We start from the raw sequence: 115,343 nt of genomic DNA, 5'->3' as shown, positions 1-115,343 counted from the left end.
GCAGCATGGTATCGAGGGCACCGGATTCCTCGCCGACCTGGATCATCTGCAGGGCCAGGCGTGGGAAACGCTTGCCGCGTGACAGTGCCAGCGACAGGCCGGCACCGTTCTTCACTTCGTCGGCGGCCGCTTCCACATCAGCGGCCAGCGCGCGGTTGCCCAGCACGTTGCGTGCGATGCCCAGCGCCCCGAGCAGCGGCACGCCATTGCGCAGCAGGGTGCCCAGCGTGCGCGCCAGCCGCGCGGTTTCCAGTTCGCCCAGCAGGCGGCCGATGCCGCGACGCTGCAGCAGCCATCCATCCAGCGCCAGCCGGAACGCCGGTTGCCGTACCTTGCGTTCGAAGAACAATGCCAGCAGTGCGGGCACTACCAGCAGCAGCACCCACCAGTCGCGCACGAACAGGCCCAGCTGCAGCACCGCATTGGTGAACCACGGCAGCGCCACGTCCAGGCTTTCGTACATCTGCGCGAACTGTGGCACCACGTAACCGAGCAGGAACAGCAGCGCACCGCCCACCACCACCAGCAGGATGGCCGGATAGACCAGTGCGTTGATCACCTTGCCCTGCAGCGCGCGGCTGCGTTCGAGGTAGTCGGCCAGCCGCTGCAGGGTCTCGTGCAGGCTGCCACCCGCCTCGCCGGCACGCACCATGTTCACGTACAGGCGCGAGAACAGGCCGTGCTGGCGCTCCAGCGCGGTCGACAGCGGCGCACCGCCGCGCACCACGTCGCGGATGTCGGTGATCGCACGCCGCGAGCGTTCGTCTTCCGGAAGCCCGAGCAGGATCGACAGTGCACGGTCCAGCGGCTGGCCCGCACCAAGCAGGGTCGCCAGCTGCTGGGTGAACTGCAGCAGCGCCGCGCCCTGCAACGGGCGCTGGCGCAGCAGCGTGCGCCAGCTGCTGCCGCCGACCACGCCGCCATCGGCCAGCTGGGTCTCCATCGGCAGATGGCCCTGATCCTGCAGGCGCGCGACCAGTTCGGCCTCGCTGGCGGCTTCCATCTGCCCGTCGAATATCTCGCCGTGCGAATTGAGCGCTTTGTAGCGGTAGTTCGGCATGTCAGCCCCGGCGTCCTGCGCGCATCAGCTTTCCTCGGTCACGCGCAGCACTTCCTCGATGGTGGTCTGGCCGCTGAGTGCTTTGGCCAGGCCATCCTCGTACATGGTGCGCATGCCGGCTTCACGGGCGATGCGTTCGATCTCGCCCATGCCATCGCGGCGCATCACCGCACGCCGCAGCGCGTCGTTCATCACCAGGAATTCCATGATGGTGGTGCGGCCCAGGTAACCAGTCGGCGCCAGTGCCGAAGGCTTCGGGCGGTATAGATGGATCGGCCCTTCCGGCTGCAGGCGGCGCAGCTCGAAACGCTCGATCTCCTCCGGCGAGGCTTCATAGCGCTCGGCGTGGGTCGGCTCCAGCCGACGCACCAGGCGCTGGGCCAGGATGCCGTTGATGGTGGACGTGAGGAGATAGTCCTCCACGCCCATGTCGAGCAGGCGGGTGATGCCGCCGGCCGCATTGTTGGTGTGCAGGGTAGACAGCACCAGGTGGCCGGTCAGCGCCGACTGGATCGCGATGCGCGCGGTTTCCAGGTCGCGCATTTCGCCGATCATGATGATGTCCGGGTCCTGGCGCACGATGCTGCGCAGTGCGTTGGCGAAGTCCAGGCCGATCTGCGGCTTGGCCTGGATCTGGTTGATGCCCTCGATCTGGTACTCGACCGGATCTTCCACCGTGATGATCTTGACGTCGGCGGTGTTGAGCTGGCTCAGCGCGGTGTACAGCGTGGTGGTCTTGCCCGAACCGGTCGGGCCTGTGACCAGCAGGATGCCGTGCGGTTGTTCCAGCACTTTGCGGAACTGCGGCAGGAACGCATCGGTAAAGCCGAGACGATGGAAATCGAACACCACCGTTTCGCGGTCGAGCAGGCGCATCACCACGCTTTCGCCGTGCGCGGTCGGCACCGTGCTTACGCGCAGGTCCAGCTCCTTGCCCTGCACGCGCAGCATGATGCGGCCGTCCTGCGGCAGGCGGCGCTCGGCGATGTTGAGGCGGGCCATGATCTTGATGCGGCTGATCACCGCTGCGGTGAGGTTGGCCGGCGGGCTTTCGCCTTCCACCAGCACGCCGTCGACGCGGTAACGCACCTTCAGCCGGCTTTCGAACGGCTCGACGTGGATGTCCGAAGCGCGCAGTTCCACCGCACGCTGGATCACCAGGTTGACCAGGCGGATCACCGGCGCTTCCGAGGCCAGGTCGCGCAGGTGCTCGATATCGTCGACCGCGCCGCCCTCGCCGTCTGCGGTTTCAACAATCGCGCCCATCGCGCTGCGGCCCTGGCCGAACCAGCGCTCGACCAGATCATCGATCTCCGCACGCATGCCCAGCACCGGGGTCACCGGTACGCCAAGTGCCAGCTGCACAGCCTGCTGCGGATAGGGATCGTGGGCATCGGCCAGCCACAGCCGTACACCCTGTTCATCCAGCGCCAGCGGGCATACATGGAACTGTTTGAGGAAACGCAGGGACAGCGGCAGGCCCTCGGCCAGACCCTGGGGCGGTGAATCCGGCAGCTGCTTGCCATCCAGCAGCGGCAGGCCCAGCACCTCGGCGCTGGCCTGCGCCTGGTCACGTTCGGACACCAGCCCCAGCCGCACCAGCAGGCCAAGCAGGCTGCCGCCGGCCTCCGCGTGCAGCGGCCGTGCCCGTGCAAGATCGCTCTCCTTGAGGCGGCCACGCGCCAACAACGCATCCAGGATGCGGCCTTCGGCGTCGTCGGCAGCGGTTGCAGCAAGGGCGTTCACGTGACTCTCCTGTCAATCGGCTCGACTTTAGCAGTTACGTCGTGATTTCCGTCGCCCCGCCGCCCGCTTTCGTAAAAAGACGAAGCCCGTCACATGCGGGTGACGGGCTTCGGCCATTCAACTACCGCATTGCGCGCTTACTGCGTGGCGAGAATGCTCACACCGCTGTAAGCCGCCTCGCCCACCACCTTGATGTAGTAGGTGCCGGCAGTCGGTGCCGTCACCCGCACCGTTTCCGAGGTGCCCGGACGGGTCGAGCGCGCATCGTTGTCGGTGGCACTCGGCTCGCGGCCCTTGGCCAGGTAGACCGACACGTTGCCGGTGCCACCATAGGTGATGACGCTGAGCTGCTTGCCTGCCGCGGCTTCGAAGCTGTAAAGCACGCTGCTGCCGGCGGCACCACTCAACCCGCCGATGGCCACCTTGTTGGTCAGCGGCTTGGCCACCGGCCCGCAGTTCTCGGTGCACGGCTCTTCCAGGGCCTTGTCCAGCGCGGCCTTGGCATCGACGATGCCGGTACCGATCGGGGTGGCGGACGGAATGCTGACCGGGAACGGACGTGCCGTTTCCTTCAGCAGGGTACGCATGCCCGCCGGCGCGAGCGGGTCGCGGTTGGCGGCGATCAGCGCGCTCTGCACCAGTGCGGCGACGGCAGCCACATGCGGTGCCGCCATCGACGTGCCAGCCTTGCCGCCAAGGGTGTAACCCTCGGTGGAACCGGCTGCCGGCGGCGACGTCTTGCTGCTGGACACCGCCTGCCAGACATAGCCGTTCGGATTGCCGTCGGTGACGCCACCGCCCGGGCCGGACAGATCGATGCGGGTACCGAAGTTGGAGTAGTAGGCCATGGCGCCGGTGATGCCGGTCGCGCCGACCGAGACCACGCCATCGCAGTTGGCCGGGCGGGCGTTGGCGACATTCATCGAGTCGTTGCCGGCTGCCACCACCACCAGGGTACCGCGGTTGGTGGCACCGGTGATGGCCGCCTGGTAGGCCGGATCGCAGCTGCCGGAGCCGCCCAGGCTCATGTTGATGATCTCGGCCGGATTCTGGTTGGCAGGAATGCCGGCCACGGTACCGCCCGAGGCCCAGGTGATGGCGTCGGTGATGTCCGACAGGGTGCCACCGCAATAGCCGAGCACGCGCACCGGCAGCACCTTGGCCTTGTAGGCCAGGCCGGCGGTATGCAGGCCGTTGTTGGTGGCCTCGGCGATGGTGCCGGTCACATGGGTACCGTGCCAGCTGCTGTCGCGTACCGGCGAACCGTCGTAGCAGGCATTGGCGGTGGGCATCCAGTCACCGTAGTCGAGTGCACCTGGCACGCGGCCATCGGCGGCACGACGCGAGCGGCTGGCCTGGCTGATGAAGTCGTAGCCCTCCAGCAGGGTGCCGGCGGCAAAATCCGGGTGCTCGGGCAGGATGCCGGTATCGAGCACGGCCACCACGATGCCCTCGCCCTGCGAGACGTCCCATGCGGCCGGTGCGTTGACGCCGCCGACCGGGTTGTGGAAGTGCCAGTTGTGGCTCTGGTAGTAAGGATCGTTGGGCACGAAGCTGGGCGACGCATCGGACTTCGCGACGGCGTCCGCGCGCGGCGACGACGCGGCATCGATCGGATACATGACGGCGTCGGCCACCGCATATTCGACGGTCGGGTCAGCCTTCAGTTCGCCCAGCACCTTGTCCAGTTCGGCGCGCGCGATCCCTCCCTGCAGGCGGATCAGATCGGCACCGATGCCGAGCCTGCGGGCCACCTGCGGGCGCAGCGCGGCACTGCGCGCAGCTGCATTGGTGCCTGCCGGCACGGCGCGCGCGATGGCCGAGTTGACCACGGCCAGCTTGGCATTTGCATCGGCAGCTGCGGCGCTGCCAGCGCGGTACTTCACGATGATGCCATCAACCTGCTGCGTCTTCGGGCCGGACAACGGCGCATTTGCTTTCAGGTCGGCGGCCTGTGCCAGGCCAACACCGGTCAGCGACAGCACGGCGGCTGCCAACACATTGATGCGAAGGTTCTGCTTCTTGATCACGTCGAATTCCTCTTCTGGGTCATGGATCGAACCAACACTGCGGCCATCATTCCTTGACGACTCCCGGCCGGCCCAGCCGGGATTGCCGTGACCTCCCCCCAGGCCCTCGTTGCAGGTGCTGCGCCGGCGTGGGTGGCCGCCGGCGCGATGGAGTGGCTTACCAGCCGAAGCCGGCACCGACGCCGACCGAGCTGTCGTCGCTGCTGAAGGCACCGCCGACCGTCACCGTGGCGCGATCGCTGATCGCACGCTGGTAACCCAGCGAGAGTGCCGATTCGCCGCCCTGGAAGCCGATGCCGACGCCGACCCGGTTCTGGGTGCGGATGCCGGCAGCACTGGTGGCCATGTTGAGCATCGCCGCGCTCATCGCGCCCTGGCGGTCGATGCGGCGATCCATGTGCCGCAGGCGCCCGTCGACCTCGCCCTTGAACACATCGAAGCTGTCGGCGACGGCCTGCACGCGGCTGTCGGTGTAGCTGTTGGCGGTGGCCATGCCACGATCGAGCTGGCCCTTGTTGACCGCATCGGTGGCGGTGGTACCGGCCGCAACGTTGGTGACCTGGCGCTCGTTGCCTTCGCTGCCCACCGACACCGTATTGGCACGATCGGCAACCGAGCCCTGGCCCAGCGCCACCGCGTTCGCAGCAGTGGCACTTGCGCCCTGGCCTATGGCGGTGGAGGAAGCGCCGCTGGCCACTGCACCGTCGCCCATGGCGACCGCGTTGAGACCCGATGCCGAGGTGCCCACCGGGATGCCCGCACCCGCCGCCGCAGCGGTCGGCGTGCCCTGCACGCGTGCGGTGCTGGCCGGTGCCGCATCGGCCGCCGCCGGTGCTTCGGCAACGCTGGCCAGTGCGCTTTCATCCAGCGAGGCACTCATCGAACGCAGGCTGGCCGTTCCCGAACGCGTACCACCGGCGGTGCGGCGGTCGATCTCGCTGACCTTGCGGTCCAACGCACCCAGCGCATCACCGACGTTGCTGTAGGTGGCGCCCTGGATCACGTAGTTCGGTGCCACGAACACGCCCTGCATGCCGACACTGGCGCCGCCCCCCAGGAAGCCGGCGGCATCGCTGAGCGACTGGAACAGCTGGCCGCCATTGATCGCCTGGCGGCTGCCGGCGGCGATGCTGCCGGCACCGACGTTGTCGATGGTGGTGCCCTGGAAGCCGGACAGGGTCAGGCGGTCACGGCTGGCGTCGTCGTAGCCGACTGCACTGGCCGCCGTGGTCTCCACCGTCGCGATGCGCGAATCGAAATCACCGACGCGGGTTTCCACCGCGCCCACGCGCTGGTTGGTGACATTGAGCTGGGAGCCGGTCACCGCGTCACTGCTGCCGGCAGCGATGCGGCCATCAGCCACGTTGACGATGCGGCGCGTGGCCGGGCCATCGGTGCCGTTGCCACCACCGACCGACACCACGTTGGCATCGAGTGCGCGCGAGCCCGCACCCAGTGCCACCGAATTGGCGCCGGATGCACCGGCGCTGCTGCCCAGGGCCAGCGCACCATTGCCGATGGCCGCGGCGTTGGCACCCAATGCGTTGCTGCGCGCACCACTGGCACTGGCACCGGAACCGAGCGCGGCCGCATCGCTGCCGCTGGCACTGGCGGTCCCGCTGCCGGTGGCCTTGACGTAGCGGGCGGTGCCATCGGCGGTTGCGGCGACGGCATCGAGCTGGCCACGGTTGACCGCATCGGTGCGCTCGGTACCGGCGGCGACGCGGGTGATCTGGCGATCACTGGTGCTGCTGCCGACCGACACCGTGTTGGCACGATCAGCCACCGAGCCCGAACCCAATGCCACGCTGCCTGCAGCGCTGGCGGTGGCACTGACACCCACCGCCGTGGCGTTGGCGGCGGAGGCCTTGCTGCCGTAGCCGACCGCGGTGCCGAGGCGACCGCTGGCATCGGCGTAGCTGCCGATGGCCGAAGCGCCGTCCGCCGAAGCAGTGGCGCGGAAACCGCTGGCCTGCGACTGCGTGCCGGTGGCAGCCGCCTGTGCGCCGCTGGCGGTGCTGTAGGCGCCCTTGGCCTGGGCACCGGCACCGGTGGCGCTGGCGCCGGTTTCGCTGGCGCTGGCACCGCTGCCTACCGCCACGCTGTCGACACCGGCCGCCTGCGCGGCGTTGCCCAGTGCGGCAGCGTTGTTGCCGGTGGCCAGGGCATCGAAGCCGACCGCCGTGGCGTTGGCGGCCATGGCGTTGGCGCCGCTGCCCAGCGCGGTCGCACCGTTGCCGATCGCATTGGCCGCATTGCCGGCCGCCAGCGCATTTTCACCATCGACCAGTGCACCGGCCTCGCCATCGGCATTGCCGCTGGCCTGGAACTGGCGGCTGGTCTTATCGGCGACACTGGCAACGGCGTCGAGCTGGCCCTTGTTCACCGCATCGGTGGCTTCGGTACCGGCGGCAACGTTGGTGACCTGGCGTTCGCTGCCGGCCTTGCCAACGGCCACCGTGTTGTCGCGGTCAGCCTTGGAACCGGCACCGAGCGCAACGCTGTTGCTGCCATTGGCGGTGGCGTTTGCACCCAGCGCCGTGGCGTTGGTACCTGCCGACCAGGCATTCCAGCCGATGGCCGTAGCGTAATCCTCGGTGGCCCACGCACCGGCACCGAATGCTGCCGCACCGGTGCCACTGGCGCGCGACGGAATCAGGCCGAAGAAGGTGCTGCCGCCGATCGCCACGCTTTCCGCACCGCTGGCTTCACTCGACTGACCCACCGCAACCGCGCCGGTGCCCGCCGCCGCGGCCCCGAAGCCCACCGCCGTGGTGTTGGCACCGCTGGCAGCCGAGCCGTAGCCGAGTGCGGTGCCAAGGCGACCGGTCGCTTCGGCATAGCCACCCACCGCTGTGGTGCCATCGGCGGAGGCCGCGCTGCGGAAGCCGCTGGCAAGGGACTGTGCGCCACTGGCGTTGGATTCGGTACCGTTGGCGGTGCTGTAGACACCGCTTGCCTGTGCACGCGCGCCCGCCGCGCTTGTCCCCACTTCGCTGGCGCTGGCGCCGCTGCCCAGGGCCAGGCTGTCCTCGCCGGTGGCCTGTGCGGTGTTGCCCAGTGCCGCCGCGTTGGTGCCGGTCGCCAGCGCATCGATGCCGACGGCGGTGGCGTTGGCGGCCAGCGCATTGGCACCACTGCCGAGCGCAGTGGCACCGTTGCCGATCGCGTTGGCCGCATCACCTGCTGCTAGCGCATTGTCACCCTCCACCAGCGCGCCGGTTTCACCATCGGCATTGCCACTGGCCTGGAACTGCCTGCTGGTCTTTTCCGCAGCGGCGGCTACGGCATCGAGCTGGTTCTTGTTGACCGCATCGTTGCCCTGCGTGCCATCGGCCACGTTGGTGATCTGGCGGGTGTTGCCGCCGCCGCCCACCGATACGGTGTTGTCGCGGTCCGCAATCGAATCCGCACCGAGCGCCACGCTGTTGGCCGCGCGCGATTCCGCCGCGTTGCCCAGCGCGGTGCTGTTGATGCCCCCCGACCAGGCGCCACCGCCCACCGCCGTGGAGTAGTTGCCCGAGGCTTCGGTAGCCAGCACGCCGAACAGCGAGCCGCCGACGGCGACGCTGTTGGTGCCGGTGGCCATGCTCCCCTGGCCGGTGGCGGTGCTGTAGGCGCCGGACGCTTGCGAATCACCGCCCAGCGCCACGCTGTTGGAACCCGAGGCGTTGGCGAAGTTGCCAAAGGCGGTGGCATTGAAGGCCGAAGCCTGTGCGTAGCCGCCGATGGCGGTGCTGTAGCCACCGGTGGCTTCGGCACCGATACCGAATGCTGCCGCGGCCGTGCCGCTGGCCACACTCTCGCTGCCGACCGCGGTGGCACCACTACCACTGGCGTTGCTGAAGTAGCCCACGGCTACGGCTTCTTCGCCGGAGGCTTCGGACAAGGCACCGCTGGCGGTGCTGCCCGCGCCGCTGGCGATGCTGGCCGCGCCGAACGCCGCACTCTGCTCACCGCTGGCTTCGCTTTCCGCACCCTGCGCGGTGGCGTATTCGCCGGTGGCCTGTGCATTGGCGCCTACGGCACTGGCATTGGCGGCGGTCGCCAGCGCGTTGAAGCCGATCGCCTGCGCGTTGCCGGCCAGCGCATTGGCACCGCTGCCGAGCGCGGTGGCGCCATTGCCGATGGCGTTGGCCGCATCACCTGCGGCCAGCGCGTTGTCGCCCTCCACCAGCGCACCCGCCACATCGTCGCCGTTACCGCTGGCCTGGAAGAAGCGGCTGGTGGTTGTGGCGGTGCTTGCCACCGCGTCCAGCTGTGCCTTGTTCACCGCATCGGTGGCCTGGGTACCGGCGGCGACGTTGGTGACCTGGCGCTCGTTGCCACTGCTGCCCACCGACACCGTACGTGCGCGGTTGGCGAACGAGCCTGCGCCGAGTGCAACGGCGTTGCTGGCACTGGCGTTGCTGCCCGCACCCAGCGCGATCGCACTTTCGCCGCCGGCCACCGTGTTGGTGCCGATGGCGATGCTGTTGATGCTGTTGCCCAGCGCCTGGAAGCCCAGCGCCACGCTGTTGTCGCCATAGCCGAAGGCACCACGGCCGACTGCGGTGGCGCTGGTTCCGTTGGCCCAGCTGTTGTAACCGATCGACGTGGCGCCAGCGCCGCTGGCCCACGCCGCGTTGCCGAACGCCGAGGCATTGGTAGCGGTCGCCCACGCACCGGAACCAAAGGCGCTGGCGCCGCTGGCGGTGGCCCAGCTGTAGCCGCCCACCGCGGTACTGTCATCGCTGCTGGCAAACGCACTGTCACCCACCGCCACCGCATACGCGCCGGTGGCGCGCGACTTGCCGCCGGCGGCGAAGCTGTTGTCACCACTGGCCTTGGCCGCATTGCCGAAGGCGCTGCTGGCTGCACCGCTGGCCTGCGCAGCGCTGCCGACCGCCGTGGCATCGGCCACGGCCGTGGTACCCACCTGCTGCGCCTTGCCATCTGCACCGATGATGGGTTGGTTGAACTCGTCGTAGGCCTGGCCCAGGCCACCGATGGCGACACCGCCATTGCCGGTGGCCGTGCTGTTGCGGCCCACCGCCACGCTGTCATCGCCGATGGCCGACGCGGCCGCGCCATGTGCAACCGCGCCGACACCGATCGCATTGCTCGACGAACCGGCCGCGATGGCACCCTCGCCTTCCGCCAGCGCACCGGCATCACTGCCAGCTTCAGGCTGCGCCTGGAAGAAGCGCGCGGTGCTGTCGGCAGTGCTGGCCACCGCATCCAGCTGCGCCTTGTTCACCGCATCGGTGGCTTCACTGCCGGCTGCAACGCTGGTGATCTGCCGCTCGTTGCCGGCACTGCCGACGGCCACGCTGTTGGCACGCACCGCTTCGGAGTTCGCGCCCAGCGCGACGCTGTTGGCGCCGCGTGCCGTAGCGTAGTAGCCCACTGCGGTGCTCTGCGCACCACTGGCCCAGGTCTGCGCGCCAAGCGCGCTGGCGTTCTCGCCCGGCGCATAGGCGAAGTAGCCCACCGCGGTGGCTTCGGCGCCGGAGGCTTCGCTGAGGCTGCCGTTGGCCACGGCACGGTCGCCGCTGGCGATGGCGCCGGCACCCACCGCGGTCGCGGCTTCACCACTGGCCTGTGTCTGTACGAAGAAGCCCAGGCCGGGAATCAGGTCGGCCGGGCCACCAATGGCGACGCTGCTGGTGCCCGTGGCATTGCTCTGCGTACCCAATGCCGTGGAGTAATCACCGATGGCATTGGAGACCGCACCGAACGCCGACGCCTGCGCGCCGGACGCATAGGCCCCCACGCCATAGGACGACGCGGCAAAACCGCTGGCATCGGCACTGGCGCCGACGGCCGTGCCACCCACGCCGGCACTGGTGGCGCCGGTGACCACCGGCACGCCACCACTGGTGATCAGCGGGTTGCCGTTGGCATCCACCGCAGTGCCACCGACGGCCACGCTGCCCGGTCCGTTGGCCTGTGCGTTGTTGCCGAATGCTGCGCTGTTCTGGCCCGAGGCCAGCGCGTTGTTGCCCACCGCAGTCGCGTTCTGCGCAACGGCAGTGGCACCGGCACCGACCGCCGTGGTGCCAGTGCCGATGGCATTGGCGGCCTCGCCTGCGGCCAGCGCGTCGTCACCTTCAGCCAGCGCACCGGCATCGCTGTTGCTGCTGCCGATGGCCTGGAAGCGCTTGGCGGTGGCATCGGCCACTGCGGCAACATCCTTCAACTGGCCAACGTTGACCGCATCGGTATCTTCGGTGCCGGCGGCAACGCTGGTGATCTGGCGGGTCAGGCCATATTCGGCGGCACCGACGGACACGGTATCGACACGGTCAGCCAGCGAACCGGCGCCCAACGCCACGCTGCCGGTAGCGACCGCGGCCGAATTGGAGCCCAGCGCGGTGCTGTATTCACCGACGGCCGTGCTGAACGCACCTACTGCAATCGAGGCTTCGTTGCCAGCCGTGGCGCCGCGGCCCAATGCGGTACTGCCGGGGCCCATCGCTACGGCACCGCCACCGACGGCGGTCGCGCCATCGGCGGTGGCTTCGGACAGTGCACCCAGTGCCGTTGCTGCACCGTTTTCGCTGGCGGCGTAGGCGCTGGCACCGACGGCGGTATCGCCAAGGCCGAACGCTGCTGCGCTTTGCCCGACCACCACGCTGGCATCGCCGATCGCCAGCGCGCCCTGGCCGAATGCGCTGGCGCCGATGCCTGCAGCAATGGCCTGGGTACCGATGGCAGTGGTGGCGTTGGCCAGCGACTGCGCACCGGCACCGGCGGCCAGTGCGCCCTCGCCCTCGATCTTCGCCGCGTCGCTGTCATCGCCTGCGCCGTCGGCCTTGAAGTACCGGTTGCCGTCGGCGGCCACGTCGGCCAGCGCGGCCTGCGTGGCGCGCGCCTGCGCGTCCAGTTGCGCCTTGTTCACTGCGTCGGTCGCCTGCGTGCCTGCGGCGACATTGGTGACCTGCCGTTCCTTGCCGGCATCGCCGACGGAGACGGTGTTGGCACGCGTGGCTTTGGAGCCGGCACCCAGCGCCACGCTGTTGGCCGCACTGGCACTGCTGTTGCTGCCGATCGCCACCGCATTGCTGCCCTTGGCCGTGGCCGAGCCTTCGATCAGGCACTTTTCGAGCAGCTTGCCGCTGAATGCCACGCAGGTGGCGCTACCGCCGATCTGCACCGACTGTGCGGTGGCAGAGCCACTCATGCCCAATCCCAATACCAGGCCCAGTGCCACCGCCAGCAGTGCGGGCGTGGCCTGTGTCGCACCGCGGCGCTGGTCGACGACCCCACCGCTGCTGCTGTCGGAGGAAGCCAGTTCCGAGGCCACCACCAACTGACCCAATGCTTTGTTCCAGACCTTGCGATAAATCCGATTCATCGGTACGGCTCCTGATTGGACTGGTTTTGGGCAAAGCAACGCCACCGCTGGGCTTTCCGGCCCAACGTCCCCTGGGGGCGTTTATTCGCGTGATTTACTGCGGGGTATTGCCGAACGGCGCGCAGCGACAGAAAACCGAGCGCGTGCGCCAACCGGTTACTGCGAAATGAATGATTCTGAAACGGGGTTCAAGTGTTAACGGCAACTTTGCAGATCGTCAAGACTTTGACACGACAAATCCTATTGCCGTGAAGCAGTTCACTCTTTTCCCTGTTTATGAAAGGATTTTGTTAGCGACGCGTGACGTAACCCTGTCGCCTGAAAATCCATGTAACTCGCGGGTACATCAGGATTTTCACACGCGCAAAGAAAAAACCCGCCGATCAACGGCGGGTTTTTCCATACGCAACGGCATTGAAGCCTGCGCGGTGTGGTGCGATCAGCCGCACCACACCCGCGCGTTGCGGAACATGCGCATCCACGGCGAATCACCCTGCCACTCGGCCGGGGCCCAGCTCATGTTGAGCGCGCGCGGGGTGCGTTCCGGGTGCGGCATCATGATGGTCACGCGGCCGTCGCTGCTGGTCAGGCCGGTGATGCCGTCCGGCGAACCGTTCGGATTCAGCGGGTACTGGCTGGCGACGTTGCCGTGGCCATCGATGTAGCGCAGCGAAACACGGGCCGCGGCCTGGTCGACCGCGTTGTCGAACACCGCCTGGCCTTCGCCATGCGCCACTGCCACCTGCAGGCGCGAACCGGCCATGCCACGCAGCAGGATCGACGGAGATTCCACCACTTCCAGCAGCGCGGTACGGGCTTCGAACTGCTCGCTGGCATTGCGGCGGAACTGCGGCCAGTGTTCGGCACCGGGAATGATGTCCTTCAGCTGGCTCATCATCTGGCAGCCGTTGCACACGCCCAGGGCGAAGCTGTCCTCGCGCGCGAAGAACGCGGCGAAGGCATCACGCAGCGCGCTGCGCTCCAGGATCGAGGTGGCCCAGCCACGGCCAGCGCCAAGCACGTCGCCGTAACTGAAGCCGCCGCAGGCGACCAGGCCGTTGAAGTCCTGCAGGGCGACGCGGCCTTCGATCAGGTCGCTCATGTGCACATCGAAGGGCCGGAAGCCGGCACGTTCGAAGATGTTCGCCATTTCGATCTGGCCGTTGACGCCCTGCTCGCGCAGCACGGCCACGCGCGGACGCGCACCGGTGCTGATGAACGGGGCGGCCACGTCTTCATTGATGTCGAAGCTGAGCTTGGGCTTCAGGCCCGGTGCGTTGAAGGCACGGGCGATCTCACGCTCGGCGTCGGCGTTGGCCGGGTTGTCGCGGCGCTTCTGCATCGCGTGGGTGACCGACCACCATGCGTCGAACAGCGACTCCCAGCGCCATTCAGCCAGGTTCTCGCCAGCCAGCGACACGCGCACCACCGGTGCGGTGGTCGGCTTGGCGATGCGCTGCGCGCACTCGGTCAGTGCATGGCGCTCGACCAGGTCGGCGAACGCTGCGCGGTCTTCGCGTGCGATCTGCACCACCGCGCCCAGCTCTTCGTTGAACAGGCTGCGGAATGGATCGTCGCCCCAGGCATCGAGGGTGATGTCCAGCCCCAGGCGCGACGTGAAGGCCATTTCGCACAGCGCGGCGAAGGCACCGCCGTCGCTGCGGTCGTGGTAGGCCAGCAGCAGGCCGGCCTGGCGCGCATCGCGGATCAGCTCGAAGAAGCCACGCAGGCGCTGCGGGTCGTCCAGATCCGGGGCAGCGCCGGCGAACGCCGGCAGGTCACCGTGGTCGGCATGCACCTGGGCCAGGATGGAACCGCCCAGGCGCTGCTTGCCGGCGCCAAGGCCGATCAGCCACAGCTCGCTTTCCACGTCGCGGTCGAGCAGCGGGGTCAGCTGCTGGCGCACATCGGCGACCGGTGCGAACGCAGAGATCACCAGCGACACCGGCGACACGCTCTTGTGCGCTTGGCCCTGGTCGTGCCACTGCGCCTGCATCGACAGCGAGTCCTTGCCCACCGGAATGCTGATGTCCAGCTGCGGGCACAGTTCCATGCCCACGGCCTTCACCGCGTCGTACAGCAGCGCGTCTTCGCCGGGGTGGCCGGCCGCGGCCATCCAGTTCGCCGACAGTTTGATCTCATCCAGCGCATCGACCGGGGCCGCGCACAGGTTGGTCAACGCTTCGCCCACGGCCATACGTGCCGAAGCCGCCGCATCGAGCAGGGCCAGCGGGGTGCGCTCGCCGATCGACATCGCCTCGCCGGCCACGCCGTCGAAGTCGGCCACGGTGATGGCCACATCGGCCACCGGCAGCTGCCACGGGCCGACCATCTGTTCGCGTGCGGTCAGACCACCGACGCTGCGGTCACCGATGGTGACCAGGAAGTTCTTCGAGGCCACCGTCGGGTGCGCAAGCACGCGCAGGCCCGCTTCCTGCAGGTCCAGGCCCGCGGTCTTCAGCGCCGGCCAGCGCGGTGCCGGCGGGTGTGCGGTATCGCGGTGCATCTTCGGCGGCTTGCCGAACAGCACGTCCATCGGCAGGTCGATCGGCGCATCGGCCGGGGTGTGGCCCGGCACGGCGCCATAGGCCACCACCAGGTGTTCCTCGGCGGTGGCCACGCCGACCGCAGCGAACGGGCAGCGCTCGCGGGCGCACAGCGCGGCGAACTCGGCCAGGCGCTCCTGGGCGACGCCGAGCACGTAGCGTTCCTGCGATTCGTTGCACCACAGCTGCATCGGCGACAGCGACGGATCATCGGTGGGCACCTTGCCCAGATCGATCACGCCACCGACCTTGGAGTCGTGCAGCAGCTCGGGGATGGCATTGGACAGGCCACCGGCACCGACGTCGTGGAAGAACTTGATCGGGTTGTTGCTGCCCATCGCCACGCAGCGGTCGATGACCTCCTGGCAGCGGCGCTCCATCTCCGGGTTGTCGCGCTGCACGCTGGCGAAATCCAGGTCCTCGGCGCTTTCGCCGGAGGCCACCGAACTGGCGGCACCGCCACCCAGGCCGATCAGCATTGCCGGGCCACCGAGCACGATGACCGCATCACCCGCCTGCAGCTGGATCTTGTCGACCTGGATACGGTCGATGGCGCCGAGGCCGCCGGCCAGCATGATCGGCTTGTCGTAGGCGCGCACCAGGTCGGCGCCTTCAGGCAGCTCGAAGCTGCGGAAGTAGCCGAGCAGGTTCGGGCGGCCGAACTCGTTGTTGAACGCGGCGCCGCCGAGCGGACCATCGGTCATGATTTCCAGCGCGGGCGCCATGCGCGGGTTCAGCGCGCGCGGCGCTTCCCACGGCTGCGGCAGCTCGGGAATGCGCAGGTGCGAGACCGAGAAACCGGTCAGGCCGGCCTTCGGCTTGCCGCCGCGGCCGGTCGCGCCTTCGTCGCGGATTTCACCACCGGCGCCGGTCGAGGCGCCCGGGAACGGTGCGATGGCGGTCGGGTGGTTGTGGGTCTCCACCTTGATCTGGAACGCGCTGGGCACCTGCGGTTCACGACGGTACTCGCCGCTGGCCGGATCCGGGCGGTAGCGCGACGCCGGATGGCCTTCGATCACCGCGGCGTTGTCGCTGTACGCGCTGAGCGTGTGCTGCGGGGTCTGCTGGTGGGTGTTCTTGATCATCCGGAACAGCGAGCGGTCCTGCTCCTGGCCGTCGATGGTCCAGCTGGCGTTGAAGATCTTGTGGCGGCAGTGCTCGGAATTGGCCTGCGCGAACATCATCAGTTCGACGTCCGACGGCGAGCGGCCCAGCGCGGTGAAGCGTTCGCGCAGGTAATCGATCTCGTCCTGGGCCATGGCCAGTCCGAGGCGCTCGTTGGCGGCCTCCAGCTGGTCCACCGGCACGCGTTCCAGTTCGCCGCGGGCGGGCGCCGAGAACAGCGCCTGGCCCTGCTTCACGGTCTCCAGCACTGACTGCGTCATCGGGTCGTGCAGTGCCTTGACCAGCGCCTGCTGCACGTCGGCATCGGCCGGCCAGCCCTGCACGTCGATGCGCAGGCCCCGCTCGACCCGGCTTACCGGCTGGCCGGCACCGCGCACCAGTTCGGTGGCCTTGCTCGACCACGGCGACAGCGTACCCAGGCGCGGCACCACGATGCGGCTGACCGCGCCGTCGGCCACGGCTTCCGCCTGCGGCGCAGCTTCGAGGATGCGGCACAGGGTGGCGAGGTCGGGAGCGGCGCTGCCTTCGGGCTGCACGAAGTAGACGTGCCAGGCACCGCTGATGCGCAGGGAGGGAGCGATGGACTGCAGGCGGGATTCAAGACGTTCGCGGCGGAACGGCGACAGGGCGGGCGCGCCCTCGAGGACCATCATGTCCGGGGAACCGTGGTTGGGAAACGGGCCCGACATTGTACCGGAAGCGGGGGAAGGGCTTTGGCCGGGCGGCGCCCGGCACCCGCCGAGGCCAGGGCAACAGCAACAGCAACGGCCAAAGCAAAAGCGGGGTTCCCGTGGGATGGCGGGGTGGGTCCGGTGGCGGGGGACGCCGTAAACCCGCCCCTGGGGGCTTGGCCGCGGCATCCATGCCGCGGACTGATCTGGCCGCCCGCCACCGGACCCACCCCGCCTCCGACAGATTTCCGCGATCTGCGGTAGATCCACGCCATGCGTGGATGCTCCCCGGTAGTGCCGGCCGCTGGCCGGCAATAAGGGAACGTCGGAAGTCAGGCATTTAAGAGCGCAGCGACCGGCTTCTGCTTTTGATTTTTTGTTCTGCCTTTCGTGGCTGACTGCGCAGGAACCTGTCAGAGGCCGGGTGGGTGGGGGCAGGCGGGGTGTCCGCGGCATGGATGCCGCGGCCAAGCCCCCAGGGACGGGTTCACGGCGTCCCCGCCTGACCCCACCCACCCGGCCAAACCCATGAATTCGCGCCCGACCAGCCACGAGGGGCTCCGCCGATGGCCGCCGACCGCGCGCAGCGCCGCTCTCCATCCGAATCCCGGAACCATGCGCTTGCTCACGGATTGACCACGCGATTGATGACAACGTTGTCCCCACCTGGCGCCGGACTCTCTCCCCGGCCTCCCAGGTACCTCCGTCCGGCCCCACCCGTCGCCTTCCCGGGCGACGCCCGGACCTGCGTCACGCGCGGCGCCATCGGGGCCCGCGCGCCCTTTGATCGGAGACTTACCCATGTACGACCCGATTGTGCGCAGTGCCGAACGTGCGACCCGAAACTGTCGTCCCCGCCGCCTGGCCTGGCTGCTTGCCGTGGCCGCCGGTGCCGCTGCCCTGCCCGGCCTGGCGCAGGCCGCCAGCTGTGCCGGCGTGGCCCAGTGGGACCAGGCCAAGATCTACCGGGCCGGCGATACCCTGCAGAAAGGAGGCGTCCTCTATCGGGCGAACCAGGACATCTGGAACGCACCGCCGGACCATCCGGCCGGTGCGCCCTACTACACCAACCTCGGCGCCTGTGATGGCGGCGGCGCCAACCAGCCGCCGGTGGTCAGCCTGACCTCGCCGGCCAACGGCGCCACCTTCAGCGCCGGCAGCACGGTCAACGTGACCGCCACCGCCAGTGATCCGGACGGCAGCGTCGCCAAGGTCGAGTTCTTCCGCGATGGCAGCACGCTGGGCGTGGCCACCAGTGCGCCGTATGCGGCCAGCTGGACCAATGCCAGCGCCGGCAGCCACACCCTGCGCGCGGTAGCCACCGACAACAACAACGCCACCAGCAGCACCGCGACCATCACCATCACCGTCAACGCCGCCGGTGGCGATACCACCGCACCGAGCGTGCCGGGCGGACTGGCGGTCGGCACGCGTACCGCCAACAGCATCGCGCTCAGCTGGAGCCCGTCCACCGACAACACCGGGGGCAGCGGCGTGGCCGGCTATGACGTGTACCGCAATGGCAGCCTGGTCGGTTCACCATCCAGTGCCAGCTACGTCGATGGCGGCCTGACTGCATCGACCACTTACCGCTACCGTGTGCGTGCCCGCGACAACGCCGGCAACGCGTCCGCGCAGGGCACCGAGATCAGCGCCACCACGCTGGCCGGCGACGGCGGCACCAACGGCAAGCGGGTCATCGGCTACTTCACCCAGTGGGGCATCTACGGCCGCAACTACCGGGTCAAGAACATCGACAGCAGCGGTTCGGCCGCGCGCCTGACCCACATCAACTACGCCTTCGGCAACGTGCGCAACAACCGCTGCGAAGTGGGCGTCACACAGCCATCGGATCCGAACAGCGGTGCCGGTGGTGATGCCTTCGCCGACTACACCAAGGCCTTCAGTGCCGCCGAGAGTGTCAGCGGCAGCGCCGATACCTGGGACCAGCCGCTGCGCGGCAACTGGAACCAGCTCAAGCAGCTCAAGGCCAAGTACCCCGGCATGAAGGTGCTGATCTCGCTGGGTGGCTGGACCTGGTCGCGCGGCTTCTCCAGCGCGGCGCGCCCAGAAAACCGCCAGGCCTTCGTCGCCTCGTGCATCGATGCCTACATCAAGGGCAACCTACCGGTAACCGACGGTGCCGGTGGTGCCGGTGCCGCGCTGGGCGTGTTCGACGGCATCGACATCGACTGGGAATACCCGGTTGCGTGCGGCATCGAATGCGGCAAGCCGGAAGACAACGCCAACTTCACCGCGCTGATGGCCGAGTTCCGCCGCCAGCTCGATGCAGTGCGTCCGGGCCTGCTGCTGACGGTGGCGGTGGGTGCCGGCATCGACAAGATCCGCGTCACCGACCCGGCCGCGTACCACCCGTACCTGGACTACATCAACGTGATGACCTACGACTTCCACGGCGCGTGGGATGCGAAGACCAATCACCAGTCGGCGCTGTTTGATTCGCCGAATGATCCGTCCACCGGCGACCAGAAGCTGTACAACAGCAACGACGCCATCGAGGCCTTCATCAGCCGTGGCGTGCCTACCGCCAAGCTCAACCTGGGCATCGGCTACTACGGGCGTGGCTGGACCGGTGTGGCCAACGCCAACAACGGCCTGTACCAGACCGCGACCGGCGCTGCCCCGGGCACGTATGAAGCCGGCATCGAGGACTGGAAGGTGCTGAAGAACCTGGCGTGGCCGGGCTACACCGACAACACCGCCGGTGCCACCTGGATCTACAACGGCAGCACGCTGTGGAGCTTCGACACCCCGGCCAACATCACCCGCAAGATGGGTTACGTGAAGACCCAGGGCCTGGGCGGCGCGTTCGTCTGGGAGTTCAGTGGTGATGATGCGCAGGGCACGCTGACCAAGGCGGTCAGTGATGGCCTGAAGTAAGAAAAAAGCCGGGGATGCGACACGCATCCCCGGCTCTACAGGAAAAGGTCGGCGCCGATCAGCGCTTGGCCGACAGTTTTTCCAGCGCCGCGCGCAGCTGCGCCGGCGGCAGGTAGCCCCCCAGCTGGGTGCCGTCCGGCGCGAAGATCGCCGGCGTGCCGTTCACGCCCAGCTGCTGGCCCAGTGCGTACTGCATCGCCACCGGGTTGGTGCAGTTCTTTGCCGGCACGTTGCCACCGCGCTTGGCGTTGGTCAGTGCCTGGCGGCGATCGGCCGCACACCAGACCGAGATCATGTCGGTGTAGTCCTTGCTGCCGAGGCCCATGCGCGGGAATGCCAGATACTCGACGGAGATACCGTTGCGGTTGAGCTCGGCGATGTCCTGGTGCAGCTTGCGGCAATAGCCGCACTCGATGTCGGTGAACACGCTGATGGTGTACTTGGCATTCGGCGCGGCGAACACGATGCGGTCGCCATGGTTGGCCTTGGCCAGCAGATCGCGGCGGTAGCCGAGCAGGCCTTCGCTGTTGGCCGGGCCCTTGGCACGGGTGTCGTAAGGCTGCGACTGGAACAGGTAGCGACCGTCGTCGGACACGTACAGCAGCTGGCCGGAAACGACCACCTCGCGGAAGCCGGGGAACGGCGCGGCACCGATGTAGTCCATCTTGAAACCGGGGTTCAGGGCAGTCAACGCAGCGCGCACGGCCTGGTCGGCTGGCGCGTTGGCGGCCGGGCCGGGCTTGGCAGCAGCGGCAGGCGCCTTGGCGGCTGGCGGGGCCGGCTGGGCGCAGGCAGTCAGGCTGAGCGCACCGAACACGGCGGCGATGGCAAATCGGAGCATGGAGCAGTCCGCGACAGAAGAAGACCCCGGATTCTGACACAGCCACCGGCACCGGGCCGCGACGCCGCGCACCACCCGGGGCCGGGGTTCAGGACACGGCTCAGCCGCGCGGATGATGCCGGGCGTGCAGTTTCTGCAGGTGCTCGCGCGCCACCAGGGTGTAGATCTGGGTGGTCGACAACGAGCTGTGGCCAAGCAGCATCTGCAGCGCGCGCAGGTCGGCACCGCGGTTGAGCAGATGGGTGGCGAAGCTGTGGCGCAGGCCGTGCGGGCTGATCCGCGCCGGGTCGATGCCGGCCACCTGCGCGTGGCGCTTGACCAGGTGCCAGAACGCCTGCCGGGTCAGCGCATGCAGCGTCGGCTCGACAAACAAAGGGGTCTGCCCATCGGCCAGCGCCTGCACCTTGCCCTTGCCGACCAGCAGCGGGCGCGATGCCTGTAGATAGCGCTCCAGCCAGTGCTGCGATTCCTCACCCAGCGGCACCAGCCGTTCCTTGCTGCCCTTGCCGGTGACCCGCAGCACGCCCTGGCGCAGGTTGACCGCGGTGGCCGGCAGCAGCACCAGCTCGCTCACGCGCAGGCCGGCGGCGTACATCAACTCCAGCATGGCGCGGTCGCGCAGGCCCAGCGGGCTGTCGATATCCGGCGCTGCCAACAGCGCGTCGATCTGGCTTTCGGCCAGCGCCTTGGGCAGCAATCGTGGCAGCTTGGGCGGATCCAGCAGCGCGCTGGGGTCCTCGCCGCGCTCGCCACGGCGCACGCCATCGGCGAAGAACGCCCGCAGCGCCGACAGCAACCGCGCATTGCTGCGCGGCGACCAGCCATGACGGGTGCGCCAGGCCAGGTAGTCGAACAACCCCGGGCGCTCGATGCCGGCCAGGCCACCATCGCGCCCATCCATCCAGCGCGCCAGTCCCTCCAGGTCGCGCCGGTAGCTGTCGAGGGTGGCGCGGGCCAGACCGTTCTCGGCCCAGATCGCATCGAGGAAGCGCTGGATGCGCATGCTGTCGTCGGCGCGCAGTTCGGGCAGTTGCTGGACCAGCTGGCGGCGTTCGGCGGGGGTGGAAACAAGGGCCATGCGTGCAGGATACGAGGGCCACTGCGGATGCGGCCAGCATTGCGTATGCTCGGCGCATGTCCCGCCCCGCCATTGATACGGCCCCTGCGGCCACTACCGAGCTGCCCCGCCCGCGTGCATTGCTGCTGTGGCGCGTGCTGGCGATGGTCTACGACGCGCTGCCGGTGCTGGCGCTGTGGATGTTGGCCGGCACCCTGTTCACCCTTGCCTACACCTTCAGCGGCCACGCCCAGCGCGAGAACATCGCACCGTTCAGCGCCTGGCAGTGGCTGCTGTGGGGGGTGTGCTGGCTGGTCACGGGGTGGTATGCCACGGCCAGCTGGCGCCGCGGTGGGCAGACGCTGGGCATGCGGCCGTGGCGCTTGAAGCTGGAATCGAGTGATGGCGCGCCCCTGCGACGCACGCAGCTTTGGCTGCGCTTCGTGGTGGGCACGCTGTCGCTGCTGCTGGGCGGCCTGGGATTCTGGTGGGCATGGGCTGACCGCCAGCGGCTGACCTGGCACGACCGCGCCAGCGGCACCCGCCTGCTGCGCATGCCGAAGCGGTAACGCATCACCTTTCAATCCGATCCTGCGCGGCGCTTGTGTAGAGTCGAGCCGAAGCTCGGTTGGCGGGCGGTGCGCGCACAGCAGCCGAGCGTGGGCTATGCCTGCCGTCCCGGCCGGCACCCTTCAGGCCGTCGCCAGCGACGTTGGCAGCGGCTCCTGCCGCTACCTTCGGCTCTACAACAACGATGATCAGCCCGACTTGCGCCGGAACAGCAATCCCGATATCGCCAGCATCACGATCGGCGGCAACGCATAGGCAATGCGGTAATCGAACTTCAACGCGCCGGCCATGCGACCGAAGAACAGCTGCAGCAGCCAGAAGCCCAGCGCGAACAGGATGCCGAGGAACAGGCGCTTGCCCATGCCACCACTGCGCAGCGAGCCGAACGCGAACGGCACCGCCGCCAGGCACAGCGCCAGCACGTTCACCGGGTAGAACCAGCGGCTCCAGTACACATCCTCGTAGTCGCGCGCATCCAGACCGTTGCGCTCGCGGTATTCGATGCTGGTGCGCAGTTCGGCCACGCTGAGGTTGCGCGGCTTGGCGATGCCGGTGGCCAGCGCGCCGGCGTCCAGCTTGGAGTTCCACGGCTCGCGCGCCACTTCCTCGCGCGTGGCCGAACGTTCAGCGAAGGTATCGCGGCGCACGCCGGTCAGCACCCAGCCGTCACGGTCATGCTCGGCCGTGTCCGCATGGGTCAGCGAGGCGATCCGACCATCCTCGGCGATGCGATACAGGCGCACGTCACGCAGGATCAGTCGCGTGCCCTTGTCGCCCACCAGCTGCTCTTCGCCACCGGCGGCGCTGAGGAAGGTATCGCCCTCGCGCGCCCACAGGCCGGAATAGCGGGTGGTGGAGATGTCCCGCCCCCATTTGGCACTGGACTTCAGCGCATCGGCACGGTCCTGGCCCCAGGGGCCCAGCGTCTCGGCGCTGAGCACCATCACTGCGGTAAGCAACGACAGGGCGATGGCCACCGATACGCTCAGGCGCTTGCGCGACAGGCCCAGCGCACGCAGCGCGGTCAGCTCGGAGGTCGCGGCCAGCTGGCCCAGGCCCATCAGCGCACCGATCACCGCAGCGGTGGGGAACATGGTGTAGGCACGGCGTGGCACCGTATACAGCACCCAGGCGGCCGCATGCCCCAGGGTGTAGCCGTTCTTGCCGATGTCCTTGAACTCGCCGGAAAACGCCATCACCACGTCCAGGCCCACCAGTACGGCCCAGGTCAGCAGCACCGTGGTGAACACCGACTGGCCGAGATACAGGTCGAAACGCATCGGGCGCAGTCTCATGCGCGGGCTCCCTTCGGGCGGCCCAGGCGGCCATCACGTGCATACATCCAGATCGCCAGCGCCAGCAGCGGCAGGGTCAGCCACCACAGGCCAAGCGCAGGCGGAATCTTGCCATTGGCGATCCAGCCACTGCCGATGAACATCAGGTTGGTGCCCACCATGTAGGCCATCAGCGCCAGCATCATCCGCCCGTAGCGCTGCTGGCGCGGCGAGCTGCGGCCCAGCGGCACGGTCAGCAGCGCAAACGCCAGCGCGATCAACGGCGGGGCAAGGCGGCGATGCAGCTGTGCCTGCGCCTCGGGCCGGTCATCGCCGAACAGCTGCGTGGTCGGCATCAGTTCCGGATCATCGCCGGTACGGGTCTGCGCACCGTCGGGCAGGGCCACATCGTTGCGGGCGAAGGTGGCCAGACGGTAATCCAGCCCCCCGGCCACCGGTCCTTCCACCTGGTGGCCATCATCCAGCTCCAGGAAGCGCTGGCGGGCGCCTTCGAAGAACATGCGCCCCCCTGCGGCGGACACCACTTCCAGACGATCGTCCTTCTGCCGCTGCAGGAAGACCCGGCCCAGCTGGGTACCATCGGGCGAGATCGAGGACAGGTAGACCACGCCACCATTGGGCAGCTGGGTGAAGCGGCCCGGCTCCAGGCCCGCCATCAGCACGCTTCGATTGGCCTCGATGATCATCTGCTCGGCCACCCGGCCGGCCCACGGGCCCAGCCACAAGGAGCAGGCGCCGACCAGCGCCACCACCGGCACCACCAGCATCAGCAGCGGCCGCAGCAGGCGTTTGGGGCCCACGCCAATGGCAGTGATGACGGCCATTTCCGAGTCGCGGTAGAGACGGGCCACCGCCAGCAGCAGGCCCAGCATCAACGCCAGCGGCAGGATCAGTGGCAGGTAGGCGATGAACTGCAGGCCCAGTTGGGAGAACAGCAGCTTGGCCGGCAGGCGCCCGTCGGCGATGTTGCCGAGGATGTCCACCAGCACGCCGCCCACGCTGACCACCAGCAGGACGATCAGGGTAGCCAGGAAACTCTGGACGAAATCGCCCAGCAGGTATCGGTCGAGCTTCAGCATGGGGCGGTGGTTTAAACTCTGGGGTTCGTTCGCGGTGCCGCCCAGTCTACTGTCTGGGCGTAAACGGCCTGCGATTGTACGGACTCGCCAATGGAATCTGCTCAATGGCCCTCGAATTCACCCTGAACCACGTTGCTCCGGCCGCCGCCGCCGTTGATTGCCTGGTGGTCGGCGCGTATGCCGACCATACCCTGACCCCCGCCGCACAGGCCCTGGACGCCGCCAGCGGCGGCCGCCTGGCCTCGCTGGCCCAGCGCGGCGACCTGTCCGGCAAGACCGGCGCCACCACCCTGCTGCACGACCTGCCGGGCGTGTCCGCCCCGCGCGTGCTGGTGGTCGGTCTCGGCGACGCCGCCCGCTTCGGTGTACCGCAGTACCTGAAGGCCGTTGGCGACGCCGTGCGCGCGCTGAAGGCGGGCGCTACCCGCAGCGCACTGTTCACCCTGTCCGAAGTGGCCATCAAGGACCGCGACGCGGCCTGGGCGATCCGCCAGGCGGTGATCGCCGCCGATCACGCTGCCTACCGCTACACCGCCACTCTGGGCAAGAAGAAGGCCGACGACGCCGGCCTGGCCCAGCTGGCCATCGCCGGTGACGACGCCCAGGCCCTGGCCCAGGGCCAGGCCATCGCCGCCGGTGTCGAGTTCGCCCGCGAGCTGGGCAACCTGCCGCCGAACTACTGCACCCCGGCCTACCTGGCCGAGGTGGGCGTGAAGTTCGCCGGTGAGCATGACGGTGCCGAGGCCGAGATTCTCGATGAGCACCAGATGGAAGCGCTGGGCATGGGCTCGCTGCTGGCCGTGGCCCGTGGTTCGGCCAACCGCCCGCGCCTGGTGGTGCTGAAGTGGACCGGCGGCGGCGACGCCAAGCCGTACGTGCTGGTCGGCAAGGGCATCACCTTCGATACCGGTGGCGTCAACCTGAAGACCCAGGGCGGCATCGAAGAGATGAAGTACGACATGTGCGGTGGCGCCAACGTCATCGGCACCTTCGTCGCCGCGGTCAAGGCCAAGCTGCCGCTGAACCTGGTGGTGGTGGTGCCGGCGGTGGAAAACGCCATCGACGGCAACGCCTACCGCCCGTCCGACGTGATCACCTCGATGTCGGGCAAGACCATCGAAGTGGGCAACACCGACGCCGAAGGCCGCCTGATCCTGTGCGATGCGCTGACCTATGCGCAGCGCTTCGAACCGGCCGCGCTGGTCGACGTCGCCACCCTGACCGGTGCCTGCATGGTCGCCCTGGGCCACCAGACCGCCGGCCTGATGAGCAAGCACGACGACCTGGCCAATGAACTGCTGGCCGCCGGCGAGCATGTGTTCGACCGCGCCTGGCGCCTGCCGTTGTGGGACGAGTACCAGCCGATGCTGGATTCGACCTTCGCCGACGTCTACAACATCGGCGGCCGCTGGGCCGGCGCGATCACCGCGGGCTGCTTCCTGTCGCGCTTCACCGAAGGCCAGCGCTGGGCCCATCTGGACATCGCCGGCGTGGCCAGCGATGAAGGCAAGCGTGGCATGGCCACCGGCCGCCCGGTCGGCCTGCTGAGCCAGTGGCTGCTGGACCAGGCCGCCCGCGCCTGATGCCGTACCCGACCCTGGCCGGCCCCCGCTGGCCAGGGCCTCGCCCGGCACCGCCGGGCCCCTGCCTGACCCGGATCCTGCCATGCCCCGCGCCGACTTCTACCTGATCGCCAAGCCCCGCTTCCTGACCGAGCCGCTGCGCCTGGTCTGCGAACTGGCGCGCAAGGCCAACGACGCCGGGTTGTTCACCCTGGTGCTGGCCCGCGACCAGGCCCAGGCCGAGGAGCTGGACGAGCTGCTGTGGGCGTTCGACAACGATGCCTACATCCCGCACCAGATCGCCGGCGAAGACATGGACGAGGAAGAGGCCCTGGTGCTGATCGCCGTACCCGGCACCGACGCGCCGGCACGCCCGCTGGTGATCAACCTGCGCGATGAACCCTGGCTGGGCCAGTGCGAACGCGTGCTGGAAGTGGTCCCGGCCGATCCGGAAGCGCGCGAACCGCTGCGCGAACGCTGGCGCCAGTACAAGGCCGCCGGTTACGAGCTGAACAAGCACGACATGTAAGCGCGCCCCGGCTCCCTTGATGGGCCGCCGCCGCGCCCTGATCCTTCAACGATTACCTCCTGGTTCCCCCGCATGACCCAACTCGCCTCCAGCTACGACCCGAAGTCCTTCGAGACCGACCTCTACGAGGCCTGGGAGAAGGCCGGCCACTTCAAGCCGTCCGGCACGGGCGAGCCGTACACCATCCTGCTGCCGCCGCCGAACGTGACCGGCACGCTGCACATGGGCCATGCGTTCCAGCAGACCCTGATGGACGCGCTGGTGCGCTACCACCGCATGCGCGGCTACGACACGCTGTGGCAGGTCGGTACCGACCACGCCGGCATCGCCACCGAAATGGTGGTCAGCCGCAACCTGGCGCTGGAAGGCAAGGGCGAGACCCGTGATTCGCTGGGCCGCGAAGGCTTCATCGGCAAGGTCTGGGAGTGGAAGCAGCAGTCCGGCGATACCATCGAGCGCCAGATGCGCCGCCTCGGCACCTCCGCCGACTGGTCGCGCAGCACCTTCACCATGGACCCGCAGCCGTCGGCGGCAGTGAACGAAGCCTTCGTGCGCTGGTACGAGCAGGGCCTGATCTACCGCGGCCAGCGCCTGGTCAACTGGGACCCGGTGCTGAAGACCGCCATTTCCGACCTGGAAGTGGAGAGCGCCGAGGAAGACGGCTTCCTGTGGTCGATCGCCTACACGCTGGATGAGGGCCTGAGCTACGAGCACGTCGAGCGCGATGCCGACGGCGTGGAAACCCTGCGCGAAACCCGCGACTACCTGGTGGTCGCCACCACGCGCCCGGAAACCCTGCTGGGCGATACCGCGGTGATGGTGCACCCGGAAGATGAGCGCTATGCCCACCTGATCGGCAAGAGCGTGGTGCTGCCGCTGACCGGCCGCCGCGTGCCGGTGATCGCCGACGACTACGTGGACCGTGCGTTCGGCACCGGCGTGGTCAAGGTCACCCCGGCGCACGATTTCAACGACTATGAAGTGGGCGTGCGCCACAGCCTGCCGATGATCAACCTGTTCACCCCGGTGGCGGCGCTGAATGAAAACGCACCGGAGCGTTTCCAGGGCCTGGACCGCTACGCCGCGCGCAAGGCGGTGCTGGCCGAACTGGAAGACCTGGGCATCCTGGTCGAGACCAAGGCGCACAAGCTGCAGGTGCCGCGCGGCGACCGTACCGGCCAGGTGATCGAGCCGTACCTGACCGACCAGTGGTTCGTGAAGATGGACGACCTGGCCAAGCGTGGCCTGGAACTGGTCGAAGACGGAACCATCGCCTTCGTGCCGCCGAACTGGATCAACACCTACCGCCACTGGATGAACAACATCCAGGACTGGTGCATCAGCCGCCAGCTGTGGTGGGGCCACCGCATCCCGGCGTGGTTCGACGAAGCCACCGGCAGCTGCTACGTCGGTCGCAGCGAAGAGGAAGTGCGGGCAAAGAACAACCTCGGCAGCGACGTGGTGCTGAACCAGGAAAGCGACGTGCTGGAGACCTGGTTCTCCTCGCAGCTGTGGCCGTTCTCCACCCTGGGCTGGCCCAACGAGCAGGCCATGGCCGAGCGCGGCTTCGACCGCTACCTGCCGTCGTCGGTGCTGATCACCGGCTTCGACATCATCTTCTTCTGGGTGGCGCGCATGATCATGGCCACCGACGACCTGGTCGGGAAGATCCCGTTCAAGGACGTCTACTTCACCGGCCTGATCCGCGACGGCCAGGGCCAGAAGATGTCCAAGAGCAAGGGCAACGTGCTCGACCCGCTGGACATCATCGACGGCATCACCATCGACGACCTGGTCGCCAAGCGCACCGGCGGCCTGATGCAGCCGAAGATGGTTGAGAAGATCGAGAAGGCCACCCGCAAGGAATTCCCGGACGGCATCGCCGCCCACGGTGCCGATGCGCTGCGCTTCACCATCGCGGCACTGGCCACCCACGGCCGCGACATCAAGTTCGACATGAACCGCGCCGAGGGCTACAAGAACTTCTGCAACAAGCTGTGGAACGCCAGCCGCTTCGCGCTGATGAACACCGAGGGCGCGGCGTTCACCGGCGTGCCCAGGCCGCGTACCGATGCCGAGCGCTGGATCCTCGCGCGCCTGGCCGCCACCACCGCCGAAGCGCAGGGCCATTTCGCCGCCTACCGCTTCGACCTGCTGGCGCAGTGCCTGTACGAGTTCGCCTGGAACGCGTTCTGCGACTGGTTCCTGGAACTGAGCAAGCCGGCACTGAACGGTGCAGACGCCGCCGACGCCGAAAGCACCCGCCACACCCTGCTGTACGTGCTGGAAGCGCTGCTGCGCCTGCTGCACCCGCTCACGCCGTTCATCACCGAACAGCTGTGGCAGCAGCTGGCCCCGCGCCTGGGCCTGACCGAAACCACGCTGTCGCTGCGCCCGTACCCGACCGCCGCCGAGTTCGAAGGCGATTTCGCCCAGGCCGAGGCCGACGTGGAATGGCTGAAGGCGGTGATCAGTGCCGTGCGCCGCGTGCGCAGTGAGCTGAACGTCGCGCCGTCCAAGCTGGTGCCGCTGCGCCTGCAGGCCGGGCTGGAGCAGGACCGCGTGCGCATCGAACGCTTCAGCGCCTCGCTGTCGTTCCTGCTGAAGCTGGACAGCATCCAGTGGCTGGCCGAAGGCGAAAGCGCACCGCCGGCCGCCGCCGCGATCGTGGGCGAGCTGAAGCTGCTGGTGCCGCTGGAAGGCCTGGTCGATCTCGATGCCGAGCGCGTGCGCCTGGACAAGGAAATCGCCCGCGTCGAAGCGGAGAAGGAAAAGAGCGAGACCAAGCTGGCCAAGTTCACCGACAAGGTGCCGCCGGCCGTGGTCGAGCAGGAGCGCGTGCGACTGGCCGACTGGAACACCCAGCTGGCCGGCCTGCGCGAGCAGCGCGCGAAGCTGTAAGCGCCGCGCTCTGGTGCGTGCCAACCAGGGTTGGCACCTGCCCTGCCCCGCTCTGGTGGGTGCGGACCTTGGTCCGCACTGAGCGATGTGCCAACCAAGGTTGGCACCCACCAAACCCGGAACATTTCCCCGGCATGGCATCATCGCCCGATGCCTCTTTCCATCTTCCTGCTGGTCCTCGCGGCTGCGGCCCTGCATGCCAGCTGGAATGCGATCGTCAAACGCGGGCCGGACAAATTCCTCGGCACCGTGCTGGTCACCGGCAGCGCCGCGCTGCTGTCGGCGGCCGCCTTGCCCTTCCTGCCGTTCCCGGCCGCGCACAGCTGGCCCTGGCTGGCTGCATCCGTGCTGCTGCAGGTGACCTACTACGGACTGGTGGCACGCTGCTACCAGCAGGTCGACATGAGCCTGGCCTATCCGCTGATGCGTGGCAGCGCGCCGATCCTGGTTGCGCTGGCCGGCACCCTGCTGGGCGAGCAACTGCCCCCGGCGGCGTGGCTGGGCGTGGTGCTGGTGAGCACCGGCATCCTGTGCATGGCACTGGGCACACGTGGCGGCCAGCTGCGGCTGCCGCTGCTGACCGCGGCGATGATCGCCACCTACACCTTGGTCGATGCGCAGGGCGCGCGCCAGTCCGGTAGTGCGCTCAGCTATACGCTATGGCTGTTCCTGCTGTCAGGCATCCCACTACCCCTGTGGGCGTTGTACACCCGCGGCGGCGCAGTGCTGGACTATGCGCGCCAGCACTGGCCGCTGGGACTGGCCGGTGGCGTCGGCACCACGGCGTCCTACGCGATGGCATTGTGGGCCATGACCCAGGCGCCGGTGGCGATGGTCTCGGCGCTGCGTGAATCCTCGATCCTTTTCGCGTTGCTGATCTCGGTGTTCGTGCTGCGCGAGCGGATTCCGCGTGCGCGCTGGCTGGCGGCCGCGCTGATCGTCGGCGGTGTGTTGGCACTGCGGCTGGCGTGAGAAAAACGTGCCAACCAAGGTTGGCACCTACCACGGCAGGTGACGTGTCGATGACAGCGGAGATCCACCGGTAGTGCTGGCCGCTGGCCGGCAACCCTTCTCCGTTACAGCGGCGGCATCGTCTGCAGGTCGTCGTCGACCAGTTCGATCGCCATCACCACCGCGTCTTCGCGGCCTTGTGCGGCCGGATAGTAGCGCGGACGACGGCCGATCTCGTTGAAGCCTTCGCTGTGGTACAGCGCCAGCGCCGGCGTGTTGGACGGACGCACTTCCAGGAACACACGCTGCGCACCGCGGTTGCCTGCCAGCTGCACCAGTGCGCGCAGCAGTTGGCGACCCAGCCCACGCGACTGCGCCAGCGGATCGATGCAGATGTTCAATACATGTGCCTCATCGGCGGCAATGCTGAGCACGCCGTAGCCGATCAACTGGCCATCGCGCTCCATCGCCAGGCCGGGATAACCGGCACGCAGGCAATCAACGAAGATGCCGCGGGTCCATGGGAATGGATACCCACGCACTTCAATCGCCATCACCGCATTGAGGTCGCTCTCGCGCAATGCGCGCAGGCTGACCGGGCCGGGCTGGCTGACCGCACTCATGGTGCGCCCCGCTTGCGCAGGGCGCGCAGCTGCGGCCACAACGCGCGCTTGGCGGCCGGGTCCTGACGCAGCTGGTCCAGCGGCCAGCTGTCCATCAGCGCCTGCGTGGCAGCGTCGTTGGGATTACAGCCGGAGGCACGCAGCAATGCGATCTGCAGGCGATCCGGGAGCCGCACCACCGGCTGCCGCGCATTGCCACCCGGCAGCGGGCGGGCAGCGGCGGGCGCGGTGTCCGGTGCGGTGACGGGGGTCTCGCGACGCGTAGGTGCCGGGCGTTCCTGGTGAGGAGCGGGTGCGGCTTCGGCAGGGTGTTCCCGCATGGAGGCCGAACCCGCCCGCACTTGTTCCGCCGAAGCCGCGGCAGCCGCATCGGCTTCGGCCACGCTCAACTGCAGCGCGGCATCCAGCTCCGCAGCCAACTGGCCGTCGTGATAGACGGTGTAGCCCATGGCCTGCAGCCAGGCCTGCTGGGCCGGTGACCACAGCACGGGCAGTTCCTGGCTCACGCGGCCTCGGGCTTCTTGCGCAGGCGCTGCACGGCCCACATCACCGGGCCGGACAAGGCGTATAGGATGCCGACCGCGAACAGCACGCGCGGCAGATCAATGACCGCGATGGCGATGGCGACCGGCACCAGGGCCAGCACCAGGAACGGCACGCGGTCGGGACGGGTGCCCTTGGCGCCGCCACCCTTGAAGCTCCAGAAGCGGATACGGCTGACCATCAACAGCGCCGCGACGATCGTCACCGCCAACGCCACGTAGCGCAGCTGGTTGCCGTCCCAGCCCAGGTTGCCATCGGCGAAGGCCCAGACGAAGGACATCATCAGCCCGGCCGCGGCCGGGCTGGCCAGGCCGACGAACCAGCGTTTGTCGACCACCGCGACCTGGGTGTTGAAGCGGGCCAGGCGCAGCGCCGCGCAGGCGGCATACAGGAAGGCCACGGCCCAGCCGACGCGGCCGAGCAGCGGGTCATCGAACTTCAGCCACGACAGCGACCAGTGGTACATCACCAGCGCCGGGGCCATGCCGAAGCTGACCAGGTCGGCCAGCGAGTCGTACTGGACGCCGAACTCGCTACTGGTACCGGTCAGGCGCGCCACGCGCCCGTCCAGGCCATCCATCACCGCCGCCACGAACACGGCGATGCTGGCATTGACGAAATCCCCGTTGGCCGCGGCGATGATCGCGTAGAAGCCGGCGAACAGGCCGGCGGTGGTGAACAGGTTGGGCAGCAGGTAAATCGTGCGCGAACGCGGCGGCGGTGTGATCGGGTCCATGGAATCCAGTTTAATCGACTTGCCAGTGCTCGGCGCCAATGCTGCAATCGGCGTTCTACGCCCATTCCGCGGAGTTTGCCATGCGTGCCCTGTCCTGCCTTGGATGCCTGCTGCTGTTGGCCAGTGCCAACGCCGTGGCCGGCCCGGTCTATAAATGGAAGGACGCCCATGGCGTGACCCAGTATTCGGAGACCCCGCCGGCGGGCAAGAAGTTCGAGACCCGCGAACAGGCCCGCACCCCGCAGGCCGCGGCCAGCGCCGAAACCCCGGCCGCGCCGGTGCCGGAGCAGTGCAGCACCGCCCGTGCCAACCTGGCCCTGCTGGAAGGCTCCGGCCAGGTGATGCAGGACACCAATGGCGACGGCAAGGCCGATACCGCGTTGACCGCGGAACAGCGCAGCGCGCAGAAGGGATTGGCGGAGGCCGCCATCAAGGCTTACTGCCCGGCAGAGTGAGGGTTATCGGCAGGGCTTGCAGCCCTGCACCTGCTTCAAGCAACGGCAACGTCAAATGCCAAAGCGGCTCTGGTTTTCTACTGGTTTGGCGGGGCGGTGTGGGCTGGCAGGACACGCCGTAAACCCATCCCTGGGGGCTCGATGGCGCCATCCATGGCGCCAACGGTCCTGCCAACCCACACCGCCCCACCCCCGACAGGTTCCTGGTGACGGTGGTAGATCCACGCCATGCGTGGATGAAATCTGTCAGATCTCGAATTGAATCCGGGGTCAGATCCGTTTTCCTGCGGAAAACGGATCTGACCCCATCCGCATGTCCAACAGATCGCGGGGCCTGTCAATGGCGGGGTGGGTCCGGTTGCGGGAGTGTCCGCGGCATGGATGCCGCGGCCAAGCCCCCATGGATGGGTTTACGGCGTCTCCCGCAACCGGACCCACCCCGCCATCCCACGGGAAGCCCGCTGTTGCTGTTGCAGCTGACGTTGCTTGAGGCGGGTGCAGGGCGCAGCCCTGCCGATACCCCTCTCCCCGGCCGGGCTGGCAGAATAGGCGTCTCTGCCGTTATCCGAAGCCGACGATGCGCCTCTCCCAGTTCCACCTGCACACCACCAAGGAAACCCCCAGCGACGCCGAGCTCACCAGCCACCGGCTGATGCTGCGCGCGGGCATGATCCGCAAGCTGGCATCGGGCCTGTACACCTGGTCGCCGCTGGGCCTGCGCGTGCTGCGCAAGGTTGAACGCATCGTGCGCGAGGAAATGGACCGCGCCGGTGCCGTGGAATTCCAGATCCCGACCATCCAGCCGAAGGAACTGTGGGAGCAGACCGGCCGCTGGCAGAAGTTCGGCCCGCAGCTGCTGAAGATCAAGGACCGCAAGGACCAGGTGTTCTGCTACAGCCCGACTGCCGAAGAAGCCGCCTGCGACTTCGCGCGCAGCGAGCTGTCCAGCTACAAGCAGCTGCCGGTGAATTTCTACCAGGTACAGACCAAGTTCCGCGACGAGATCCGCCCGCGCTTCGGCGTGATGCGTTCGCGCGAATTCCTGATGAAGGACGCCTATTCGTTCCACCTGCACGATGAGTGCCTGGTGCGCGAATACGAGAACATGAAGTCGGCCTACAGCCGCATCTTCACCCGCCTCGGCCTGGACTTCCGCATGGTGCAGGCCGACTCCGGTGCGATCGGTGGCGATGCCTCGCAGGAATTCCACGTCATCGCCGATTCCGGCGAGGACGCGCTGGTGTTCTCCACCGGTTCGGACTACGCCGCGAACATGGAAGCGGCGATCGCCGCCGATCCGGCACCGCGTGCGGCTGCCAGTGAAGCCATGCGCAAGGTCGACACCCCTACCCAGAAAACCTGCGAGGACGTCGCGGCGCTGCTCGGCATCGAGCTGCAGCGCACGGTGAAGTCGGTGGCGCTGATCGCCGGTGAAGGCGAAGCACAGCAGTTCGTGCTGGTGCTGGTGCGCGGCGACCATGAGGTCAACGAGATCAAGCTGGCCAAGGTCGCCGGCCTGGACGAACAGCGCTTCGCCAGCGAGGCGGAAATCGCCGAGTACCTGGGCAGCGTGCCGGGCTTCCTCGGCCCGGTCGCTCCGGCCAAGGCCATCCGCGTGGTCGCCGACCGCGAAGTGGCCGCGATGTCCGACTTCGTCGTCGGCGCCAACGAGGCCGGTTTCCACCTGGCCGGGGTCAACTGGGGCCGCGACCTTCCGGAACCGGAAGTGGCCGACATCCGCAACGTGCGTGCCGGTGACCGCGCGCTGGACGGTGGCGAACTGAAGATCGCCCGTGGCATCGAAGTCGGCCACGTGTTCCAGCTCGGCCGCAAATATGCCGAAGCGCTGGATGCCACCGTGCTGGACGAGAACGGCAAGGCGGCGGTGATGGCGATGGGCTGCTACGGCATCGGTATCTCGCGCGTGGTGGCTGCCGCGATCGAACAGAACCATGACGATGCCGGCATCATCTGGCCGGACGCGATGGCGCCGTGGCAGGTGGTGGTGTGCGTGATCAACCCGAAGGGCGACGCCGCCGTGGCCGATGCTGCTGCCAGCCTGCTGCAGGAACTCCGCGACGCCGGCCTGGACGCGGCACTCGACGACCGCGGCCTGCGCCCGGGCGCGATGTTCGCCGACATGGAACTGATCGGCATTCCGCACCGCGTGGTGGTGAGCGAGCGCGGCCTGGCCGCCGGTACCTACGAGTACCGCTCGCGCCGCGCCAGCGAAGCGGAAAGCCTGGACAAGGCCACCCTGCTGCAGCGACTGCAGGGCTGATCAGGAGAAGACCGGGGCATGCCCCGGTCTTTTTTTTGCCTGTCGCCCAGTTGAGCAATATTGCAGCGGACATAATCCGGTCAAAATCGACGCAATGCAGCCGGGATGCTGCCAGGCCATGACCCGCCTGCATTTGTGCTGTGATTAATTCATCTCTATTCTGTCCCGCGACGCCATGGACTGGCTCGTCCCGTCCACATTTTAGTTTCCGGAGTAACCGTAAATGAGCATTGACCTGACCGGCCTGTCGGCACGCGAGCTGGGCGCCCTGATCCGTACCGCCAAGAAGCAGCAGACCATCGTCGCCAAGCGCCGGCCAATCACCAAGGTCCGGGCCCAGCTGACCAAGCTGGCCAAGACCGAGGGTTACACCATCGAAGAACTGTTCGGCGGCGCCCCGGCACCGCGCGCGCGCAAAGCCGCCCCGGCAGCCAAGGCACCGTCCAAGACCGCCGGCCGCAAGCTGGGCAAGGTTGCCCCGAAGTACCGCAACCCGGCCAACCCCAAGGAAACCTGGACCGGTCGTGGCAAGCAGCCGCGCTGGATGGCCGAGCTGACCGCCAAGGGCAACAAGAAGCCGGAAGATTTCCTGATCAAGAAGGCCTGAGGCCAGGATCAGATTGCAATGAAAAACGCCGGCGGAAGCCGGCGTTTTTCATTCTTCGGTGTGCGGGCCAACGGTCCACACCTACAGCGTTTTGCGCGCCGGCATCAGCAGGTTGCCGAACAGCAGGCCGGCCACCAGCGCCATCACCACGTTGAGCACGGTGAGGAACACGCTTTGGCCCGCGCCAACGTCCTGCTGCTGGACCAGGGTCAGCACGCCGCGCAGGCTGGTGCTGCCGGGCACCATCATGATGATGCCGGGCAGGCGGATGATCGCTCCTGGGCGGCCAACGAGGCGGCCGAACAGATTGCCACCGGCGGTCAGCAGCATCGCTGACAGGAAGATGCCGGCCGGCGCGCCCCAGGCGTGCCCGCCGAACTTGGAGATCGCGTAACCCGCCACCGAGGCCGCGATCACCCACGGGTAATCGCGCCGGTTGGCCTTGAACAGCATCGCGAAGGCGAATGCCGCGGTCAGCAGCGAACCCCACTCCACCCACGGCCCCTGCGGCCGTGTGGCGCGGATCACCGGGTCCAGGCCGAGTACATCAGCCAGGGTCACCGCGATCATCGCGCCCACGCTGAGCTTCATGATGGTGGTCAACGCGCCGGCGAAGCGCGCGGTACCGGAGACCCAATGCTGGCTGGCGAGTTCATTGACCGCATTGGTCAGCGACATGCCCGGCAGCAGCACCACCAGCGAGGCGATGATCACCGTGTTGAGGTTGAGTGCGCCAACAAAGGACGCGACCAGGGTTGCGACCATGCCGGCCAGCAGCGCCGCCAGCGCCTCGGCCGCTTCACGGGTGGCCGGGCGACGGTCGGTGACCATGCCGAGCAGGCCGATCATCAGGCCGATGACACCGGCGGTGGCGATGTCCAGCCACGGCAGCTTCCACATGCCGGCCACGCCGGCCGCGCCCAGGGTGAATGAAAGAATGGTGCGCAGCTTGCCGCGCCGGCCCGGATCCTTGTCCAACTGGCGCAGCGCGGTGTGGCCCTGGGCAATGCTCATCCGCCCGTTGGCCACTTCCTCGGCGATATGGTCGGCGACGCTGAGCTTGTGCAGGTCGTTCTCGCCGGGCGCCAGGCGGATCACGCGGGTGATGTCGCTGGAGCCGATCGCCTGTGCCGGGTCGCTGAAACTGAGGATGATACCGGTGGGATTCGACCACGGTTCACAATCCAGATCGAGCTGGCGGGCCAGTGCCACCACCGCCGTTTCCAGGCGCTGGGCCGTGGTGCCGTAGCTGTGCAGGCGTCCGGCGATCTCGGAAACAAAGGCCACGCGCTGCGCGTAGGTGGCCTGGGGCGTGGGGATCGTGTGAGCGTCTGCGGACATGCGCCGTAGTATTACCTACTGCCGGGCCGCACTGGATAAATTCATCCGGGTTCGACGCGATGCCCCAGACAGAACGGTTATGCTGCGACCCGAATGGCCCAAGTGACCCCGAACCACGCCCCCCAGCTCGAACAGGATGCCCATGACCCGGGCCTGATCCGCCTGTCCGGCACCTGGACCTTGAAGACCGCGCTGGCCGCGGCCGAAGTCCTGCGCGGCGTTCCCGACACGCTGACCGGCATCGACGCCACCGGCATCGAGAAGATGGATTCGGCCGGCGTGCTGCAGGTACTGCGCGTAGCGCATCGCGCCGACCTTGGCGAGGACGCGTTGCAGTTCCGGCCGGACCACCAGGCGCTGGTCTGCACCATCGAGGAAGTGGCCGACGACCGGCCCCGGCCCAAGCGCGATTTCGGCGTGCTGGCGGCGCTGGAACGGCTCGGTGTCAGCGTCCATGCCACTGGCCACAACATCAAGGCGCTGTGCAGTTTCCTCGGCGAGAACCTGGTCAAAGCGGCGCGCCTGGTCAAGGAGCCCCGTCGCTTCCGCCTGACCGCCACCGTCCACCAGATGGAGCAGGTCGGGCTGGACGCAGTACCGCTGGTGGCGCTGCTGTCCTACCTGGTTGGCGCGGTGATCGCCTTCCTCGGCTCGACCATCCTGCGCGACTTCGGCGCCGAGATCTACGTGGTCGAGCTGGTCAACATCGCCTTCCTGCGCGAGTTCGCCGTGCTGCTGACCGCGATCGTGCTGGCCGGCCGCACCGCCAGTGCGTTCACCGCGCAGATCGGCGCGATGAAGGCGCGCGAGGAAATCGACGCGATGCGCACGCTGGGTCTGGATCCGATCGACCTGCTGGTGCTGCCACGCCTGCTGGCGCTGCTGGTCACCCTGCCCCTGCTGACCTTCATCGCGATGATCGCGGGCCTGGCCGGCGGCATCACTGTCGGCGCGTTCGACCTCGACATCCCGCCGCAGATGTACATCGCGCGCATGCACGAGACGATGGAAGTGCGGCACATGCTGGTCGGCCTGTCGAAGGCGCCGGTGTTCGCGCTGGTGATCGGCCTGATCGGCTGCCTGGAAGGGCTGAAGGTGGAAGGCACGGCGCAGTCGGTCGGTGAACGCACCACCTCCAGCGTGGTGCAGACGATCTCGCTGGTGATCATCATCGACGCCTTCGCGGCGTTGTGGTTCATGCACATGGACTGGTGACATGAGCACGCATCCGACCCCCGAAGACATTTCCATGCAGGACGACGACGGCCATGACCTGGCCATCCGCGTTCGCGGGCTGGTCAACCGCTTCGGCAGCCAGACCGTGCATGAAGACCTGGACCTGGACGTGCGCCGTGGCGAGATCCTGGGCGTGGTGGGTGGCTCGGGCACCGGCAAGTCGGTGCTGATGCGCTCGATCCTGGGCCTGCGCACGCCCGACGCCGGCCAGATCGAGGTGCTGGGCCGCGATGCGCGTGCCGACGACGCCGAGAGCCGCCTGCACATCGAACGCAATACCGGCGTGCTGTTCCAGGACGGCGCCCTGTTCTCTTCACTGACCGTGGGCGAGAACGTGCAGGTGCCCTTGAAGGAACACCACCGCGAATTGCCCGAGCGCTGGCACTACGAGCTGGCGCTGCTGAAGGTGAAGCTGGCCGGCCTTCCCGCCGATGCGATCAACAAACTGCCCTCGCAGCTGTCCGGCGGCATGCGCAAGCGTGCCGGCCTGGCCCGCGCGCTGGCGCTGGACCCGCCGCTGCTGTTCCTGGACGAACCGACCGCTGGCCTCGACCCGATCGGCGCGGCCGCGTTCGACCGCCTGATCAAGACCCTGCAGGAAGCGCTGGGCCTGACCGTGTTCCTGATCACCCACGACCTGGACACGCTGTACGCCATCTGCGACCGGGTCGCGGTGATCGCCGACCGCAAAGTGGTGGCCAACGCGCCGCTGCCGGACATCGAGAAACTGGATCATCCGTGGATCCAGGAATACTTCCACGGACCGCGTGCGCGTGCCGCGCGCGGCGAACAGATCGAGAGTGCCTGAGCCATGGAAACCAAAGCCAACTACGTGCTGATCGGCGCGTTCACCCTGATCACCGGCCTGGCCCTGCTGGCCTTCGGCCTGTGGGCGGCCAAGTACTCCTCCGACCGCACCTGGCAGGAATACCGCGTGGTGTTCCGCGAGGCGGTGACCGGCCTGTCGGTGGGCAGCCCGGTGCAGTACAACGGCATCGCGGTCGGTTCGATCATCGAACTGAACCTGGTGCCGGACGACCCGCGCCAGGTGGTCGCACGCATCCGCCTGAACTCGACCACCCCGGTCAAGACCGATACCCGCGCCAAACTGGCGATCACCAGCCTGACCGGCCCATCGATCATCCAGCTCAGCGGTGGCACGCCGCAGTCGCCTGCGCTGACCACGGTCAACAAGGACCCGGCCCCGATCATCCCGACCACGCCATCGGCGCTGCAGAACATCACCGACGTTGCCAACCGCATCGTCGAGCGCATGGACCAGATCCTCAGCGACCGCAACGTGGCCTCGATCAATGCGACGCTGGCCAACCTGGAGACGATCAGCGGCGGCCTGGCCGACCGCGACCAGGGTACCCAGGCGCTGCTGCTCAGCGCGCGCGACGCCGCCCGCAGCCTGGACACCACCCTTAAGACCACCAACGGTACGATCGAGCGCCTGGACAAGAACCTGGTGCAGCAGCTGCCGGGCATCATCGACAAGCTGGACGGCACCCTGGCCAAGCTCGACTCGGCCGCCGGCAACGCCGATTCGATCCTGGGCGAGAACCGCGCCGCGATCAACAGCTTCGCCAACGATGGCCTCGGCCAGCTGGGCCCGACGCTGACCGAACTGCGCGGCCTGATCCGCGACCTGCGCCGGGTCAGCGACCGCCTCGAGAACAACCCCGCGCGCTATCTGCTGGGCCGCGACGCACCGAAGGAGTTCGAACCCAAATGAGCCCGATGCCCCTTCCGCGCCTGCTGCTGGCCGCTTCGCTGGCCACCCTGCTGGGCGGCTGCTCCATCCTTGGCAGCAGCGAGAAAACCGCAGTGACGCTGTACTCGCCCGCCGTGCAGGTGAAGGCCGATCCGGCGTGGCCGCAGGCCAGCTGGCAGCTGGTGCTGGCCAAGCCCAGCGCCGCGCGCATGGTCGACAGCCCGCGCATCAACGTGCGGCCGACCCCGTCGCAGCTGGAGATCTACAAGGGCGCCAGCTGGGCGCAACCGGCCACCGACATGATCGAGGACACCCTGCTGCGTGGCTTCGAGGACTCCGGCCGCATCCGCGGCGTGGCGCGCAGCACCGCCGGCATCCGCGCCGACTACAAGCTGTCCACCGACGTACGCCGCTTCGAGTCGGACTACCAGGGCCAGGCCACGCCGACGGTGGTGATCGAGGTCAACGCCAAGCTGATCCACGTCGCCGACCAGCGCGTGGTGGCCGACCGCACGTTCCGCCAGGCGCAGCCGGTCGGCAGCACCGATGTGCCGGCCGTGACCGCCGCGTTCGAGCGTGGCCTGCAGCAGCTGGCGCAGGACATGGTGGGGTGGACGCTGGTCAGCGGGCAGAACGATCAGCCGGGCGCCCTGCACTGATCAATGGCCGGCGTGCGCGCCACGGAGGGCGGGAGGGTCTCGATGGAGGCATGCGATACTCGACGCATCCTGGCTGCACCTGGCTGCACCGTCTCCCGATGACCTCATCCGTTTCCATCGCCGTCTGCACCTACAACGGCGAGCGCTTCCTGCAGGAGCAGCTGGACAGCCTGCTGGCGCAGACACGCCATCCGGATCAGCTCGTGATCCGTGACGATGCGTCCTCCGACGGTACCCTGGCATTGCTGCGTTCGTTCGTGCCTCGTGCAGAGGCCCTGGGCATCGCGGTGGACCTGCAGGTGAATGCCCGCAACGTCGGCTATCGGCAGAACTTCGACGGCGCGCTCCGCGCCTGTACCGGCGACCTCATTTTCCTGTGCGACCAGGATGACCTCTGGTACCCGGACAAGCTGCAACGTTTCTGCACCGAGTTCGATGCCCGCCCTGAGCTGCTGGCACTGCACAGCGATGCGCAACTGATCGACGGATCCGGCCGGATGTTGTCCAAACGGTTGTTTTCCGCGTTGGGGTACCGGCCTTCGGAGCATGTGCGGATGCATGCAGGCCACGGTTTCGAGCTGCTGCTCAAGCGTCCGCTGATGACAGGGGCGGCAATGGCGCTGCGTCGCCAGGTTCTGGACGATGCATTGCCTCTTCCTGCTTCGGGCTGGGTCCACGACGCCTGGATCAGCACGCTGGCGGCCATGCGAGGGGAGATCGACAGCTTACCCGAGCCGTTGATCGGCTACCGCCTGCACGGCAACAACCAGGTGGGGCTTGGCGACCAGGATGGCGTCTCGCGCGAGGTGAGGCGGGAACGCCAATTGGAGATCGAACGACTGCAGTGCGAGCAGCTGCTGGCCCGCGCACGCGCGCTGGGCCTGCCCGTATCGCGCCTGGAGTGGATTGAACGGAAGCAGCGGCACTTGACGGTACGCACAGGGATGGGCCCTGCACGCATTCGCCGCATTCCCGCGGTGATGGCAGAGGTGTTCTCCGGCAACTACGGCTACTTCGGGCGTGGCCTGTTGACCGCCGCCATCGATTTGGTCCGGCGCTAGGCTCCGGTACGCGCGCCCGCCGTGCGTGAATGGATCCAGCGGAACGTCAGGTTGATCCGCTCCCCGCGAACCCGCGCCATCTTCGGGAGCGCGTGCTGGTAGAAGCGCTGGGTCTGCCCGCCCATCAACAACAGGTCTCCGTGGCCCAGGACGAACTCGGTCCTGCGCGCTGGCTCATCGCGCCGTCGCAGCAGAAAGCGGCGCGCAGCACCAAGGCTCACCGAAGCAATCACCGGTGCCGGCCCCAGCTCCGGCTCATCGTCACTGTGCCATCCCATGTGATCTCCCCCATCCCGATAGCGGTTCAGCAGCACGCTGTTGAAACGACTGATGTTCCCGTCCTGCAGCTGCTCACGCACGGCCTGCAGCACGGGCGGCCATGAGTACGGCACGAACTCGGCACCGGAGTAACGGTAGCGGGCCTGCGGGTCGCCGATCCAGCAGCTCAGCCGCGGCGACTCCACCCAGTTGCCGAGCATGCGGATGCGATGTACCTCCCATGGCACTTCGGCCTGCAGCGCGGCCATCAGCCGGTCGGCGTCGGCCGCAGCCAGCCAGCCCGGCAAGTGCTGGACGTCCGCATCGGGCAGATCGTGGAGGAACAACATGGCGGCCCCTCAAAGAACAGGGCGGCGCTTGGCCGCCCCCGGAACATCAGGCACGCTGGAACGCGACGCCGGTCTTTTCCTTCAGTTCGTCATCGCCGACACCCGGTGCCGCTTCCACCAGCAGCAGCCCCTCGTCGGTAACGTCGAATACGGCCAGGTCGGTGATGATGCGATCAACCACGCCGACGCCGGTCAGCGGCAGCGTGCATTCGGCCAGGATCTTGTGCTCGCCATTCTTGGCGGTGTGCTCCATCAGCACCACCACGCGCTGCACGCCGGCCACCAGGTCCATCGCGCCGCCCATGCCCTTGACCATCTTGCCGGGCACCATCCAGTTGGCCAGGTCACCCTTGTCGGTGACCTGCATGGCGCCGAGAATGGCCAGGTTGACGTGGCCGCCACGGATCATCGCGAAGCTGTCATGGCTGCCGAAATAGCTGGCACCGGCGCGTGCAGTCACGGTCTGCTTGCCGGCATTGATCAGGTCCGCGTCGACTTCAGCGTCGGTCGGGAACGGGCCGATGCCCAGCAGGCCATTTTCCGACTGCAGCCACACGTCCACGCCTTCGGGAATGTGGTTGGCGACCAGGGTCGGCAGGCCGATGCCCAGGTTCACGTAGGCACCATCGGTCAGTTCGCGGGCGGCACGTGCCGCCATCTCATCGCGGGTCCATGCCATGTCAGTTGCCCTCCGCGCGGACGGTGCGCTGCTCGATGCGTTTTTCAGGGTGTGCGTTGTGCACGATACGGTGCACGTAGATACCCGGCAGGTGCACCTGGTCCGGATCGATGGCGCCCACCGGCACGACCTCCTCGACCTCCGCAATGCAGACCTTGCCGGCCATCGCGCAGGCCGGGTTGAAGTTGCGCGCGGTCTTGCGGAACACCAGGTTGCCGGCCTCGTCGGCCTTCCACGCCTTGACCAGCGCCACGTCGGCGCGCAGGGCGGTTTCCATCACGTAGTGCTTGCCGTCGAACTCGCGCGTCTCCTTGCCTTCGGCCACCACCGTGCCGTAGCCGGTGGCAGTGAAGAACGCGGGAATGCCTGCACCGCCAGCACGCAGGCGCTCGGCCAGGGTGCCCTGCGGATTGAATTCGAGCTCCAGTTCGCCAGCCAGGAACTGCCGCTCGAACTCCTTGTTCTCGCCCACGTAGGACGAAATCATCTTCCTGATCTGGCGCGTCTCCAGCAGCTGGCCAAGGCCGAAGCCATCGACACCGGCGTTGTTGGAGATCACCGTCAGGCCCTTGGCCCCGCTGTCACGCAGCGCGGCGATCAGCGCCTCGGGAATGCCGCACAGGCCGAAGCCGCCCACGGCCAGGGTCTGGCCATCGGCGACCACGCCCTCCAGCGCCTGCGCCGCACTGGCGAAGCGCTTGCCGCGCTTGCCGGTGGAAGTCACGTGTTCCATTTCTACAGCCCCAAACGGAAAGAATGAGCGCATTCTAGCGCTACACCTGCCTACCGCTGGGATGCGCCGCAGCATGACGCCGCGGCGCGTTCCGGCTCAACGCGCGCGCGGCATCTTCGCCGTGGCGCGATGTTCCAGTGCCAGCAGCACTGCAAACCCCAGCAGCAGTGTCACCGGCATGCGGACACGGTCGACGCTGCTGCGCAGGTGCCAGTCCAGGTCATGCGGTGTTCCCAGGTAGACCAGGAACAGCAGCGTTGCATACGCCAGCGCCGCCAGCACGGCAACCGATGCCGCCGGAACCCGCAGCACCGGGCGCCAGAGCACCGCCAGCACCAGCAGCGGCACCAGCACCCAGACATCCAGCAGCAGGCGCCCGACGATCGGCAGGGTACTGCCCTCGCTGCCAAGCCGCGCCAGCAGCTGCACCTTCATGTCGCTTCCCGCCAGGTCATTGCCAACCCCTGCCTGCCCGACGGCCAGCTTCCATGCCAGCAGTGGCAGCAGGGCCACAACCGCGGCCAGGAGGATGTGCCAGCCCAGGCGACGCTCACGCAGCACGCCTTCGCCCAGCACCACGGCCGTCAACAGAGCTGCAAGCACGGCCCCCTCGTTCTTCAACATCGACAGCACGGCCACCAGCAACATGAATGCGACCAGCTCGCGACTACCACCGTGCTTCCCGGACATGCGGTGGCGCATCGCTGTCGCCACGGCAGCGACGGCGTAGACCGCCACCAGCGGATCCATGTAGCCGTTGATCAGCATGTCGCGCGCCAGGCGCAGCAGCAGCACTGCGAACAGCACGCCGCACCAGCGCGAGCGGAAACTCGGGGCGATCAGCAGCAGTGCCGGCAGCAGCAGCAGCGGTGCCACCGCCTTGGGCAGCAGCTCGTTCCAGTGCCCAGCCAATCCTGCTGCACAGGCCATCAACAACGGAACCAGTGCAGGATAGTCGTTGTGGCTCCACGGCGCGTAATCATCCAGCTGGGCGTACAACGTGCCCTCCAGGTAGATCCGCTTGGCATGGAAGAGCCAGATTGAACGCGGGTCCCAGCCATTGCTGGGGCTTCCCAGTGCGATCAACACCAGCACCAGCACGGCCAGGACCAGAGGGGCGGTACGCAGGTCACGCACAGCCGGCAGGGCGAGCAGCGCGCTGAGCACGACCGCGCCAAATGCCACCTGCACCGGCCAGCCCATCAGGCCCACGGCGGCCAGGCCGTAGCAGAGAAGAATGGAGACCAGCATGGCCAGCGCCGCACGGCGCCCTGGTTCAGCGGCAGTCGGCAAGAACGACATCTCCGCTCCTCCCCTGGACGTGGCACTGGTCAACCAGCGGATCACCGGCCCTCAGCAGGCGCTGCGGGGTATCGGTATCGCTGAACCGGACCGGATACAGCGCCTCCCACATGCGTTGCTGGATCAATGGGTCGTCCTTCAGCCCCTGCCCGAGTGAAAGCAGCGAGGGAGCGATCGGCTGCGCGCGCACCAGACCACGTGCATCCACCACCTCGCGTGGTACGGATGCCTCGAATCCCGCGTCCTCAGCGAAGGCCTGGCGCAGCAACGACGTCTGATAGTCCGATCGCTTGGCGACCGATACGAGGGAAGCGGCCAACAGCAGCACCAGGATCCCGGCAATCGCCAGGTCCCGGCGCGGGGTGCGCAGGCGGGGAGAGGTGGAGGTCATGTCATCCATGAATCGTTTCAGGAACCAACGGAAGAATCAATACGCCAGCAGCGCCCGGGCTATCGGCAACGGTAGTCAGAGGGCATCCGGCTGTCGCGGAAGGGATCGGTGAGTGCATCGGTGTACTGCCCCATCAGCAGGCGGTGGGTCGGCAGCAGGTTCTGCCGGTAGAAGCGGCCGAACGATGCGAGACGCTCGCCGCGCGCGGTCAACCGCACACAACCATCATGGATCTGCACGGTTCCAGACTGCAGCTGCTCGGTCAGGCGCACTTCCACCAGGTGGTGCTCGGGGACGTACTCTTCGATGAAGACCTGCCGGAAGGCATCCTCGCGGATGCCGCCACCACGCTGCTGCAGCTTCTCCAGGATGTAGAAGGACAGCGAACGATCGATGACGGTCGGGACCGAAATCGCGAACACGTAGCCTCCCAGCAGCCAGATGGCGGCCAGCTGGATCAGCTCGAGGCGGCTGAAATCCCTGAACCACTTCAACGCGTACAGGCCCGCAAACACCACCACCACGGCGATCACCGCGTCGAGGATGCTGGCATACAGCACCACGTTCACGCGGAACTGGCGCATGTGGACGTAGTAGACCAGCAGCAGGGTGGCAATGAACGCCAGGGTTGCCAGCGCGGCACGCAGATACTTGTTCATTTGAACACCAGGAATTTGTTGGCAACGAAGCTGAAAGCCATCTGCATCCCCGTGGCCAATACGAATCCGATGCGATAGTCCAGACCCCATCGATCGGCCCAGACGTACATCACCAGCGCATGCAGCACGGCGATCGCCGCGTAGATCAGCAGGAACAGCGAGCCCTGCCGCGCCAGGCTGCCCTGCCTGCCATGGAAAACGAAGTAGCGGCTGCCGAGGAACGATACGGTGATGCCGAAGACCGCTGCAATCGCATTGGCCGCCGCGGCCAACGGGATGTGCAGCACCTCAATGTTGAAGTGCAGCACTCCATAGTGCACTGCGGTGGCGAGCAGGCCATTGATCACGTAGCGGACGGCCTGTCCGCCCAGCGCATCCTTAGCCACTGCGGCGGCCGGCATGCAGGACCTCGTCGACGAACTCGCGATAGCTGCCCACGCTCATGACACCACCGCCGCGCATCATCCCCGACAACATCAGGATGATCAGCGTCAGTGCCGCGGTCTGCAGGAACACCAGCACCAGGATGCCGAATGCCAGCGAGAACCAGCCCTGTGATGCAAAGCCCAGCATCTTCAGCCCGGTGGCGACGATGCCGCCGATGATCGACAGTGCCGCCACCATGGTGCAGGCGATGCCCACGCGTACCAGCACGTCCTCGGCAAACACCATCAGTGCACGGAATCCGTGCAGGGCCAGGCCGACGAAGTTCATCTTGCTGCGGCCGGCATAGCGCGGACCACGATCCAGCGCACAGGTCTGCACGCGCAGCTTAGAGCCCAGTACGCAGGCTGCAACGTGGATCCACAGCTCCTGCATCGATGCCAACCGGCGCACCGCCGGCATCTTCGCCGCCATGAAGTTGCCGAAGCTGATCTGGCGCCCGCTGAGCAGCGAGAACAGCAGCTTGTAGACAATGTAGAACGACTTGAACTTCAGCGATTCGACCCGGCTGCGACGACTGGCCACCACCACGTCGACATCGGCCGAATCCAGGCCCGCCACCAGTTCGGTGATGCTCTCCGGCGTATCCTCGCCATCGGAATCCATCACCACGACAATGTCATTGCCATCGAAGTGTTCGGCCACATAGCCCAGGCCGATGGCGATCGCACGCTGATGCCCGACATTGCGACGCAGGCGGATCACCACGCCCTCCAACCCTGAAGCCTCAATGGCGCTGATCGGCAATGGCTGCCGCACCGAGCCGTCGTCCACGGCCACCAAATAGGTGTCCGGGCCCTGGGTGCGGGCGAGCTCGACAAACAGCTTCGAGGAGGCTTCCAGATCCTCGTAGACCGGCATCACCACGATCTTTCGCATCGTCGCCACCTCAGGCCTGCAAGCGATGGCGGAAATAGGCGATGGTCTCCTTAAGGCCGTCCTCCAGGCCGACCTTGGGCTCCCAGCCCAGATCCGCTTTGGCCAGGCTGATATCCGGCTGGCGTTGGCGTGGATCATCCAAGGGCAGCGGGCGGTACTCGATCTTCGACCTGCCACCGACGAGGCGGAGCACGGTCTCGGCCAGTTCCAGCATGGTGTACTCGGACGGATTGCCGATATTGATCGGACCGGTGAGATCAGCTGGCGAGTCCATCAGCCGCAACATGCCTTCGATCAGGTCATCGACATAGCAGAAGCTGCGCGTCTGGCTGCCATCACCATAGATGGTGATCGGCTCGCCCTTCAGCCCCTGCACGATGAAGTTGCTGACCACCCGGCCATCATTGGGATGCATGCGCGGGCCATACGTGTTGAAGATGCGCATGACCTTGATCTCCAGCTGGTGCTGGCGCCAGTAATCGAAGAACAGCGTTTCGGCGCAACGCTTGCCTTCGTCGTAGCAGCTGCGGATGCCGATCGGGTTGACCCGGCCCCAGTAGCCTTCTACCTGCGGATGGATTTCCGGATCGCCGTACACCTCACTGGTGCTGGCCTGCAGGATGCGCGCGCGCAGACGCTTGGCCAGGCCGAGCATGTTGATCGCGCCATGCACGCTGGTCTTGGTGGTCTGCACCGGGTCCTGCTGGTAGTGGATCGGTGACGCCGGGCAGGCCAGGTTGAAGATCCGGTCCACTTCCACATAGAGCGGGAACGTCACGTCATGGCGCATGAGCTCGAACCGTGGGTGGCCCAGCAGCCCATCCACGTTCGCCTTGCTACCGGTGTAGAAGTTGTCCACGCAGAGGACGTCATGGCCGCCCGCGATGAGCCGATCGCACAGATGCGACCCGAGGAAGCCCGCGCCACCGGTCACCAGCACGCGTTTCTGATCGTGAGTGAATTTCAAAGCAAACCTCGATCCTTCTGGAACAACAGGCCAATCGGCGATGGCCACGCGGGCCATGTCCTCGGTCGTCAGCGCGCAATTGTATGCGAACTGCCTGCTGGCCATGGCCCATCGACGGGGAATCGGCCCGCCCCACTCCCATGTCGGCGCTACCGGCCGGGCGTCCCTGACTCACCGGCCGTTTGCAGACCCTCCCGCTATAATCAGGTTTCTCTATCCGGATGGACTGCTTCGATGCCCCTGCCCGCCTTCAAGGCCTATGACATCCGTGGCCGCGTGCCCGAGGAACTGAACGAAGACCTGGCTCGCCGCATCGGCGTGGCCCTGGCCGCACAGCTCGCGCCGGGCCCGGTGGTCCTCGGCCATGATGTGCGCCTTACCAGTCCGGCACTGCAGGATGCGCTGGCCGCAGGCCTGCGTGGGACCGGCCGTGAGGTGATCGACATCGGCCTGTGCGGCACCGAAGAGGTCTACTTCCAGACCGATCACCTCGGCGCAGCCGGCGGCGTGATGGTCACCGCCAGCCACAACCCGATGGATTACAACGGCATGAAGCTGGTGAAGGAAAACGCACGGCCGATCAGCTCCGATACCGGCCTGTTCGCGATTTCCGACGCGGTCGCCGCCGATACCTCCGAGGCCCAGCCGCCGCGTGCCGGCCAGGTCGCCCAGCATGACAAGAGCGCCTACATCCAGCACCTGCTGAGCTATGTCGACGCCGGCAAGCTGAAGCCGCTGAAGCTGGTGGTCAATGCCGGCAACGGCGGCGCAGGCGCCATCGTCGATCTGCTGGCACCGCACCTGCCGTTCGAGTTCATCCGCATCTGCCACGAGCCGGACGGCAGCTTCCCCAACGGCATCCCCAACCCACTGCTACCGGAAAACCGCGCCGCCACCGCCAATGCGGTGCGCGAACACGGTGCCGACTTCGGCATCGCCTGGGACGGTGACTTCGACCGTTGCTTCTTCTTCGACCACAGCGGCCGCTTCATCGAGGGCTATTACCTGGTCGGCCTGCTGGCCAAGGCGATCCTGGCGCGCCATCCCGGCGGCAAGATCGTGCATGACCCGCGCCTGGTCTGGAACACCGTGGACATGGTCGAGCAGGCCGGCGGTGTCGCGGTGCAGTGCAAGAGCGGCCATGCCTTCATCAAGGAAAAGATGCGTGCCGAAGACGCGGTGTACGGCGGCGAGATGAGCGCGCACCACTATTTCCGCGAGTTCGCCTACGCCGACTCCGGCATGATTCCGTGGCTGCTGATCGCCCAGCTGGTTTCCGAGAGCGGCCGTTCGCTGGCCGACTGGGTTGAAGATCGCATGGCCGCCTACCCGTGCAGTGGCGAGATCAACTTCAAGGTCGCCGATGCCAAGGCCGCCGTTGCGCGCGTGATGGAGCACTTCGCGGCGCAGTCGCCCACGCTGGACCACACCGACGGCATCAGCGCCGACTTCGGCAGCTGGCGCTTCAACCTGCGCAGCTCCAACACCGAACCGCTGCTGCGCCTGAACGTCGAAGCGCGTGGTGACGCGTCGCTGATGCAGGCGCGTACCGACGAAATCTCCCGTCTCATCCAGCAGTAACCGAGGCCCGCATGAGCAGCATCCAGCCCGTCATCCTGTCCGGTGGATCCGGTACCCGCCTGTGGCCGCTTTCGCGCGAGGCCTACCCGAAGCAGTTCTTGCCACTGGCCGGCGAGCTGACGATGCTGCAGGCCACCTGGCAACGCGTCGCCCCACTGGCGGCGCGTGGCCCGCTGGTGATTGCCAACGAGGAACACCGCTTCGTTGCCGCCGAACAGCTGCAGCAGGTCGGCGCCGAACCGGCCGCGATCATCCTTGAACCGGTGGGCCGCAATACTGCACCGGCGATTGCCGTGGCCGCGCTGGAGGCCACCCGTGACGGTGCCGACGCGCTGCTGCTGGTGCTGCCCTCCGATCATGTAATCACTGATGAAGCAGCCTTCCGCAGTGCAGTGCAGGCCGCAGCAAGCGCCGCCGACGCCGGCAAGCTGGTGACCTTCGGCATCGTACCGACCGGCCCGGAAACCGGTTATGGCTATATCAATGCCGCTGATGGACAGGGCGTGCGCGCGGTCGAGCGTTTCGTCGAGAAGCCCGACCTGGAGACCGCTACCGGTTACGTCAGCAGCGGCCAGTACTACTGGAACAGCGGCATGTTCCTGTTCAAGGCGTCGCGTTACCTGCAGGAGCTGGAGCGCTTCCAGCCGGAAATGCTGGCCCGCAGCCGCCAGGCTTGGCAGCAGGCGCGCCGCGATGCCGACTTCACCCGCCTGGACAGGGATGCCTTCACGGCGGTGCCGTCGGACTCGATCGACTACGCGGTGATGGAAAAGACTGCCGATGCAGTCGTGATCCCGCTGGATGCCGGCTGGAACGATGTCGGTTCGTGGACCGCACTGCGCGATGTCTCGCAGCAGGATGGCGACGGCAACGCCCACCAGGGCGATGTGATCGCCATCGACTGCCGCAATACCTATGCCTATGCCCAGCGCCTGGTGGCACTGGTCGGCCTGGACGATGTGATCGTGGTCGAGACCGACGATGCGGTGCTGGTCGGCAGGGCAGACCGCATGCAGGAGGTCAAGACCGTGGTGGCCAAGCTGAAGGCCGAAGGCCGCAGCGAGGCGACCTGGCACCGCAAGGTGTATCGCCCCTGGGGCGCCTACGATTCGATCGACAACGGCGAGCGTTTCCAGGTCAAGCGGATCACGGTCAAGCCCGGCGGCACGCTCAGCCTGCAGATGCATCACCACCGCGCCGAGCACTGGATCGTGGTCAGCGGCACCGCCGAGGTGACCCGTGGCAGCGAGGTGATCCTGCTCAGCGAGAACCAGAGCACCTACATCCCGCTGGGCGTGACGCATCGCCTGCGCAATCCCGGCAAGCTGCCGCTGGAACTGATCGAAGTGCAGTCAGGCAGTTATCTGGGCGAGGATGACATCGTGCGTTTCGAGGATACGTACGGGCGGAGTTGAGGCATCAACGCCTGCGCCCCACGGTAGCGCCGGCCCATGGCCGGCGAGCGCAGCGGCTTGCAAGCATCCGCCGGGCGTGGCCCGGCGCTACCCTTATCGGGCAATCTCTGCCATCACCCGCTTCAGGCCGTCCTGCCATGCCGGCAGCACGATGCCGAAATCCTGTTGCAGTTTGCGATTGTCCAGCACCGACCAGGCTGGGCGCTTGGCCGGGGTCGGATACTCGGAACTGGGAATCGCCTCGACGGTCGGCACCTTGACCAGCGCGCCAGTGGCCAACGCTTCGGCGAAGATCGCCTCGGCAAAGCCGTGCCAGCTGGTCTGGCCACTGGCGGTCAGATGCCAGGTGCCGGACAGACGGCCCGGGTGCTGCAATGCCTGCGCGGTCACATCGGCAATCAGCGCGGCCGGCGTGGGCGTACCGATCTGGTCGGCCACCACCCGCAACACATCGCGCTCGGCGCCCACGCGCAGCATGGTGCGCAGGAAGTTCGCGCCATGCGAGGCATAGACCCAGGCCGTGCGGAAGATCAGGTGGCGACCACCAGCCGCGCGTACGGCATCCTCGCCATCTCGCTTGCTGGTGCCATATACACCCAGCGGCGCAGTCGACTCATCTTCGCGGTACGGCGCGGAACCCTGACCATCGAACACATAGTCGGTGGAGTAATGCACGAACGGCACGCCATGCGCCGCACACCATCGTGCGATCACACCCGGTGCCTGCGCATTGGCAGCGAAGGCGGCCTCTGCGTCCTGCTCGGCACGATCCACAGCCGTGTAGGCCGCAGCATTGACCACGATCGACGGCTGCAGGCGGTCCAGCAGCGCCGGCAGACTGTCGGGCTGGCTGAAATCGGCCGTTTCGCAGGCACTGCCATCTGGCAACCGGCCACTGCGCGTGGTTGGCACCACCGTACCCAGTGGTGCCAAAGCGCGCAGCAGTTCCTGGCCGACCTGGCCGTTGCCGCCGAACACCAGCACCGTCATGGGGTGTAGACCGGCAGGCGGTCTTCGGCGATGTCTTTCAGGAATGGGGCGTTCTCGTCCTTGGCCGATAGCGTCGGCGCACTGATCGGCCAGTCGACAGCGATATCGGCATCGTTCCAGCGTACGCCAGCATCGGCCTCCTTTACGTAGACATCGGTGCACAGATAGTTGAACAGCGCCGTATCAGAAAGCACAGCGAAGCCGTGCGCGAACCCTTCTGGAATCCAGAACTGCCGCTTGTTTTCGGCGCTCAGGATCACCGCTTCCCAGCGTCCGAAGGTCGGCGAGCCGCGGCGGATGTCCACCGCGACGTCATAGACTTCACCCTGCAGCACCGAGATCAGCTTGCCCTGCGGGCGCGGCCACTGGTAATGGAGGCCACGCAGCACGCCCTTGCTCGACGACGAAACATTGCTTTGTACGAAGCCGCCCTCCAGCCCCGCCTCAGCGAACCGGTCGGCATTCCATGTTTCAAAGAAAAATCCGCGGGCATCGCCGAACACGTTCGGCTCGATCACTTTGCAGCCAGCCAGACTCGTCTCGATGACTTTCACGGCACGACACCACGCTGCAACAGCTTGACCAGATACTGGCCATAGCCATTCTTGCTCAATGGTGCAGCCAGTTCCTCAAGCTTGGCCGCATCGATCCAGCCCTGCCCGAAGGCGATCTCTTCAGGGCAGCACACTTGCAGGCCCTGCCGGGTCTGGATGGTCTCGATGAAGTTCGAGGCTTCCAGCAACGACTGATGGGTACCCGTATCCAGCCAGGCGTAGCCGCGACCCAGTGCTTCAAGGTGCAGGTTGCTCTCTGCCAGATAGCGCTTGTTGAGATCGGTGATTTCCAGCTCGCCGCGCGGCGAAGGCTTCAACTCGGCCGCGTACTCGCTGGCTTTTCCATCATAGAAATACAGGCCGGTCACAGCATAGTTCGAACGCGGATTCTCGGGCTTCTCGACCAGATCGATCACTCTGCCATCCTTGTTGAACTCGGCCACGCCATAGCGTTCCGGATCATTCACCCAGTAACCGAACACCGTGGCACCTGCATCCCGCTGGTCGGCACGCCTGAGCACCTCGCGCAGGCCGGTCCCGTGGAAGATGTTGTCTCCCAGCACCAGGCAGCTCCGCTTGCCGGCCACGAAGTCGCGACCGATCAGATAGGCCTGCGCCAGCCCATCGGGGCTGGGCTGCACTGCGTACTGGATGTCCATGCCCCATTGCGAACCGTCGCCCAGCAACTGCTGGAAAAGCGACTGCTCGTGCGGCGTATTGATGATCAGCACCTCACGGATGCCCGCCAGCATCAGCACGCTGAGCGGGTAGTAGATCATCGGCTTGTCGTATACCGGCAGCAGCTGCTTGCTGACGCCCTTGGTGATCGGATACAGCCGGGTGCCGGAGCCACCGGCGAGGATGATGCCCTTGCGCTGGGTCATGTCGTCTCCTGGGTTCAGGCCGCAGTGCCGATGCGCTGCAGACGGTAGCTGCCGTCGAGCACGCCATTGACCCATTCCTGGTTGTCCAGGTACCAGTCGACGGTGAAGGTGATGCCCTGCTCGAAGGTATAGGCCGGTTCCCAACCGAGGTCGTTCTTCAGCTTGGAGGCATCGATCGCGTAACGGCGGTCGTGGCCGGGGCGATCGGTCACATAGGTGATCTGGCTGCTGCGCGGCTGCCCATCCGCACGCGGGCGACGCTGGTCCAGCAGCCGGCAGATGGCCTGCACCACTTCGATGTTCTGCTTTTCCGAGTTGCCACCGACGTTGTAGGTCTCGCCAACCTGGCCTTTGGCCAGCACGGTACGGATCGCCTCGCAGTGGTCGGACACGAACAGCCAGTCGCGCACCTGCTTGCCATCGCCGTACACCGGCAACGGCTCACCGGCCAGCGCCTTGGCGATCACCAGCGGGATCAGCTTCTCGGGGAAGTGGTACGGGCCGTAATTGTTGGAGCAGTTGGTGGTCAGCACCGGCAGCCCGTAGGTGTGATGGAACGCACGCACCAGGTGATCGGAGGCGGCCTTGGACGCCGAATACGGCGAATTCGGCGCATACGGGGTGGTTTCGCTGAACTTGCCGGTCTCACCCAGGGTGCCGTACACCTCGTCGGTGGACACATGCAGGAAGCGAAACGCCGCGCCCTGCTCGGCCGGCAGTGCCTTCCAGTAGTCGCGCACGGCTTCCAGCAGGCCCAGGGTGCCCACCACGTTGGTCTGGATGAAGGCGCCCGGGCCGTCGATGGAACGGTCGACATGGCTTTCAGCAGCGAAGTTCAGCACCGCATCGGGCCGGTGTTCGGCCAGCAGGCGCGCGACCATCTCGCGGTCACCGATGTCGCCCTGCACGAACACGTGGTTGGGATTGCCCTCCAAGCTGGACAGGGTTTTCAGGTTGCCGGCGTAGGTCAGCACGTCAAGGTTGACGACCTTTATGCCACGGGCGACCGCTTCGAGAACAAAGTTACCGCCAATGAATCCGGCACCGCCGGTGACAAGCCATGTGGGCACTACCTGTTCTCCTGTTGATGATCCATGTGGGCCGCACCCGGCAGCCCGACTCAGCGCAACAGGATACATCGGGGGCACCTTCACGACTGCCCTCACACCGTGAACAACACGCATGGCCTCGCGGATTCTGCCGCATCGCAACAAAACCATACGCATTCGCATGGTGCCCCGTCACCCGCTAGAATCGGGACCCCACCCCCGAACCGGTTGCTGTGCGAGGACCGGACGTTCTCTCCGTTATTGAAGGACCCGTACCAGATGAAAATCCTCGTCGCGTACAAGCGCGTGGTGGACTACAACGTCCGCATTCAGGTCAAGCCGGACGGTTCCGGCGTGGTCACCGACGGCGTCAAGCTGTCCCCCAACCCCTTCGACGAAATCGCCCTGGAAGAAGGCCTCCGCCTGCGCGACAAGGGCATCGCCAGCGAAGTGGTGGTCGCCACCATCGCTCCGGCCGATGCCCAGGCGCACCTGCGCAACGGCCTGGCCATGGGCGCCAACCGCGCGGTCCATGTGGTCACCGACCAGGCCATCCAGCCACTCACCGCCGCACGCACCCTGCTCAAGCTGATCGAGAAAGAACAGCCGGACCTGGTGATCCTCGGCAAGCAGGCCATCGACGATGACGCCAACCAGACCGGCCAGATGCTGGCCACGCTCTGGGGCCGCCCGCAGGCGACCTTCGCCAGCAAGCTCGAGGTCGCCGACGGCAAGGCCACGGTGACCCGCGAGGTCGACGCCGGCCTGGAAACGCTGGAAGTGGACCTCCCGGCGGTGGTCACCACCGACCTGCGCCTGAACGAACCGCGCTTCATCAAGCTGCCGGACATCATGAAGGCCAAGGCCAAGCCGCTGGAGACCCTGCAGCTGGCCGACCTCGGGGTTGAAGCCGCCGACACCTTCAAGACCAACCACTATGCCGCGCCGTCCAAGCGCAGCAAGGGCGTGATGGTCAAGGACGCGGCCGAACTGGTTGCTGCACTCAAGCAGAAGGGGCTGCTGTAATGAGCAAGATTCTCGTCATCGCCGAACACCACGACGGCAGGCTCAACGCCGCCACCGCCAAGACCGTCAGCGCCGCCGCTGCCATCAGCGGTGCCAGCATCGACGTGCTGGTGCTGGCCGCCGATCCGGCCGCCGTCGCCGCTGAAGCCGCGAAGATTGCTGGCGTCGCCAGGGTCCTGACCGTTGCCAACGCCGCCAATGCGCAGGCCATCGCCCAAGTGCTGGCACCGCAGATCGCGCAGCTTGCAAAGGGCTACACCCACGTGTTCGGCCCATCGACCACCTTCGGCAAGGACCTGATGCCGTGCGTGGCCGCCCTGCTCGGCGTCAACCAGGTATCCGACCTGATGAGCGTTGAACGCAGCCACACCTTCAAGCGCCCGATCTACGCCGGCAACGCGATCATCACCGTGGAAGCCCCGGCCGACCAGATCGTGGTCGCCACCGTGCGTGCCGCGTCGTGGCCGGAAGCCGCCCAGGGTGGCAGCGCTGCCATTGAAGCGGCCAGCGTCGACGCCGCTCTGCCGGCCCACACCCGCTTCATCGGCCTGGCCGCCGGTGCCAGCGACCGCCCGGACCTGCAGAGCGCCAAGCGCGTGGTCTCCGGTGGCCGTGGCGTTGGTTCGGAAGAGAACTTCAAGGTCATCTTCCAGCTGGCCGACAAGCTCGGTGCCGCGGTCGGTGCCTCGCGCGCCGCGGTCGACGCCGGCTACGTGCCCAGCGACCTGCAGGTCGGCCAGACCGGCAAGATCATCGCGCCGGAACTGTATGTGGCCGTCGGCATCAGCGGTGCCATCCAGCACCTGACCGGCATCAAGGACGCCGGCACGATCGTGGCGATCAACAAGGACGGCGATGCGCCGATCTTCGAGATTGCCGACATTGGTCTGGTGGGGGATCTGTTCGCGATCCTGCCGGAGCTGGAGACATTGCTCTGATGAGGTGCGCTGGCAGTTGGATTCTGCTGGTCGCGGAAGAAGGCGCGCGCGCGCGCGCGCCTGCCTTCCTGGCACGGCGGGGAACTGCGCCATGACAAGTACGCCGTTGGTCGGCGTCCGTGCTGGCTTCCGGAATTTACTGAAGCAGTACGCAGGCTTCTTCATCGTTTCAGGCACCGGGCTTGTAATCGCCGTGGGCCTGCTGTGGCTGCTGGTACACCTGGTACACCTGCCGGTGGGATGGGCCAACGCCATCGCAGATACCTCCGCAGCAACCTTCGTGTTTCTGGTTTCCCGCCAGAGGATTTTTGACGGCGCTGGCGGACACGATGGGCTCAAGTATCTGGCATGGCTGGCCTGGCAGGCGGTTCACATAATGCTGATTTCGCTCGCCTTGGCTTGGCTGACGAGCACGTTCGGTCCTCGCTTGCACGACATTACGTCAGGCAGCCCGGAGACGCTTCTCAAGATTGCCATCACACCATTCACAATGACCCTCAACTTCGTTGTTGCTCGACTTCTTCTCCATTCCGGCAATGCCAAGGAAAATTCCTGATCCAAGCCTGCGAGACCCAATCAGCCGGCCTCCGTCTGGCCTGAGTGAAGTGAGCCCAACAGCGCTGATAGCTCCTCGGCATCCGGATCCCCGAGCCAAGGCAATCGTCCAACCCGGGGCAGGTGCGATTCCAGGGGAGGCGGGTCGCGCGCCTTCCATGCCAACGGGTCGCCAACCAGGGGCGGAGGATCATGGAGATGCCCTCATGTGATGTTAATATCTCCCGTCCTGTGACGCTATTGACCGCACCTTCGGTTCGCTCCCGCGCGGAACTTCCCTGAACCGTTGCCTGAGAGGTGTCGCCATCTTGCGGGGCGCCATTCAAATACACTGTCGCACGACCTATTCCCGCCGCAATCAGAAAGAGACGCATGAGCAGACACCTTGTCTTCATCCCCGCCTATAACTGTGCGCGACAGATTGCCCGTGTGCTCAGGCAGTTCGAATCGCTCCCGACTGGCTTCGTTGATCGTGTCCTCGTGATCGACAACCGGAGCACCGACGAGACGCTTCAGGTCGCATGCGACGCAGCCCGTCAGTTCACGAGCTGCGAGATTCAGGTCTGCCGCAACGTGGAAAACTATGGATTGGGTGGATCGCAGAAGGTGGGTTTCGCGCATGCCTTGGAGAACGGGTTCGAACGCGTAACGATTCTGCATGGCGACGATCAGGGGTCGATTGCCGATCTTGTCCCGGCGTTGTCCGGGGACAGCGTAAATCTGGATGCGCTGCTGGGCGCACGATTCATGCCCGGTAGCACCCTGCCTGGTTACTCCGCTTTTAGAACCTTCGGCAACGAAGTGTTCAACCTGCTGTTCTCGCTCGTGGCTCGCAAGCGGCTGCATGACCTGGGGTCAGGCCTGAACAGCTACCGTACTGCAATCTTCAGGGGTGGCTTCCATCTACGCTTCCCGGATGACCTAACTTTCAACTACTGCATGGTGCTGGCTCACAGCCACCTGCGCCACAGCATGACGTTCTTCCCGATCACTTGGCGGGAGGACGACCAGATTTCGAATGTCAGACTTTTCCGCCAGGCATCAAAGGTGCTGGCACTGCTGGGCGCCTTCGCCTTGCGGCCACGCGCCTTTCTATCCAGGGATCACCGACAGCGCGTAGCTGCGGATTACAGGACCGAGGTGATCTACCAATCGAGGACGGGGGCGTGAGGATATTGCCCCGCCTCCTCGACCTTGTGCTACCTGCGGCTGCGCTTGGGCTGGCCATCTTCTGGCTGACGACCCGCACCCACCTTGGCCCTGGAATCTGGGTAGCGGTGATCGCATACGCCATCTCTCATTTAATGCGCGTGTCGCGGCTGGTGATGTTTTTCATCTTCGAGAAGCCTTCGCTGGCAAATGTGTCGGCGACCCATGCATGGAGCACCTGGCTCAGTGCGGTGGCTCCATTCAAGCTCGGTGAGCTCACCAGGGCATGGGCCATCATGCGGCTCGCCCGCAAGCCTGCGGCTGGCTTGGCAGCCTATGCCAGCGAAAAGGTGCTCGATGCCTCAGTCCTGTTGTTGGCCATTCTGGCTCTGACTTCGAGCGGATACAGCGATGCAGCAATCGGCCTGCTCGCTGCGGTGCTTCTAACCGTGCTTCTGTTTGCACTTGCCGCCTATCTCACCAGTCGCGCAACTTCCACAGAACTTCGTCAGCTCATCCTGGTTGGCTCCAGCAGCGTGCGTGGACTGCACGCATTGACCTTACTTAATACATTCGAGGCAGCCTTCAGCGCATTCCGGCAGATGATGGGCGGCCGCGTCCTTCTTCTGCTCCTGGTGACCATTGGAATCTGGATCCTTGATTTCACTGCGTTCTACCTTATCGCCATGAACGTCGACCCTGCACCTGGTCAGCTCGCGGGCTTCATCGATATGTTCGAATCCGTCCTGCTGCAGTCGGCATTCTCACCTTGGCACGCAGGCTACTGGAACGTAGTCACCCTGACTCTCGCCACGGCAACCATTCCATCGAGCATCTATTGCCTTTACAGCTCGCTGGCACGGCGCCGCTCCAGGCAGACCAGCTACCGCATTGAGCATAGGCAGAAGCGCTATTCCGGAGAACAAGCATGACGTTGCACCTTGTCATTGACGATCGCCAGACGGCATCCCCCCCCGTCAGTGACCTGATCGGGCATCGGCGGTTCGGCGAGGTCAACTACCGCCGGAGTGCCCTGCTTGGCTGGATGAAGGCTCGAGCAATGGAGGTGGGCTGCAGCGATATCCACGTTGTCCGTTCCGATGGCGACCTCACACAGGCAATAGAACAGGCGAATCTGAACGAGTGCAGGACACTCATGGTTCCAGCGTGCGTTTGGATCCGTGATATCGGTAGCGGTTCCGCGCTGATAAAGCGCCTGGTACTTGCTGCCATCGACGCGCACATTCGTGTTGGAAACCAAGCAGTGCTGTATAGCGCTTCGGGGATATCCCTGGGAAGGCTGATAAAAGGTCTGGACCAGCCGCCGCTTCCTGGTTTGGTGGTCATGGATGGCTCGGATGCGTTCGTCGACCTGAATGACTACCGGAACTGCTTGTCGCTTCTGTCAGGGGCATTCGAGGCCCGCCATTTCAATGACATCCGCGCCGATGAGCTCACCATCAGCAAGCGCTCTTCCAACGCCCGCAAAATTACTGCCGAGCATGATTACTGGCACCTGCTTCCTCAAGCGATGCGGCGATGGTTTGTCATGCCCTATGACCTGCGCGTGGAAGCCAGTGGCGCAGAATATCGGATGGAAAGACTGCAGGTTGCTGACGTAGCCCTGCAATGGGTTCATGGCGCCATATCCGGCCCCGAACTACAGCAAGTGCTTTCCCTGCTGCGCGCGTTCCTTCAAGAACGTCCAAGCCGTCAGGTAGATGTCGAGGTCTGCAGCGCCACACAGCGTGAGCTCTATCTGAACAAGCTCATGCGCCGGATGGAGGAATTGCGCGCACTGCCGGAGGGCCGCGAGCTGGAGAACTGGCTTGCCATCGGCACGCCATACACGTCGTTCGATGAACTGACAGCCCGCTACACCGACCTGTACAACAAGGTCACCCAAAGCGTCCCAGTAGCCACGTCTCGAGAGTGCATCGGGCACGGAGACCTATGCTTCTCAAACATGCTGTATGAGCGTCACGGCAGGCTTCTTAAACTAATTGACCCCAAGGGCGCCATCACAGAAGCCGAACTGTGGACCGACCCCAGTTACGACGTCGCCAAACTCTCGCATTCGATCCTCGGCGACTATGACTTCATCAACCAGGATCTATATCGACTTGAAGTTGACCAAGATGGGCGGCTGAGCTTGATCGTCAATGCACACGCGGGCATTGATGAAGCAAAGAATAGATTCCTTGAGTGGCTCACCGATAACGGTTACGACCCCCTGCTTGTCCGCCTCCACGAACTGTCTTTGTTCCTGTCAATGCTGCCATTGCACATTGACAGAAAGCACAAAGTTCTCGCATTCCTGATCAACGCAACGGATATCCTTCATGACATCGAGCAAAACTATCAGCAACGATTCAACACTGGTCATTGATGTCGATGGCACGCTCTGTCCGATCAAGAAGGACGGCGAGAGCTACTCGGATCTCGTGCCTTATCCGGAGATAATTTCCCGAATGCGTGAATATCGTGAGCTGGGCTTCCGGATCGCGCTCAGCACTTCCCGCAACATGCGGACGTTCGATGGCAACCTCGGGCGCATCAATGCAGTCACTGCGCCACAGATGGTGGAGTGGTTGCAGCGCTGGGATATCCCTTACGACGAGCTCTACTTTGCCAAACCCTGGCCAGGAAAGGACGGGTTCTACGTCGACGACCGCACGGTCAGGCCCGATGAGTTCCGCGACTTGTCCTTTGATCAGATCCGGAACTTGCTGAATGGCGACAGGGACACGGATTAATCCATGACGACTCTGCTGATAACCATGGCTGGGCTGGGTTCGCGCTTCGCTGCGGCCGGATACACCGTGCCGAAGTACATGATAGAAGCAAAAGGCTCCACCCTTTTCGCTTGGTCAATGATTAGCTTGAAAGGCTACATGCCCGCTCGTTGCGTCTTTGTCGTTCGGCGGGAAGACCATGCACGCGACTTCATCATCAACCAATGCATAGCATTGGGCATCGATGATGTTGAGATCGTCGAGATCGACGGCTTGACCAATGGACAAGCAACAACGGCCCTGCTTGCCATTGATCACTGCCAGGCTAATGCACCGATTGCGATCTTCAATATAGACACACACATCTCGCCCGGCAGCATGCAGCCCCCAGGCGGGAATGTCGACGGTCATATTCCCTGCTTCTTGGCTCCCGGCACACACTGGAGCTTCGTTCGCCTGGGCGAGGACGGACTCGCGTTGGAGGTTCGCGAGAAACATCGCATTTCGGAGCTGGCGACAGTTGGACTCTATTGGTTCCGCTCTCCCGAACTGTATCGCCGCACCTACGAGCAACACTTCGGCGCAAGCGGTTCGGGGCTTGAGCGCGGAGAAGCTTACATCGCCCCCATGTACAACACGATGATCAAGCAGAACGCTCGGGTCAGCGTTTCGGTCCTGGAATTCTGCGATGTCGTCCCACTCGGAACTCCCGCCGAACTGGACGCATTCCTTTCCCTGCAGCAGTAGAAGAGCCATGTCGATCTCACAGCCGTCAGCACGCCAGCTCGGTGCAGCTGCAGTTTCTTTCGCCCTTTACCTGGCCGTAGCGTGGTCAGCGGACTGGTTTGGAATGAATGGGCGCGGCACGGAAGTGCTTTTTCTTCGCCTAGCTGGCGCTGGAACGGCGTCCATTGCGCTGCTGCTGTCTTTCCGACTTTTCCTACTCGCCGATACCGCGTCGCGACTGGTCTTCCTGGCCTGGGCCATGTGGCTCGGTGCCGCACTGGCACTGGTCTGGCCAGGAATCTTGATGTCGGATACCTATTCGGCTTACTTGTATGGACTCAACTTCCCCATCGATAGCTGGCTTGGGTTCATGACCCCGGTCGGCTATCAATTTGTCCTGCAAGTGATTCCGAAATACTGGGCGATCAGCATGGTTCAAGTTCTCATGGCCGCGATGTTGCTAGCCTATGCCGACTGGACTGTCCGACGCTTGGGTGGCGGACTTATCGCCAGAATCGTCCTGCATCTTCCATTGGCTGCATCGGTTGCATTCGTATCCACCAGCCTGCTGCTGAGTCGAGACGTGCCTTTCGCGATGATCCAGGTCGCACTGGCATTGGTGCTGCTCAACTACCTGCTTGATCGGCACTGGACATCTACGCGCTACATAGTCGCGCTGAGCCTGCTGTCCGCCCTGGGCCTAGTGGTCCGGACCGATGGATTGCTCCCGGCATTCATTGCCATGGCCATCGTTCTGATCAAGGCACTCCACAGTCCGCGCTCCACAGCGCTGCTGTTTTCTGCATTCGCTGCTCCATTGCTGGTCTGCAGTCTTCTGCTGCCATCGGTTCTGGGTGAATGGCAGAACCGCTGGGGATATCAACTGACATTGGCTCTTAACCCGCTCGGCCAGCTAGTACAGGGCCCCTATTACGAAAGCACGCCTGGCGCCGCTCGTACTGCCGTTGACCCCATCATTCCATATGACCGTGTCGTCGAACGATCAATTCCACAGGAGATCCCGCTGTACTGGGACCAGGCGATGAATCCCAATGCGACAGAAGAACAGAAGCAGGTCTTCCTGGCTGCGGTGACTACTTTGATTGTCGAAAACCCGGCGAAGTTCGTCTCTGCAAAGCTGATGACAGCGGGGTATGCCTCTGGCCTCGGCCCAAGGACACTCACATTTGTCGAGGGCGACATCGCAGGGAACTGGTCAACCTTAAACGCCTCCAATCCCTACTATTCCGACGGCCGACCGATGTCGCATGTGCGCAGTCTGTTCGGGACTCTTGGGCCTTCCCGCGAATCTGTTATGGCGGCCCTAAGTTCGACCACGCAATACCAGGGTATGCACCTCAAGGGGTCGTTCCTGTGGTGGAATTTCATTCCGGAACTGGTACTGCTTCTTTTGGTGGTACTGGCCTACCGATGGGCACCCGCAAGCAGCCTGGCGGCTGTGCTGATTCTTTCCAGGATTCCAGCAATGGTACTTTTCGCTCCAGGATCGCATTTCAAGTACTACTTCACAGTCGAAATAGCCGGTTCAGTACTCCTGATTACAGCTTTTCTGGAAGCTCGCCTGCATCTGCAGGGAACCAGCTGGTCAACTCGACTGCTAACCGGAGCTCAGAGAGTTCGCAGCAACTGGTCGGCCGGGACGGCCCGAAACACTTGAATCATTTCGTGGGACTCGCCTAGGACCAAATACCGGTTGTGGGAATTGATGGAAGCCAGCGCCGGTCCGGCGCTACGGGACTCTGCGTGCGGACTGATACTCCAAGTCCGCCCTCCTAGTGACAGGCGCACGAAGCGTGCTCCTGCGGACTCGGCGTCTCCTTGAATCTGCGCCGAGACGGCGTTGGGAGCAACCCGCCGTATGGGTATCGATGCGACGCGAGAATGACGAGCACCCGATACCACCGTCGTCAATCAACGGAGCTCTATCGCCGCGGCCCCTGAGCCAGGATATTCCAGCACCGGACTACGCACTCTCACCAATCTCAATCTTGGGGAAGGCAACTGAGGCTGCTCTGAAAGCTGCTCTCCAGCTCTTCGGCGGGCGAGGCCTCGGGCAATCAGCCCCGCCCTCGCAACAGACGACGCAGAACGCGATCAGTCAAGCAGCCTGTTACGGAAGCACCACGTTCATTGCAGGCATTGCCTATCGTGGTGCTGGCGCCGATCCCGAAACTGCTTCAGCCAAGAGTCCATTGGTTTTTGTAGCTGTGGCTAGGGTGACGAAGCCGGTCTCGCCAGAGCACAGCCTCTTCGCCTGGCGCTTGAACTCTTGGGCAAGAGACCCGATCTGAAGGATCAGCAGCAGCTACTGCGTGGCCGACTCAACGAAAACTCTGTTGAAAGATTTAGCGGACGTGGCGATCAGCCTCGAACCAGCCCGGCGTCCGGACTGCGACCGGGCGGGGCTCCAACTGCATTGCGGAAAGACCCGTGAAATCGCGCGGAGAGCGCGGCCAAGCGCTCTCTTCACGTCACGATCTCAACCACGCGCCACGTGCACCGCGTTGATCTCTCTTTCCGTTCCTGCCGACGCATTTCTCTTCCGGGCAGTCAGGTAACCATCGAGGGCTTCGAGCGATGCAGCGAAGTCCTCCCAGCGGCGATTCCGGCGAAGCGATTCAAGCTGTCGCTGGACGCGCTGGCTGCGAAGTTGAGCAGAGGACTGCAGCAGTCTTAGCTGCGAAACGAATGCATCCACGTCGTCATAACGCTCGACCATATCCTCCTCTGCGAGGAAGTCCACGATCCCCCCCACCTGCGGCGCGAGGATCGGCAGTCTCGCCGCGGCTACATCGAACAGGATGGTCGGCATCCCTTCCCACGCCGTCGTGTGCAGATAGGCAAAGTGATCAGGGGTTGCAACGTCCTCAAGCCTCTGGAATTCGCCGTGGAGAGTAACGTTGTGCAGAGACCGTAGCTGGGAGAGATCCTGCACCGCTGCGCCAGACATCACTTGTGCACCGTACACATCGAAGTGCACGTCAGGCATCCGCTTAGCGATCGCTGCCAGGATGTCCGGGCGCTTCTGCCGGTCGAGACGGCCGGCCCACAACACGCGCCTGGCACCGTCCGCAGAGATCGCCTGTCCGCACGATTCGGCCACCCGACCGTCATATGGGAACGGGATGAAGGTGAAGGAACCACGAGGAATGCCCAGCTCACGCGACCAGATCTGCGGATAACGCGAGTTGTCGCAGATTACCGTGGAAAGGTGCGGGTAGCAGTAGCGCAGATAGTCACGCGCGTAACCGACCGGATTCATCCGCTGGTCGTAGTCATCGCAGAACAGCGAAGCAAACAATCGCGAGTGCTGGGTCAGCGCCAGCCCGTGGCGCAGGATTGCATCCCAACCAACACGGGAGTTCACAAGATGAACCGTCGGCGCGCGCAACTGCAGCAGTACACGCACCATTACGTTGACTTGCTGGTTGAAATCCAGGGAAGCCGCAATGTTCCCGAAATCGACGCATTGGGCCTGCGCCGGCAGCCTGGAGGCCCATGGCGACGAAGCGGGCTCAGTCGTAAGAACAAGAATCCGTGCCAACGGATCGCTCTGCGCGATGGCGCTTGCGTGATAAAGGATTCCCCGATCCGCCCCACCAGGCTTCAGCCATGGCACCAGCAATGCATGCGTATACGGCTCTCCACCAATGGCATCGGATAGTGCGGCATACACCCCCCCCTGCCGGGTATCCATCGGAACCGAATAGAAGGCGTAGCGCTCCACGCCGGATCCTGGCGGCAGCAACTCTGGTTCTATCGAAGCAAGTGCACGCATCTCATCCTGCAGCCAGACCGGCATCGTAGGTGCCGATGCGATGCCATACGTTGACGCATTCGAATCTGTCGACTTTGCGGACAGCATGGCAAGCACACGGCGGACCCAGTGTGCCACCCGGCGCGTGTACCGATTGCGGACCCAGCGATTATGAGTGAGTTGATCAAACATGGCCTTGTCCTTTGCCGCGCTTGCGCCCAAGGGCAAACAGCGAGGTGCAGGGAATGACGGTTTTCAATGCGTGGCTGGCTTCGTTGAGAGAACCATGCCATTTGCGCCGGTAGAAGTAAGCCGATCCCCAGGCGAGCCGGTGGACCACTCCGCGGGCAATCGTCTCCGCATTCCAGTACCAGTCTTCGTACCCGAAGCCAGTTCGCTTCGGGTAGCAGGCCACGTAGGGAATGCTCTCGAACAGCTCGCGGGTGGAGAACGCTGCACTGATCCAGGGGTTCACAGTGAGCAATGCGTTCTCATCGTAGTAACCTCCCTCCTGATCCACCTGCCAGTTGAACGCACTGTACATGCCGAAGCTCAGGACCATCTCAGGATGCAGAACGAAGCGCCCTTGCTGGCGAGCGGCCTCCTTCATGTGCACCAGGAAGTAGCCGGTGGAGACAAGATCATCACCGTCCAGAGTGCACACATAGTCTGCCCGGCACGCTGCCACACCCGCATTGCGTGCAAGTGCCGCATCCCCGAGCCGGGTCTCGACAAGAATTTCAGTCCCATCCAGATCGGGGTGCTCGGTCACGAACATGCGGGTCTGGTGGTCCGCATTGTCCAGCACCAGGACCAGTTCAACCTCGACCCCATGCTCCCGCGCCACTTTGCGGGACAGCGCGTACGAGCGCAGCGAGGTGTGCGCAAGGATTCCTTCTCCATGGAAAGTGACGATGGCGCTCAGCGCTGGCCTGGTCATTTGCCGCTCCTGCGGCTCGACGACACTACAGCTCGCCGCGTCCTCTTCGCGTTCATTTGCGCCCCAATCTACTGAATTCTAAGCGTACTTAACGATCTTCATGATACTAGGGGACCTGTCCTGACGCGAATGGCCATTCCTCCTAGATCCGAACCCTCTTGGCGACGCCATAGTACTTCTCCACGAGCTGCTCCAGGTATCCTGGGCCAAAGTGAATACCGCAAGCCCTGGCGGCCCTAAGGCAGTCCGTGGTATCAATCGGAAACGCGGCACCGCGCTCAAGAATGCTGTAGTTCCCGCGCTTCGCGAGCGCACGTTCCATGCAATGAACAATGTCAGGCATACGGGTCGACTGGGCATCTGCGAGCGGCATCATCCGCGGGAACTGCTCGGGGTGACAGAGCACATGGGTCACCAGGGTCACCACATCTTCGACATCGATCAGATTGCGCTCAGAGCGTACCCACACCTCGAAGTGCTCACCAGACTGAATGCGTTGGCTGAGAAAATTGGTGAGCGTATGTGGGTTGCCTCCTTCGCCAACCACCTGTGGAAGCCGGAACACCCTGCCACGCTCATCGGCCAGCACCCGAGACTCCATCCAAGTCTTGTGCCGCAGGTAGGGAGTCCTCGGCTCGTCCGGATTGCCAACTGCGCAGCTTCCGAAATAGACAACCCGGCGCGCTTGCGGATAAGTGAACACCTCATCCAGCAGACGCTTCTCACGATCAAATGCAGCCTGCTCCCGCTCGTCGGAGTTGGACACCCCTGCAGCAACGATCACAGTCGCCCCGTCCTGCGGCCACTTGCCGGCGAAGGCCTTGGCAACCAGGCCTCGTCCAATAATCACTGAATTCTTCCTTGCTCGATAGATATGTCAGGCGCTGCCGGCAGTTCCGGCAGGTAGAACGGTATGTCTTGCAGTGTCTTGACGAAGGTGCTCCAGTCCCGACCATCTGATAGCGAGGCGTACTGTTCGATCCGACGCTGTTCACGCAGCGCCTGATCATGTCCCAGGTCCTTCAACCTCGCCACGAATCCAGGAACGTCATCGGGATCATCAACCAACCAAGCAGCATCGAGGAGATCGCCGATCCCCCCGACTGCTGGCGCCACGATCGGCAGACCCGCGGCCGCAGCATCAAGCAGCAGTGTCGGCAATCCTTCCCATGATGTGGTGAAAAGCAGCGCCGCATGCGTGGGACGCACGATGTCGTCGAACCGTTCGAATGAACCGTTCAGGACTACGTTGGGCAATCCTCTGATCTCCTTGACTGCAGGATCCGGACGGCCCAGTTCGGATACCCCATGCACGTCGAATCCTACTGATGGCATTGACTTTGCGACCTGGAGGAGAATGTCAAGCCGCTTCTGGCGATCAAAACGCCCTGCCCAGAGTACTCGAGCAGGACCTTCGATCAGATACGGCCCCTCCTTCCGGACAACCTTCTGGTCATAAGGGAAGCGCAGCACGCTGAACAGCTGTCGAGGAACACCAAGCTCCCTGGACCAGATGTTCGGATAGACGCTATTGTCGCAAAAAACCGTTACCAGGTTTGCATAGCTGTCGCGCAGGTGACTTCGGGCAAATCCGGTTGGAACCCCCTCCTCATCGCGGTCATCGCAGAACAGGGAAGCAAACAGCACTGAATTCTGGCGCAGCGCCAGTCCGTGCTGCGCGAACGCCTGCCAGGCGACCCTTGAATTGATGTTGTGAATCACCGCCGGTTGCATCTGCAGCAACAGCCGGGTCAGAAGTTGCACGCGACCGGGCAATGCCATGCCGCCCACAATCCGGCCAAATGGGAGCACCCTGACCGCCGCTGGGACTCGCTCAAGCCAAGGAGAGGCAACGTCCTCGGTAAGAACAAGCAATGCTTTGCCTGCGGGCAGCGCCTCTGCCCAGACCCGAAGGTGATGCAGCGCCCCCCGATCAGCCCCTCCCCGCACCAACCATGGCAAGATGAGAACGTGGCTGGCTGACTGAGTGCCGACAGACTCCACCAGTTCCCGATAGATCTCGCCCGGGCGGTTGGTGAGCGGGATCGAAGCGTGGCCAAAGCGCCTGGGCTCGTCACCCTCCCTCAACAGCTCCGGCTCGATCGCCGCCAGCGCCACCATTTCCTCATGCAGCCAGTCCGGCATTGGTCTGTGCCCGCTGCCGGTATTCCGACCCACGCGTTCAATGCGTCGACCCAGCCAGACCATGATGCGGCCCAGTTCCATTCGTGGATTACGCAGCAGCTGGCGAACATCGACACGACGCGCCAAAGCGAACAGACGCCGCATCAACAATGCTCCCATCGACCGAACAGATCACTCGGTGGCAAGACGGCGCGCATGGCGGCGCTGCTCGCATTGACCGAGCCTGTGTGCTTGAGCCTGTAGAAATAGGCCGTGCGTGGCACGATCAGATGCTCGTAGCCCGCCGCCACGGTCTGGCAACTCCAATGCCAATCTTCATAGCCATATCCGGTCTTTTCTGGCCGGCAGGCGACGTAGGGGATCTGACTGAAGACTTCACGGCGCGCGAACACGGCACTTATCCAAGGATTCGCGTGGAGCAGCACGTCCGGCGAAAATGGCATGCTGCGCTGATCAAGCTGCAGACTGATTCCATTTTCCCTGCCGAAGCTGGCAACCACCTCGGCGTGAAGAACGGACCGAACTGGAGCTGCCGCAGCAAAGGCCAAGTGTCGCTGAAAGTAATCCCGGCTGATCAGGTCATCGCCATCGAGGATGCAGACAAAGGTGCTTCTGGCCTGCTCGATACCCAGGTTGCGCGCCAGCGCCGGATCTCCTGCTGAAGTGACGAGGATCAGCTCATCTCCCTCCAGGTCAGGATGCCCGCGCACAATTGCGCTGGTTTTCTCATCTGCATTGTCCAATACCAGCACGAACTTCACCTGCGATCCGGCGGCAGACGCATGCTGGCGCGACCGCATGTAGCTTCGCAGCGCAGCATATGCAAACAATCCCTCGCGATGGAAAGTCACTACGACGGTAAGTTCAGCCATCATCGCGGATGTCTCCAATCGAGCAGCTTGGTAAGCAAACGCAATGCCGTGCGTACCACGGACTTCAGCGGCATGCGTTGAAGTGCTGACGCGAGCGAGGTCATCTCTTCTGCGATGGCCTCGGCCGGGAATCGCAGCTGAGGTGAGTTGCCGATGATCAGCCCGGTTGCTGCGGCGAGATCACGCGCTGCCTCCTCCAGCTTCCGGTGTGCTGCGATCTTGTCGTCCAGTGCAGCTGATTGGCGCTGATACGCGTTGTGCACCTGCGCCAGCTCCTCCCGCCTCCGCTGGAGCTCATCCTGCAGCCCCGCCCATTCAGCTTCCGCATGCAGATGCGCAAAGCGGAATGCGGCCCGGAGGCCCACGATCTCTGCCGCCCTGGCTTCATTCTCGGACTGCGATGCCTGAAGCTCTTCGGTACGCAGTGCCAACTCCTCATGCAGCCGGTAGTACTGCTGCTCCAACCAGTCTTTGCCTTCTTGCAGCTGGCGCTGCCACGTCAGGCGCTGGTCGAGCTCAAGACTCAGACTCTGGTACTGGGCATCCAGCCAGTTTTTCGCAGACGAGAGCTCCTCGTGCTGCGCCATCAGTCGCCTTAGCTCGGTGGCGAGACGTGCAGTGTGCCCGTCCAGCCATGCCTTTCCTTCCTGCAGCGTTTCACTTTCGATTCGATGCCTCTGAAGATCCGAACGCAGTTCGTCCATATCTTCAGCGAGCACAAGCAACTGTGACTCGAGTACGCGCTCCACCCCCTCCCGCCGCTCCAACTCGGCGTTGAGGTGGCGGTACTGACCGTCGAGCCAGTCCTTGGCAACCTGCAATTTGCCGATCCACTCCTGTTGAAGCCGCAGTTCCGTGCGCGCCTCCTGCAATTGTGCTTTCCAGGTATGGTTTCCCCCTTGCCAAGCAATCCCCGGCCGCAGTGGAGACTCAGCAGTAACGCGCAACGCAGTCGCCAGGCCACCGGCTTCATCCATGACCGCGGCCAATTCCGGCATCGAGAATGTCTCCGGCGCCGCAGGATCAGCCACGACTTCGGACCAGTCCGCCTGAGCGGACAGCCGCCGCGCCTCGTCCAGACCGCGGGACCATGCCATGCGTGCAGCATCGACGTTGCCTTGGCCGAACCTGATCCAGCCCAACCTTGCGGCGGCGGCAGTGGTCTTGGTACCCAGCAGCGGGCTGAAGGCCAGCACATCGAATGCCAGGACACGCTGATAGAGCTCAGCCGCCTCTTCCAGCCTGCCATCGGCCTGGTAGAGCTGAGCGGCGGCAAAGGCGAGGGAAACCTGCCAGCGCAGCACCGTAGGATTGGCAGCCGGCTCGGTGATGTAGTGCCAGACGGCACCGAGCAACACCTCACGCTTGTCTCCGGCGGCTGCTTCCGCGTCATAGAGCAGTACGCACAGGGCAGCACCGTGATCGGCGGAAGTCGGTGACGACGAGTCGAGTACGCTGCGGGCAAGCTGCCGGCGTAGCACCGGTGATTCGATCCGCTCCCCCATGGAAACGATCAAGCGGACAACGCTTGCGTCCTGATAGTCGCGATGGAATGCGATGATGTTGGGAACCTGCGCGAAAGGGTCCTGCGTGACCCCTCGCCCGCCAGTTTTCACCGCGAGCAGCACAATTGCGTCGGCGCTCTCCCCGCGCGCAGTGGCGAGCGGAGTTTCGCGGTCAATTTCGTGGAACTGCTCAAGACCAGTCCGGCCGGCAGTACGCTGATACCACGCGCGATCCACCACCAGCTCCAACTCTTCCAAGCAAGTCACCAAATGTGACAGCGGATCGAGTCCATGCGCCAACGGCACGCGCAGGACAAGCCGCCCGCTTCGCCGCAGTGGAGCATGTGCATTCCGCAGCAGCCCGTGCCAGTCCGCGGCATCGACGGCCATCTGCGTGATCACCACATCCAGCAAATCGGAGAACTCCGGCCAGCGCGCAGGGTTGGTCCATTCGAGGCCGGGCTGCGACGGGGCGGGTGGTCGCGATGCCAGCACGCCCAACCAGCGGCAGCGTGATTGCTGCTGCACGATCCGCCATACGCCGTCCCCAGCGGCTTCGGTCGCCATGACTGCATCACCAGGACGTACGAGGGCGGCCGCTAAACCGTGAAAGCTGGCATTCGGAATCGTATCGGCGGAGGTCGATCTGACCCCGCTCCGAGCAAGCACCAACAAGGCAGCGCTGCCAAGAACGCCAGGCATGGTGAAGATCGCGGGGTGAAGATCCCATCCACGCTCACAGGCTTGCTCCCGCCAGGCGGGCACGTCTGCGCCTGCACCGCCCACCAGCACCAACGTGGAAACGTCAGATCCGAGCGCCTCGGACCGCAATGCATCGGTCTGCGCCCAAGCGACCATCCATTCCGGGCGCTCGCCATCCGCCTCAATCTGAGTCGTGGAAACTTCGCAGCCTGCCCTGCGCAACGGCGCGGTCAGCATCGTCATCTCGGCGCCGAACAGGACTACCCGGCCCGGCCCGCAGATCCGCAGACAGAATTCCGCCAATCCGTCGGGTAACAGAGTAGTCGCCGGCTGCGCGGAGGACATTGATGAATCTGGCGCGCTCATGGCGATTGCTACCTGCTATCGCCGGACGCAGCAGCAGACGCTTGTCCGAGGCGCTGTACCTCTGCCGTCAGTGAGTGGTACTGCGCGTCCAGCCATCTGCGAGCAGCCTCGAGTTCGACGTTGTACTGCTCCAGTTCGGCAATATGCTTCTGCTGCTCGTGGTACTTGCCATCAAGCCATCGCTTGGCATCCACAAGCTGCTGTACATCGCCAGCACTCAGGCTCGACTGCCCATTGCCATCCCCGATGCCCGCGGACACGGCGCGATCATCGTTGTCGCCCAGCAATGCGGGCTCCGGGCCGAGCAGATCGCAGATGATCGGGGCTCGGATCCGAATCAGAAGTTTCAATCGAGCAAAGCGTAGATGCGTTGGCAATGCCAGCTGGGCCGCGGCAAGATGCAGAAGCGCGGCCGCCTCGGCCTCGATGGATGGCTCGACCAATGCTTCACGGGCCGCTGTCCGGCAATGCTCCCAATGCGCAGCAGCGGACTCCAGCGTCCCAGTGGTTGTCGCAAGCACAGCCGCCGCCGCACGCGAGCGGGCCTGGAGCAGCGGTTCTCCCGTTTCGAAATGGGCCTCAAGTTGATGCAATGCGGCGTCAGTTTGTCCGTTGGCGAGCATTTCGCGGAACGGCCGCAGCGGATCGTCCCCCGTTTCCATTGCCGCATCGGTCTTGCGGGCGAGCACCAGCAGCCATTCACCATCGCAGCTTGGACCTACGTGCGGATCGATCTCAAGCATGGAGCGCACCGACAGATGCCGCTTCTGGCCACCTCCGGCATCCTGCAACCACGCCCTCTCGATAACGAAACCATTCCGATGGAACTGGTTGATGAGTCGCGGCCAGTCGTATACATGGAAATGAAATGGATTCGGGTCCTCGCCAGTTTCGTCCGACCAGTCATTAGGCACGCTTGCATACAAGCGCCCTTCCGGCGAGAGCACCCGATGCAGCTCCGCCAGCAGTCGATCAGGCTCAGGAAGATGTTCCAGCGTCTCCACAGATACCGCGAAGTCCGCGGAACCATCAGCCATTCCCGACAGATCCTGCGCATCGCCGACAACGAAGCTCATCTCTACCGGGGCATCAGGGGCAAAACAGGTACTGGCGTAGTCCACCGCATAGTCACTGGCATCAAGTCCAATGAACGAGGCCGCCTGGCTATTGTGGGCAAGCTGGTAGGAGCCGTACCCCAAGCCGCATGCGACGTCGATGACGCGATCCCCAGGTCGAATGAACTGCGCAGCCTGTGCATAGCGGGCCATGTGCGCATCGGATCGTCGCCCAGCCTCGCGAGTCATGTCCGTATGCAGATCGCGCTCTTCCACAAGCGCGCTCAGAGGATAGGCAGCAATGGCTGCGTCGGGCACGCGTTCGAACGCCATCAACAGCAACCCATTGACACGATCCAACTCACCGTATGGCGCTACGCGCTCGTTCTGCGGATGTTTGCGCCACTCTTGGCGGATGGCCGCTGCCTCCCACTGGGCACGCGCTACGTTGGTTGCCGCCCCCCCCCCGACCAGAAGGCATACGGGTATACGGATATCCGCCAGCAATGACTGCAGGCACTCATCGGCGGAGCCAACATCTGCATGATCAACAACGAGGACCGCAGACGCTGCGCCTTCCACTCCATCAAGCACCTCATATCCGCACTGCCGCAGGCCGCGCGCCAATGCCGGCTCGGAATTTCCCAGCAGCGCAACCGGACCCGCAGCCAACCAGTCATACAGTCTTCGAACTCCGACGCGCAACGCCGCGGGGGACAATGCGGAACGGGGAACATTCGTGCTTGTTTGCATCACAGTTTCTCCGTATTTCGCTGAATTCCGGCCACTTCGGCGTGCATGCGGAGATCGCAGACACCACCGAATGTGTATTCCTTCTGCCTCATGCCCACTTGGAAGAAGGCCGCCTCGTCACGCCAATGCAGCATGCGCTGTGCTCCGCCAAACTGCTCGATTTCTTCTGAAACAGAAACCTGGACTTCATAGAAGTTCATGCCAAGGGCGCAATCGAAGGTAAACCGCACCACGAAAGGAACGTCCGCCGGGAACATCATGTTCCACACCCCTGAATCATCCCGTCCGCGCTCGGCCCACGCACCAACATCCTGGTTCAAAGTACCCCACGAGTAGAGCTTCACCCCTTCCTTGTTGCGAAGCCGGACATTGATGTTGAGCCGGTCCATGTCACGCTTCGGGCGCCCGGTCACTTCAATGACCACCTTGTCCTGCGGCAGGAAGTAGGCGCACTCCTCGTCGCGCTGGTCGAGCACGCGCACCCGCTCGATCACGCAGTCATAGTCGCCGAAGGACAACTTGTCGCTGCGGGCACCCAAGATCGCAGAACCTTCATGGCCCTCTACGTCCGCGGCCCCTTCGCCAGCCACCTGCGCGTCAACAATTTTCTGGGCAAACTGCAGGTGCTGCGCACTGACCGACGCGTAATAGTCGCGCTCATCCTCATGCAGCTGCTTCCTGTATTCGAGGACCACGTCCGATGACGGCCCCGCAACCCGCACGGTGCCGTCCCTCAGGAGGATCGAATGATCGGTCAACGTCCTGATCGACTCCTGGTCATGGGAGACGAGGAGCAGGGTGCAACCGTTGGCTCGCAGCGCCTCCATCTGCTGGAAACAGCGCTTCTGGAAGAGCGCGTCGCCCACAGCCAGGGCCTCATCCACGATGAGGATGTCCGGCTCGACCTGGGTCTGCACTGCAAATGCCAGCCGCAGCATCATGCCGCTGGAGTAAGTGCGCACGGGCTGATCGATGAAACTGCCTATGTCGGCGAAGGCGGCAATAGCATCGAAGCGTTGCATCACCTCACGCTCCGTCAGGCCAAGAATCATGCCATTGAGCACGACATTCTCGCGCCCGGTGAAATCCGGATTGAACCCGCTTCCCAGCTCAAGCAGCGCAGCGATCCGTCCATTGACCTTGGCCTTGCCCCTTGTCGGTGCAAGTGTGCCGGCGATGATCTGCAGCAGCGTCGATTTTCCTGAACCGTTGCGACCGATGATGCCGACCGCGTCGCCCCGTTTCACTTTCAAACTGACATCACGCAGCGCCCAGAACTCACGCCCACGTTGACGCGAAGTCCACGAGCTACCAACAGGCAGAACACGCCCCAGCCGTGGCAACAGCATCTGCAGCAGTCGATCAGAAGGCTTCTCAAAAATGTTGAACACCTTGCTGACGTTCTCGATATCGATCACGAGATCTTCAGACGACATCGGCAAACGCCCTCCGGGTCCGCTGGAACCACCAGAAACCAATGAAGAAAATGGCCAATGACCAAGCGACGGCCCAGCCATAGGAAGGCCAATCCGGCAATGTGCCACTCACGATCAGCGCGCGGGTCTGCTCGACATAGACAGCCAGCGGACTCAGCCGCATCCACTTGCCGATCACATCGGGAAAAATGATCGATGGATAAAGCACAGGTGTCAGGTACTGGAGCACCCGCGCCAGCAATCCGGCAATCTGATCAACATCGCGGAAGAACACCCCGAGAGACGCGAACAGATAGGCCACGCCCATCGTAAGCATGAGCAACGGCAGAATCAGGACCGGCAGGAGGATCATCTGCCAATGGAGGCCAAAGCTGCTGAAGGCCAGGAACACCGCGAGCGCGACCGTGGCCACACCAGCGTTGTACAGCGATGACAACACCACCACGGGCGGCAGTACCTCCAACGGGAAGACTACCTTCTTGACCAGGTTGGGATTGCTGAGAACCGCCGTAGGTGCTCGCGTCAATGATTCTGCAAAGAAGTTGTAGACGATCAAGCCAATGAACAGCAACACGGCGTAGTCGACCTTGCTGTGCACTTCAATGCCTTTCCACTTGGCACTGAAGATGGTGGCGAAGATCACTGTATAGATGCCAAGCATGATCAACGGCACAAGCACGCCCCATAGCGCGCCCAGCAGCGAATGCTTGTACTTCGTCTTGATGTCGCGGCCGGCCAGGCTCAACATCAGTTCGATGCGGCGTCCCATCATACAGAGGCAACCCTCAGCGCCCGCTCCAGATCCACCTGCAGATCCCCCAGATCCTCAACACCCACGCTCAGCCGCACCAGTGCATCGCTGATGCCCAGCTGCTCGCGGCGCGCGACCGGGATCGACGCATGCGTCATCACCGCCGGGTGGTTGACCAGGCTTTCAACGCCGCCCAGCGATTCGGCCAGGGTGAACAGCTCGGTCTTCTCGCAGAAACGCTTGGCCGCCTCGAAACCGCCCTTGAGCACGATCGAGACGATGCCGCCGTACCCAGCCATCTGCTTGCCGGCCAGTTCATGCTGCGGGTGCGACGGCAGGCCCGGGTAGATCACCTTCTCCACCGCCGGGTGCTTTTCCAGCCACTGGGCCAGGGCCAGCGCGTTGGCGCAGTGGGCCTTCATGCGCAGCGGCAGGGTCTTCAGGCCGCGCAGGGCCAGGAAGCTGTCGAACGGGCCCTGCACGCCACCCACCGAGTTCTGCAGGAAGGCCATCTGCTCGGCCAGTTCGGCGTTGTCGCCAACCACCACCATGCCACCGACCATGTCCGAGTGGCCGTTGAGGTACTTGGTGGCCGAATGCAGGACCAGGTCCGCGCCCAGCTCCAGCGGGCGCTGCAGCATCGGCGAGGCGAAGGTGTTGTCGACCACCACGATCAGGCCATGGCGCTTGGCAATGGCGGCCACAGCGGCGATGTCCACGATCTTCAGCATCGGGTTGGTCGGGGTCTCGATCCACACCATCTTCGTCTTCGGCGTGATGGACGCTTCAAACGCAGCCAGGTCGGTCAGGTCGACGAAGCTGAAATCCAGCCCGGCGGTGCGGCGGCGCACGCGCTCGAACAGGCGGAAGCTGCCGCCGTAGATGTCATCCATCGCCACCACGTGGCTGCCGGCGTCCAGCAGCTCGATCACGGTCGAGCTGGCCGCCATGCCCGAAGCGAAGGCAAAACCGCGGGTGCCGCCTTCCAGCGACGCCACGCAGCGCTCGTAGGCGAAGCGGGTCGGGTTGTGGGTACGCGAGTACTCGAAGCCCTGGTGCGCGCCCGGGCTGGACTGCGCATAGGTCGAGGTGGCGTAGATCGGCGGCATCACCGCGCCGGTGCTGGGGTCTGGCGACTGGCCGCCGTGGATGGCCAGCGTGGCCAGGGCCAGGGCGCGATCCTGGGAAGTAGCGTTGGACATGTTCTTTCCTGAGGGGCGCCGAAGCTCGGCGCCGTCGAAGGTGCGGAAGTCTATCAGCGCGGCCTTAACGACCTTTGACGCGGATAAACCGGGATTCAGCAGCGAACGTCTGCGATCAACGGCTTACTGCACGCGACGGCGCAGATAGTTCAGCAGGTCGATACGGGTGATCAGGCCCAGGAAGGCATTGCCGTCCATCACGATCGCCACCTGGCCGCGGTCGAACACCGGCAGCAGCGCCTCGATCGGCGACTTCACGTCCAGCCGGTCCAGCTTGCTGACCATCGCCGTGGCGACGGTGTCGCGGAAGCGTGCTTCGTCACCATAGACATGCAGCAGCACGTCGCTTTCGTCGACGATGCCGACCAGCTGGTCACCGTCCATCACCGGCAGCTGCGACACGTCGTACAGCTTCATGCGCTGGTAGGCGGTGGTCAGCAGGTCGTTCGGTCCGATCACGACAGTGTCGCGCTGGCCATACGGGCGCAGGATCAGGTCGCGCAGGTCGCCGTGCTGCGGGCGCTCCAGGAAGCCGTTGTCCAGCATCCAGTAGTCGTTGTACATCTTCGACAGGTACTTGTTGCCGGTATCGCACACCAGCACCAGCACCTTCTTCGGCGCGGTCTGCTCCTTGCAGTACTTCAGCGCAGCGGCCAGCAGGGTGCCAGTGGACGAGCCACCGAGGATACCTTCCTTGCCCAGCAGTTCGCGCGCGGTGTGGAAGCTCTCGGCGTCGCTGATGGCATAGGCCTTCTTGACGCGGCTGAAGTCGGAGATCGACGGCAGGAAGTCCTCGCCGATGCCTTCCACCAGCCAGCTGCCCGACTTGTCGTTCAGATTGCCGTCGTTGATGTACTCGGCCAGGATCGAGCCGACCGGATCGGCCAGCACCAGCTCGGTCTTCGGCGACAGCTTGGCGAAGGCGCGCGACAGGCCGGTCATGGTGCCGGAGCTGCCGCAGCCGAACACGATGGCGTCGAGGTCGCCGCCCATCTGCTCCAGGATCTCCGGGCCGGTACCGAATTCATGCGCGGCCGGGTTGTCCGGGTTGCCGAACTGGTTGATGAAGTAGGCGCCCGGGGTCTGCTCGGCGATGGTCTTGGCCAGGTCCTGGTAGTACTCCGGATGGCCCTTGGCCACGTCCGAGCGGGTCAGGCGCACTTCGGCGCCCATCGCCTTCAGGTTGAAGATCTTCTCGCGGCTCATCTTGTCGGGAACGACCAGGATCAGCTTGTAGCCCTTCTGCTGCGCGACCAGGGCCAGGCCCAGGCCGGTGTTGCCGGCGGTACCTTCCACCAGGGTCGCACCCGGCTTCAGGTCGCCACGCTGCTCCGCCGCCTCGATCATCGACAGGCCGATGCGATCCTTGATCGATCCGCCCGGGTTGGCGCTTTCGAGCTTCAGGTAGAGCTCGCAGACGCCGGTGTCCAGGCGCTGGGCCTTGACGATCGGGGTCTGGCCGATGAGTTCGAGGACGGAAGAATGAATGGGCATTCGGAGGACTTTCGGTTCGCGCCGCAGGGGGCCGGACCGATGATTATCCGTCGGATGGCGATGAATGTCAGGTCGGCGCGGAGACGGGCCGCAAGCCCGCAGAAAGAGATGCGGACGGCCCCGGATCGACGAGGAGACCGGTACCGCCCGCATCGGTGAGTTGTGCCTGCAGGCCAAGGCACCACCGCCTGTGGTGCCTTGGCGCGGCCGCCTCATCGGCGGTGCCGCGATGCCGGGGCAGGAGCGCCCGGCGGGGCCATCGATGGCCGGGTCACGCCGTTCCGGGCGTGACGGGGTGCGTCAAAGCGTGGGGGACGTCGTTGGGAGCGGTGTTTCGTACATTCGCAGAAGTCGTTGCTTGGCCAGCAGCTTCTCGCGCTTCATGCGACCCAGGGTGACATCATCGATCGGGAGTACACCCAACTCCGCGTCCATGCACTTCTTGTTCAACTTGCGGTGCTGGTCATGGAGTGCCCTGAACTCCGGATCACGCGCGCGACGTGCGTCGATCTCGCTCTGGGGCTGATCTTCAAACATGATGGACCTCCTTCGACAGATACACGAACGCCCCAGCCGCAAGGCACGGGGCGTTGTTCATGGAGGAGCGCCGGTCGATGGCCACCTGGACGCCTGCAACGACCTGCGGCACTGGCCTGCGCACGTCGATCTGCTGCGGTTCGCGCCCTGATTGCATCGGCCCGGCCCTCCCATCGTCCGGTCCGCGGCATTGCGTCCCGGACGATTGACCCTACGCCTGCTCAAGGCGGGGTACAAGACCCCTGCGTCAAAAAGACCGAACCCCGCCGGGGCGGGGTTCAGGCTGAATGCTCATCACAACGAAAAACAAACAATATCAAGCAATTACGGGGCGATGATGACCTCGGCCGAACGTGCCTGGGTGGAGGCCGCCTTCTTGCCGGCAAGCTGGATCCGGTTGCTCGCGACACCCGCCGCAACCAGGGCGTCACGCAGGGCCTCTGCACGCTTCTGGCCTACGCCGTTGGCACTGTCGTAAGCCTCGATGCGCAGGCGGCCCTTCTTGCCGATGTTCAGGTATTCGGCCAACGCCTTGGCCTGGTTGCGGGCGCCGCCGGACAGGCTGGAGGCGCCGGCGGCAAACGCATCGCCACGGAAGGTGAAGACCTCGCCGCGGCCATCGAACTTCGAGCCCGGCAGCTTCTGACCGGACACCAGCTCGGCTTCCTCGCGGGCCAGCTTGGCGGCATTCTGCTGGGCGGCGCTGAGGCGCTGCTGCTGCTTGCCGGCGACGCTGGTCAGGGCGTTCTCGGCGTCCTGGCGGGCCAGGGTCTCGGCCTCGGCGGCCTGGCGCAGGCGTTCAGCCTCCTCGGCCTGCATCTGTGCCTGCATGCGCAGCTGTTCGGCTTCCTGGCGGGCACGCGCGGCATCGCGGCGGCTGGCCTCGATCAGCAGGTCGCTGCGGGTCCGCTCCAGGCGGTCGACCTCGCGGGCGGCCAGCGCGGTACGCACGGCCGTCTCGGCGATCTCCACCCGGCGCTCGGCCAGGTAGGTGGCCAGCTCCTGGTCGCGGCGCTTGGCCTTGTCCAGGATGGCGATGGCCTGCTGGGCCTGCATGCGCTCGAAGGCGCCCAGCTCAGCGGTATCCGGGTTGGCCTGGATGGCCATCAGGCGCTGGCTCAGCTGCGCCACCATCGGGTTGTCGGCGGCCACGGCCAGGGTCGGCAGCGCCAGCAGCGCGGCCAGGGTTGCGGCAGTCATCGGCTTCACCGGCGATCCTCCCCGGTCGACAGCTGGCGTTGCAGCTGATTGACCTCGTTGCGGCGCAGCTGCAGCTGCGCGGTCACGGTGGCTTCCTCGCTGCGCACGCGGGCCAGGTCGGCATCGGCGGCGGCACGCAGGGCCATGGCCGGGGCATTCTTGCGCTCGCGGCGGTCGCCGGCGGCGCGCTGGGCCTGCTCCAGCCCCTGCCGGGCCAGCCCGATCAGGTCCGGGGCGTACTGGTCGGCATCGGCCTGGGTGGCCTTGTCGACCGCCTGCCGGGCCTGGGCCAGTTCCATCGCGCCATCCTGCGCCCAGGCGGGGGCAGACAGTGCGAATGCAAACGCCATCACATACAGGCTGTGGCGCATTCGTGCGAAGCTAAGTCGTTTCATTGGGGAGGCCGTACCGGTTGTCGGTTCACGGCCATTGTCGTCAAGCCGACACCGTGCTGGCAACGGGCGTCGGCCGTTTCGTTGGGGAAAATTCGCAATGGATATCGGCTACTTCCTGAAGCTGATGACCGAAAAGAACGCTTCGGACATGTTTCTGACCACCGGGGCACCGGTCTACATCAAGATCGAGGGGAAGCTCTATCCGCTGGGCAACACCGGCCTGCCGCCGGGCATGGTCAAGAAGATCGCCTACTCGCTGATGGACGAAGGCCAGGTGCCGCAGTTCGAGCGCGAGCTGGAACTCAACATGGCCATCGCCCTGCCCGATGCCGGTCGCTTCCGCGTCAATGTGTTCAAGCAGCGCGGCGAAGCGGGCATGGTCATCCGTGCCATCCGCAGCCGGATTCCGAGCATCGAGGAGCTGAACCTGCCGCAGGTGCTGAAGGACGTCATCATGACCCCGCGCGGGCTGGTACTGGTGGTGGGGTCCACCGGTTCCGGCAAGTCCACCTCGCTGGCGTCGATGATCGACCACCGCAACAGCACCACCACCGGTCACATCCTCACCATCGAAGACCCGATCGAATACCTGCACAAGCACAAGATGTCGATCGTCAACCAGCGCGAGGTCGGGCTGGATACCCATGCCTTCCACAACGCGCTGAAAAACGCGATGCGTGAGGCGCCGGACGTGATCCTGATCGGCGAGATCCTGGACGCAGAGACGATGGAAGCGGCGATCGCCTTCGCCGAAACCGGCCACCTGTGCCTGGCCACCCTGCACTCCAACAACGCCGACCAGACCATCGAGCGCATCCTCAACTTCTTCCCGGAAAGCGCGCACAAGAACGTGCTGATGAACCTGGCGCTGAACCTGCGTGCGGTGATCAGCCAGCGCCTGGTGAAGAACAAGGAAGGCCGTCGCCTGCCGGCCACCGAAGTACTGCTCAACACGCCGATGATCCGCGACCTGCTGCGTCGCGGCCAGGTGCACGAGATCAAGGCGGCGATGGAAGCATCGCTGGAAGAGGGCATGGAGAGTTTCGACCAGTGCCTGTTCCGGCTGGCCAAGGCCGGCACCATCGAACAGGAGGAAGCGCTGCGCGCGGCCGACTCGCGCGATGGCCTGGCGCTGAAGTTCCGCCTGTCCGAAGGCAGCAGCGGCGAGCATGACCCGTACGCGGATTTCTCGGCCGGCGCACCCAGCATCACCCACGGCTTCTGACCGCACGAAAAAGGGGACGGAGGGGATCAAGTCGTATATGCACTTACGACTTGATCCCCTCCGTCCCCTTTTCCTGAAGAATTCAGGGGCCGTCTCATCCAATGAGACCCCTCATCCGTAGGTTTCCTCAATGGAAACCATCCGCAAGCTGGCCATTCTGGCCGATGCCGCCAAATACGACGCCTCCTGCGCCTCCAGCGGCTCGGGCAAGCGCGATTCGCGCGCCAGCGGCGGTATCGGCAGCACCGAGGGCATGGGCATCTGCCACAGCTACACGCCCGATGGCCGCTGTGTTTCGTTGCTGAAGATCCTGCTGACCAACTTCTGCGTCTACGACTGCGCCTATTGCGTCAATCGCGTGTCCAGCAATGTGCCACGCGCGCGCTTCAGCGTGGACGAGGTGGTCACGCTCACCCTGGACTTCTACAAGCGCAACTACATCGAGGGCCTGTTCCTCTCCAGCGGCATCATCCGCAATGCGGACTACACCATGGAACAGATGGTGGAGGTGGCCCGGCAACTGCGCGAAGAACACCGCTACGCCGGCTACATCCACCTCAAGACCATTCCCGAGGCCTCGCCGGAACTGCTGGCCAGCGCCGGGCGTTACGCCGACCGCCTGTCGATCAACGTCGAACTGCCCACCGAAGCCGGGCTGAGCGCCTTGGCGCCGGAGAAGACGGTGCATTCGATACGCGGCGCGATGGGCGAACTGCGTTGGCGCATCGAGGAAGCCAAGGAGGCGCGCAAGGCCCCCGCAGCGGTGGCGCCGACGGCCAGCCGCAGCGCACGCCCGCGCCCTCCCCGTTTCGCCCCGGCCGGGCAGAGCACGCAGATGATCGTCGGTGCGGACGGGGCCAACGACCAGCAGATCCTGGCCAGCGCCGACAGCCTGTACGGCAGTTACCGGATGCGCCGGGTCTACTACTCCGCGTTCAGCCCGATTCCCGATGCCAGCCGGCAGCTGCCGCTGCAGCCCCCACCCCTGCAACGCGAGCACCGGCTGTACCAGGCCGACTGGCTGTTGCGCTTCTATGGCTACGGCGTGGACGAGATCACCGACACCACCCAGGGCGGAATGCTCGATCTGGATATCGATCCGAAGATGGCCTGGGCGATCCGCCATCCCGAACGCTTCCCGGTCGATCTGAACCGTGCACCGAAGGAAATGCTGCTGCGGGTGCCCGGCCTGGGCGTGCGCAATGCAGAGCGCGTGCTGATGGCGCGCCGGCACGGGCGCCTGCGGGTGGCCGACGTAGCCCGGTTGAAGGCGCCGATGAGCAAACTGCTACCGTTCGTGCTGTTGGCCGACCATCACCCGCGCAAGGCACTGGATGACCCGGCCGCGCTGCGAGCACAACTGGCCCCGCCGCCGCGCCAAGGATCACTGTTCGATGCACCGCCGGCAGCCTGACGCGCCGCGCTGGTCGCAGCGGGTGGATCCGCCGTGGTCGCTGCAGGCCTGGCGCGACGGCGCGCGTGATGCGCTGCTGCGGGGCGTGCGGCCCGAGCAATTGGACTGGCTCGAAGGCGGCGAGGCATCGCTGCTGGATGCGCCGCCGGTGCAGCAGGCACCGGTGGCGGCACCGGCAAGCGTTCCCGGCGTCCCGCGCGAATTCCTGGAGCTGGCCGCCACCTGCCTGTGCCATGGCGAACCGCAGCGCCTGTCACTGCTGTACCGGCTGCTGTGGCGGATCACCCATGGCGAACGCGCGGTGCTGACCAATCCCGCCGATGCCGATGTGCTGCGTGCGATGACATTGGCCCAGGCCGTCCGCCGTGACACGCACAAGATGAAGGCATTCGTGCGCTTCCGCGAGCTGCCCGGCCAACCTGATGCGTTCATCGCCTGGTTCGAGCCACAGCACCACATCGTCGACCGGGTCGCGCCGTTCTTCGCACGCCGCTTCACCGGCATGCGCTGGGCGATCCTCACTCCTTCGCGCAGCGTGGCGTGGGATGGACAGGCGCTGGCCTTCGGCCCCGGCGCACGCCGCGAGGACGCTCCGGCCGAGGATGCGCGCGAGGCCCTGTGGCAGACCTATTACGCCAGCATCTTCAATCCGGCCCGGCTCAACACCCGGATGATGATGCAGGAGATGCCGGCCAGGTACTGGCGCCACCTGCCCGAGGCGCAGTTGCTGCCGCGCCTGGTGCGCGATGCGGGCGATCGCGTGCAGGAAATGCATGACCGGCCCGCGCAGGCACCCCAGCGCAGGATTCCCATGCGTGGGGACGCTGCGGCAGCGCGCCCAGATACCGCCACCCTGCAGACGCTGCGACAACAGGCCAGCGCCTGCCGCCAGTGCCCGCTGTGGGAGACCGCCACGCAGACGGTGTTCGGCCAGGGGCCGGCCGATGCGCGGGTGATGGTGATCGGCGAGCAGCCTGGCGATACCGAGGATCTGCGCGGCCAGCCGTTCGCCGGCCCTGCCGGCCAGTTGCTGGACCGCGCATTGGCCGAACTGGGAATCGATCGCGCCACGCTGTACCTGACCAACGCGGTGAAGCACTTCCACCATGAGCGGCGTGGCAAGGTGCGGCTGCACAAGCGGCCGGAAAGCCGCCACATCCAGGCCTGCCGGCCGTGGCTGATGGGCGAGATCGCGCGCGTGCGGCCGCAGATCATCGTCTGCCTGGGCGCAACCGCGGCAGCCTCGGTATTTGGCCGTGATTTCAATCTGTCGCGCGACCGTGGACGCTGGCACACGCTGGAGGAAGGCACCCGCGGCTACGCCACCGTGCACCCGGCGTGGGTGCTGCGGCAAGGCGATGGCGCGCGCCGCGAACGGGCCTATGCACTGTTCCGCGATGATCTCGCGCAACTGCTGCAAAGAGGGGACGGAGGGAATTAAGTCGTGAATGCACTTGCGACTTGATCCCCCCGTCCCTCTACTTTCAGGCTGCGTCGGGCTGGTTTTCCGGGCGCGCGCGGTCGAAGGCGTCCAGCGCCTGACAGGCGGCCTCGATGCGGCGAAGAGTCGGGTACGGCGCAAGGTCCAGGCCGAAACGATGGGCGTTGTACAGCTGCGGCAGCAGGCAGAGGTCGGCCAGCCCGGGGCGGTCACCGTGGCAGAAGGTGCCGGTGTCACGGCTGTTGGCCAGCATCGCCTCCATTGCTGCGAAGCCCTCGGCAATCCAGTGCAGCGTCCACTGCGTGCGTGCATCGGCCGGTAGCTGCAGACTGCGCTCCAGGTACTGCATCACCCGCAGGTTGTTGATCGGATGGATATCGCAGGCCACAAGGTGCGCCAGCGCCCGCACCCGTGCGCGGCCCGCAGCGTCGGCCGGCAGCAGCGGCACCTGTGGGAAGCGCTCTTCCAGGTACTCGATGATCGCCAGCGACTGGGTCAGCGTGTGCCCATCATGCAGCAGGGTCGGCACCAGCTGCTGCGGATTGAGCGCGCGATAAGCCTCATGGTGCTGCTCGCCACCGTCGCGCACCAGATGCACCGGCCGCGCCTCCCAGGCCAGGCCCTTCAGCTCCAGGCCGATGCGCACGCGGTAGGCGGCGCTGGATCGCCAGTAGGTGTACAGCACGATGCCGTCGTCGACCGGGATCTCCATCGCCGCCTCCATGCTCAGGGCTTGGCCGCCTGTTCGATGCGCTGCTCGATCGCACCGAAGATGCTGTTGCCGGCAGCATCGAGCATCTCGATGCGGACCACGTCGCCGAAGGACATGAACGGCGTGCTCGGCTTGCCGTCACGCAGGGTCTCGACCACGCGCTGCTCGGCGAAGCACGAGGCACCCTTGCTGGTGTCTTCGTTGGCGATGGTGCCCGAGCCGACAATGGTGCCGGCACCCAGCGGGCGGGTCTTGGCCGCATGCGCGACCAGCTGGGCGAAGTTGAACTGCATGTCCACGCCCGCCTCCGGCGCACCGAACCACTGGCCGTTGATGTGGGTCAGCAACGGCAGGTGCACCTTGCTGTCCTGCCACGCAGCGCCCAGCTCATCGGGGGTGACGAACACCGGCGACAGCGCCGAACGCGGCTTGGACTGCAGGAAGCCGAAGCCCTTGGCCAGCTCGCCCGGAATCAGGTTGCGCAGCGACACATCGTTGACCAGGCCGACCAGCTGGATGTGGCCCGCCGCCTGTTCCGGGGTGGCCGCCATCGGCACGTCGTCGGTGATCACCACGATCTCCGCTTCCAGGTCGATACCGTACTCCTCGCTGACCACCTTGACCGCATCGCGCGGGCCGTAGAAGCCGGCACTGGTGGCCTGGTACATCAGCGGATCGGTGTAGAAGCTCTCCGGCACCTCGGCGCCACGGGCGCGGCGCACGCGCTCGACGTGCGGCAGGTAGGCACTGCCGTCGACGAATTCATAGGCGCGCGGCATCGGCGCGGCCAGGGCCTGCGGGTCGAGGTCGAACACGCCATCGGCGTCGCCGGCGTTGAGCGATTCGTAGAGGGCGTTCAGGCGCGGTGCGATGTGGCTCCAGTCCTCCAGGGCCTGCTGCAGGGTGGCGGCAATGCCGGTGGCGCGCACGCCGTGGCGCAGGTCACGCGAGACGACGATCAGGGTGCCGTCGCGGCCGCCTTCCTTCAAAGAACCAAGCTTCATGGGTGGGTGTCCGGAGTCGTGGGCAAACAAGTTTCAAGTGTAATCAAATCTGCGGCGGCGCCAAGCTGCAGCGCGGCATCGGCCCACACTACCGCAGGAGGGGGTTCGGCAGGGCTTGCAGCCCTGCACCTGCAGAAGCAACGGCAACGTCAAAAGCCTGCATTCCGTGGGATGGCGGGGAGGTGTGAGTGGGCAGGACACGCCGTAAACCCATCCCTGGGGGCTCGATGGCGCCATCCATGGCGCCAACGGTCCTGCCCACCCACACCGCCCCACCCCCGACAGGTTCCCAATGACTGATCGAACATCCACATCATTCATCGTCGAGATCCGTCAGACACCGAAATTGATCGAATGAGATTCGACAGATCGCGGAAAACTGTCGAAGGCGGGGTGGGTCCGGTGACAGGGGCGTGAGCCGCATGGATGCGGCGACCGAGCTTACATGGACGTACTTGCAGCGCCCCCTGCCACCGGACCCACCCCGCCTACCCACAGGAACCCGGCCTTTGACGTTGCTTCAGCCTCTGCGGGTGCAGGGCGCAGCCCTGCAGAGAGAACCCCTACCTGAACAGGTCTTTTTGCGTGAAGTCTCAAACATCGTTTAGACTTGCACGGTCTGCAGCGGCCGTCCGTTTCCCTCCGGGATCGCCGGCGACCAGGATCCGCCCTCTTCGCCCGCCCCCACTCCGACGCCGTTCGTCACGCATTCCAGCCTGCGCTTCGTGCCGGCTGCACCCAATTCTCGCAGCGCGGTTCACGGGAACGCTCCGAGTCAGCCGATCAGTTTGATCTGCCCCCGTCTGTCCGTTCGGACAGGCGTTTCTTGTACTTGGAGCAAACTCAATGTCTTTTGAATCGCTGGGCCTGGCGCCCTTCCTGCTGCGTGCGCTTGCCGAGCAGGGCTACGAAAACCCGACCCCGATCCAGCAGCAGGCGATCCCGCTGGCACTGGCCGGTCGTGACCTGCTGGCCGGCGCACAGACCGGCACCGGCAAGACCGCCGCCTTCGGCCTGCCGCTGCTGCAGCACCTGGGCACCGCCTCGCAGGAAGTGCGCAGCGGCCCACGCAAGCCGCGCGCGCTGATCCTGGCACCGACCCGCGAACTGGCCACCCAGGTGCACGACAGCCTGCGCGGCTACAGCAAGTACCTGCGCATTCCCAGCGCCTGTATCTACGGCGGCGTCGGCATGGGCAACCAGCTGGACATCCTGCGCCGTGGCGTGGACCTGCTGGTGGCCTGCCCGGGCCGCCTGATCGACCACCTGGAGCGTCGCAGCATCGACCTGTCCGGCATTGAACTGCTGGTGCTGGACGAAGCCGACCGCATGCTCGACATGGGCTTCCTGCCGTCGATCAAGCGCATCCTGGCCAAGCTGCCGAAGCAGAACCGGCAGACCCTGCTGTTCTCGGCCACCTTCGAGGACAACATCCGCCAGCTGGCGCTGGAGTTCATGCGCAACCCGGAACAGATCCAGGTGACGCCGAAGAACACCGTGGCCGAAACCATCACCCACCGCGTGCACCCGGTCGATGCCGGTCGCAAGCGCGACCTGCTGCTGCACCTGCTGGCGCAGGACAGCCGCGAGCAGACCCTGGTGTTCGCCCGCACCAAGCATGGCAGCGACAAACTGGCCTCGTTCCTGGAAAAGTCGGGCATCAAGACCGCGGCGATCCACGGCAACAAGAGCCAGGGCCAGCGCCTGCGTGCGCTGGGCGACTTCAAGGCCGGCCGCGTGACCGTGCTGGTGGCCACCGATATCGCCGCGCGCGGCATCGACATCAACGAGCTGCCGAAGGTGATCAACTTCGACCTGCCGATGGTGGCCGAGGACTACGTGCACCGCATCGGTCGTACCGGCCGCAACGGCGCGACCGGCCAGGCGATTTCGCTGGTGGCGCAGGATGAAGTGAAGCTGCTGCGCGCGATCGTGCGCCTGCTGGGCCGCGACATGGACATCCGCGATGTACCGGGCTTCGAGCTGCAGGTGCCGATCCGCTGGGGCAACAGTGCGCCGGGCAAGGCCGAGCACGATACCGGCGAGCGCGCACCGCGCAAGAGCCATGCGCGCCGTCCGCACGGTGATGCGCCGCGCCACGCGCACGCAGGCCCGAAGAAGGCCGGCGGTGGCCGCCGCGAAGGCGGTGGCAATGGCCAGCAGCGTGCAGGTGCCGGCCAGGGCCAGCGCCGTGGCGGTGGTGGCAATGGTGGCGGCCGTGGTCGTGGCCAGGGTGGCGGCGGTGGTCGCGCCGGCTGATCCCAGCTGACATCGAGGGTGCTTCCCGCTGCGCGGAGGCTATCGAGGGCGAATGGGCATGGGGGCAGCGCAGAACACGCTGTAAATACGTCCATGTAAGCTCGATGGCGCCATCCATGGCGCCAACGGTTCTGCGCTGCCCCCATTCCCATCCGCTTCAAGCATTGCCTGCGCCTTCTTGTCCCGCCGGGTAGCCGGGAGAAGAAAGATCAAATTCAAATTTTCAAAGGCAAAAGCCGAAGTCGCAATTCCTGGCTTTGCTTTTGCTTTTGCTTTTGCTTTTGTATTTGCCCTTGCTCCCGCCTTGGGGTCTGATGCGTCCGCGCCCGCAGGAAACTGTCATGGGAGGCAGGGGGTCTCAGCCAGGACCGTTGGCGCCAAGGATGGCGCCATCGAGCCCCCATGGATGGGTTTACGGCGTGTCCTGGCTGAGGCCCCCTGCCTCCCAAGCACAACAGAAACTCGGCGCCAAACACCTCAACCCCGCGCTTTACTCGGATTCACCAGATTCCCGAAGAAGATCGCGTTGATCAGCAGTCGGTCCGTTCCGTGCCAGTACTTGCGGTGTGCCGGGTCATCGGCAAACAGCACCACGTTGCCCTGCCCCTGCGCCGACACCAGCAGCCACGCACTACCCGCCACCCGCGTGCGGTTGCGCTCGGACAGGTAGCCATTCACCCGCGGCGGCGTGTCGATGCGCACCACCGTGGAGAACGGGTTCGCGCTCGGCTGCAGCGTCACCGTGTTCTCCTTGTTGATCGCCAGCTGCCGGCGCGGCACGCCGAACGCCAACGGATGGCTGGTATCCACGTCGGCACTGAGAATGTTGCCGCTGACCCGCTCGATCGCAGCGATGTCGCGCTGGTCGCCAAACGCGCGGCGACTTGCATCAGCAGCCTCTTCTTCCTTGCCGAGCTTTTCGCCGTCGGCCAGCTTCTGCTCGATCGCCCACTTCGAGGCACTGCCGTAGGTCACCAGTGAACCACCGGCCTGCACCCAGCGCTTCAGTGCAGCCACCGCCGTGGCATCGACGCCCGTGTAGGTGCCACCGGACAGCACGATCGTGGTGTAGCCGTCCAGCGGTACCTTGCCCAGCTGCTGCGGATCCAGCTTGCTGGCCGGCAACTGCAGCTGCTGGTCGAGCAGGAACCACGCCGATCCGATTTCGGTGGCGGCCACGCCCTCGCCCATCACCAGTGCCACCGCAGGCCTGCGCAGCGCCTTGACGCCGTCACTGCCGAGGTCGATGCCTTCGCGGCTGCGGCCGCTGGACAGCGCGTGGACCTGTACGCCCGCCTCGCGCGCGGCGGATGTCACTGTCTCGAGCAGCGCCGCGCCCTGCAGCGATTGCCCGGCAACCGGAATGACCAGGCTGCCGGCGGCGAAGCTGACGTCACCCTGCGCGGTCGCGGTGGTGAACGGCTGGAATGCCGCGCGTGCATTCACGCCCTTGCCCTGCAGCGCGGCCAGCGCGCGCCCGGCGTTGTAGTCGCGCCAGTCGATGGCGTAGGCGAATCCGGCCTCGCCGCCCAGCACCGCGCCCTGCTCCACCGGCAGCGCGGCCACGCGTGCGCCGCCTTCGATACGGCTGCGGCTGCCCGCAAAGGCCACGCCGTAGGCCGGTGCGATTGCATAGCTGGTGCTGCCGTAGAACACATCACCCTTGATCCGCGGCGTCTCGGCAAAGATCGAATGCACCAGGCGGAACTGCGCCTGCTGCACCGGCACCACGTAGGCGCTGCCGGCATCGAAGCGCTGCCCATCGACAGTGACTGCACGGTCCAGTGCGCGCACCTCGATCCGGTGCAGCAGCAGCAGTTCCAGCAGGCGACGGGTCAGGGCCGGGTCATGCGCATCGCCGAACACGAAGCTCTTCACCGGCTGCTGCGCAGCCTGCTTCAGCGCGCTCTGGAAGAACTGCTTCTGCAGGTCGAACAGGCCGCTGCGCTCGGTCACCGCGCCACGCACCGTGCCCAGCCCGGTGGCGACCTGGTTGCGGATGGTGAAGGGGAAGGTCAGCAGGCCATTCACCGATTCCTGCACGCGGCCGCGCGAGCTGGCCTGCTCGACGGTAACGCCGACAGCGCCATGGAAGTCCGGATAGGTGGAACCGTACACCGGCGAGAAGTTGTCGAAATTCTCGCCGGTGTAGTACAGCGACCCCAGCGCATCCAGCGCCTGCGCGTGGTACTTGGCGAGGGTCTTGTTGAATTCATACGACGCCGCCGGAATCAGCGGACTGTGCATGCTCTTCGGCGAGGGCTCGAAGTAGTAGGTGCTGTCCTTGCCCATTTCGTGGAAGTCGATCTGCACGTTCGGGTACCACTGGTGGAACACCTCCACCTTCGGCCGTGAGTCCTGCTGGGTGAGGGCCAGCCAGTCGCGGTTGAGATCGGTGAAGTAGTGGTTGGTACGACCCTGCGGGAACGGCTCGACGTGTTCCTTGTCGGCGGGGTCGGCAGAAGCCGGGTCGGACGCCCAGGCGTTGTGCCAGTTGGCAGCACGGTCACGACCATCCGGATTCTGCGCTGGATCGAACAGCACCACCGCCTGCTGCAGCCATTGCTGGGTTTCTGCGCTGCGGTTGGCTACCAGGTAGTACGCCGTCAGCATCGCTGCCTCGGCACTGGAGGTCTCGTTGCCGTGGACGCTGTAGCCCAGCCACACCACCACCGGGCTGTCACCGGCGGCGCTGCGCGGCTGCGCCGGATCGGCCAGGGTCGCGTGCTGCTGGCGGATCTGTTCCAGCCGCGCATGATTGCCTGCAGCGGTGACGGTGACGATCAACAGCGGGCGGTCTTCATAGCTGTGGCCGATCTCGCGCACGCTGATCTTGTCCGAGCGTTTCGCCAGTTCCTGGAAATACGCCACCAGCTGGTCGTGCCGGGTGTAACGGCTGCCGATCGGGTAGCCGAGGAACTGCTCCGGCGTCGGCACCGCCGCATCGAACGCCGCTGCGTCGGTGACCTGCGGAAAGAAGTACGCGCTCTGTGCCTGCGCCGGCTGCGGCAAGGACAGTGCGGTAGCGGCGGCAAGCAGCAACGGAAGAACGGCACGGCGATGCAAGGACACGGTGACTCCCCTGGAACACAACGGCAGACGATCGCGCGGCCGGTCCCCTCAGGTGACCGGCCGCGGCGGATGGATCAGAAGCGGTAATCGAAGCCCAGCGTGAAGTAGCGGCCACGCAGGTCGTACTGGCTGAAGTCGTACGGCGCGCGGATGCCCGGGAACGAGGCGTCGTACGGCGGCGTCTTGTCGGCCAGGTTCTGCACCTTGGCATACACGGTCAGCTTGTCGATGCCGGTGTAGGCCAGGTACAGGTCGTACTGGCTGTAGCTGCCGACGCGCTGCTGCACGGCTTTGGCGGCGGTGCTGGCCTCCTGGCGGTAGCTGCTGGTGTAGTACCAGGTCACGGCTGCGTTGAAATCACCGTACTTCCAGTCCAGCATGGTGGTGGCCTTGTCCTTGGGCAGGGTCGCGCCCAGGTTGCTGCCGGCGTAGTCGACCAGCGGCCCACCGACCACGGTCGGGCGACGGTAGTCGCGCACGTGGGTGTAGGCCGAGGACACGGTGAAATCACCCAGCGCCGCGGTCGGGATGCGCTGGCGCAGCTCGACATCGATGCCCGAGGTCTTCAGCTCGCTCAGGTTCTGGTAGCGGTTGTAGACCGCCTGCAGCTTGCCGCGCTCATCGCGCTGCACGGCGCCGGCCACGTTGTCGTTGACCAGGGTCTGGGTGTTGTTGGTGCCGACCAGGTTGTCCAGCTGGATGCGGTAGTAGTCCACGCTCAGGTTGGTATTGGCCCACGGCGACAGCACCACACCGAAGTTCACGCTCTTGGTGCGCTCGGGCTTCAGTTCGTTGTTGCCGACGGTGAAGAAGGTCGGGTTCTGGCGCGAGCCCGGCACGTCCGGATCACGCGGGTCGACCACGCTGCCGTAGGCGATGCTGGTGCTGTTGGAGTTTTCCGACAGCGACGGCGCACGGAAGCCCTTCGACGCCGACGCACGCACCAGCAGGACATCCAGCGGCTGCCAGCGCAGGCCGATCTTCGGCGAGAACGCATCGCCGAAATCATCGTAGTGATCAGCGCGCGCGGCGGCGGACAGCTCCAGCGTCGAGGCCAGCGGCACGTTCACTTCGGCGTAGGCCGCACTGACCTGGCGCTTGCCGTGTACTTCGGCAATGGCCGGGCGCACCTGCAGGCCAGCATCGATCTGCCACGGGTTGTTGGAGTCGAGCTTTTCGCGGCGCCACTCGGCGCCGGCGGCGAAGCCGATCTCGCCGGCCCAGGTGTGGCCCAGGCTGCCGGAAATCTTCGCATCGATGCCCTGCAGCTTGGATTCGGCCGGACGCAGCGTGGCGATGTTGATCGAATCACGCACCGACTGCGGCGTGGCCGCCGGGTTGAGCAGGTTGTAGCTGCCCGTGGCCATCGCGTCGGCCAGCGCCCAGCGGTTGGCGAAGCCACCGGACACGCTCTCGCGCTCGCTGCTGCGTGCACCGAACGCGGCCACTTCCCAGTCCCACGACGCGGTGGTGCCACGCAGGCCGAACACGCCGCGGTAGGCGGTGGAACGGTTGGTCTTGATCGTGCCGCCCAGGTCGAAGAAGGTGTACTCGATCGGGATCGCGCGGCCGTACGGGTTGTACGGATTGTTGGCCGGCAGCAGCGACGACACCGGCTCTGCCAGGCCGCTGTTCGCGTTCAGTGCGAAGCGGCCGCTCTCCAGGGTGAAGAACGGGCTGCTGCCGAACCACGCGGCACTCTTGATCTGGCTGTACAGCACTTCGCCGAATGCTTCGACGTTGTCGTTCAGGCGGAAGGTACCGTTGGCGTAGGCCTGGTAGCGCTTGGTCGAGGGGATCAGCGTGGTGAACGGTGCCTGGTTGAAGCCGCAGGTGTCGCCGGCCAGGCCGTCGATCGGTGCGCTGGCGACGCGGGTGGTGCCGGTCGGGCAGTTACCGTTGGCATCGAGCATCGGCACCGAGACGCCGTTGACCAGGTAGCGCGCGCCCTTGGCCGACCAGCCGTTCCAGCGGCCACCCGGCTTGTCGGTATAGATGCCGCTCTTGGTCAGGTTGCGTTCGTCCTGGTCCAGGCGCTCGCGGTTGTACCCCTGCAGGCTGAAGAGGATGTTGTAGCCATCGGTGTCGAGATCACCCAGGCCGCCGACGAACTTCAGGTTCTGCTCGTGCAGGCCGCCCTGGTCGGCACCGCCGAAGCTGCCGCCGATCTCGGCGCCTTCGAAGTTCTGCCGGGTGATGATGTTGACCACGCCGGCCACGGCGTCGGAGCCGTACACCGCCGAGGCGCCGTCCTTGAGCACCTCAATGCGCTCGACCGCGACCAGCGGCAGCGCATTGAGATCGACGAAGGTGTCGGACAGGCCACCGGCCGGGAAGCCGTAGTTGGCCAGGCGACGGCCGTTGAGCAGCACCAGCGTGTTTTTCTGCGACAGGCCACGCAGGCCGATGCCGGCCGAGCCGGACGCCCAACCATTGTTGGTGGTTTCGTTGCTGGCGTTGCCGGTGTTGGCCGAGATCGAACGCAGCACATCGGCCACGGTGGCCTTGCCGGTCTGTTCCAGCTGCTGGCGGCCGATCACCTGCACCGGGTTGGAGGCCTCGGTATCGGTGCGCTTGATGTTGGAACCGGTGACGCGCACGGCGGCCAGGGTACTGGCTTCGCCACTGGCATCGGCGGAGGTTTCGGCGGCGGCGGACAAAGGCGCGGCCAGAGCGACGGCCAGGGCCGCCACGAGCAGGGTGTGCTTGGGCATGACGATGTGGGGGAGGTGGAAAGGGCGACGTAGTTCCGCAGTAGTCCATGCCTGGCCGGGATCCGGCCAATAACATCTCTTCATACGGATATAAGAGAAACTATCATCTCTTCATCCGGATGGAAAGAGTTACTTCACGAGAGCCAAACATCCGCTCAGGATGACCGGCCACCTGCGGCGTACAATCGCGCCATGGAAATCTTCAAAGTCTTCATGCTCGAGGCGGCGCACCGCCTCCCCAACGTGCCGCCGGGGCACAAGTGCGCGCGCCTGCATGGCCACTCGTTCCGGGTGGAACTGAAGGTCGAGGGCGAGCCGGGGGCGCAGACCGGCTGGATCATGGACTTCGGCGACGTGAAGGCGGCCTTCCAGCCGATATACGACCGCCTGGACCATCACTACCTCAATGACATCCCCGGCCTGGAGAACCCGACCAGCGAGAACCTGGCGGTGTGGATCTGGAACGAACTCAAGCCCAGCCTGCCGGCGCTGAGCGAGATCACCGTGCACGAAACCTGCACCTCCGGCTGCCGCTACCGGGGCCCGATGGCCTGATCAACCCATTGATCTGAAAGGTTTTTCAAAGGCACCCTAGGCGCCTTTGTTATTTTTGTTGCAATGCGGCATCAAGAGCGTATGCTGCAATGCATCAAGCCACTCCCTGATGCCCCATGGCCGCCGCCTTCAGCGATCGCTTCAGTGATGCAACCCGCCAGCTCGCCGCCGCAGCAACCCGCGCGAACCGGTTGGCGTTGGAGAACGCGGAAAGCATGTTCGGCGTGCAGCTGAAGGCGATGGAGCGCAACCTGACCGCGACCGGCGGCTGGTTGGGTGAACTGGCCCGTAGTGACGACACGGCCGGGATGCTCAACAAGGGCGCACAGCTGTGGCAGGACAACCTGCAGCGGCTGGGCCAGGCCCATCAGGACGTGGTCGGTCTCGGCCTGCAGGCCGGTAAGGCCTGGTCCGAACTGGTGCAGGGCTACAACGAATCAACGGCGGACGCGAGCAACCACTGACGCGACGCAACGCTCATTGCGTGGGTCCCTCCCCCCACGCAATCCGGACCCGGCAGATCCCTCCCTCTGCCGGGTCTTTTTTTGCCTGGCGTTTGGATACCGAAGTGCGTCTTCGCCCGACGTCTCTGCGAGCTGAAGGGCCCCGTCGGGGCAGGCAGGGGCCTGGGCAAATGTCCCCCGGCGCCGGCCGTTGGCCGTCACCTCCTCCTTTACTTTGCCCAAACCCCTGCCCGCCCCGACGAGGCTCGGTGTGCGGTGAGGAAAGCGCAGCACGCGCGGCCGCCTTTCAAGGAAGCGCCGACAAACTCCGAACGCCGGGCGGATGCCCTTGCGTACGAAGTAAAGGGGGAGGTGACGGCCAACGGCCGGCGCCGGAGGACATTCGTACGCAAGGGCATCCGCCCGGCGCCACGCAGAATGAATCCGCCACACGCGTGTCTTCGTCCCGATTCCCCGCGAACTGACGGGCCCCGCCGAGACAGGCAGGGGCCTGGGCAAATGTCCCCCGGCGCCGGCCGTTGGCCGTCACCTCCTCCTTTACTTTGCCCAAACCCCTGCCCGCCCCGACGAGGCTCGGCGTGCGGTGAGGAAAGCGCAGCAAGCGGCCGCCTTTCAAGGAAGCGCCGACGAACTCCGAACGCAGGGCGTAGGCTCTTGCGTACGAAGTAAAGGGGGAGGTGACGGCCAACGGCCGGCGCCGGAGGACATTCGTACGCAAGGGCCTACGCCCTGCCCCGCGCAGAACACACCGCGAAGCAACTTCAACGCCCGCGATTGACGTGCCAGTGCTGGTGCCACGCCTGGAACATCAGCACGTTCCACAGGTGCGTGTGCCACTTGCGCTCACCCCGCAGGAACGCTTCCCAGATGCCGCGCACGCGTGCCGCATCGAAGCAGCCCTGGTTGCGCAGCAGCTGCGGGTCCAGCAACGCCTCCGCCCAGTCGCGCAGCGGGCCCGCCAACCAGCGCGCCATCGGCGGTCCGAAGCCGCGCTTGGGGCGATACACCAGCGGCTCCGGCAGATAGCGTGCCAGCAGATGCTTGAGGATCCGCTTGTGCTCCCCATCGTGGTACTTCAGGTGCTGCGGCAGGCGCCAGGCCAACCGCACCACCTCCATGTCCAGCAGCGGCGCGCGCGTCTCCACGCCCGCCGCCATGCCCGCGCGATCAACCTTGGCGAGGATGCCCTCCGCCAGATCCATGCGGAAATCCAGCAGCTGGATGCGGGCCTCGGCCGGCAGCGCCGTGTCCTGCTGCTGGAAGATCGTCATCGGCTCGCGTGCACCCAGCACCACCTGCGCCGGCTGCCGCCAGCGCGTCACGCGCTGCAGGTAGTGACCTTCCACGTCGTTGGCGGCGACTTCCGCCACCAGTGCGCGCCAGCCGCCCAGGCGGCCGCGCTCGACATTCATGCGGTTGCCACTGCGCCGCGCCAGATCACGCACCCAGTCCGGCAGGCCACCGCACAGGCGCGCATTGCGCAGCGCGCGCCCATAGCTGGGGTGGCCGAAGAACAGTTCATCGCCACCGTCGCCGGTGAGGGCCACCGGCTTGCGCGCGCCCAGCAGTTCACTGGCCAGCAGGGTCGGCAGCTGCGAGGCATCGGCGAACGGTTCGCACCAGACCTGCGGCAGCCGCTGCAGCAGATCCAGGCCTTGTCGCGCGTCCATCCGGTGCAGGTGGTGTTGCACGCCCAGATGCCGTGCGACCTGCGAGGCCCAATCGCTCTCGTCATGGCCGGGATCGTCGAAGCCAACCGTCCACGCTTCGATCGGAAGCGTCGACTGTGCCTGCATCATCGCCGTCACCAGCGAGGAATCGGTGCCGCCGGACAGGAACGCGCCGCAGGCCAGCGGCGAATGCATGCGTGCGGCGATGGCCTTCTGCAGCACAGCTTCCAGCTGGTCGGTCGCCTGCTCGAGGCTCGGCGCCGGCTGCAGCGGTTCCTGCAGTGCGCTCTGCATCGCATCGCGTGCGCACCAGTAGCGTGAACCACCCTGTGCGGCCTGGCTGGAGCCGCCAGCCGCATGGTCATTCAGATCGATGCGCAGCATCGCGCCTGCCACCAGCTTGTGGATGCCGCGGTAGATGGTGTGCGGTGCCGGCACGTAGTCATGGCGCAGCAGCAGGCTCAGCGCATCCTGGTCGATGCTCGGGGCGAAACCGGCAAAGGCCTGGAGTGCCTTCATTTCCGAGGCGAACAGGAACCGGCCCTGGTACCAGCCGTAGTACAGCGGCCGCTCGCCAACCGGGTCGCGGGCCAGCCACAGTTCGCGCGACTCGCGATCCCATACGCTGAAACCGAACGCGCCCTCGATGCGGGAAAGCGCCCGTTCCACGCCCCATTCGATGATCGCCTGCAGCAGCAGCCGCGCATCGCTGCAGCTGCGTGGCAGATCGCGCAGCTGCGACTGCAGGTCGGCCCGGTTGTACAACCGGCCATCCAGGCACAGCACGTAACGGCCACAGTCCGAACTCAGGGGCTGCAACGGCGTATCGGTTGGCGCCCGGCAGTGGCCCAGCGCCAGGCCGGCCTCGGCGTCGGTCCAGTAGCCGATGCGCCCCCGGCCGCGCTGCTGCAGGGCGCGCAGCATTGGCGCCAGCTGCTGCAGCAGGTGTTCGTCCTCGGCGGGCGGCAGCCAGGCCCCGACCACGCCGCTCATCGGGCACCTCCGCAGCGGCAGCGGCGGGACGGGTTCAGCAGGCAGGCGGCGGCGGGCGACATGGGAGCGACACGCGGAGCGGAGGAGACTCCATGCTCGGCCCGCCCCCGGCCCTGCGTCAGTCGCTTTGCTGTCAGCGATGGTCACCGTGCGTATCACGAAGGTAACGTTTTGTAACAGCATCAGGCTATGCTGGACGCCAAGTTGTTGCCAGGCCTGAGGCCCGGCCCGTGCGCCAGCAACCCCGGCTGAATGGCGCCCGCCCCCGGGACCCGGGCGGCCCGAAGGCTGGGATAGCATCGCCGCGCTCGTGCCGTGGCGGTACGTGTGCGTCCACGGAGGCCTTGAAAATGCTGGATATCGTACTGGTCGAAGACGATGCCCGCCTGGGTACGATGGTCAGCGACTATCTGCAGCGGCATGGCTACCAGGTGGCCCACGAGCGCAGCGGTGAGCGTGCGGTGGCCCGGATCCTGGCCGACAAGCCCGCCCTGGTCCTGCTCGATGTCGGCCTGCCCGACCAGGATGGTTTCGAAGTGTGTCGGCAGATCCGCCCCCACTATGACGGCATCATCTGCGTGCTGACCGCCCGCACCGACAACATCGACCAGGTGCTGGGACTGGAACTGGGCGCCGATGATTACATCGGCAAGCCGATCGAACCACGGGTGCTGCTGGCCCGCCTGCGCGCCCACCTGCGCCGTCACCGCCGGGTCGAACCACGCGACGGCAGCCTCCGCTTCGGCGAGCTGAGCATCGACCCGTCCACCCGCAACGTGCACCTGCAGGGCGCGCTGCTGGAGCTCACCACTGCCGAGTTCGACCTGCTGTTCCTGCTGGCCAGCAATGCCGGCCAGATCCTGGACCGCGATGCGCTGCTGCGCGGCCTGCGCGGGATTGCCTTCGACGGCCTGGACCGTTCGATCGATGCACGCATCTCGCGCCTGCGCCGCAAGCTGGGCGACAACCCTGAACAACCGGAGCGGATCAAGACCGTACGTGGCCGCGGCTACCTGTTCAGCCGCTCGGCATGGGGATGAAGCGCACGCCCTCGGCGATGCGCGGCCACGCCTTCCACTTCCTGCGCTACGGCATCGGCTTCCTGGTCGCCCACCTGCTACTGATCGTGCTGGGCCTGTGGGCCTGGGATGCGCTGCTGGAAGACCGCACCGAAGCCGGACTGCTGGCCGAGATGCGCGGTACCCATGCCCTGCTGCAGCACCGCTTCGCCGAAACCCCGCGCGAGCAGTGGCCGACGCTGGCGCGCGAACTGGACGCCGACTTCGCCTATGCCCTGCGCATGGTGCCGTTGGCAGAGGCGATGAAGGCGCTGCCGGCCAGCCAGCGCCCCCCCTTCAGCAACGGCCGGGTGCAGATCGACCTGGAGCACATGCGCAGCCTGCAGCGGATCGGCGACAGCGACTACGCGGTGATGCTGGGGCCGTTGGACGAAGCGCTGCCTGACGAGGGCTGGCAGGACAGCGAAGTGTCAGGCGTGGCGATCCTGCTGCTGATCCTGATGGTGGCCGTGGCGCTGCCGATGTACGTGATGGTCTACCGCCTGTGGCGCGACGTCTCGCAGCTGGCCCAGGCCGCCCGGCAGATGCGCGACGGCCAGCTGGACACGCGCGCCCCGCGCGCCGGCACAGCGCTGGTGCGGCCGCTGGCCAATGCCTTCAATCACATGGCCGAGCAGCTGCAGCAGCTGCTGGAAAGCCAGCGCGTGCTGGCGCAGGCAGTGGCGCACGAAGTCCGCACGCCGCTGGCGCGGATGCGTTTCGGCCTGGCCGACCTGGAGGACACCGCGCTGGACGAGATCCAGCGTGATGCCTTGGGCGGCCTGCGCACTGATGTCGATCGGCTGCAGCACCTCACCGATGCCGGCGTCGAGTACGCCGCGCTCGGCCGCTGCCATCAGCTGACCCGCCAGCGCCTGCAGCTGGCGGCACTGGTACGTGGCGTGGTGGCCCAGTTCGCACCGCTGCCGATGCCGGTACAGCAGGTGCTGTCGCCGGCGGGCCTGGTCAACGTCAACCGGCACATGCTGGAACTGGCACTGCGCAACCTGCTCGGCAATGCCCTGCGCTATGCGCGGCGGCAGATCCGTATCGCCAGCACGGTCAACGACGGCTGGCTGTGCCTGCAGGTGGAGGACGATGGCCCCGGCATCGCACCCGAACTGCGCGGCCAGGTGCTGCAACCCTATGTGCGGCTGGATCCGGGTAGCCCCGGTTTCGGCCTCGGACTGGCGCTGGTGCAGGTGGTGGCCGACAAGCATGGCGGCCTGGTCGAAGTAACCGATTCGGAGCTGGGTGGTGCCTGCATCCGACTGCACCTGCCGCTGGAAAGCGGCGCTGCCGTGGAGTGCAATGCGGCCTGCTAGGCCGCGGGTTCCGCACGCGGCAACGCAAACGCGAACAACGCGCCGCGCTCGCTGTCACGCAGTTCGATGCGGCGGCCGTGCAACTGCACGATGCGTTGCACGATCAGCAGGCCCAACCCGCCGTTCTCTCCACGTCGCGCGCCCAGCGCGGCCGGTGCCTGGAACAGCTGCGTGCGCAGTGCAGGGGCAACACCAGGTCCATCATCGGCCACGCTGACCTCCACGCTGTCCGGCGTCGCGCGCAGGCACACCTCGATCCGCCCACCGTCGGGCGCATGCCGCAGCGCGTTGTCGAGCAGGTTGGTCAGCACCCGCTCGACCAGGCCCAGATCGGCGCGCACCAGCGGCAGGCCGGGCGGGAAGTCCGCGTGCAGGTGCTGGTTGCGAGCCTGCGCCGCCAGCTCGAATTTCTGCAGCACGTCCTGCAGCAGCTCCGGCAATGCGAACACCTCCCACTCCAGGCGCACTTCGCCATGCTCCAGCCGCGCCAGCTCAAACAGCGCACGCGCAAGCCGGCCAACCTTGGCGCTCTGCGCCAGCGCGATACCGAGGTAGCGGCGGCGCTCGTCCGGCGACAGCGTGGCGTCCTTCAGCGCCAGCGTTTCCAGATAGCCGTGCAGCGACGACAACGGCGTGCGCAGGTCGTGCGAGATGTTGGCGACCAGCTCGCGGCGCTGCAGGTCCTGCTGGCGCAGCTGCTGCCACTGCTCGCCCAGCCGCTGCGCCATCTGCGCGTGTGCGTGTTCGAGGATCACCAGCTCGTCGCGCTCACCGGGACGCAGCGGCTCCGGCGGCGGCAACGGCGTGGGTGCGTCGATGTCAAAGGCCTGGATGCGCCGGGTCAGCCGCCGCAGCGGGCGCGTCACCCAATAGAAGGCCACCAACCCGGCCAGCAGGCCCAGGCTGCCGACAAGCATCACCGACCACAGCGTGGTGTTCCACTGGCTGCCGGCGGCAAGGTCGTCGGACAGCATCTGACGGTGTTCGCCGACCAGCACCACGTACACATAACCGGCCTGGCGACCCTGCACGATCAGCGGCGCGGCACTGAACACCTTGCGGCCGTCCGTGCTGCGCGGGTCATCGCCCAGGATCGGCAACGGCGCACCGGCCAGCAGCCGGCGCAGCGGTGCCACGTCCACCCGGTTGCGCACCAGATGGCCTGTCGGCGCATCGTGGCCGAGGATGCGGCCCTGGTCGTCCAGCAGGTAGACCTCGACGCTGGGGTTGACCGCCATCAGCTGGCCGAACAGCGCGCGCACGGCGGCATCACGCATGCCGCTGGTGTCCATCAGTTCGCTGCGCTGGGCAATGTGCTCGGCCAGGCCCAGCGACAACCGCTGCACCACTTCCTGCTCGTGGCGGGTGTTGGCGCGCATCTGCAGCGCCAGCAACGCCATGCAGCACATCAGCATCAGCGCAGCGATCACCGCCGCCAGCTTCTGCCACAGGTTCGGCTTGATCATGCCGCCGCCCCGGCAGGATCGACCAGCTTGTAGCCACGGCCCCACACCGTCAGCAGCCGCCGTGGATTGGCCGGGTCCCGCTCGATCTTGCTGCGCAGGCGATTGATGTGGGTGTTGACCGTGTGCTCGTAGCCATCGTGCTGGTAGCCCCAGACCTGGTTGAGCAGTTCCATGCGCGCGAACACCTGGTCCGGATGACGGGCGAAGAACAGCAGCAGGTCGAACTCGCGCGGGGTCAGCTCCAGTGCGTTGCCATCCACCGAGGCGGTACGCGCGACCGGGTCCAGCTGCAGACCGCCCAGCTCGATCGCGCCGGCATCGATGCGCGCGCTCTGCGCCATCGCCTCGGCCCGGCGCAGCAGCGCACGCACACGGGCCACCAGTTCCGGCATCGAGAAGGGCTTGGCCAGGTAATCATCCGCACCCAGTTCCAGGCCGACGATGCGCTGCGTTTCGCTGCCACGCGCACTGATGATGATGATCGGCACATAGCGCGCCATCGCGCGTGCACGCTGGCAAACCTGCAGGCCGTCCACGCCGGGCAGCATCACGTCCAGCACCAGCGCATCCCATGGCCCTTCCTGCTCGAGCAGGCGCAGGCCGGCATCGCCGCTGGCGGCATGGGCGACGTCGTAGCCCTCATCGCCCAGATGCATGCGCAGCAGGTCGGCGATGTGGGCATCGTCTTCAACGATCAGCACGCGTTTGGTGGACATCGGCAGCTCGGGGCCAGTGGGGAGGCTGGCTGCATTGTGGCGCGGGATGGACGCCGATACCTCACGAAAAATTGAATCCTGCGTGAGGATTCGTTGACCCGGGCGGGCGCAGCATGGCCCCGTCGCCCCTTCCCGGAGTCCGCCATGTCCCTTACCCGACGCCATCTGCTGGGCCTGGGCGGTGTTGCCACCGCCGCCGGCCTGCTCGGCCTGGGGGCCTGCAGCCGCGCCGCCCCGGCCGCCGCTGAAGCGCGCCCGTCGCGACAGTTCGAGGTCATGCGCAGCGATGCCGACTGGCGCCAGCGCCTGACCCCGGCGCAGTACGCAGTGCTGCGCCAGCAGGCGACCGAGCGCCCGTACAGCAGCCCGCTCAACAAAGAACACCGGCAGGGCACGTTTGCCTGCGCCGGCTGTGCGCTGCCGCTGTTCTCCTCCTCCACCAAGTTCGAGAGCGGCACCGGCTGGCCCAGCTTCTGGGCGCCACTGCACAACGCCATCGGCGAAGACCGCGACGTCACCTTCGGCATGCTGCGGGTGGAGGTGCACTGCCGCCGCTGCGGTGGCCACCTCGGTCATGTGTTCAACGACGGGCCTCGCCCAACCGGACTTCGCTACTGCATGAACGGCGCAGCGATGGTGTTCGTTCCCGGTGCCGCTGAGGGCGGTACCGCCGATGGCTGGCGGGTGCCGGTCGGTTCTTCCCCTGCTTCCGGAGCCTGACGATGCTGCTGTTGCTGCTTGCCTACCTGGGGGGCGCGCTGACCCTGCTCAGTCCCTGCATCCTGCCGGTGCTGCCGTTCGTGTTCGCGCGTGCCGACCGCCCCTTCCTGCGCAGCACGCTGCCGCTGCTGCTGGGCATGGCACTCACCTTCACCGTGGTCGCCAGCCTGGCTGCGGTGGGCAGCCAATGGGTGGCACAGGCCAACCAGGTCGGACGCTGGATCGCCCTGCTGCTGATGGCGCTGTTCGCGCTGGCATTGCTGTGGCCGCGGTTGGCCGACCATCTGCTGGCACCGTTCCAGCGCGTGGGTGCGCGGCTGAGCGCGCGTGCAGATACAGCCGATGCCGCAGGTAATGGCGGCGCATGGACCTCGCTGCTGATCGGCATCGCCACCGGCCTGCTGTGGGCACCCTGCGCCGGGCCGATCCTCGGCCTGGTGCTGACCGGTGCCGCGCTGCACGGGGCCAGCGCCGGCAGCAGCACGCTGCTGCTGGCCTACGCACTGGGCGCGATTACCGCACTGGCGCTGGCGGTATGGGTAGGTGGCCGCGTGTTCCGCGCGCTGCAGGCGCGGCTCGGCCTCGGCGATGTGCTGCGCAAGGTACTGGGCGTGGCCGCACTGCTGGCGGTGGTGGCGATCGGCCTGGGCTGGGATACCGGCCTGCTGACCCGCCTGTCCGCGGTCAGCACCGCGCGCATCGAGCAAGGCCTGCTGGATGCGGTACCCGGCACGCAGCCGGCAGCACCGTCGATGATGATGATGGCGGGCCCCGATGCGGGTGCCAGTGCACCGCTGCCAGTGGAAGGCACCCTGCCCGCGCTGGACGGTGCCACCGGCTGGCTCAACAGCCCGCCGCTGACGGCCCAGCAGCTGCGCGGCAAGGTGGTGCTGGTCGATTTCTGGACGTACTCGTGCATCAACTGCCTGCGCGCGATGCCGTTCGTGCACGAATGGGAGCGCCGTTATCGCGACCACGGCCTGGTGGTGATCGGCGTGCACACCCCGGAATTCGCCTTCGAGCGTGACCCGCGCAACGTGATGAAGGCGGTGCAGCAGCTGAAGGTCGAGTACCCGGTGGCGCTGGACAACCAGTACACGATCTGGCGCGCGTTCAACAACCGCTACTGGCCGGCGCAGTACTTCGTCGATGCGCAGGGCAACATCCGCAGCCACCAGTTCGGCGAGGGCAACTATGCGCGCTCGGAACAGGTGATCCGTCGCTTGCTGACCGAGGCCGGCCAGACGAACCTGCCGGCGCCGGCCGATCCGGCCGCCGCCGATCTGAAGGGCGTGGCTGCGCAGGCCGACATGGGCAATCTGCGCTCGCCGGAAACCTATCTGGGCCACGCCCGTGCCGAGCAGTTCGCCTCGCCCGGTGGGCAGCGCAGCGACACCGCGTTCGACTACACATTGCCGGCCACCCTGGCGTTGAATCAGTGGGGCCTGTCCGGACGCTGGACCGTTACCGACGAGGCTGCGCAGGTGCAGCAGGCCGGTGGCCGCATCGCCTTCCAGTTCCATGCGCGCGACCTGCACCTGGTGCTGGCACCAGGCCAGGAAGGAAAGCCGGTGCACTTCCGCGTCCTGCTGGATGGCAAGCCATTGCCGGCCACCGATGCCGGCACTGATGTCGGCGCCGATGGCAGCGGCGTGGTCGACGAGCACCGCCTCTACCAGCTGGTGCGCCAACGCGGCACGGTCAGCCCGCACCGCTTCGAGATCGAATTCCTCGATGCGGGCGTGCAGGCCTATGCCTTCACCTTCGGTTGAACCGGGAGGACACGATGAAATTCTCCTTTGAGCAGGGCATTGCCGCTGGCGTTGCCGGACTGGTGGCCACGGCATTGATCGCCGGTGTGCTGCTGGTTGACCACGGCGCCATCGCGGCACCGGTCGAAGCCAGCGCGCAGACCCAGGCACTGCCCGTACCCACGGGCGACGCTGCGTTCCGCGATGACACCACCCACGCCAGCGTGGTGTTCGCCGGCGGTTGCTTCTGGGGCGTGCAGGGCGTGTTCCAGCATGTCAAAGGCGTGAGCAATGCGGTGTCCGGCTACATCGGTGGCAGCGCTGCCAATGCCCGCTATGAGCGGGTCAGCAGCGGTCAGACCGGTCATGCCGAAGCGGTGAAGGTCGACTACGACCCACGCCAGGTCAGCTATGCGCAGTTGATGCAGGTGTTCTTCTCGGTGGTGCACGACCCGACCCAGCTCAACCGCCAGGGGCCCGACCACGGCAGCCAGTACCGTTCGGCGATCTTCACTGACGACGCCCGCCAGCAGGCGGCCAGCCGCGCCTACATCGCCCAGCTCGGCCAGGCCGGCAGCTTCCGCGCGCCGATCGTCACCCAGCTGGTCAGCGGCCAGCGCTTCTACCCGGCCGAGAGCTACCACCAGAACTACATGACCAACTACCCGCAGGCCGCCTACATCCGCTACTACGACGCGCCAAAGCTGGCCGCGCTGGGCAGGCAGTTCCCGGCGTTGTACCGGCGCGATGCAGCGCTGGTGCCGATGCGCTGACGGCATTTCCGTGGGGCCGGCTGGCGCTCGGTGCGGCTCCTGCCGATGCGGTAACGCCCCGGGTAGTGCCGGCCGCTGGCCGGCTCTTGCGGTTCCAGGGATTGCCGGCCAGCGGCCGGCACTACCAAAAAAAGACGCACGGCCATCCAGCCGTGCGCTTGGAAAGTACCGGCCGTGCCCCGATCAGGCCCGGCCGACAACGACATGCTAGGCTCGCCGTCATCATGGGTACAGCACCAGATGGCGGGAAACTCGATGGATACAGATGATCAGAGCGCAATGATCCCCCCCCGCTACCAACGGCTGTCCGACGAACTGGCCGAGGCCATCCACGGCGGACGCCTTCCGGTAGGCAGCCGCCTGCCCTCGCTGCGGCAGATGGCCCTGCAGCGCCGGCTCAGCCTGAACACGGTGATCGCCGCCTACCGCCAGCTGGAAGACGCTGGTCTGGTCATTCCCCGGCCCAAGGCCGGCTTCGAGGTCGCGCCGCGGCTGTCGGTGCCGGAACGTTCGCTGCGCGACACACCGTCTGCGCCCACCGCGCCGCTGCAGCAGGTACTGATGGCCCGCGTGCTGGAAGCACAGCGCCGCCCCGGCGTGATCGACCTGGCCTTTGCCGGCCCGCGCGGTCGCCAGTTCTACCCCGGAGCGCAGCTGGCCAAGCACACGGCGCAGGTACTGCGCCATGGCCAGCAGACCGTGGAGACGTATGCACGCCCCAACGGCTCGCCACGGCTGCTGGCGCAGATCGTGCGCCGCGGCCCGCGCATGGGCCTGCATACCCACAGCGAACGCCTGCTGCTGACCCACGGTGCGATGGAAGGGCTGCAGCTGGCACTACGCGCGGTCACCCAGCCCGGTGATGCGGTCGGCATCGAGGCGCCGTCCTACTTCAACCTCTACCCGTTGCTGGCCAACCTCGGCCTGCAGGCCATCGAACTGCCCACCCATCCGCAGCTCGGCTTGGATGTGGATGCGCTGGACGCGCTGCTGGAGCACACGCCGCTGGCCGCACTGGTGGTGATGCCGACCGTGCATAACCCGCTCGGCTGCACCATGCCGACCACCGCCAAGCAACGCCTGGCCGAACTGGTCAACGCACGCCAGCTGCCGCTGATCGAAGATGCGGTGTATGCAGAACTGCAGTTCTGCGAACCGCCGGCACCGCTCCTGAAGGCCTTCGATCGCGATGGCTGGGTGATGGTGGTCGGCGGCTTTTCCAAGACGCTGGCGCCGGATTACCGCATCGGCTGGCTCGATGGCGGCCGCTTCGCCGAGCGCATCGCGCTGCTGAAATTCCAGTCCACCGGCGGCGAGCCGCAGCTGCTGGGCGACGCGGTGGCGGCCTATCTGGAAGCGGGCAGCTACGAGCACCATCTGCATCGCATGCGCCGGCTGTACCGCGAACAGGTCGGACGGCTGCGCCAGCTGGTGGCCGAACACTTCCCGGCCGGCACCCGCGCCACCGAACCGCAGGGTGGCTTCCTGCTGTGGCTGGAACTGCCGGGCGTGGACACGCGCGAGCTGTTCGAGCGTGCACTGCAGGAGGACATCGTGTTCATGCCCGGCCAGGTGTATTCACGCGGCGCGCGGTATCGCCATTGCCTGCGGCTGTCGTGCTGCCAGACGCTCGATGCACGCTTCATCGGCGCGGTGGAGCGGTTGGGTGCGATCGCGCGGGAGCTGGCGGCCGCAGCACGGTAGTGCCGGCCGCTGGCCGGCAACTGCACGCAGGTGGATACATCGAGGTTGCCGGCCAGCGGCCGGCACTACCCCAGGTCAATCGAGCAGATGCGTGCTCAGGATCTGGCCATCCGCTCCCGGCAGATGCGGCAGCCGCCCCCAGCACGGCATCGGCAGGCGCTGCTGCAGCGTTGCGATGTTCTCATCCTGGCGCTGCATCGCCGGGTCGATGTGGTTGCCGATCCAGCCCAGGCACTCCACGCCGCTGGCCTGCAGCGACTGCGCAGTCAGACGCGCGTGGTTGACACAGCCCAGCCGCATGCCCACCACCAGCAACACCGGCAACCGCAATGCGCGCACCAGGTCGAGCTGGTCGAGCGTGGCCGAGACCGGTGCCAGCCAACCGCCAACACCCTCCACCACCACGACATCGGCCTGCGCGCGCAGCCGCTCAAACGCTGCCACGATCGGCGCCAGCTCCACCTGCACGCCGTCCTCGGCAGCGGCCAGCTCCGGTGCCAGCGGCTGGCGCAACGCATACGGGTTCAGATCGGCATAGTCCGGTACCGGCCAGCTGGCCGCCTGCAGCGCCAATGCGTCTTCGTTGCGCAGGCCCTGGCCCAGGTCTTCGCTGCCGCTGGCCACCGGCTTCATGCCCACCGCGCGCAGGCCGCGCCGGCGCAGTGCGTGCAGCAGCGCGGTGCTGGCCGCGGTCTTGCCGATCTCGGTATCGGTGCCGGTGACGAACAGGGCGGGCGGCAGCGTGGCGGGCAACGGCATCGACGGGCTCCAACAGGGCAACAGTGTGTGCATTATCGCCGGCCCGGCGCGCTTGCTAGACTGCTGTCATGTTCGCCAATGCCTCGCTCACCGGCAGCAAGCCGGAACAATACGCCCAGCTGCTGGAACAGGCCCGTGGCCTGGTCTACGCCGAGTCCGACCGCATCGCCAACGCGGCCAACCTCTCGGCCCTGGTCTACCACGCCCTGCCCGACCTGAACTGGGTGGGCTTCTACCTGTACGACGGCAAGGAACTGGTGGTCGGCCCGTTCCAGGGCCTGCCGGCCTGCGTGCGCATCCCGCTGGACAAGGGCGTGTGCGGTGCCGCCGCCAGCCAGCGCGTGACCCAGCGCGTAGAGGACGTCGACGCCTTCCCCGGCCACATCGCCTGCGATTCGGCCTCGCGCTCGGAACTGGTGGTGCCGCTGCTGCGCGGCGATGAACTGATCGGCGTGTTCGACATCGACAGCCCGAAGGTCGGCCGCTTCGATGCCGACGACCAGGCTGGCCTGGAAGCCATCGCCCGCGTGTTCGTCGAGGCGCTGGGATGAGCGCACCGAAGCTGCGCAACATCGGCCCGAAAAGTGCGGCGTGGCTGCGCCAGGTCGGCCTGCGCAGCCGCGACGACCTGGTCGCGATCGGAGCCGTCGGCGCCTTCGTCAAGGTCAAGCGCGCCGGCTTCAAGCCCAGCCTGAACCTGCTGTACTCGCTGGAAGGCGCGTTGCTGGACTGCCATTGGCAGGAGCTGAGCGAGCCACAGCGTGAAGCACTGGTGCAGGATTACGAAGCACGCATCGCTGCGCATCCGCTGAAGGCAGCCGGCCCGGCGTCGGGCCCAGTGCATGAGCAGCGCTTCGATGCCGACGATGACGCTGAGGACAGCGTGGCCGAGGGCGCGGACGAGGATTGAGGCCTCCGCGTTCCTGGGGATGCCGGCCAGCGGCCGGCACTACCAGTGTGATGCGGGATCGGTAGCGCCGGGCCATGCCCGGCGAGTGCGCTCAGGACTGCTGCAGCTCCAGCAGCTCACCCACCAGCCCGATCTCGCCGCGCTCCAGCCACACCCGCAGGCGCGTGCCGTGGTCGATACGCAGCGCCCAGCACAGCGACATGGGCAGGCCGCAGACCTGCGACAGCACCATGCGCAACGGGCCGCCATGGCTGACCACCAGCGTCGGCACCGGATCGTCATCATCGAGCAGGCGATCCAGCGCGCGCGCGATGCGCCGCTCGAAGTGGCCCCAGCTCTCGCCATTGGGCGGCGGGAACGCGTGCGGGTCGGCATGGAAGGCCGCCAGTGCATCCTCCGGCAAGTCGAACAGCGACCGCCCGTCCCAATCGCCGAAGTCCAGCTCTTCCCATTCCTCGTCCGCTTCCACGTCCAGCCCACGCGGCGTGGCCAAGGCCATCGCCGTATGCAGCGCGCGCAACCGCGGTGAACTGATCACCCGCTCCCAGCGTTGCCCGGCATAGGCCTCGACCAGCTCCTGCGGCAGCCCGGCCAGCTGCGGTGGGTCGCTGCGGCCATCAAGGAACTCGTCACGGCCATTGCCGGCATGGCGGACCAGGTCGAGGATCATGCGGGCGTCCCGGACGGGCGACGCAGGTACAGCGGAAAACGGGCGGACATCGGCAACGGCACCACGGGATCGAGCAACCATTCTAAAGGCACAGCAAAGGCAGTCGCGCAGGCGCGACGCAACGGGACGGCCTGCGATGCCGTAGACTGCGCCCACTTCCAGGTGACCTGCGGCCATGGCCGGCAGGTTGAAACGGGAAGCCGGTGACGCGTGATTCCACGCCAGGCCGGCGCTGCCCCCGCAACGGTAAGCACGTCAGTTCCAGGCAACACCGCCACTGTGCCGCAGGCATGGGAAGGCGCCTGGACGGTGGCCTCGCGCCACCCGGCGGCAAGCCCGGAGACCGGCCCGGAAGCCTCAGGTCGCGATGCGGTGGGCATGGCGCTGGATGACCGTGGCGTGCGCTGCGGCATCGGCGCACGCCTGCCTTCGCGGCTCCTCCCCTTCGCCACGCGGGCGTGCGTGGCACTTGGAGTCCCCCATGAAGCTGCAGTCCCGAATGCTGTCCCTGGCCGTGCTGGCCGCCCTGCCCGCGCTGGCCCAGGCCGCCAATGACACCACCGCGCTCGACCAGATCCTGGTCACTGCCACCCGCACCCCGATCGCCCTGCAGGACAGCATCGCGCCGGCGCAGGTGATCGACCGCGCCCAGATCGAATCCAGCCAGGCCACTTCGCTGCAGGAACTGCTGCGCGGTCGCGCCGGCATCAACCTGGCCAATGCCGGCGGCCTCGGCAAGCAGAGCTCGCTGTTCCTGCGCGGTACCAATTCCGGCCACACCGTAGTGCTGGTGGACGGCGTGCGCATCAACAGCGCCGACCTCGGCCTGGCCATGTACCAGGACCTGCCGCTGGCGCAGATCGAGCGCGTGGAAATCGTGCGCGGCCCGCAGTCGAGCTTGTACGGCGCCGACGCCATCGGTGGCGTGATCCAGATCTTCACCCGCCGCAACCAGGGCGATTTCGCCCCGCACTTCCAGCTTGGCGGTGGCAGCAACGGCCTGCGTGAAGCCAGCGGTGGCATTGGCGGCGGTACCGAACGCGGCTGGTTCGGTGCCGACATCGCCTACCAGCATTCCGACGGCATCGATGCCTGCCGCGGCTCGGCCACGCTGTTCACCGGCTGCTTCGCCGACGAGCCCGACCGCGACGGTTACCGCAACCTGTCCAAGAGCCTGCGCGGTGGCTACACCTTCAACGACCAGTGGAACGTGGAAGGCAGCGCCCTGCGCGCCGACGGCAAGAACCATTACGACGGTTACTACAACTATTCGGAAACCCGCCAGCAGGTGCTGGCCGGCAAGGTGCGCTACACCCCGTCCGAGCGCCTGGCATTCACCGCAAACGTCGGGCGCAGTGACAACGAGTCGGACAACTTCGGCGACTTCGGTGCACGTGGCAGCGCACAGACCCACCGCGACAGCGCCTCCCTGCAGGGCGATTTCGGCGTGGCCGAGGGCCAGCTGCTGAGCGCAGGCGTGGACTGGAGCGAAGACAACCTGGATGGCAGCAGCGCGGGTTACCTGGTCGACAGCCGCCGCAACACCGGCGTATTCGTGCAGTACCAGGGCCGCTTCGGCCGCCACCAGCTGCAGGCCAGCGCACGCAACGACGACAACCAGCAGTTCGGCAACCACGCCACCGGCAGCGTTGGCTGGGCGATGGAGCTGGGCCACGGCCTGCGCCTCAACGCCAGCTATGGCACGGCGTTCAAGGCACCGACCTTCAGCGATCTGTACGACCCGTGGAGCGGCGTGCCGACGTTGAAGCCGGAGAAGTCCAAGAGCGCCAACCTCGGCGTTTCGCAGCAGGGCCAGGGCTGGCACTGGGGCCTGGACGTGTATGAAACCCGCATCGATGACCTGATCACCTACGATGCGGCAACCTTCAAGATGCAGCAGGTGGAGAAGGCCCGCATCCGCGGTGCCGAGCTGACCGGTGGCGTGCTGCTGGCCGGCTTCGACATCAACGCGCAGCTGAGCTACACCGACCCGCGCAACCGCACCGGCGGCAGCACCCAGTTCGACAACTGGCTGCCACGCCGCGCGCAGCAGACCGCGCGCCTGGACATCGACCGTCGCTTCGGCGATTTCCGCGCAGGCCTGACTGTGCAGGGTGCCGGCAAGCGCTACGACGATGCCTCGAATGCGGTGAAGGTGGGCGGCTACGGTACGCTGGATGTTCGCGCCGAATACGCACTGACGCCATCGTGGTCGCTGCTGGCACGTGCCGCCAACGTCTTCGACCGTCGCTACGAAACGGTGGCATGGTTCAACCAGCCCGGCCGCGAGTACCAGTTGAGCGTGCGTTACCAGCCGAAGTGAGCGCAACGTTCATGGTAGTGCCGGCCACTGGCCGGCAACATCATGACCTTCGGTAACGCATCCCGGGTTGCCGGCCAGCGGCCGGCACTACCCATTGCGTTGGCCGGGTTATCGGCCGGCGGCCAACCCCGGCAGTTCACGCAGGTCGTCGATCACCGCCACCGCATGCGCGGTGGCCAGGTCCAGGCCGCGCGGATAGCCGTAGCGCACCAGCGCGATCGGCATGCCGGCCTCTTCGGCGGCGCGGTAGTCGGTCAACGAATCACCCACCATCAGGCAGGACTCCACCGGCAGCCCGAAGTGCGCGGCGATGTGCCGCAGTGGCTCGCCACTGGGCTTGCGCTGCGGCAGCGAATCCCCCCCCAGTACCAGCGCGAATGCATCACCGATACCCAGGTGCTGCAGCAGCGGCGGCACCAGTGCTTCGGGCTTGTTGGTGCAGATCGCCAGCGGCACGTTGCGCGCACGCAGTTGCGCCAGCGCTTCGCCCACGCCGTCGAACAGTCGCGGGCTGCGCAGCAGGCACTCACGGTAGTGCACCATGAACACCGGCATCACCTCCGCCAGGTCCACCTCGCTGCCGGCGGCCTGCACCGCCTGTTCGACCAGACGACGCACACCGTCGCCGATCCAGCCCAGAACCGTGGCTTCCGGCACGCGCGCCAGGCCGATGTCTTCCAGCGTGCGGTTCAGTGCTTCGGCAATATCGGCAGCGCTGTCGACCAGCGTGCCATCGAGGTCGAACACGACCAGCGGATAGGGATACGACAAGGGAACGGCACCTGTGCGACGTGGGGCCGTCCATTGTACGCCGCTGGTTTTTGCACCGATCCGCCTCAGCCGATCCGGCGCGCGCGGGTAGCCAGGAAGGTGGGCAGATAGCGGTCGATCAGGAAGCGCGGCTGCGGCTGCCAGTCTTCCATGAAGCGATCGATCACGAAGCCGGCATCCAGCTGCCCACCGATCAGTTCTGTCAGGCTGTGGCCGAAGGTCAGCGCATCGCCCCGCGCCAGCTTCGCCTCGCGCTCGGCCGGTGGCAGGTCTTCCAGATCCGAATAGGGAATGGCGTACTGCGGCCGGATCAGGCCCTGTGCATCAAGCTGCGGATCGCGCGCGCCGACGAACAGCACCGGGTTGTAGAAGCTGGCCATCAGCATGCCATCGCGCGCCAGCACGCGGCGGCATTCGGTCCACACCGGGCGCACGTCGGGCACATACAGGTTGGAGATCGGGTGGAACACCACATCGAAGCTGTCGTTGGCGAATACGTGCAGGTCGCGCATGTCGCCCTGCACCGTGCGCAGCCGCAGGCCGTCGCGCGCCGCCACGCTGCGGTCCTGTTCCAGCTGCCCATCGGACAGATCGAACACAGTGACGTCGGCCCCGGCCGCCGCCAGCACCGGTGCCTGCTGGCCACCGCCCGAGGCCAGGCACAGGACCCGGCGGCCGCGCACATCACCCAGCCAGTCCAGCGGCAGGGCACGGGGCGTCAGGTGCACCTGCCAACGTCCTTCGCGCGCGGCGGCAATGGTTGAACTTTCCACCGGGCGCGACCATTCGCGCACTTCGCTGGCCTGGCGGTCCCAGGCAGCACGGTTGTGGTCGATCAAGGCCTGTCCGTGGTTCATGTGTTCTCCTTGCCCGGTGGGCGCCAATCCAGATCCTGGAAGGCCGGGCTGGCGAAACACTCGGCCAGGAAGTCCAGGAATCGCCGCATGATAGCGGGCTGCTGGCGCCGTGATGCGTACACGGCATGAATGCCGAGTTCGTCCAGACTGAACTCGGGCAACAACTCGATCAGCTCGCCACTGCGCAGCAGTGGCGCCACCTGGTAGGTCGGCAGCATCGCGATGCCGGCGCCCGCACGTACCGCCTCCAGCAACAGCGACGCTTCATTGGCGCTGATGTTGCCGCCCACCGCCACCGACAGCGAACGCCCATCGCGGTGCAGCTGCCACAGGCTCTTGCCCACGTAGTGATGGGTCAGGCAGTTGTGCCCGGCCAGGTGTTCCGGGGCGGTAGGCGTACCGCGCGCCTGCAGGTACGACGGCGTCGCGCACAGCACCGAGCGGCAGGTGGCCAGCCGTCGTGCGATCAGGCTGGGATCGATCTGGCGGGCGATGCGCACCGCAAGGTCCACCCGCTCTTCCACCAGGTTCACCATGCGGTCGACCAGCAGCAGCTCGATGCGTGCCGCCGGATGGCGTGCGACGAAACCGGCCACCGCACGCGCCAGGTGGCTCTGCCCGAACGAGACGCTGGCGGTCACCCGCAGCGTGCCATGCGGTTCGGGATCGTCGCTGGCCAGCTCACCCTGCAGTTCCTCGCCGATGGCCAGCATCTGCCGGAAGCGCGCCAGCGCCGCCTCGCCGGGGCCGGTCAGGCTGACCCGGCGCGTGGTCCGGTGCAGCAGGCGCGCGCCCAGCCAAGCCTCGACCTCGGCCAGGTAGCGGCTGACCATCGCCCGCGACATGTCCAGCACCTCGGCGGCGGCGGTGAGGCTACCGCGCTCGGCCACCTCGACGAATACGGTCATGGCGGTCAGTCGGTCCATATGCTCGATCCATGCAACAAACAAGCGCGTTATACGCTGTTTTTCGAGCGACTGCAGCGGCCTAGAGTGGCCCCATTCCCACCCCACACCGCCCCACGGAGTCCTGCCATGAAGATCGCCCTCGTTGGTTCCACCGGCAACATCGGCCGCCAGATCGCCCGCCACGCGCTGGCCAACGGCCACGAACTCACCGTCATCGTGCGCAGCGCGCAGGATCTTCCGGCCGAACTGGAC

The 115,343-nt window shown here is 66.0% G+C and carries 93 protein-coding genes and 1 riboswitch (2 of these 94 running past the window's edge); of the genes, 41 read left to right on the top strand and 52 right to left on the bottom strand.

Features of this window, described 5'->3' with window-relative positions; genetic code table 11:
• From xpsF to purL, 5 genes are all read right to left on the bottom strand, one after another.
• Positions 1-1,060: the 5' portion of a type II secretion system protein XpsF gene (gene xpsF / locus AC5P9P_RS10685; protein WP_005408025.1), read on the bottom strand. 161 nt of this gene lie to the left of the window's left edge; only the first 1,060 of its 1,221 coding nucleotides appear in the window; its start codon is at positions 1,058-1,060; its stop codon lies off the left edge, out of view.
• A 24-nt stretch (positions 1,061-1,084) separates the two neighbouring features.
• On the bottom strand, positions 1,085-2,806 hold the full coding sequence (gene gspE / locus AC5P9P_RS10680; protein WP_005408024.1) for a type II secretion system ATPase GspE: 1,722 nt from the start codon (positions 2,804-2,806) through the stop codon (positions 1,085-1,087).
• Positions 2,807-2,943: 137 nt separating this feature from the next.
• On the bottom strand, positions 2,944-4,836 hold the full coding sequence (locus AC5P9P_RS10675) for a S8 family serine peptidase (RefSeq protein WP_049432189.1): 1,893 nt from the start codon (positions 4,834-4,836) through the stop codon (positions 2,944-2,946).
• A gap of 157 nt (positions 4,837-4,993) precedes the next feature.
• The gene (locus tag AC5P9P_RS10670) at positions 4,994-12,175 is read right to left on the bottom strand and encodes an ESPR-type extended signal peptide-containing protein (RefSeq protein ID WP_184013772.1); all 7,182 of its coding nucleotides are present in this window, start codon (positions 12,173-12,175) and stop codon (positions 4,994-4,996) included.
• Between the two features lie 439 nt (positions 12,176-12,614).
• Entirely contained in the window at positions 12,615-16,499 is a 3,885-nt protein-coding gene (purL, locus tag AC5P9P_RS10665; protein ID WP_181453440.1) for a phosphoribosylformylglycinamidine synthase, read from the bottom strand.
• Positions 16,500-17,318: 819 nt separating this feature from the next.
• Here purL and AC5P9P_RS10660 point away from each other — a divergent pair.
• The gene (locus tag AC5P9P_RS10660; protein ID WP_184013771.1) at positions 17,319-19,418 is read left to right on the top strand and encodes a glycosyl hydrolase family 18 protein; all 2,100 of its coding nucleotides are present in this window, start codon (positions 17,319-17,321) and stop codon (positions 19,416-19,418) included.
• A gap of 58 nt (positions 19,419-19,476) precedes the next feature.
• Here AC5P9P_RS10660 and AC5P9P_RS10655 read toward each other — a convergent pair whose 3' ends face one another.
• Positions 19,477-20,259 carry a thioredoxin fold domain-containing protein gene (locus tag AC5P9P_RS10655; protein WP_495232766.1) on the bottom strand — a complete coding sequence of 261 codons (783 nt, stop codon included), beginning with the start codon at positions 20,257-20,259 and terminating at the stop codon, positions 19,477-19,479.
• 100 nt (positions 20,260-20,359) lie between these two features.
• Complete coding sequence (gene xerD / locus AC5P9P_RS10650) at positions 20,360-21,337, bottom strand: site-specific tyrosine recombinase XerD (protein ID WP_024958537.1); 978 nt, start codon at positions 21,335-21,337, stop codon at positions 20,360-20,362.
• A gap of 56 nt (positions 21,338-21,393) precedes the next feature.
• On the opposite strand from xerD, the gene AC5P9P_RS10645 reads away from it, so the two are divergent.
• On the top strand, positions 21,394-21,885 hold the full coding sequence (locus tag AC5P9P_RS10645) for an RDD family protein (RefSeq protein ID WP_111188162.1): 492 nt from the start codon (positions 21,394-21,396) through the stop codon (positions 21,883-21,885).
• A gap of 189 nt (positions 21,886-22,074) precedes the next feature.
• On the opposite strand, the gene lptG is transcribed toward AC5P9P_RS10645, so the two are convergent.
• Together lptG and lptF are read right to left on the bottom strand one after the other, a co-directional pair.
• Positions 22,075-23,181 (bottom strand): LPS export ABC transporter permease LptG, encoded by a 1,107-nt coding sequence (lptG, locus tag AC5P9P_RS10640; protein WP_033834372.1) that lies wholly within the window; start codon positions 23,179-23,181, stop codon positions 22,075-22,077.
• Positions 23,178-24,260, bottom strand: a complete 1,083-nt coding sequence (lptF, locus tag AC5P9P_RS10635; RefSeq protein WP_005408014.1) for an LPS export ABC transporter permease LptF — start codon at positions 24,258-24,260, stop codon at positions 23,178-23,180. The genes lptG and lptF overlap by 4 nt, the downstream gene beginning before the upstream one ends.
• Before the next feature lie 104 nt (positions 24,261-24,364).
• On the opposite strand from lptF, the gene AC5P9P_RS10630 reads away from it, so the two are divergent.
• From AC5P9P_RS10630 to AC5P9P_RS10615, 4 genes are all read left to right on the top strand, one after another.
• The gene (locus tag AC5P9P_RS10630; RefSeq protein WP_005412193.1) at positions 24,365-25,843 is read left to right on the top strand and encodes a leucyl aminopeptidase; all 1,479 of its coding nucleotides are present in this window, start codon (positions 24,365-24,367) and stop codon (positions 25,841-25,843) included.
• Between the two features lie 82 nt (positions 25,844-25,925).
• A complete protein-coding gene (locus tag AC5P9P_RS10625) occupies positions 25,926-26,351 on the top strand; it encodes a DNA polymerase III subunit chi (protein WP_005408012.1) in 426 nt (141 codons plus the stop codon).
• Between the two features lie 72 nt (positions 26,352-26,423).
• Entirely contained in the window at positions 26,424-29,252 is a 2,829-nt protein-coding gene (locus AC5P9P_RS10620; protein WP_049402247.1) for a valine--tRNA ligase, read from the top strand.
• Positions 29,253-29,402: 150 nt separating this feature from the next.
• Positions 29,403-30,224 (top strand): EamA family transporter, encoded by an 822-nt coding sequence (locus tag AC5P9P_RS10615; protein ID WP_049402246.1) that lies wholly within the window; start codon positions 29,403-29,405, stop codon positions 30,222-30,224.
• 104 nt (positions 30,225-30,328) lie between these two features.
• On the opposite strand, the gene rimI is transcribed toward AC5P9P_RS10615, so the two are convergent.
• The 3 genes from rimI to pssA are packed head-to-tail and all read right to left on the bottom strand — an operon-like array spanning position 30,329 to position 32,105.
• A complete protein-coding gene (gene rimI, locus AC5P9P_RS10610; protein WP_005412190.1) occupies positions 30,329-30,826 on the bottom strand; it encodes a ribosomal protein S18-alanine N-acetyltransferase in 498 nt (165 codons plus the stop codon).
• Positions 30,823-31,332 (bottom strand): hypothetical protein, encoded by a 510-nt coding sequence (locus AC5P9P_RS10605; RefSeq protein ID WP_495232765.1) that lies wholly within the window; start codon positions 31,330-31,332, stop codon positions 30,823-30,825. Before AC5P9P_RS10605 ends, rimI begins: the two co-directional genes overlap by 4 nt.
• Positions 31,329-32,105, bottom strand: a complete 777-nt coding sequence (pssA, locus tag AC5P9P_RS10600) for a CDP-diacylglycerol--serine O-phosphatidyltransferase (protein WP_049395408.1) — start codon at positions 32,103-32,105, stop codon at positions 31,329-31,331. Before pssA ends, AC5P9P_RS10605 begins: the two co-directional genes overlap by 4 nt.
• An 80-nt stretch (positions 32,106-32,185) precedes the next feature.
• On the opposite strand from pssA, the gene AC5P9P_RS10595 reads away from it, so the two are divergent.
• The 3 genes from AC5P9P_RS10595 (at position 32,186) to AC5P9P_RS10585 (ending at position 35,448) form a co-directional block, all read left to right on the top strand.
• Positions 32,186-32,560, top strand: coding sequence for a DUF4124 domain-containing protein (locus tag AC5P9P_RS10595; RefSeq protein WP_005408006.1), 375 nt, complete (start codon positions 32,186-32,188; stop codon positions 32,558-32,560).
• Positions 32,561-33,137: 577 nt separating this feature from the next.
• Positions 33,138-34,841 (top strand): proline--tRNA ligase, encoded by a 1,704-nt coding sequence (locus AC5P9P_RS10590; RefSeq protein ID WP_005408005.1) that lies wholly within the window; start codon positions 33,138-33,140, stop codon positions 34,839-34,841.
• Between the two features lie 223 nt (positions 34,842-35,064).
• A complete protein-coding gene (locus AC5P9P_RS10585) occupies positions 35,065-35,448 on the top strand; it encodes an H-NS histone family protein (RefSeq protein ID WP_005408004.1) in 384 nt (127 codons plus the stop codon).
• Between the two features lie 81 nt (positions 35,449-35,529).
• Here the strand turns inward: AC5P9P_RS10585 and AC5P9P_RS10580 are convergent, their stop codons facing one another.
• Entirely contained in the window at positions 35,530-36,789 is a 1,260-nt protein-coding gene (locus tag AC5P9P_RS10580; RefSeq protein WP_005408003.1) for a threonine/serine exporter family protein, read from the bottom strand.
• A gap of 93 nt (positions 36,790-36,882) precedes the next feature.
• Here AC5P9P_RS10580 and AC5P9P_RS10575 point away from each other — a divergent pair, with 93 nt between their 5' ends.
• Genes AC5P9P_RS10575 through AC5P9P_RS10555 form a run of 5 tightly spaced genes read left to right on the top strand, consistent with a single transcriptional unit; the run spans position 36,883 to position 41,462 of the window.
• On the top strand, positions 36,883-38,004 hold the full coding sequence (locus AC5P9P_RS10575) for an ABC transporter permease (protein ID WP_005408002.1): 1,122 nt from the start codon (positions 36,883-36,885) through the stop codon (positions 38,002-38,004).
• A gap of 1 nt (position 38,005) precedes the next feature.
• Positions 38,006-38,833 carry an ABC transporter ATP-binding protein gene (locus tag AC5P9P_RS10570; RefSeq protein WP_033835490.1) on the top strand — a complete coding sequence of 276 codons (828 nt, stop codon included), beginning with the start codon at positions 38,006-38,008 and terminating at the stop codon, positions 38,831-38,833.
• Positions 38,834-38,836: 3 nt separating this feature from the next.
• Complete coding sequence (locus tag AC5P9P_RS10565; RefSeq protein WP_033835489.1) at positions 38,837-39,763, top strand: MlaD family protein; 927 nt, start codon at positions 38,837-38,839, stop codon at positions 39,761-39,763.
• Positions 39,760-40,401, top strand: coding sequence for an ABC-type transport auxiliary lipoprotein family protein (locus AC5P9P_RS10560; protein ID WP_049427918.1), 642 nt, complete (start codon positions 39,760-39,762; stop codon positions 40,399-40,401). The genes AC5P9P_RS10565 and AC5P9P_RS10560 overlap by 4 nt, the downstream gene beginning before the upstream one ends.
• On the top strand, positions 40,353-41,462 hold the full coding sequence (locus AC5P9P_RS10555; protein ID WP_459037043.1) for a glycosyltransferase family 2 protein: 1,110 nt from the start codon (positions 40,353-40,355) through the stop codon (positions 41,460-41,462). Before AC5P9P_RS10560 ends, AC5P9P_RS10555 begins: the two co-directional genes overlap by 49 nt.
• Here AC5P9P_RS10555 and AC5P9P_RS10550 read toward each other — a convergent pair.
• The 9 genes from AC5P9P_RS10550 to AC5P9P_RS10510 form a co-directional block, all read right to left on the bottom strand.
• Positions 41,459-42,070, bottom strand: a complete 612-nt coding sequence (locus AC5P9P_RS10550; RefSeq protein ID WP_197632501.1) for an alpha-ketoglutarate-dependent dioxygenase AlkB — start codon at positions 42,068-42,070, stop codon at positions 41,459-41,461. The genes AC5P9P_RS10555 and AC5P9P_RS10550 overlap by 4 nt on opposite strands.
• A gap of 46 nt (positions 42,071-42,116) precedes the next feature.
• A complete protein-coding gene (locus AC5P9P_RS10545; RefSeq protein ID WP_049427924.1) occupies positions 42,117-42,749 on the bottom strand; it encodes a CoA transferase subunit B in 633 nt (210 codons plus the stop codon).
• 1 nt (position 42,750) lies between these two features.
• Positions 42,751-43,482 (bottom strand): CoA transferase subunit A, encoded by a 732-nt coding sequence (locus AC5P9P_RS10540; protein ID WP_049427926.1) that lies wholly within the window; start codon positions 43,480-43,482, stop codon positions 42,751-42,753.
• Between the two features lie 96 nt (positions 43,483-43,578).
• Positions 43,579-44,784, bottom strand: a complete 1,206-nt coding sequence (locus tag AC5P9P_RS10535) for a hypothetical protein (protein ID WP_197632502.1) — start codon at positions 44,782-44,784, stop codon at positions 43,579-43,581.
• Entirely contained in the window at positions 44,759-45,184 is a 426-nt protein-coding gene (locus tag AC5P9P_RS10530) for a hypothetical protein (RefSeq protein ID WP_197632503.1), read from the bottom strand. The genes AC5P9P_RS10535 and AC5P9P_RS10530 overlap by 26 nt, the downstream gene beginning before the upstream one ends.
• Before the next feature lie 50 nt (positions 45,185-45,234).
• Positions 45,235-45,834 (bottom strand): hypothetical protein, encoded by a 600-nt coding sequence (locus AC5P9P_RS10525; protein ID WP_495232764.1) that lies wholly within the window; start codon positions 45,832-45,834, stop codon positions 45,235-45,237.
• Positions 45,831-46,235 (bottom strand): GtrA family protein, encoded by a 405-nt coding sequence (locus AC5P9P_RS10520; protein ID WP_495232763.1) that lies wholly within the window; start codon positions 46,233-46,235, stop codon positions 45,831-45,833. The genes AC5P9P_RS10525 and AC5P9P_RS10520 overlap by 4 nt, the downstream gene beginning before the upstream one ends.
• Complete coding sequence (locus AC5P9P_RS10515; RefSeq protein ID WP_197620102.1) at positions 46,213-47,157, bottom strand: glycosyltransferase; 945 nt, start codon at positions 47,155-47,157, stop codon at positions 46,213-46,215. The genes AC5P9P_RS10520 and AC5P9P_RS10515 overlap by 23 nt, the downstream gene beginning before the upstream one ends.
• Before the next feature lie 10 nt (positions 47,158-47,167).
• Complete coding sequence (locus AC5P9P_RS10510) at positions 47,168-48,124, bottom strand: UDP-glucuronic acid decarboxylase family protein (RefSeq protein WP_049427977.1); 957 nt, start codon at positions 48,122-48,124, stop codon at positions 47,168-47,170.
• A gap of 234 nt (positions 48,125-48,358) precedes the next feature.
• Between AC5P9P_RS10510 and AC5P9P_RS10505 the strand changes: the two genes are divergently transcribed.
• Both AC5P9P_RS10505 and AC5P9P_RS10500 read left to right on the top strand, forming a co-directional pair.
• Complete coding sequence (locus AC5P9P_RS10505) at positions 48,359-49,705, top strand: phosphohexomutase domain-containing protein (RefSeq protein ID WP_184013760.1); 1,347 nt, start codon at positions 48,359-48,361, stop codon at positions 49,703-49,705.
• Positions 49,706-49,716: 11 nt separating this feature from the next.
• Positions 49,717-51,120, top strand: coding sequence for a mannose-1-phosphate guanylyltransferase/mannose-6-phosphate isomerase (locus tag AC5P9P_RS10500; RefSeq protein WP_495232762.1), 1,404 nt, complete (start codon positions 49,717-49,719; stop codon positions 51,118-51,120).
• Between the two features lie 93 nt (positions 51,121-51,213).
• Here AC5P9P_RS10500 and rfbD read toward each other — a convergent pair whose 3' ends face one another.
• The 4 genes from rfbD to rfbB are packed head-to-tail and all read right to left on the bottom strand — an operon-like array spanning position 51,214 to position 54,618.
• Positions 51,214-52,110: a dTDP-4-dehydrorhamnose reductase gene (gene rfbD / locus AC5P9P_RS10495; protein ID WP_495232761.1), complete on the bottom strand. Its 897-nt coding sequence runs from the start codon at positions 52,108-52,110 to the stop codon at positions 51,214-51,216.
• Positions 52,107-52,664: a dTDP-4-dehydrorhamnose 3,5-epimerase gene (rfbC, locus tag AC5P9P_RS10490; RefSeq protein ID WP_495232760.1), complete on the bottom strand. Its 558-nt coding sequence runs from the start codon at positions 52,662-52,664 to the stop codon at positions 52,107-52,109. Before rfbC ends, rfbD begins: the two co-directional genes overlap by 4 nt.
• Complete coding sequence (rfbA, locus tag AC5P9P_RS10485) at positions 52,661-53,548, bottom strand: glucose-1-phosphate thymidylyltransferase RfbA (RefSeq protein WP_495232759.1); 888 nt, start codon at positions 53,546-53,548, stop codon at positions 52,661-52,663. Before rfbA ends, rfbC begins: the two co-directional genes overlap by 4 nt.
• A gap of 14 nt (positions 53,549-53,562) precedes the next feature.
• Positions 53,563-54,618 (bottom strand): dTDP-glucose 4,6-dehydratase, encoded by a 1,056-nt coding sequence (rfbB, locus tag AC5P9P_RS10480; RefSeq protein ID WP_495232758.1) that lies wholly within the window; start codon positions 54,616-54,618, stop codon positions 53,563-53,565.
• 258 nt (positions 54,619-54,876) lie between these two features.
• Between rfbB and AC5P9P_RS10475 the strand changes: the two genes are divergently transcribed.
• The 9 genes from AC5P9P_RS10475 (at position 54,877) to AC5P9P_RS10435 (ending at position 63,404) form a co-directional block, all read left to right on the top strand.
• The gene (locus AC5P9P_RS10475) at positions 54,877-55,623 is read left to right on the top strand and encodes an electron transfer flavoprotein subunit beta/FixA family protein (RefSeq protein WP_495232757.1); all 747 of its coding nucleotides are present in this window, start codon (positions 54,877-54,879) and stop codon (positions 55,621-55,623) included.
• On the top strand, positions 55,623-56,561 hold the full coding sequence (locus AC5P9P_RS10470) for an electron transfer flavoprotein subunit alpha/FixB family protein (protein ID WP_495232756.1): 939 nt from the start codon (positions 55,623-55,625) through the stop codon (positions 56,559-56,561). Before AC5P9P_RS10475 ends, AC5P9P_RS10470 begins: the two co-directional genes overlap by 1 nt.
• A gap of 91 nt (positions 56,562-56,652) precedes the next feature.
• Entirely contained in the window at positions 56,653-57,117 is a 465-nt protein-coding gene (locus tag AC5P9P_RS10465) for a GtrA family protein (protein WP_495232755.1), read from the top strand.
• A gap of 371 nt (positions 57,118-57,488) precedes the next feature.
• Positions 57,489-58,286, top strand: coding sequence for a glycosyltransferase family 2 protein (locus tag AC5P9P_RS10460; protein WP_197620097.1), 798 nt, complete (start codon positions 57,489-57,491; stop codon positions 58,284-58,286).
• Complete coding sequence (locus tag AC5P9P_RS10455) at positions 58,283-59,197, top strand: hypothetical protein (protein ID WP_197620096.1); 915 nt, start codon at positions 58,283-58,285, stop codon at positions 59,195-59,197. The genes AC5P9P_RS10460 and AC5P9P_RS10455 overlap by 4 nt, the downstream gene beginning before the upstream one ends.
• Positions 59,194-60,654 (top strand): hypothetical protein, encoded by a 1,461-nt coding sequence (locus AC5P9P_RS10450; RefSeq protein WP_495232754.1) that lies wholly within the window; start codon positions 59,194-59,196, stop codon positions 60,652-60,654. Before AC5P9P_RS10455 ends, AC5P9P_RS10450 begins: the two co-directional genes overlap by 4 nt.
• The gene (locus AC5P9P_RS10445; protein WP_049427947.1) at positions 60,608-61,021 is read left to right on the top strand and encodes an HAD family hydrolase; all 414 of its coding nucleotides are present in this window, start codon (positions 60,608-60,610) and stop codon (positions 61,019-61,021) included. Before AC5P9P_RS10450 ends, AC5P9P_RS10445 begins: the two co-directional genes overlap by 47 nt.
• Before the next feature lie 3 nt (positions 61,022-61,024).
• Positions 61,025-61,747, top strand: a complete 723-nt coding sequence (locus tag AC5P9P_RS10440; protein WP_495232753.1) for a glycosyltransferase family 2 protein — start codon at positions 61,025-61,027, stop codon at positions 61,745-61,747.
• Between the two features lie 7 nt (positions 61,748-61,754).
• Complete coding sequence (locus AC5P9P_RS10435; RefSeq protein ID WP_495232752.1) at positions 61,755-63,404, top strand: hypothetical protein; 1,650 nt, start codon at positions 61,755-61,757, stop codon at positions 63,402-63,404.
• A gap of 822 nt (positions 63,405-64,226) precedes the next feature.
• On the opposite strand, the gene AC5P9P_RS10430 is transcribed toward AC5P9P_RS10435, so the two are convergent.
• From AC5P9P_RS10430 to AC5P9P_RS10365, 14 genes are all read right to left on the bottom strand, one after another.
• Entirely contained in the window at positions 64,227-65,696 is a 1,470-nt protein-coding gene (locus AC5P9P_RS10430) for a glycosyltransferase (protein WP_495232751.1), read from the bottom strand.
• The gene (locus AC5P9P_RS10425; RefSeq protein WP_197620095.1) at positions 65,689-66,444 is read right to left on the bottom strand and encodes a glycosyltransferase family 2 protein; all 756 of its coding nucleotides are present in this window, start codon (positions 66,442-66,444) and stop codon (positions 65,689-65,691) included. The genes AC5P9P_RS10430 and AC5P9P_RS10425 overlap by 8 nt, the downstream gene beginning before the upstream one ends.
• Positions 66,445-66,586: 142 nt before the next feature.
• Positions 66,587-67,294, bottom strand: a complete 708-nt coding sequence (locus AC5P9P_RS10420; protein ID WP_049427955.1) for an NAD-dependent epimerase/dehydratase family protein — start codon at positions 67,292-67,294, stop codon at positions 66,587-66,589.
• Positions 67,291-68,733 carry a glycosyltransferase gene (locus AC5P9P_RS10415; RefSeq protein ID WP_495232750.1) on the bottom strand — a complete coding sequence of 481 codons (1,443 nt, stop codon included), beginning with the start codon at positions 68,731-68,733 and terminating at the stop codon, positions 67,291-67,293. The genes AC5P9P_RS10420 and AC5P9P_RS10415 overlap by 4 nt, the downstream gene beginning before the upstream one ends.
• Positions 68,733-69,464: a glycosyltransferase family 2 protein gene (locus tag AC5P9P_RS10410; RefSeq protein WP_049427958.1), complete on the bottom strand. Its 732-nt coding sequence runs from the start codon at positions 69,462-69,464 to the stop codon at positions 68,733-68,735. Before AC5P9P_RS10410 ends, AC5P9P_RS10415 begins: the two co-directional genes overlap by 1 nt.
• Positions 69,461-72,013: a hypothetical protein gene (locus tag AC5P9P_RS10405; RefSeq protein ID WP_495232749.1), complete on the bottom strand. Its 2,553-nt coding sequence runs from the start codon at positions 72,011-72,013 to the stop codon at positions 69,461-69,463. The genes AC5P9P_RS10410 and AC5P9P_RS10405 overlap by 4 nt, the downstream gene beginning before the upstream one ends.
• A 29-nt stretch (positions 72,014-72,042) precedes the next feature.
• On the bottom strand, positions 72,043-73,842 hold the full coding sequence (locus tag AC5P9P_RS10400; protein WP_495232748.1) for a class I SAM-dependent methyltransferase: 1,800 nt from the start codon (positions 73,840-73,842) through the stop codon (positions 72,043-72,045).
• The gene (locus AC5P9P_RS10395) at positions 73,842-75,278 is read right to left on the bottom strand and encodes an ABC transporter ATP-binding protein (protein WP_495232747.1); all 1,437 of its coding nucleotides are present in this window, start codon (positions 75,276-75,278) and stop codon (positions 73,842-73,844) included. The genes AC5P9P_RS10400 and AC5P9P_RS10395 overlap by 1 nt, the downstream gene beginning before the upstream one ends.
• Positions 75,268-76,050 carry an ABC transporter permease gene (locus AC5P9P_RS10390; protein WP_080354981.1) on the bottom strand — a complete coding sequence of 261 codons (783 nt, stop codon included), beginning with the start codon at positions 76,048-76,050 and terminating at the stop codon, positions 75,268-75,270. Before AC5P9P_RS10390 ends, AC5P9P_RS10395 begins: the two co-directional genes overlap by 11 nt.
• Positions 76,047-77,231: a cystathionine gamma-synthase gene (locus AC5P9P_RS10385; protein ID WP_049427963.1), complete on the bottom strand. Its 1,185-nt coding sequence runs from the start codon at positions 77,229-77,231 to the stop codon at positions 76,047-76,049. Before AC5P9P_RS10385 ends, AC5P9P_RS10390 begins: the two co-directional genes overlap by 4 nt.
• Positions 77,232-77,354: 123 nt before the next feature.
• Positions 77,355-78,725 (bottom strand): pyridoxal-phosphate dependent enzyme, encoded by a 1,371-nt coding sequence (locus tag AC5P9P_RS10380; RefSeq protein WP_483693460.1) that lies wholly within the window; start codon positions 78,723-78,725, stop codon positions 77,355-77,357.
• Between the two features lie 300 nt (positions 78,726-79,025).
• Positions 79,026-79,262, bottom strand: a complete 237-nt coding sequence (locus AC5P9P_RS10375) for an HP1242/YdcH family protein (RefSeq protein WP_005407964.1) — start codon at positions 79,260-79,262, stop codon at positions 79,026-79,028.
• Positions 79,263-79,586: 324 nt separating this feature from the next.
• Positions 79,587-80,471: an OmpA family protein gene (locus tag AC5P9P_RS10370; protein ID WP_080240928.1), complete on the bottom strand. Its 885-nt coding sequence runs from the start codon at positions 80,469-80,471 to the stop codon at positions 79,587-79,589.
• Positions 80,468-80,833 carry a DUF4398 domain-containing protein gene (locus tag AC5P9P_RS10365; protein WP_005407961.1) on the bottom strand — a complete coding sequence of 122 codons (366 nt, stop codon included), beginning with the start codon at positions 80,831-80,833 and terminating at the stop codon, positions 80,468-80,470. Before AC5P9P_RS10365 ends, AC5P9P_RS10370 begins: the two co-directional genes overlap by 4 nt.
• 121 nt (positions 80,834-80,954) lie before the next feature.
• Here AC5P9P_RS10365 and AC5P9P_RS10360 point away from each other — a divergent pair, with 121 nt between their 5' ends.
• The 3 genes from AC5P9P_RS10360 (at position 80,955) to AC5P9P_RS10350 (ending at position 84,937) form a co-directional block, all read left to right on the top strand.
• The gene (locus AC5P9P_RS10360) at positions 80,955-82,082 is read left to right on the top strand and encodes a PilT/PilU family type 4a pilus ATPase (protein ID WP_495232746.1); all 1,128 of its coding nucleotides are present in this window, start codon (positions 80,955-80,957) and stop codon (positions 82,080-82,082) included.
• A 130-nt stretch (positions 82,083-82,212) separates the two neighbouring features.
• Positions 82,213-83,496: a putative DNA modification/repair radical SAM protein gene (locus tag AC5P9P_RS10355; RefSeq protein WP_049459268.1), complete on the top strand. Its 1,284-nt coding sequence runs from the start codon at positions 82,213-82,215 to the stop codon at positions 83,494-83,496.
• Positions 83,477-84,937, top strand: a complete 1,461-nt coding sequence (locus tag AC5P9P_RS10350; protein ID WP_495232745.1) for a UdgX family uracil-DNA binding protein — start codon at positions 83,477-83,479, stop codon at positions 84,935-84,937. Before AC5P9P_RS10355 ends, AC5P9P_RS10350 begins: the two co-directional genes overlap by 20 nt.
• A gap of 43 nt (positions 84,938-84,980) precedes the next feature.
• On the opposite strand, the gene maiA is transcribed toward AC5P9P_RS10350, so the two are convergent.
• Positions 84,981-85,649, bottom strand: coding sequence for a maleylacetoacetate isomerase (gene maiA / locus AC5P9P_RS10345; RefSeq protein WP_495232744.1), 669 nt, complete (start codon positions 85,647-85,649; stop codon positions 84,981-84,983).
• A 14-nt stretch (positions 85,650-85,663) separates the two neighbouring features.
• Entirely contained in the window at positions 85,664-86,653 is a 990-nt protein-coding gene (locus AC5P9P_RS10340; protein WP_099490736.1) for a fumarylacetoacetate hydrolase family protein, read from the bottom strand.
• Between the two features lie 846 nt (positions 86,654-87,499).
• On the opposite strand from AC5P9P_RS10340, the gene AC5P9P_RS10335 reads away from it, so the two are divergent.
• Complete coding sequence (locus AC5P9P_RS10335) at positions 87,500-88,912, top strand: DEAD/DEAH box helicase (protein WP_005412154.1); 1,413 nt, start codon at positions 87,500-87,502, stop codon at positions 88,910-88,912.
• Between the two features lie 477 nt (positions 88,913-89,389).
• Here AC5P9P_RS10335 and AC5P9P_RS10330 read toward each other — a convergent pair whose 3' ends face one another.
• Both AC5P9P_RS10330 and AC5P9P_RS10325 read right to left on the bottom strand, forming a co-directional pair.
• Positions 89,390-91,984 (bottom strand): M14 family zinc carboxypeptidase, encoded by a 2,595-nt coding sequence (locus AC5P9P_RS10330; protein ID WP_495232743.1) that lies wholly within the window; start codon positions 91,982-91,984, stop codon positions 89,390-89,392.
• A gap of 74 nt (positions 91,985-92,058) precedes the next feature.
• Entirely contained in the window at positions 92,059-94,698 is a 2,640-nt protein-coding gene (locus AC5P9P_RS10325) for a TonB-dependent receptor plug domain-containing protein (RefSeq protein ID WP_495232742.1), read from the bottom strand.
• A gap of 192 nt (positions 94,699-94,890) precedes the next feature.
• Here AC5P9P_RS10325 and queD point away from each other — a divergent pair, with 192 nt between their 5' ends.
• On the top strand, positions 94,891-95,253 hold the full coding sequence (gene queD, locus AC5P9P_RS10320) for a 6-carboxytetrahydropterin synthase QueD (protein WP_033835414.1): 363 nt from the start codon (positions 94,891-94,893) through the stop codon (positions 95,251-95,253).
• Between the two features lie 116 nt (positions 95,254-95,369).
• The gene (locus AC5P9P_RS10315; protein ID WP_033835413.1) at positions 95,370-95,717 is read left to right on the top strand and encodes a phasin family protein; all 348 of its coding nucleotides are present in this window, start codon (positions 95,370-95,372) and stop codon (positions 95,715-95,717) included.
• A gap of 761 nt (positions 95,718-96,478) precedes the next feature.
• Here the strand turns inward: AC5P9P_RS10315 and asnB are convergent.
• The gene (gene asnB, locus AC5P9P_RS10310) at positions 96,479-98,380 is read right to left on the bottom strand and encodes an asparagine synthase (glutamine-hydrolyzing) (RefSeq protein WP_088436423.1); all 1,902 of its coding nucleotides are present in this window, start codon (positions 98,378-98,380) and stop codon (positions 96,479-96,481) included.
• Positions 98,381-98,730: 350 nt separating this feature from the next.
• Here asnB and AC5P9P_RS10305 point away from each other — a divergent pair, with 350 nt between their 5' ends.
• Positions 98,731-99,420: a winged helix-turn-helix domain-containing protein gene (locus AC5P9P_RS10305; protein WP_005407950.1), complete on the top strand. Its 690-nt coding sequence runs from the start codon at positions 98,731-98,733 to the stop codon at positions 99,418-99,420.
• Positions 99,417-100,763: an ATP-binding protein gene (locus tag AC5P9P_RS10300; protein WP_111188327.1), complete on the top strand. Its 1,347-nt coding sequence runs from the start codon at positions 99,417-99,419 to the stop codon at positions 100,761-100,763. The genes AC5P9P_RS10305 and AC5P9P_RS10300 overlap by 4 nt, the downstream gene beginning before the upstream one ends.
• On the opposite strand, the gene AC5P9P_RS10295 is transcribed toward AC5P9P_RS10300, so the two are convergent.
• Entirely contained in the window at positions 100,760-102,229 is a 1,470-nt protein-coding gene (locus AC5P9P_RS10295; protein ID WP_495232741.1) for a sensor histidine kinase, read from the bottom strand. The genes AC5P9P_RS10300 and AC5P9P_RS10295 overlap by 4 nt on opposite strands.
• Positions 102,226-102,945, bottom strand: a complete 720-nt coding sequence (locus AC5P9P_RS10290) for a response regulator transcription factor (RefSeq protein ID WP_049402693.1) — start codon at positions 102,943-102,945, stop codon at positions 102,226-102,228. Before AC5P9P_RS10290 ends, AC5P9P_RS10295 begins: the two co-directional genes overlap by 4 nt.
• A 144-nt stretch (positions 102,946-103,089) precedes the next feature.
• Between AC5P9P_RS10290 and msrB the strand changes: the two genes are divergently transcribed.
• From msrB to AC5P9P_RS10270, 4 genes are all read left to right on the top strand, one after another.
• Positions 103,090-103,665 carry a peptide-methionine (R)-S-oxide reductase MsrB gene (msrB, locus tag AC5P9P_RS10285; RefSeq protein WP_005407946.1) on the top strand — a complete coding sequence of 192 codons (576 nt, stop codon included), beginning with the start codon at positions 103,090-103,092 and terminating at the stop codon, positions 103,663-103,665.
• Positions 103,666-103,667: 2 nt separating this feature from the next.
• Positions 103,668-105,437 (top strand): cytochrome c biogenesis protein DipZ, encoded by a 1,770-nt coding sequence (locus tag AC5P9P_RS10280; RefSeq protein ID WP_242899082.1) that lies wholly within the window; start codon positions 103,668-103,670, stop codon positions 105,435-105,437.
• Positions 105,438-105,451: 14 nt separating this feature from the next.
• Positions 105,452-106,189: a peptide-methionine (S)-S-oxide reductase MsrA gene (gene msrA, locus AC5P9P_RS10275; RefSeq protein ID WP_049432952.1), complete on the top strand. Its 738-nt coding sequence runs from the start codon at positions 105,452-105,454 to the stop codon at positions 106,187-106,189.
• A gap of 255 nt (positions 106,190-106,444) precedes the next feature.
• Positions 106,445-107,893, top strand: a complete 1,449-nt coding sequence (locus AC5P9P_RS10270; RefSeq protein ID WP_088470545.1) for an aminotransferase-like domain-containing protein — start codon at positions 106,445-106,447, stop codon at positions 107,891-107,893.
• A gap of 75 nt (positions 107,894-107,968) precedes the next feature.
• On the opposite strand, the gene bioD is transcribed toward AC5P9P_RS10270, so the two are convergent.
• Positions 107,969-108,652, bottom strand: coding sequence for a dethiobiotin synthase (gene bioD, locus AC5P9P_RS10265; RefSeq protein ID WP_033835405.1), 684 nt, complete (start codon positions 108,650-108,652; stop codon positions 107,969-107,971).
• 68 nt (positions 108,653-108,720) lie between these two features.
• Between bioD and AC5P9P_RS10260 the strand changes: the two genes are divergently transcribed.
• Both AC5P9P_RS10260 and AC5P9P_RS10255 read left to right on the top strand, forming a co-directional pair.
• Positions 108,721-109,203 (top strand): GAF domain-containing protein, encoded by a 483-nt coding sequence (locus tag AC5P9P_RS10260; protein WP_005407940.1) that lies wholly within the window; start codon positions 108,721-108,723, stop codon positions 109,201-109,203.
• On the top strand, positions 109,200-109,562 hold the full coding sequence (locus tag AC5P9P_RS10255) for a TfoX/Sxy family protein (RefSeq protein ID WP_005407939.1): 363 nt from the start codon (positions 109,200-109,202) through the stop codon (positions 109,560-109,562). The genes AC5P9P_RS10260 and AC5P9P_RS10255 overlap by 4 nt, the downstream gene beginning before the upstream one ends.
• Positions 109,563-109,653: 91 nt before the next feature.
• On the opposite strand, the gene AC5P9P_RS10250 is transcribed toward AC5P9P_RS10255, so the two are convergent.
• Positions 109,654-110,232, bottom strand: a complete 579-nt coding sequence (locus AC5P9P_RS10250; protein WP_049432948.1) for a histidine phosphatase family protein — start codon at positions 110,230-110,232, stop codon at positions 109,654-109,656.
• A 143-nt stretch (positions 110,233-110,375) separates the two neighbouring features.
• Positions 110,376-110,598: riboswitch (cobalamin riboswitch) on the top strand.
• Between the two features lie 115 nt (positions 110,599-110,713).
• Here AC5P9P_RS10250 and btuB point away from each other — a divergent pair.
• Positions 110,714-112,555 (top strand): TonB-dependent vitamin B12 receptor, encoded by a 1,842-nt coding sequence (gene btuB, locus AC5P9P_RS10245; protein ID WP_049432946.1) that lies wholly within the window; start codon positions 110,714-110,716, stop codon positions 112,553-112,555.
• Between the two features lie 108 nt (positions 112,556-112,663).
• Here the strand turns inward: btuB and gph are convergent, their stop codons facing one another.
• The 3 genes from gph to AC5P9P_RS10230 all read right to left on the bottom strand — a co-directional run bounded on the left by gph (position 112,664) and on the right by AC5P9P_RS10230 (position 115,109).
• Complete coding sequence (gene gph / locus AC5P9P_RS10240; RefSeq protein ID WP_049402686.1) at positions 112,664-113,326, bottom strand: phosphoglycolate phosphatase; 663 nt, start codon at positions 113,324-113,326, stop codon at positions 112,664-112,666.
• A gap of 65 nt (positions 113,327-113,391) precedes the next feature.
• The gene (locus AC5P9P_RS10235; RefSeq protein WP_049402685.1) at positions 113,392-114,183 is read right to left on the bottom strand and encodes a class I SAM-dependent methyltransferase; all 792 of its coding nucleotides are present in this window, start codon (positions 114,181-114,183) and stop codon (positions 113,392-113,394) included.
• Positions 114,180-115,109, bottom strand: coding sequence for a LysR family transcriptional regulator (locus AC5P9P_RS10230; RefSeq protein WP_005407934.1), 930 nt, complete (start codon positions 115,107-115,109; stop codon positions 114,180-114,182). Before AC5P9P_RS10230 ends, AC5P9P_RS10235 begins: the two co-directional genes overlap by 4 nt.
• Before the next feature lie 108 nt (positions 115,110-115,217).
• On the opposite strand from AC5P9P_RS10230, the gene AC5P9P_RS10225 reads away from it, so the two are divergent.
• Positions 115,218-115,343, top strand: the beginning of a protein-coding gene (locus tag AC5P9P_RS10225; protein ID WP_495232740.1) for an NAD(P)-dependent oxidoreductase. The gene runs 513 nt beyond the window's last position; the window shows 126 of its 639 coding nt (coding positions 1-126); its start codon is at positions 115,218-115,220; the stop codon falls past the right edge of the window.

Source organism: Stenotrophomonas sp. YJH_SMC_14-1, assembly GCF_059372275.1.
The sequence above is the reverse complement of the archived record's forward strand: the minus strand, read 5'-3'. Positions and strand labels throughout refer to the sequence as shown.

Excerpts from the sequence above, each read along its gene's own strand:
- lptF (WP_005408014.1), bottom strand. The coding sequence starts at position 24,260 with ATGCTGAAGCTCGACCGATACCTGCTGGGCGATTTCGTCCAGAGTTTC.
- AC5P9P_RS10400 (WP_495232748.1), bottom strand. The coding sequence starts at position 73,842 with ATGCAAACAAGCACGAATGTTCCCCGTTCCGCATTGTCCCCCGCGGCG.
- btuB (WP_049432946.1), top strand. The coding sequence starts at position 110,714 with ATGAAGCTGCAGTCCCGAATGCTGTCCCTGGCCGTGCTGGCCGCCCTG.
- AC5P9P_RS10255 (WP_005407939.1), top strand. The coding sequence starts at position 109,200 with ATGAGCGCACCGAAGCTGCGCAACATCGGCCCGAAAAGTGCGGCGTGG.
- AC5P9P_RS10340 (WP_099490736.1), bottom strand. The coding sequence starts at position 86,653 with ATGAAGCTTGGTTCTTTGAAGGAAGGCGGCCGCGACGGCACCCTGATC.
- AC5P9P_RS10295 (WP_495232741.1), bottom strand. The coding sequence starts at position 102,229 with ATGATCAAGCCGAACCTGTGGCAGAAGCTGGCGGCGGTGATCGCTGCG.
- queD (WP_033835414.1), top strand. The coding sequence starts at position 94,891 with ATGGAAATCTTCAAAGTCTTCATGCTCGAGGCGGCGCACCGCCTCCCC.
- AC5P9P_RS10620 (WP_049402247.1), top strand. The coding sequence starts at position 26,424 with ATGACCCAACTCGCCTCCAGCTACGACCCGAAGTCCTTCGAGACCGAC.
- AC5P9P_RS10450 (WP_495232754.1), top strand. The coding sequence starts at position 59,194 with ATGACGTTGCACCTTGTCATTGACGATCGCCAGACGGCATCCCCCCCC.
- AC5P9P_RS10595 (WP_005408006.1), top strand. The coding sequence starts at position 32,186 with ATGCGTGCCCTGTCCTGCCTTGGATGCCTGCTGCTGTTGGCCAGTGCC.
- AC5P9P_RS10355 (WP_049459268.1), top strand. The coding sequence starts at position 82,213 with ATGGAAACCATCCGCAAGCTGGCCATTCTGGCCGATGCCGCCAAATAC.
- AC5P9P_RS10570 (WP_033835490.1), top strand. The coding sequence starts at position 38,006 with ATGAGCACGCATCCGACCCCCGAAGACATTTCCATGCAGGACGACGAC.
- pssA (WP_049395408.1), bottom strand. The coding sequence starts at position 32,105 with ATGGACCCGATCACACCGCCGCCGCGTTCGCGCACGATTTACCTGCTG.
- AC5P9P_RS10615 (WP_049402246.1), top strand. The coding sequence starts at position 29,403 with ATGCCTCTTTCCATCTTCCTGCTGGTCCTCGCGGCTGCGGCCCTGCAT.
- purL (WP_181453440.1), bottom strand. The coding sequence starts at position 16,499 with ATGATGGTCCTCGAGGGCGCGCCCGCCCTGTCGCCGTTCCGCCGCGAA.
- msrA (WP_049432952.1), top strand. The coding sequence starts at position 105,452 with ATGAAATTCTCCTTTGAGCAGGGCATTGCCGCTGGCGTTGCCGGACTG.
- AC5P9P_RS10395 (WP_495232747.1), bottom strand. The coding sequence starts at position 75,278 with ATGTCGTCTGAAGATCTCGTGATCGATATCGAGAACGTCAGCAAGGTG.
- AC5P9P_RS10425 (WP_197620095.1), bottom strand. The coding sequence starts at position 66,444 with ATGACCAGGCCAGCGCTGAGCGCCATCGTCACTTTCCATGGAGAAGGA.
- AC5P9P_RS10470 (WP_495232756.1), top strand. The coding sequence starts at position 55,623 with ATGAGCAAGATTCTCGTCATCGCCGAACACCACGACGGCAGGCTCAAC.
- AC5P9P_RS10540 (WP_049427926.1), bottom strand. The coding sequence starts at position 43,482 with ATGGAACACGTGACTTCCACCGGCAAGCGCGGCAAGCGCTTCGCCAGT.
- AC5P9P_RS10580 (WP_005408003.1), bottom strand. The coding sequence starts at position 36,789 with ATGTCCGCAGACGCTCACACGATCCCCACGCCCCAGGCCACCTACGCG.
- AC5P9P_RS10655 (WP_495232766.1), bottom strand. The coding sequence starts at position 20,259 with ATGCTCCGATTTGCCATCGCCGCCGTGTTCGGTGCGCTCAGCCTGACT.
- AC5P9P_RS10630 (WP_005412193.1), top strand. The coding sequence starts at position 24,365 with ATGGCCCTCGAATTCACCCTGAACCACGTTGCTCCGGCCGCCGCCGCC.
- AC5P9P_RS10335 (WP_005412154.1), top strand. The coding sequence starts at position 87,500 with ATGTCTTTTGAATCGCTGGGCCTGGCGCCCTTCCTGCTGCGTGCGCTT.
- AC5P9P_RS10235 (WP_049402685.1), bottom strand. The coding sequence starts at position 114,183 with ATGAACCACGGACAGGCCTTGATCGACCACAACCGTGCTGCCTGGGAC.
- AC5P9P_RS10575 (WP_005408002.1), top strand. The coding sequence starts at position 36,883 with ATGGCCCAAGTGACCCCGAACCACGCCCCCCAGCTCGAACAGGATGCC.
- AC5P9P_RS10460 (WP_197620097.1), top strand. The coding sequence starts at position 57,489 with ATGAGCAGACACCTTGTCTTCATCCCCGCCTATAACTGTGCGCGACAG.
- asnB (WP_088436423.1), bottom strand. The coding sequence starts at position 98,380 with ATGAGCGGCGTGGTCGGGGCCTGGCTGCCGCCCGCCGAGGACGAACAC.
- AC5P9P_RS10520 (WP_495232763.1), bottom strand. The coding sequence starts at position 46,235 with ATGCCGGCCGCCGCAGTGGCTAAGGATGCGCTGGGCGGACAGGCCGTC.
- rfbD (WP_495232761.1), bottom strand. The coding sequence starts at position 52,110 with ATGACGGTGCTGGTGTTCGGCGGCAACGGCCAGGTCGGCCAGGAACTG.
- AC5P9P_RS10305 (WP_005407950.1), top strand. The coding sequence starts at position 98,731 with ATGCTGGATATCGTACTGGTCGAAGACGATGCCCGCCTGGGTACGATG.
- AC5P9P_RS10545 (WP_049427924.1), bottom strand. The coding sequence starts at position 42,749 with ATGGCATGGACCCGCGATGAGATGGCGGCACGTGCCGCCCGCGAACTG.
- AC5P9P_RS10465 (WP_495232755.1), top strand. The coding sequence starts at position 56,653 with ATGACAAGTACGCCGTTGGTCGGCGTCCGTGCTGGCTTCCGGAATTTA.
- AC5P9P_RS10500 (WP_495232762.1), top strand. The coding sequence starts at position 49,717 with ATGAGCAGCATCCAGCCCGTCATCCTGTCCGGTGGATCCGGTACCCGC.
- AC5P9P_RS10260 (WP_005407940.1), top strand. The coding sequence starts at position 108,721 with ATGTTCGCCAATGCCTCGCTCACCGGCAGCAAGCCGGAACAATACGCC.
- AC5P9P_RS10440 (WP_495232753.1), top strand. The coding sequence starts at position 61,025 with ATGACGACTCTGCTGATAACCATGGCTGGGCTGGGTTCGCGCTTCGCT.
- AC5P9P_RS10390 (WP_080354981.1), bottom strand. The coding sequence starts at position 76,050 with ATGATGGGACGCCGCATCGAACTGATGTTGAGCCTGGCCGGCCGCGAC.
- AC5P9P_RS10230 (WP_005407934.1), bottom strand. The coding sequence starts at position 115,109 with ATGGACCGACTGACCGCCATGACCGTATTCGTCGAGGTGGCCGAGCGC.
- AC5P9P_RS10415 (WP_495232750.1), bottom strand. The coding sequence starts at position 68,733 with ATGCGGCGTCTGTTCGCTTTGGCGCGTCGTGTCGATGTTCGCCAGCTG.
- lptG (WP_033834372.1), bottom strand. The coding sequence starts at position 23,181 with ATGAGACTGCGCCCGATGCGTTTCGACCTGTATCTCGGCCAGTCGGTG.
- AC5P9P_RS10435 (WP_495232752.1), top strand. The coding sequence starts at position 61,755 with ATGTCGATCTCACAGCCGTCAGCACGCCAGCTCGGTGCAGCTGCAGTT.
- AC5P9P_RS10280 (WP_242899082.1), top strand. The coding sequence starts at position 103,668 with ATGCTGCTGTTGCTGCTTGCCTACCTGGGGGGCGCGCTGACCCTGCTC.
- AC5P9P_RS10515 (WP_197620102.1), bottom strand. The coding sequence starts at position 47,157 with ATGCGAAAGATCGTGGTGATGCCGGTCTACGAGGATCTGGAAGCCTCC.
- maiA (WP_495232744.1), bottom strand. The coding sequence starts at position 85,649 with ATGGAGATCCCGGTCGACGACGGCATCGTGCTGTACACCTACTGGCGA.
- AC5P9P_RS10380 (WP_483693460.1), bottom strand. The coding sequence starts at position 78,725 with ATGCCCATTCATTCTTCCGTCCTCGAACTCATCGGCCAGACCCCGATC.
- AC5P9P_RS10325 (WP_495232742.1), bottom strand. The coding sequence starts at position 94,698 with ATGCCCAAGCACACCCTGCTCGTGGCGGCCCTGGCCGTCGCTCTGGCC.
- AC5P9P_RS10315 (WP_033835413.1), top strand. The coding sequence starts at position 95,370 with ATGGCCGCCGCCTTCAGCGATCGCTTCAGTGATGCAACCCGCCAGCTC.
- AC5P9P_RS10405 (WP_495232749.1), bottom strand. The coding sequence starts at position 72,013 with ATGTCCTCCGCGCAGCCGGCGACTACTCTGTTACCCGACGGATTGGCG.
- AC5P9P_RS10585 (WP_005408004.1), top strand. The coding sequence starts at position 35,065 with ATGAGCATTGACCTGACCGGCCTGTCGGCACGCGAGCTGGGCGCCCTG.
- AC5P9P_RS10670 (WP_184013772.1), bottom strand. The coding sequence starts at position 12,175 with ATGAATCGGATTTATCGCAAGGTCTGGAACAAAGCATTGGGTCAGTTG.
- AC5P9P_RS10660 (WP_184013771.1), top strand. The coding sequence starts at position 17,319 with ATGTACGACCCGATTGTGCGCAGTGCCGAACGTGCGACCCGAAACTGT.
- AC5P9P_RS10550 (WP_197632501.1), bottom strand. The coding sequence starts at position 42,070 with ATGTTGTTCCTCCACGATCTGCCCGATGCGGACGTCCAGCACTTGCCG.
- AC5P9P_RS10430 (WP_495232751.1), bottom strand. The coding sequence starts at position 65,696 with ATGTTTGATCAACTCACTCATAATCGCTGGGTCCGCAATCGGTACACG.
- AC5P9P_RS10475 (WP_495232757.1), top strand. The coding sequence starts at position 54,877 with ATGAAAATCCTCGTCGCGTACAAGCGCGTGGTGGACTACAACGTCCGC.
- AC5P9P_RS10530 (WP_197632503.1), bottom strand. The coding sequence starts at position 45,184 with ATGGATGACATGACCTCCACCTCTCCCCGCCTGCGCACCCCGCGCCGG.
- AC5P9P_RS10300 (WP_111188327.1), top strand. The coding sequence starts at position 99,417 with ATGAAGCGCACGCCCTCGGCGATGCGCGGCCACGCCTTCCACTTCCTG.
- AC5P9P_RS10360 (WP_495232746.1), top strand. The coding sequence starts at position 80,955 with ATGGATATCGGCTACTTCCTGAAGCTGATGACCGAAAAGAACGCTTCG.
- AC5P9P_RS10525 (WP_495232764.1), bottom strand. The coding sequence starts at position 45,834 with ATGAACAAGTATCTGCGTGCCGCGCTGGCAACCCTGGCGTTCATTGCC.
- AC5P9P_RS10365 (WP_005407961.1), bottom strand. The coding sequence starts at position 80,833 with ATGCGCCACAGCCTGTATGTGATGGCGTTTGCATTCGCACTGTCTGCC.
- rimI (WP_005412190.1), bottom strand. The coding sequence starts at position 30,826 with ATGAGTGCGGTCAGCCAGCCCGGCCCGGTCAGCCTGCGCGCATTGCGC.
- AC5P9P_RS10385 (WP_049427963.1), bottom strand. The coding sequence starts at position 77,231 with ATGTCCAACGCTACTTCCCAGGATCGCGCCCTGGCCCTGGCCACGCTG.
- rfbA (WP_495232759.1), bottom strand. The coding sequence starts at position 53,548 with ATGACCCAGCGCAAGGGCATCATCCTCGCCGGTGGCTCCGGCACCCGG.
- AC5P9P_RS10590 (WP_005408005.1), top strand. The coding sequence starts at position 33,138 with ATGCGCCTCTCCCAGTTCCACCTGCACACCACCAAGGAAACCCCCAGC.
- AC5P9P_RS10535 (WP_197632502.1), bottom strand. The coding sequence starts at position 44,784 with ATGTCGTTCTTGCCGACTGCCGCTGAACCAGGGCGCCGTGCGGCGCTG.
- AC5P9P_RS10625 (WP_005408012.1), top strand. The coding sequence starts at position 25,926 with ATGCCCCGCGCCGACTTCTACCTGATCGCCAAGCCCCGCTTCCTGACC.
- AC5P9P_RS10250 (WP_049432948.1), bottom strand. The coding sequence starts at position 110,232 with ATGATCCTCGACCTGGTCCGCCATGCCGGCAATGGCCGTGACGAGTTC.
- AC5P9P_RS10270 (WP_088470545.1), top strand. The coding sequence starts at position 106,445 with ATGGATACAGATGATCAGAGCGCAATGATCCCCCCCCGCTACCAACGG.
- bioD (WP_033835405.1), bottom strand. The coding sequence starts at position 108,652 with ATGCCGTTGCCCGCCACGCTGCCGCCCGCCCTGTTCGTCACCGGCACC.
- AC5P9P_RS10350 (WP_495232745.1), top strand. The coding sequence starts at position 83,477 with ATGCACCGCCGGCAGCCTGACGCGCCGCGCTGGTCGCAGCGGGTGGAT.
- AC5P9P_RS10290 (WP_049402693.1), bottom strand. The coding sequence starts at position 102,945 with ATGTCCACCAAACGCGTGCTGATCGTTGAAGACGATGCCCACATCGCC.
- AC5P9P_RS10375 (WP_005407964.1), bottom strand. The coding sequence starts at position 79,262 with ATGTTTGAAGATCAGCCCCAGAGCGAGATCGACGCACGTCGCGCGCGT.
- AC5P9P_RS10645 (WP_111188162.1), top strand. The coding sequence starts at position 21,394 with ATGTCCCGCCCCGCCATTGATACGGCCCCTGCGGCCACTACCGAGCTG.
- msrB (WP_005407946.1), top strand. The coding sequence starts at position 103,090 with ATGTCCCTTACCCGACGCCATCTGCTGGGCCTGGGCGGTGTTGCCACC.
- AC5P9P_RS10410 (WP_049427958.1), bottom strand. The coding sequence starts at position 69,464 with ATGATGGCTGAACTTACCGTCGTAGTGACTTTCCATCGCGAGGGATTG.
- xerD (WP_024958537.1), bottom strand. The coding sequence starts at position 21,337 with ATGGCCCTTGTTTCCACCCCCGCCGAACGCCGCCAGCTGGTCCAGCAA.
- AC5P9P_RS10445 (WP_049427947.1), top strand. The coding sequence starts at position 60,608 with ATGACATCGAGCAAAACTATCAGCAACGATTCAACACTGGTCATTGAT.
- AC5P9P_RS10560 (WP_049427918.1), top strand. The coding sequence starts at position 39,760 with ATGAGCCCGATGCCCCTTCCGCGCCTGCTGCTGGCCGCTTCGCTGGCC.
- AC5P9P_RS10565 (WP_033835489.1), top strand. The coding sequence starts at position 38,837 with ATGGAAACCAAAGCCAACTACGTGCTGATCGGCGCGTTCACCCTGATC.
- AC5P9P_RS10505 (WP_184013760.1), top strand. The coding sequence starts at position 48,359 with ATGCCCCTGCCCGCCTTCAAGGCCTATGACATCCGTGGCCGCGTGCCC.